The organism is Enterococcus sp. MMGLQ5-1 (assembly GCF_013155265.1).
Lineage (GTDB): Bacteria > Bacillota > Bacilli > Lactobacillales > Streptococcaceae > MMGLQ5-1.
On record NZ_JABJXU010000001.1, the window covers coordinates 173,014 to 288,356 of the forward strand.

Below are 115,343 nucleotides of genomic sequence, written 5' to 3' on the forward strand. Positions count from 1 at the left end.
AAACTGTTCAAATAGATACGTCATCCGGTCAGACAGAAAACGTCTGACTGAATAAACGAATGACTCGTCTATTTGAACAGTATTAATCAGAGATAGAAAGCATCTTGTTTTACGATTTTTTACGAGGCAATTTAGCACCTTTTTATACGTCGTTAAGCGTCTCTTGTCCCACCTCCTTTTTTAATGTGTATAACTCACGAGTCTATAAAATAGAAGGATTTGACATAGAGCTAAAAAATTCGTGATACAGTAAATCATTATTATAGCCTATTTCTATTGAGCTTTTTGATTAGATTTTTAAAATTAGGGCTTAATTTGAGTGCAGATAGATTTTCTAAGACTGATATTATTGGTAGTCAAAAAATTTTTTAGCTTTTTTAGTTATAAATTTATTTCTATCTGAGAATGAAAATAATTATAATTTATGAAGATTCAAAATGATAGTATGACGCTAAGTAAAATGAAACATAGATGATTGCTCATAATTCGGCTAATTTTTAAATATTTTTTCTTTATTTATAAAAAAATATTTAATTTATTTCTTCTATTTGGAGTAGACCAATAATTGAATCATAAGATATAATATAATGACGTTTAATTTGTTATTTTATAGAAATCTATTATAAAAGAGGAGAGTAACTGTGAAAAAAATTTCTAGTTATATATTATTATTAAGCGCTCTCTCCATGAGCTCTGCAACCATTTCCTTTGCAGAAACAAAAACAGATACCGATACACCAGCTAATGCGGTTTATAATACTAGTAATAATATCATAGCCTCTGGAACATTTGGAAGTTGCCCTTGGACAATTGATGATAGCGGCAGTTTGATTATTCAAGGCGGCTCCCTGCCAAATACAATCTTGTCCTCTCCTTGGAAGCAATATAGTGAATTAATTACTTCAATAGAAATCATAGGTACTGTAAAAGCTGGCAGCTATATTAATTATTTGTTTGATGGTTTAAGTAAGGTTACTACTATTCAAAACTTAAATAATATAGATACCTCTCTTACTACGCGTATGATGTATGTTTTTAGAAACTGTAGTGCGTTGCAGCAGGTTGATTTATCTGGTTGGGATACTTCTAATACCACGACCTTTACGAGTATGTTTAATGGCTGTAGTAGTATCACTTCCTTGGATTTATCAAGCTTTGAAACAGGGCAAACTAGCTCCTACTATCAAATGTTTAACAATTGTCCCTCTTTAAGGGAATTAAATATCAGTAGTTTTGGCAAAAATGGTGTGACATCAGGCTATAATATGTTTGATATTTCAAATAAAAATTTAGTGAGTATCACAGTTGGTGAATATACACCTTTTAAGCTTGATGCACATGGTCTTCCTGAGATTAATGCACTTGGTGCCTTCACAGGCGGTTGGATTGGCAAGGAAACAAGCAACTATTATTCAAGTACTTTGGAATTTACTTCGAAATATGATGGTTCAGTTCCAGATACATATGTGTGGGCGACGCATGCTCAAGTTAATTATGTCGATCAAAATGGAGAGACGCTCAGTGATCCAAAGGAAATATTAGGCTATTTGGGTGGATACTACGATGCTACATTGGAGGATTACCAGTTAACTATTCCAGGATATACGCTTGACTTAAGTAGATTGCCACAGAATGCGAGTGGCATTTTCACACCGGAATTACAGATAATCACCTATGTCTATACGGAAAAGCCAGATATTGGTGGTGAGGTTACAGTTGGGTATGTAGATACCGATGGTAATTTAATTTCAGATAATATTATTTTATCAGGAAATGTCGGTGATAGCTTTAGCAGTGAACAAAAGTCAATTTCAGGCTATACTTTTAAAGAAGTTCTTGGCTCTGCAACTGGCGTATTCACTGACGCACCACAAACCGTTACTTATGTTTACACAAAGGAGCCAAGTGTTGGTGGCAAGGTAACTGTTAGGTACGTAGATACCGATGGTAACCCAATTTCAGATAATATTATTTTATCAGGAAATGTCGGTGATAGCTTCAGCACTGAGCAAAAGCTAATTTCAGGCTATACTTTTAAAGAAGTTGAAGGCTTATCAAGTGGTAACTTTACAACAGATTTACAAATAATCACATATATTTATACGAAAGATAGTACTATATTGGATAATCCAGACGCGGACAGCTCTGAAAGCGTAATTGATCAGGGTCAAAATCATAATTCAACTTTACCAAAAACCAGTGAATTAAGGAGTAATTTTTGGCAGCTGATCGGCACCACTTTAATTGCCATGATAATAGCTAATTATTTATTAGCTTTCAAAAAATCTAATAAGTAGTCAGCTTACTTCAAATGTTATATTATAGGTCTATTTATAAGCCGAAAGCATTGATTTGTCAGTGCTTTTGGCTTTTTAAAAATTCATGTTAGTTTAATGAGTATAAAAAGGAAAAAGAATTTTGGATTAGAGGTAGTTGGCGATTTGAAAGTTTAAATTGAGTATTGTTAAAATTTCTTAATTTGAGCTTGAAGTGCTAGATTGACAAGATGCTTTTATATTTGTTAGACTAAATTCATAATGATATATGGGGGTGGTAATAAAATGGATAGTGATTCTAGTGATGGTGAGCAGAAAAGCGATAATTGGTTTTCTCACTTTTTAATTGAATAAAATAATCAATGGCAAACGCGTTGAGCATAACGATGGATAGTTTATGCTTGAGGGGTTTATTTGTGTTTTTATAAAAATTAAAAAAGGATGGAAAATAATGACTAAAAATAATGCTTTTCAATTAACAATTAAAGAAACGCTGCAAAAATACGATGTTCCTGCAATTGATGAAGGACTGAATAATTCACAGGTCAAGCAGCGCTTAGAACAATTTGGACCCAATAAAATAGAAGCTAAAATAACGCCAAAATGGCGAGTTTTGCTGCGACAATTCAATAACATGATTATTTATATTTTGCTATTTGCCGCGTTACTGACACTTTTAATGGGTCATCTTTCGGATGCAATGATTATTGCAATTGTGGTTATCATCAATGCCTTAATTGGTTATTTTCAAGAGCTCAATGCATCTGATGCATTAGAACGAATTAAGGAAATGCTATCTTCTGAAGCGACTGTTTATCGTGAAGGTATTAGAATAGATATATCTGCTGAAGAGCTTGTAGTGGGGGATGTTGTCTTTTTAGAAGCTGGTGATAATGTGCCAGCTGACTTGAGAATTGTGGCAGCTGATAATCTGCGAATCCAGGAATCAGCTTTGACGGGTGAGCCCGACTCAGTTGAAAAAATAACAGCAGAATTAATCGAAGCGGCAACACCGTTAGCTGAACAGTTGAATTTGGCTTTTGCCTCTACCTCGGTAACCTCTGGTAGTGGTGAGGGCATTGTAATCGCAACGGGAAAAAATACGCAAATTGGGCAAATTTCGACTGAAGTAAATAATACAGAAAATAGAAAAACACCATTGATGCGAGAAATTGATGACTTAGGCAAAGGTATAACCTACGTTATAATGGCAGTGGCTATCGTATTATTTGTCCTGAGCTTGTTTTTAAAGACCTATTCTTTATCTGTATTATCACTAGCGGTTGTCACCATGATTGTGGGCTCTATTCCAGAGGGCTTACCTGCGACAACCTCAGTTGTTTTAGCGATGGGTGTTAGTGATATGGCTAAAAATAAAAATACAATAGTTAAAACGCTGCCTGCGGTTGAAACTCTTGGCTCGGTTGATGTTGTTGCAACAGATAAAACGGGTACCTTGACTAAAAATGAAATGACCATTAAGGACATTGTTTTCGCAGATAAAAGGTATAGTGTTACTGGCGATGGCTATCAACCGATTGGTCAAATATTATTGGATAAACAGCCAATAGAAAATGATGCTCGTTTAAAGCTTTTTCTTGAAGCAGGCTATGAAGCGAATGATACAGTTTTGATACAAAATGAGGGGATATGGCAAATTAATGGTGAACCGACTGATGGCTCCTTCCTAACGCTTTATCATAAATATATGGATTATAAGATAACACCTGATTATGAAGAAATCGATATGCTGCCATTTGATTCAAGCTATCGGTATATGGCTAAATTGGTAAAGAATAGTCAGAATCAAAGGCTGTTATTTATTAAGGGCTCTCCTGATAAATTGTTTGAAATGGCAAAAGTAGGAAACGCTGAATTTCCGTATGACTATTGGTCCGAACAAGTGACTCAGCTGTCTGCGCAAGGCAAGCGAGTCGTTGCTGTCGGCTTCAAAAGGTTAACTAATCAAGTTACAGAAGTATCTCATGAATTGCTAACAGATGGGATTGAATTGCTAGGTATTGCCGGTATCATTGATCCACCACGTGAAGAGGTGATTACTGCCTTAAAGGAGATGAACGCTGCTGGTGTATCCGTAAAAATGATTACTGGCGACCATCCGTTAACAGCGAAGGCGATCGGTGAAATGCTTGGCTTGGCACCAAAAATTAATGTTATTACTGGTGCTGAATTAGATCAAATGAGCGATGAGCAATTTAAACAGGCAGCTATATATTATCAAGTGTTTGCTCGAGCAACACCACAAAATAAAATGGATATTGTAAGAGCGTTACAAGAAAGCGGTAAGGTAACTGCAATGACTGGTGATGGCGTTAATGACGCTCCCGCCTTAAAGTGTGCTGATATCGGCGTGGCGATGGGGCTCAAGGGAACTGACGTTGCCAAGGACTCCGCTGATATGATTTTAACTGATGATAATTTTGGAACAATGGCAATTGCAATTCGAGAGGGGAGAAGGATTTATGATAATATCAAGAAAAGTATTCTCTTTTTACTGCCGACCTCTTTTGCTGAGGGCTTAATCATTGCCTTTACTATCTTAATGCAAAAAGAAATGCCGCTTAAGCCAACTCAGCTGTTATGGATTAATATGGTTTCTGCGATTACAATACAATTTGCCTTTATTTTTGAACCCGCTGAAGCGGGGATTATGCAACGTCAGCCAAGAAAAACAGGCTGTGGGTTGTTGAGTAAACACGATATATGGCAAATGGCTTATGTATCTGTTTTAATCGCTGTGATTAGTATTTTTTCTAATGAATGGCTGCTATCACAAGGTATTAGTCAAGCTGTATCAGCAACAATTATGATTAATATTGTTGTATTTAGTAAAATTTTTTACTTATTCAATATTCGGACAACCCAACCAGCTTTTTCTAAAGCCTTTTCGAGTAACCCAAAGGCTTTCATCATTATTGGAATAATGATTGTCTTACAGCTGTTATTGACCTATGTTCCGCTGCTGCAGACAGCGTTTCATACGTCTGATATTTCAGCATTAGGCTGGTTAATTTCTATTGCCGCTGGTGTTTTAATCTTGATAATTACTGAAATAGATAAATTAATTAGAATAAATTATAAAAAATAGAATATCATTATGAAATAGCTAATTTGTAATGTCAAATTGTATCAACACCTAGCTTAATGAGGTAGGACAAAAGTCCTTAAAACTTTCGTAAGGTTCATAATTTATTGGGGACAATATGACAACGACTAGGAAAATAGATAAATTTCTATGTCGTTAAACGTCTTTTGTCCCACCTTTTTTAGATTACTGCGTAGACGGTCATGGTTAACAGAATTATTGCTAGAAATAGATTGATATCTTAAAAATAAGCAGCTATGAAATGCTTGATATTTTCCAATAATCATCGTTTAAATATTATTTTTTGTATTTCTAATCACATAGGCATCCAATAGAATTCTTGAAATGATTGAGAGAGGCAGTCGTGAGCGTACCTCGTATTCTGGAAAGAAAGAAATCTCAGATTTAAAGCCAACAAGTGAAAGCTCACATAAATTTACCAAACTACTTTCTTCATTAGTCGTTATGAGTAACGTGCCAATTTCTTTTTCATAACAATTTTTAGCAGCCGATATTAATTCTTTTGTTTCACCATTAAGGGAGACGAATATGACCATATCGGTTTTTTTTAGATGTTTGCTCATTATTTTAATGATATTGGGATCTGTATGCAGTTCACAATACTTGTTAATTAATTGAAATTTAATCTTCATTTCCTCGGCAATTAATTCAGAAAACGCGCGTGCAAAAATAATAATTCTTTTCGCATTTTTGATTTTTTGAATGGCATCCTCAATTACCCCGGTATTTAGCATATTTAATGTTTTGATGACTTCTTCTTCATTTTTTAAAATAGATTTTTTTATTTCACTATCGTTTTTTTCTACATTTGAAAGATTGATATTTGTACTATGCTCATCTTTAAGATAATACTTGAAATCTGTAAAGCCCTCATATCCCTTTTTTTTCATAGTCCGAACAATTGTAGAGGTTGACACATTAGCTAATTCACTCAATTTAATAATTGACAGATTTGGAATTTCAGTAATGTTGTTTTGGATATAGTTCCAAAGAAATATTTCTGTATCGCTGAGTTTTCCATTCATAGACTGACTTCCTTTAAATTTATAGTAGATTTTTTTTGATTATATTAAATATATTATAAAAAAGTAAAATTAGAAAATGTTTTCGGGTTGATGTTTGAAATCTGGAAACATTTTCTGTGCTGTAAAAGTAATAATAGTAATAAGAAGGAGGTGAGCTAATTGTCAAATATTTATACGTGCACATTGAATTTAGCAATTGATTTATTTATTGAAACAGAGCAACTTCACCCATCAATTGTTAACCGAACAATTGATGATGATATCCAAGCAAATGGTAAAGGTGTTAATGTTTCTCTAATATTAAAAATGTTGAATATTGATAGTGTGGCGATTGGTTATAAAGCTGGATTTACAGGACAATACATAGAAGATTTCCTAGCTATGAAAGGAATAGCCAGCTCATTTATTGATGTTCCCGGTCTAACTCGAATCAATGTGTTTACACAGGTTAATGAAACAGGTGAAGAATTTAAACTTGTAAACAGAGGACCTGAAATATTTGCAGCACATAAAAGGGCATTATTAACACAAATTGATGAACTAAAAAAAGGTGATTTTCTATGTATTTCTGGAAGTAATCCTCGAGGTATTTCACCGTTGATTTTCCCTGAAATTGCAAAGACCTGTGCAGAAAAAGGCATAAGCTTAATCTTAGATACAAGCTACAAGGAGGTTTTAGATTGTTTACAGTACCAACCATTTTTGTTAAAGCCAAACGAAGAAGAATTGTCAAGTTGGTTTGGTGTGAAGATTGAAACGCATTTAGATTATCTTTTTTATGGTAAAAAATTAATTGAACTTGGTGCGAAGAACGTATTGCTTTCTCTTGGTGGAGAAGGGGCATATTGGTTTAATCAGGATACAATATTATATGGCAATTCACCAAAAGGGAAGGTAGTTAATACTGCTTGTGCGGGTGATACACTATTAGGCACATTTCTTGCTGGGATAATTCATCAGCTTGATGGCATTGAAAATTTGAAAAGAAGTATCGCTGCTGGCAGCTCAACGGCATTTAGAAAAGGCATTACGGATTTTTCTGACGTTGAAAAATTAGAAGTAGAGATTAAAGTGAAGCAGGTTCACTAAAAATTGAAGCAAAAAGCTAGTGCAGAAAATTGATAAATAATTGTTAAAAATGAGAAGAGGTTTAATCAATGAAAAAAGTAAGTGGCATTAAATATGACAGACTCAAAAGGACAAGTAGCCAAAATGGCGTTATTGGTGCTTTAGCCATTGATCAGCGAGGTGCTCTGAAGAAAATGATTGGTGCATATAAAAATCAGGCTGAAGCACAAGATGTTGTAGAATTTAAAAAATTAGTTTCTGAGGAATTAACACCTTATGCCACCTCTATTCTATTAGATCCTGAATACGGACTTCAGGCAGCGGAGGCTCGCTCGGAAAACGCTGGATTATTACTAGCTTATGAAAAAACCGGCTATGATGCTTCTACACCGGGACGTTTGCCTGATTGCTTGGATACATGGTCAGTCAAAAGATTGAAGGAAGCAGGCGCAGATGCATGCAAATTTTTACTTTATTACGATATAGATGAGAGTGATGAAATAAACAACCAAAAGCAAGCCTATATTGAGCGAATTGGTTCAGAATGTCTTGCTGAGGAATTACCGTTTTTCTTAGAATTATTGGCCTATGACGCTAAAATTAGTGATAATAACTCAAAGGCGTATGCTAAAATCAAGCCGAATAAAGTAATTAGCATGATGAGAGAATTCTCAAAGGAACGTTATAATGTTGATGTCTTAAAGGTTGAAGTGCCAGTCAATATGAACTATGTTGAAGGCTTTGGAGCGGAGGCTATTTATTCTAAAGCAGAAGCAATGGCTTATTTTAAGGCGCAAAGTAAGGCTACCGATTTACCATTTATTTTCTTGAGTGCTGGGGTTAGTGCTGAAACCTTTCAAAATACTTTGAAGCTAGCAAGTGAGGCTGGCTCAACATTTAATGGTGTACTTTGTGGCCGTGCAACCTGGGCGAATGGTGTCGAACCCTTTGTAAAACAGGGTAAAGCAGCAGCAAAAGAGTGGTTGGGGACTATTGGTCGTCAAAATATTCAAGAATTAAATGAAGTTTTGGAAGCAACTGCTACGTCTTGGCAATTAAAAATAGAGCCCTATCCAAACCAAATTGCCAGATTTTCTTAATTAAGATTTAAATTGATTTCTAGATTTGCTGATTATTAGCATTTCTAGAGGTTAATTAATAACAAAAAATGAAACCGTTCACAAAAGATAATTGATTAACTATTTGAAAAACAATCATTTAGTCGGAAGGGGATTTAATATGCTAAATAAACTAAGAAATCGCTCAGTTTTAATTGAAAATGATGAGCATATTATCAAAAGGGAGCTTGAGGGAATCGTAAAAACAAGATCAAATGAATGCGAATTGATTGAAGATGAATTTGGCTTTGGTTTGATGCTCAAGCAGTTCGATAGAGAGAATGTTGGTGTGATAGCCTCAGGTGGCGGAGGTCTAGGCAAGCTATTTCCTGCCGTTGTTCATGAGAATTTGGCAGATGCTGTAAGTGTAGGGGCGATGGATACTGCGCCGACCTATTTTTCAATTTATAATTTAGCAAAAAAATTGAATTCTAAAAAGGGTGTCATTTTATTAACAAATAACTATAGTGGTGATGTAATGAATAATGAAATGGCAGCTGAAATGCTTGCAGCTGATGGTATTTCAGCAATAGTTTGTAAAATTACTGATAATTATTTTAGCTCAGAAGTGTCAGAGAAGCGTTCAGGGCTTTCCGGTATTTTAACAATTATAAAAATTGCCAAATTGGCCGCCAAAAAAGGACTTAGTTTATCGGAAGTGACTAATATTGTTGAGCATGCTAATTGCCAACTAAACTCAGTGACCGTGATGGCTGATGAGGGTGGTAGACTGATGTATGGTAAAGGTCTTGCCGATGAGCCTGCTAAATTTACAAGCGAGTTTGTGAATGAAGAAAAATTAGTAGCTGAGCTTTCTGATTGTATTATTGCTAATTATCAAGACGTTTCTAAAAAGATTTGTATTCAGCTGAATACGATGCTTCAGACCTCATATATTGAAGGACAGGTTTTGTTAGGTGGTATTTATGATTATTTTGAATCAAAGGGGTTTGAGGTCGTTTTAGCAAATGTGGGTAATTACTACGACATGTTTAATTATCCAGGTTTGATTCTTTCAATCTTGACTGTTGATGAAAAAATTCAAGAGTTTATTAAGCCAGTTTCAAATTATGATTTTACAATTTAATTTATTAATAAAAAGGAGAAATTATTATGGATTTAAGTAAATATAATGTGCGGTCAGTATTTTCATCTGCACTAGGAATTATTATTTTGTCCTTAGGTATTTCGATTAACAAAGGATCGGTACTTGGGATGGATACTTATACTGGTATGAATACGACGGTTTCTACCTATTTCAATATGTCCTTAGGTAATTATCAGTTAATTTTAAATGTCATTTTACTATTGTCAATGTTTGTATTTGGCCGTTATTTATTAGGTCTAGGTACAGTATTAAATATGGTATTTGTCGGATATTTAGTAGATTTCTTTTTAAAGCAATTTGATAATACAATCCTTTCTTTTGAGGTTGAAAAATCTATCTGGATTCGCTTAATTCTTTTAGTCATCGGTACTTTAATTCTATGTTTAGGTGCTTCTCTTTATATGACAGCTGATTTAGGAGTGGCGCCTTATGATGCCCTTGCGATTATGATTTCAGATCATTTTGAAAAAATACCATTTAGTCTCGCGCGCATTGGTACCGACGTAATTTGTGTTATTGTCGGCTTGATTTTTGGGACCGTTTTGGGCAATTATGCGTTTGGTACAATAATTGGACTTGGCACTGTTTTAACAGCGTTTGGTACCGGACCATTTATTGATTTCTTTAATAAAACCATCTCTGCGTGGATTGTTGGTAATAAAAGTGAGGGAGCTGAAAAATAGTGAGAGAATTAAGTTGTGAAGCAATTATTAGTTGGATTGACTCTTGGGCAGAAGTATTAATTGAAAAGAAAGATTATCTTAATGAGTTAGATACACCAATTGGTGATGATGATCATGGGACAAATATGGCACGTGGTGCGAAGGAATTGAAAGTAATTCTAAAAGATGACTATTCAGATTCGCAGCAATTAACGAAAAAGATTGCCATGGCATTACTGACTAAGGTTGGTGGCGCTTCTGGAGTCATTTATGGTACTGCCTTTTTAGAGATGAGTCAAGAAATAGAGCTATCAAGAATGCTCAAGGCTGGCATCAATGGCATTATTAAACGTGGCAAAGCAGAGGTAGGAGATAAGACATTATTAGATGTTTGGCAACCAGTTAGTGAGCTAGTTGAGGTAGATTCACTTACTTTAGCAAAAATCGATGCAGCTGTTCAGTCCACTAAACCGATGTTAGCCAAAAAAGGTCGATCTGAGTTCGTAGGTGAGGCCTCAATTGGTCATTTAGACCCTGGTGCAGTTTCTAGCGGCTACTTATTTGAACAGTTAGTAAAGGAGCTTTCAAAATGAGTCAATATGGTATTTTAATCGTTTCACATGTTTTTGAAATTGCCGAAGGTGCCAAGCGGCTAATTGAGCAAGTAGCAGCTCATGTTTCTGTGTCAACTGCAGGTGGCTTGGAAGATGGTTCAGTTGGGACAAGCCTTGAGAGAATTCAAGAAGCGATAGACCAAAACACTTCGGATACAATTCTGGCATTTTACGATTTGGGCAGTGCAAAAATGAATCTTGAAATTTGCTCTGAAATGACAGATAAAAAAGTCTATTTATTCAACGCACCAATTATAGAGGGTGCCTATTCAGCAGCAGCATTGGCGGAGGTCGATGTTCCAATTTCAGATATTTGTGCTCAGCTTCAAGAATTAGAGATTAAATAAGGGCTATTTAAATCAATCAACCTCAATAGTTAGAGTGATCTAAATCTAACTATTGAGGCTGTTTGCGTTTATATTGAGATAATGATTTATTGTTTGATTTATTATTTGATTTATTATCAATTATTTTGAATGATTTCCGATAATGCTTTGATTTTTCGACAGACTTCCCAACACTCTGCATGAATGTCTATTTTTTCTGCTTCGGTAAGTGATGTTGTGATTAGTTTTGCTTGTAATAATGCATTAATCTTTGGATTAGTGGTATCAATTTGTTTGTGCATATTTTGATAAATTTTATTGAGCTGCTCGTAATGGTAATTATCAAACTGCTTAGTACTAAAACCTTTATTATTCATAAAATACTTCTTTCCTAGAGCTTTTCTACTTTGACAGCTGCAAAAAATTTTGAAACATCATTCTGATTTAATTCAGGATACCAATTTAGACAATTGGCAGTGGAATAACTGATTGCTTTTTTCAGAGCAAATTCATAGTCTTCAGAAATTGTTAGATATTTCACTAATCCACCCAGAAAGAAATCTCCAGAAGCAATTGGATTTTTAGCATTAATTTTGGGTAAAGATAAATAATAGATGTCGTCTTTCATTTTAGCGATGATGCCTTTGGCACCTAGAGTAATAATAAAAAATGAAATTTCCTTTGCAATTTTTCCACGTAAAAATTTTACATAATCTTCAATTTGTGTCAGCTGTGCATCAGGTACTAAATCTAATATTTCTTCATCGTTTATCTTAATTACTTCTGGTTTGGCATGGTAAGCATTTTTTAATGCTTCGCCGCTTGTATCAATAAAAAATTTAATATTTTGATTCTTAAATTTTATTTGAAATTGTTGGATATAATCATCAGGCATTCCCTTCATTAATGAGCCTGAAAAAACGATGGTATCATTAGGTTTTATTGCCTTTTCTAAAGATTGGGTAAATTGTTCAAGTAATTTGGAGCGGAGTGTAAAACTATTTTCATAGATTGGATAGGTATCATTATTGATAGTATCGAAAATAATATTACAAACACGTGTATTTTCTTTGATTTCTAATGCCGAAAGTGTCACATGGGCTGATTTTGCGAGAGTCTTCAAGTGATTGCCATTGTCACCGCCTATAATAGTATGTACCTTAAAATCAACTATTGGCTCTTCAAAATTGAGTGCATAGGCAACATTAAAACTTTTACCACCGGGGAATTCTCTAACCTCGAAGGGACGGTTCGGTTTGCCTTTCGAAAAATTTTTAACTAAAAGTGTTCTATCAATTGCTGGGTTGGGACAAATTAAATGAATCATATTGCATTTCCTTTCTATTTGGTAGCGCATACATAAAATAGTGAATAGTCTTTTCAAGGAGAGTATACAATCAAAATGTTAATATTGCAATTATTTTTTTGCTTTTTAATTTAAAAAGCAAAAAAAATACTAAAAAAGCAAAACATAAGCAAAATTTAGCTTGCTTTTTAAAATTTTATGGGTTATTATGAAAAATGTAAGGGGTTACAACAGAAATGGATGGTGATTAGATGAATGCAACAAATAGAAGAGAATTTATATTGGATTATTTAAATGAGCATCATTCACTAAAAATAAATCAATTAGTGGAAGAGCTAGATGTTACCAGAGAGACATTACGTAAAGATTTATATGATTTAGAAGAGGAGGGATTGATTCGTAAAACCCATGGTGGCGCGGTATTATCTCAAAAAATTAATGAGTCGGCTTATGAAAAAAGAAGGAATGAGCAATCTAATGAAAAGAAGGTTATTGCAAAGCTTGCGGCGGAAATGATTGAAAATGGGGATACGGTTTATTTAGATTATGGCACAACAATATATGCATTAGCCCAGGAAATTAAGAAAATGAAAAATATTACTGTCGTCACTAATTCTATTCCTATTATTACTTTATTAATGCCAAGTGAAGACATCGAAATCATTGTTCCTGGTGGCATGCTTCGTCGAAATGAAGGTTCCTTGTATGGAGATATGGCATATAACAATTTAAAAGATATTTTTGTCACAATTGGCTTCTTTGGATGTGCGGGTATTTCAGCCAATGTTGGTATTACAGATCATCATCTAGGCGAGACAGCAAATTCAAAAATGATGATTGAGCATTCTGAAACAAGCGTCATTTTATCTGATAATAGTAAGTTTGGTAAATGTGCTTTTAATAGAATGGCGGATTTTTCAGATATTGATGCCTTAGTTACCGATCAAGTGCCACCTCTGGCAGAGAAAAGGGAGCTAATTGCTCAAAGTGTAGAGCTGTATTATCCATCGGCAGCTGTCGATGAAAAATAATAATCGGAATATCCGAAGATTGGAGTTTAAATGATAACTAAAGATTTAGTTTTTCATAAAATCAAATTTAATAACCAAGATGAGCTGTTTGATTATTTTAGTGATGACTTGGAAAAAAAGGGTATTGTCAAAAGCGGATTTGCCACAGCATTAAAAGCTAGAGAAGCAGAGTTTCCAACAGGATTACCTGTACCAAATGGTGTAGCGATTCCACATACGGATGGCTCACTTGTTCTAAAGGATAGAATTATCTTTGCGACACTTGAAAATGCAATTCAATTTAATGAGATGGGTGGTGATGCTGCAGATAAGATTGATGTGCAAGTTGTGATTATGCTAGCAATTGCGGGCGGACAGAAGCATTTAGATACTTTGCAAAAGCTAATTTTGGCAATTCAAAATCAGACCTTTATTTCTGATATGTTAGCCTCAACGAATCAAGAAGCAATGCTGGCAATTGTAGAAAAAGAATTGATGTCATTATAAGTAACGAATTTAGGAGGGAATCTAATGAAAAAAATTATTGTAGCATGTGGTGGCGCAGTTGCAACTTCAACAGTTGCAGCTAACTTAATCCGTGAGCTAGCAAAGAAAAATAATATTGATGCTGAGGTTGTTCAATATCGAATTAGCGAGCTTGAAAGTCAAAAGGATGGTGCTGATTTAATTGTGACAACTGGGCGATTTAAAAAAGATATCGGTGTACCCGTTCTTCAAGGCACAGCATTTATTAGCGGTATTGGTGTGGAGGCGCTTGAACAGAAAATTTTGGATGTGATTAAGGATTAAATGTAATACCCTTCCATTTCAACACAATTTTTTTAATTATTGGTTTTAAAATATTTATATAAATGGAGGAAACAAAATGGCTTTATTTTTAGATGGTATTCAGGCAATTGTTGATTTAGGTGCAAGTGTCATGCTGCCAATTATTATTTTTATACTGGCGCTATTGCTCAAGCAAGGTGTTGGTAAATCACTTCAATCGGGTATTACGATTGGGATTGGCTTCATTGGCATTGGGTTAGTGGTTGGTTTGTTAAGAGATAGTTTAGGACCAGCAGCTGAGGCCATGGCTAAAAATTTTAATCTCGGCTTAAGTGTGATTGACTTGGGCTGGCCGGGGACAGCACCGATGGCTTGGGCATCAGATTTAGGACTGATTGCAATACCGATTGCAGTCGTTGTCAATTTAATTATGGTCGCTTTAAAGCTGACCCGTGTCATTAACATTGATATTTGGAATATTTGGCACATGGCATTTACTGGCGCAATCATTCAAGTTGCAACTGGAAATATTTATTTGGGAATGCTAGGTATCGTGATACATGCAATTATTGCTTATAAACTAGGTGATATGTTTGGACAAGTGACGGATGAATATTTTGGATTAGATGGTATCTCTATTCCTCATGGCTCCAGTGCTTATATGGGCATTTTTGCAGTGCCAATTGACGACTTAATTAGCAAAATTCCTGGTATTAACAAAATTGAGATTACTGAGGAAACAATTGAAAAAAGACTCGGTGTACTCGGACAACCAACAATTGTAGGTGCAGTTATGGGGGTTATTATAGGTCTTTTGGCAAAATATCCTTTTGGCAAATCACTTCAGCTGGGAATTCAAATGGCCGCAGTAATGCTGTTAATGCCGATGGTAGTTAAACTAATTATGCAAGGTCTATTGCCAATATCTGAGGCAGCTAAATCAATTTTAGATAAAAGATTCAAAGGCAGTGATTTAAAGATTGGGCTAGATCCAGCTTTACTCTTGGGTGATTCACAGGTCATTGCAGCCTCACTATTATTTGTGCCTCTAACCATTTTAATGGCTGTTATTGTACCCGGTAATCAAGTTTTACCGTTTGGAGACTTAGCAACAATTGGTTTCTTTATTGCGATAGCAACAGGCGTTCATAAGGGTAATATTTTCCGAACGCTAATATCGGGCTCAGTAATTATGTTTATCACCATTTGGATTTCAAATCAAATGATTAGCTTACAGACTCAGCTAGGTGAAAATGTTGGTGTGCTTGCTAAAGGCGGCGAGCGCGTGTCTTCACTAGATCAAGCGGGTAGTCCAATCACTTATTTACTTGCAAAGGGCACCACGCTTGAAACAGGCATTGGTTTCTTTATTATTCTAGTATTGTATATTGGTGCATTTGCTTATACATTTGCCAAATATAAAAAAGGTACGATTTATGTTGAAGAAGATTAGCTATAGAAGATTTAGAAAGGTGAAATGAAATGAAAGCTTTAACCGTTACAGGTATTAAAGAATTCGAACTAAAAGAAATTCCAATACCAAAAGTTACACCAGAAAAGGTCTTAATCGAAGTTGCCTATGTAGGCATCTGTGGTTCGGATTTACCCCGATATTTTGAAGGCGGTGTTCATAGCTTTCCTCAAGTTTTAGGACATGAATTCTCTGGAAAGATAGTAGAGGTTGGTAATCAGGTTACTAATTTAAAGGTCGGTGATCGGGTCGCTGTTGCACCACTTATTCCTGATGAAACGACTAATGGTTATTTAAAGGGTGAACCGGCAATGGCTGAGCGTTACAGCTTTATTGGCAGCAGAGAGCAAGGTGCCATGGCAGAATTTGTAGCAGTACCTGCAAAAAATGTTGTTAAAGTACCAGCTGAGCTTAGCTTAAAGGAAGCAGCTGTCTTAGAACCACTTACTGTTGCAATACATGGGATTGATCGGGTAAATTTACTTTCTGGAGACGAGGTTGTTGTTTTAGGAGCGGGCACAATTGGTTTGTTGACATTGGTTGTCTTGCGTGCACGCGGTGTTGGCAATATCACAGTTGTCGATATCAATGATCACAAGCTAGAGCTTGCAAAAAAGGTTGGTGCAGATGTTGTGGTTAACCCAAGTAAGACGGCTATTAATGAATATTTTGAAAAAAATCGTAAGCCTAGGGTCGTCATTGAAACTGCAGGCAGCTCGATTACGCAACGTCAAGCTATTGAAATCGTCGAAAAACGCGGGAGTGTCGTTTATGTTGGGACTTCAACGCGTGATGTTGTCTTACCGCCTGAAAGCTTTGAAAAAATTTTACGTGGTGAATTACTGGTGACAGGTTCATGGATGAGCTATTCAGCACCGTTTCCAGGCTACGAGTGGGCAGCAGGGCTACGTTACATGGCAACTAAATTAATTGATGTTAGACCATTAATTACCGGCTTATATCATATAGAAGACATGGCGATACCTTTTGAGAAAATGGTGGAGAAGGATTCTAAAGCAGTTAAATTGATGTATGAGATTAAAGGAGAAGCTAACTAATGAAAAAAATAACGAATGGTAAATTGGCAGCTCAAAAAAGGCTGAGCAATGACCAAGGAATTATCGGAGCTCTGGCTATCGACCAGCGTGGTGCCTTAAAAAAAATGATTGGTCAATATAAAACACAAGCAACTGCAGAAGATATCGAAGATTTCAAAGAATTAGTGTCAAGGGAATTGACCCCATATGCAACCTCTATTTTACTAGATCCTGAATATGGCTTACCTGCTGCGGGCCAACGCGCAGATACAGCTGGACTCTTACTCGCTTATGAAAAAACTGGATACGATACTTCAATTCCCGGACGCTTACCAGACATTTTAGACGTTTGGTCAGTAAAACGCTTGAAAGCGCAAGGCGCAGATGCTTGCAAATTCTTATTATACTATGATGTTGATGAAGATTCTACTATAAATGAACAAAAGAAAGCATTCATTGAAAGGATTGGTTCAGAATGTGTCGCAGAAGACATTCCATTTTACTTAGAACTTGTATCTTATGATGCATACATTACAGACGCCACAAGTCCAGAGTATGCTAAAGTGAAACCGCATAAGGTGATTGAGATGATGAAAGTTTTCTCTGAGGCTGTCTATAACGTTGATGTTCTTAAGGTTGAAGTACCGGTTAATATGAAATATGTAGAAGGCTTTGGTAATGATGCCGTCTACACTAAGATAGAAGCTGCGAATTATTTTAAGGCACAAAGTGAAGCGACGGACTTACCATTTATCTTTTTAAGTGCTGGCGTAAGTGCCGAATTATTTTATAAAACACTTTATTTTGCCAAAGCATCGGGTTCTACTTTTAATGGTGTGCTTTGTGGTCGTGCAACCTGGGCGAATGGTGTCGAACCCTTTGTTGTTAAGGGCGAGGCAGCAGCAATCAATTGGTTGAATGATGAAGGACGCGCTAATATTGATGGTTTAAACAAGGTTTTGAAAGAAACTGCAAATTCTATTTTTGATAAAATCCAATAATTTGCTTTTGGCCTGAATTTCAATTGAAATTTGGGCTATTATTGTTTTATTAATGATTATTGTATTATTAATTTAAAATATTTATTAAAGGAGAAGTTGAATGGCAATGATTGAATTAAAAAATCAATTTTTAAAGGTAAAAATCTCAAGCTTTGGTGCCGAATTAACTAGCATTCAATCCATTAATGATCAATATGAATATCTGTGGCAGGCAGATCCGAGCTATTGGAATCGTCATGCGCCAATATTATTCCCAATTGTCGGTAAGTTAAAAAATGATCAATTTATTTATCACGATACACGCTATCAATTATCGCAACATGGCTTTGCACGAGATTTAAATTTTCAAGTGATTGAGGTCGAGGCACAGAAGGCTGTGTTCGAGCTTCGTTATACATTAAACTCATTATCTGTATTTCCGTTTAAGTTTTCATTAAAAGTAATTTATAGACTTAAAGATAATGAGATAACCGTCAGCTATCAAGTGGCAAATTTAAGTAATGATGAAATGATGTATTTTTCTATCGGTGCACATCCCGCTTTTAATGTTCCAAATTTTGAAAGCGCTAAGCTGTGCTTTTCGCCCCAAGCAGAAGTAACACAAATTCCGGTAACTGATGAGGTTTTATTAAGACTAGATGAAACAAGCAAGGTGATATTAACTGAGCTGCCTCTAAGTAGAGATTTATTTAAAGATGGTGTGTTGGTTTATGAAACATCTGGGCGAAATTCAGTGATCTTAGAGTTAACTGATATTAATAAAAAAATCGAAGTTAGCTACGATAACATGAATTATTTGGGGCTTTGGAGTCCATATCCTAAAGAAGCGCCATTTGTGTGTATTGAGCCATGGTGTGGTGTGGCAGACGATCAGTTTTCTAATGGGAAATTGAATGAAAAGTACGGCATTAATCGATTAAAACCAACTGAATTATTTGAAAAAAATTATAAGCTGAGCTTTTTATAAGCATTAGATAGCTAATCCTATATGACATAAATGGTACTGTAAGCTGAGCTCAAGTGTATCATGCTGGACGTGCTATTATTTGAAAATATTTTCACTAGCTCTACGAGAATCTTCGTAGCTTTGCACTAGCAAAGCTGCATAAAGTTTTCAACAGGCTTTAATTAAAGCAGAAGAAGTCTTGCAAAATCACAATTTTTCGGGAGCTCAAAGGCACGAATTATTTTGACTTATGCCGAGTTTTCTGGCATATAAAAGCTAAAAAGCATGAAGATTAAATCATGAGGGCTGGACTTATGTCACAGCCCTTTTTAATATTAGCTTTTATATTTATGCTTATTTCGGTAAGTAATATATTGAAATCTAATAAAGCAGCCAATACAAAAGCCTAATAATGCGATAGCTGCTGCTAAAAGTACTAGGGCAGAAAAAATATAACCGAGAATATTATAGCTTAGCAAAAAACTAAAGAAAGCGATGGCTAGAAAGGTTACTGCAATTTTTTGATTAAACTTTTGATCTAAGACGTCCTCCTGTGGGTATTCATTACCATTTTGCTTTAAAAAAAGCTTTCTAATTTTCATGATTGGATTGAAATTAAATAATAATCCTAATAATCCTGATATTAAAGGTATAAGCAGGAAGAATTCATTTCTAAATAACCATGAAAGTAAAACAAAGCCAACAATTGAAAATTGATTTGCTCTTACTAACGGTTGCGGAATTGTTGTAATTTTTGATGTCATATTCGCTCCTAATAGTTATATATAAAATATTTTTAACGCTTAGCTAATAAAATTTATTTTTTTATTAGCTAAGATAAATAATAATGAAGCTGTAAAAAGTAAAAATAAACCAGTTATCATTAGATCATAATTTTTAGTGGCTACAGTTTTAGGTAAGCTATCTTGTAGTTTTTTATCGGGTATTGTAAGTAAATTTTGTAGTTTATTTCCAGCATTTAAGCTATTGGTTTTTGTATTGATTATTTTTATAGCGTTTTTGCTTTCTCCTTTGGTAGGATTTGGTGCTTCAAGATTGGCTGGCTCGTTGTATTGTGGTAAATCTTTACTTGTATGGATTGTTAATACAATATTTCTACTAATTCCTTTGACTTCAATATTTCCTGTATCCTCATCATAAATGATTTCCTTGACATAATTGGAATCGGCGTCAGTAGTAATTGCGGTAATGGAATAGCCCTTATTAGGTAATGCATTAAAGTAGGCAACGTTATTAATAGGTGCAATATTTATCGAATTTAATACAAAGCTGTTAGCTGTTTTATACTGCGTATGATAATTCCAAGTGATTGCATTTGGATCAGCCTTGGCTGTCACTTTGTATAATCCATTCGGAATTGACAGTTGATAGTATGACGAAGGTAAATATATTGTCTTGTTGTTTTCATCATAATATTGTTTTTTTCTAAATGAATAAATTGTTGGCTTTAAACCACTTACTTTATCACCTATTACTGGAAAAATTTCTTGATTATTACCAATGGTTTCGATCCATTCGATATATTCATAGCTTTCATCTAAATTGAAAATTTGACCATCATTCTCGCCTGAGGCTGCTAAAACCTGATAATCATAAATCACTGGTTTTTCTTGATTTTTAACATGAATTGTCTGTGAAGCCGTTGCTGGCTCATAGTAAGTACCATTTATTTCGCCGCCTCTAAATTCAGCAGCTATTAGATAATCTCCAGCTTGAAAGCTACTGCCATAGCCACTTGCAATTCCATTAATATTGGTTAAGCGAGAACCCGGTGCGGCACTATCCTGCTTAAAATAGATTTTTGCATCATTGATAGGGCTGCCGTATTCATCAATTAATGTTGCAGTATAATCTCCAAAGGCTGCAGGCTTATCTGCAGTCAGTCTAGAACTATCTCTAAATTTAATCGCCAAGGTTAAGGTTGCTTTAACGGGCGTGATATTTTCTATTTCTAATACTTGATTGACTTTCTCACCAGCTCCATTAATAAGCTCAAAATTATAAGAGCCATTTTGATTTATTGTTAATTGATTGTCATTTATTGGTACGCCGTTGACGGTTAAGCTTTGAATACCCGAGACACCAGTAATCGCCTCTGTCGTTATCTCTATTTTATGGACCTTATCTGTAAAATTACCACTTACCGCTAGCTGCGGTTTTATTCTATCAGCCGATATATTTATTTTTTTTTCAATTACTCTATCAATCCCGTTTTCAACAATAATTTTAATTTCATATTTTTCAAAAAGACCATGCCTATTTTCAAATTCTTGTAACGGAATTAAAACAGCTTGTTCTGTTTTTGGCAAATCTAAATAATTAATTTCATTTATTAATTCATTATTAATAAAGATTTTTGCATTTTTGATGCCATTATACTGATCACTAAATTTTGCAGCTAAATCTGTATTATTTGATTCATTAATCCATGCACTATCTGTTTCAATAGGTGTCCCCTTTAATTCAAATCCAACAATCGGATCGCTGGTGTACACTGCATTAACAGTAACCTGTTGATCACGGGTGATATTATCAATGGTTAAAATGGAGGTTGCTGGATCAAAGGCTGCGGTAGCCTCTTTTTCAGCTGATAATGAAACACTGGAAAATTCATAGCCCTCTGAGAAATTTATTTTAAACTGTGCTGTCGGGGAGCTTCCCGTTCTAGTAGTTACAATTTTGGGTTCGGTATTTTCCCACAAAACACCGACTGATGCTTGAGGAGAAATGAGATAGCGCCCTTCAGCTATAGTCAATACTTGAGAATCAGACGGTAAATAATAAGTGCTTTCTGCGTAGTAACCAGCTTGTCTGACAGAAACAACACTTCCAGAACTCAAATTTATAATTTCATTGCCGACTACCTTATTCCAAGAAGTAGAAGTATTAATGTTACCTATTGCAAATTCCTGCCCTTCATTGGTACCTAAAATTTTGCCATTACTCACTGTCCTCAAAGAAGGGGTTGCAGATAATTCTGTTGGTTGTGCTTGTTTTATAACGGATATTTTCGGTGCATATACAATGTCGTGTGGCGCAAATTGTATTTTATTAATCGTACTGCCACGATACTCTACTGAAAAAATGTAATCACCCGGTTGGCTGACAGAATAATCAAAGGTGGCAATCCCAGCTGTTCCAGTGGTGCGACTGTATCCATAAACGCCATTTTGCAGAAATCGGATGCTGGCGCCTTTGATTGGTTCACCATCTGAGGCTAGTAATGTTGCTGAAACTCGAAAGGTTGGAATATCTTTACCGTTCTCCAATCTTTCAGCCGAAATTGTTAATTTGGTTTCTACAGGCGATTCTTCGGTGGTATCTCCCTTAACAGCTGTGCTGCTAATCAATATTGAACCGATATTTCCTATAAGTAATAACGATAGCATAATCAAATGAACTATCCTTTTGCGAATCTCCTTACCTGCTGACTTATTCATAAAATATCCTCCTACCCAATAATTAATTAATATTAGTATTTTTAAATTACTAATTGCCCTTCAGCTTATCATGGTCAGAATAATAAGGATAAAAGATTCTTTCTATCAAGTGATTGAATTTGTCAGCTTAAACTATCAAAATGATTAATAACAATTGTTTATTTTCAATAGTTATTTATTATATTCATGTATTTGCTTAATTAATTTTATTAGATAAAGAGTAACTATCCTTTTGATAGATTTTTTATATTATTATTTCTTAAAATTTAAAAGAAAATTTTTATTTTACTTGCTTTAAAGTTCACTTCAAGGTTTAGAATTAATAATGTGAATGGATTGCGCATAGCAGCGCGTGCAAGCAATCAAAATTGATGTATAAGACTGATGAGTATTTATCCAAGTGAAGTAACTAGCGGGGAAATTATTAATAATTTGAGTAAATCATTTTTGAAATCGTCTATTTATTGTGTTGTATTTTAAAGTGTAAGGAGAAGCGTATGATATATGAAAAATTAGGAAAAACCGAGATTAGTGTTTCAAAGCTATGTATTGGTTGTATGAGCTTTGGCAAAGCAGGGACGATGTTTGATTGGACCTTGGATGCTGAACAGAGTGAGCAGATGGTTAAGCACGCTTTGGATTTAGGGATTAATTTTTTTGATACTGCTAATGGCTATTCAGAGGGTACAAGTGAGATGTATCTAGGTAAGGCCTTGAAGCAAAATATTAGTCGTGAAAAGGTAGTGATTGCCTCTAAAGTTTATTTTAATCCAGGTAGGCTTTCAAAAGAGGCGATTAATACTGAAATTGAAGGTACCTTAAAGCGTTTAGGAACTGATTATTTAGATCTCTATATCATTCATAGATTTGATTATCAGACCCCAATTGAAGAAACGATGGCGGCATTAGATGAGCTAGTTAAGGCGGGAAAGGTACGCGCACTTGGCGCATCTGCAATGTATGGTTATCAATTTTACAATATGCAATTGGCTGCCAGAGACAATAACTGGACGCCGTTTTCTACAATGGAAAATCACTATAATCTTTTGTATCGCGAAGACGAACGCGAATTGATTCCGATATGTAAACAAATGGATGTTTCTCTAATGCCATATAGTCCCTTGGCGGCTGGTAGGTTGGCGAGACCTGCTTGGGCGGCAAATACCCTCCGTAGTCAAACAGACCGGGTCGCTAAAGGTAAATATGATCATACGAAAGAATTCGATTATCGCATCGCTAATAGAGTTAAAGAATTAGCTGACAAATATGCTGTTACCATGTCCCAAATCGCATTAGCTTGGCAATGGGGGAAGGGCGTTACCTCGCCAATTATTGGCGCAACTAAGCTGAAATATATTGACGAGGCAGCTGATGCCTTTAATGTTAAATTAACAAATCAAGATATATCTTATCTGGAAGAATTATACGTACCACATAAAATTATCGGTGCAATTGATGAGAACCCAGCTGAAGGTGTAATTTTGTTAGATAAAGCTGAAAAATAAGCTGAAAAATTTTAACGGAGATTCGTATTAACTCTTAAAAGTTAAGCCGTATAAAATAAGAAAGTAATCTAAAAATGTCGTAAGGCAGTAAAATTATTTTTTAACATTCATTTTCTGAGCTTTAGAATCGTTTTGACTGTATATTAATTACTTAGGTATTAGCTGCTGATTGCATTTTTTCCTAAGGATAGAAGAAATCGCTACAAAATAAATATATCAAGGATTAAGTGAAGCTAGAATATACTTTTTTATTATTGAGCATGTCACCTAAAATGAGTATGCTCAGTTTTAGTGCTATCTAAAGGATAAAACCGTGCTTACGTTTTTTTATTTTTATATCAATCCCGATTTTTTAATAATTTACATATGATTAAAGCCGTCATAATTATTAATAATTTCGATTTCTGTTCCCTCATTTTTTATCTCTGAGGCTCTCTTTTCGCCCCATTCAGACATCGACACTAAAATAGGTTTTAAACTTTTACCTTTTTCAGATAAGCTATATACAACCTTTGGCGGAACCTGTTCATGGACAGTTCTAATAATTATATGATCAGCCTCAAGCTCTCTTAATTGTTGTGTTAACATTTTTTGAGTAATATTTGGAATTTTTTTTCTTAGTTCATTCGTTCTTAATGAGCTTTTTCCTAAATGGCATAATATAATTGGCTTCCATTTGCCGCCAATAATCTTTAGAGTGAATTCTATTGCTAAATTATATTTTTCTATCATTTTCTCTCCAATTTATAGGTACTTTTTAGTGTCTACGGCACTTTAAAGTACGTTCTTACATTATTTTCTTCATAGCTTTATACTAGCACATATAAGAACAAGAATAAAAATGTTCTTAATATAAATATGAGGAGTATATGCTATGTCAAATTATCATTTTTTAGAATCATTTACTTTTGAGAGGGGACTACAATTAAAAAATAAAATTGTTATGTCTCCTATGACCACAATGGCAAGCTTTTACAATGGGATGGTTTCGGGTGATGAGCTCAATTATTATGAAGCAAGAGCTGGTGGTCCTGGAATGATTATTACTGCAGTTGCAAATGTATCCGCTAGTGGTAAAGGCTTTGAAGGTGAATTGTCTGTTGAGAGCGATGAGATGATCTCAGGATTAAAAAAATTAGCAACAACGCTAAAAAGTAAAGGAGGTAAAGCAATCCTTCAAATATTCCATGCTGGTAGAAAATCAAATTCAAAAATATTAAGGGGTGAACAGCCTGTTAGTGCTAGTGCAATCGCTGCAGAGTATCCAAAGGCTTCAGAAATTCCTCGAGCATTGACAGAAGACGAAATTGAGGAAATTATTTTAGACTTCGGAGCTGCGGTTAAACGTGCAATTATTGCTGGATTTGATGGGGTGGAATTACATGGCGCAAATACCTATCTTTTGCAGCAATTTTATTCAGAAAATGCTAATCAGCGTACAGATAGTTGGGGTGGGTCACGTGAAAATAGAATGAAATTTCCTATGGCTGTTATTTCTGAAGTTAATCAAATTATTGATGAATTTGCGAATCGCCCATTCATTTTAGGCTATCGAATTTCTCCTGAAGAAATTGAAACGCCGGGCATTCGTCTGGAAGACTCCCTGTATTTTGCAGATAAAATTAAAAATCATGTTGATTATATTCATCTGTCTATGGGGAGTTACAAGCGAACTTCTTTGAATGATAAAGCAGATATTATACCAATTTTAGAAAAATTTTCTAAAGTGATTGCAAATGAGGTTCCTTTAATTGGTGTTGGTTCAGTTGAAAAGCCTAGAGAAGCAGATGAAGTTTTGGAGTATGGTGCAGATTTAGTGGCGATTGGGCGAGAATTATTAAGAGAGCCACAATGGGTGCAGAAGGCTATGGCAGGCGATGAAGCAAGTATCCGTACAAAGATAAGCCCATCCGATTTAGCTGAACTAAAAATTCCTGATATAATGCAGATTTATTTGAAGGCTGCCTTTAATAGTGTGATGCACTTTACGACTGATACAAATCAAGTGATAGATTATCAAAATGAGGTTGCACCAATGGAGGGCTTTGAAAAGAAACTATAATCAATGTATTTAATCTATGTTCTATTAGCTTAGTTTTTTACTATTGTGATTGAATCGTTTGGTCTGGTATATAAATCATACTATTAAAAGGTTATATGAAGATTTAGCATTCAAGGGGAATTTAATTGATATACCAGATTTTGAAGCTATTGGAATTGATGAAAAATTTGCTATTGTTGATAAGGAGGATCTAGCAGAATAAGAATAAATTTATTTCTGTTGAACAGGTAAATAATTATGAGTCACTTATTCAATTAGATAAGGCGATGTGATAGCGATATTCAAAGTATAAATATTGTGAGTTATCATGTATTTGATAAAATTAAGGGTAGTTAATTTAGTTATGTGCTTGGAAAAATTATTCTTCATTAGTTTAAATCTTGTATTTAAAAATAAAGATAATTATAATAAAGCTTGATAAGAAAAAGCTAAGGAGAATAAAATGTCTAAATTGCAATGGAATGATGAAAATTATATCAATCAGATCAAAAAAGAAGCTGGTTATAGTTCTGACTCTAAAAACCTTACAGTTATGAAAAAAGGGAATTTTCTTCAAAGAAGACTTGGATTGAGTGCCCTCTTTCTCTCTATGTATAATTTGAGTATTGAGAAAAATGGTTTATTGTTAATCAAAAGAAGTAAGTATTCTCCACAGCTTCAACCATCAAAAATGGTGTTTATTGAGAAGTCGCAAATTATAAAAATTAATTTGAATAAAAAAATTGGTGCTCTTGAGTTATTATTAGTAATGGAGGATTCTCCCAAAATTGAATTTAGATTAAATGATAAAAACAACAAATTTATACCTTGGCAAGAATTAGGTATTTCTGAGTTGGAGAAATTTATTGCTAATTGCAATTCTCACCTCATTTAATTAAAGTAATTTATTCCAATAGCTAATCAGGAAAGACAATGTTATTTTAATTGTTTCTCTTGCTGTATCATAATTTGCTTGGATTGTCTAATAATCATGGTGGCTGTGTGATTTGAATAATCAATTTTAACAAGGTCATCTTTGGTTATCGTATCAGGGATACTAATCACTCCTTTCGTTTTTGTTCGCTTGACATAATCAGATGGTCTAGGAAGCCCTTCAGGAGGTTACCTCTGCTTAAACTCTGAGTAGTAACCCAATGCGGTGAAGTATTCAAGGTAGGAGTATCACTATACTCATGTATCTATCAAGGCTATTTGAGCTTCCTAGGTGAAACGCATGTTTCATTGGAAGGAGTTAGCTGTAATCCGTATGTATCAAATGAGTTTATCGCACTTTCCTTTAAAGCAGAAGGTATTAGTATTAAGAAAAAGCAACCAGCGTAAATATTAGTAGAGGTATTCCATAATGGAGTACCTCTTATTTTAGTTTAATTCAAAATTAACCAATTGCACTTGATTTTTTGTAAAGAAATAGGCTGTATTTCTTTACAAAAAATCGAGTTTAGCAAACGAAGTGCGGTAGTTTGTTATACAATTATGCTATCTTTAGTTGATAAGTAATGGACATTAAACAAGGAGGTTGAAATGAATAATAATTTTTATACACGAAATAGACAATTTGACTATTTAGATTATATGAATGAATTAGATAATCTTGGGCGAACAAAATTTTTAGAGAAAACTTTTGAAGAAGCAACTCAAGACATAGATATTTTTCTTGCTAAAATTAAATCTCTTGGTCTAGAAATTAAACCTTACTCAATTTCTAACTATAACAATCCGCTTTTAAAATATTATAACAAAATTTTTTCTGAAAATGTGAATAATGAAATAAAAGAAAAGATGAAAAGTCATATACATCAAGTAAATCAATTGAAAAATTTATTTATAGAGTCTAATAAGTCTATAAACAAAGAAATTAGCATGACAAATATAGATTCAAAATATATTGTACCAATGTTCATAATTTTTTTGGAACATAATTTAGAGTTGTTTATTAGTGATAAAAATTTAGATATTAGCATGGAGCAAAGGATAACTTTATATGATAGCTATATTTCCTTTTCAGCTACTATTTTAAAGTATTTTTTTCATAATATCTCTATGAAAGAACAATCTGGGATAAATCGAATTTTTTCGGAGAAAGATTTATTGTGGAATATTAATGTATATTCAAAAGCTAGAGAGCGAGATAATTTAATGGATGCTTTTGAATATTGGAAATATTCAAAGATAGAAATAGAAAATTCAGAAAAAAAAATGTTGATTGACTTTATTGATGAAGATTTTAATAGAGCAGTTCTTGTTTCTAACTTTAGATATAAAAATTACATGAAAAATGTTGAGTCAGATATTGTGGATTATAAAATAAGAAGCGACAGGTATTTCACAAAGCGTTTGTCTGAAGAGGAGTTGTCGATTTATTTATCAGAAACACTATGTCAAAGGTATCTAGGTGAAGACAATCTAAATCAAATGATCTTTGGTATAGAATTAAACAAATGGTTAGATGGAATACATTTTCTTCAACATGAAGCGATGCTATATCTTAAAAAGAAGAAAAATAGAAATATATTTTCTGTACAAAATTTATGTATAGTTAAAACAGAATTTAAATGGATTAAAGGGCTGATTAGTTTTTCTAAAGAAATAAAAAGAGAAGAAGCAAAAACTATATTGGGGAAACTTACATTTGGTGAACAATCGAAAGATCTAATTGACGCACCTCTAATCAAAGTTCAAAACCAATTAATATTATTACCTACTCTGGCTAAATCAATTCGTCCATTATCGGCAGTTTTATCTATGTTTACTAGGATTGAAGATGAGGAAAGGAAAAATCAAGAAGATATTGCACTAAGTTTTAAAGGAATCGAATTTGAAAAACGCTTGAAACATTTGATGAAAGTTAGTAATAATATTAACGCTAATCGTTTATACATTAAAATGCATAAAGAAGAAATTGAAAGGGAAATTGATTTAGCCTTTGTTCTAGATGATGAACTTTTTTTAGTTGAATGTAAATTTTTTAATCAACCCTATACTGTTAGAGAGCACGCAAAAACTAATAAGAAAATAAAGAATTCTATAAAGCAATTAAACAAAAATGCTGATTATTTTGAACAAAATATTGATATAGTTATAGAACAAATGAATTTGAAAAAGGACACATTAATTAAAGAGACACATCGTATACTACTCACTGCAAACATTCTAGGAGAAGCTGGTCAACAAGAAAATATATTGATGATTGACGAAGCCTCGTTTAATGCATTTTTATTGAGAAATCCTCCAACGATTTCTAATTATAATGGGAATATCCAGGAGAAGGTCTATTTTAATAAAGGGAAAATGTTTACTGGCAAAGTTACAGCGGAAAAATTAATCAACTTTATAAAATGGCAACCATCTGTTAAATCCATGAAAAATATGATAAACAAAGCTCTTGATTCAGATGGAGAAATAGATTATTTATGCTGTCAAAAAAATATAGAAAGTTTTTTTGTAGGAAACGATACGAAAAAAAATGAACTACTAGATAAAATTTCTGGTATTTATGAGGAATTATTATCTGATTAGAATTTCTAGAAGTAATAATGCAAACTGTTATCAAAGTGTTATCATGAGCCAAGAAAAAGCCTAGAGAGCCCCTATAAATAAGGAATCTCAAGGCTTTTTATCTTATTCCCACTCTACCAACCAAACACTCATTAATGCTTTGATACAACACGCTTCTTACTTGTTGAGTACCATTTTGGCGGTATTTTTGGCGGGGTATTTTTCTTTAATGCTTGATTGCCATTAAAGGCTATTTTTGTTTTTTCTGCTGTATTAATTTTGATATTACCAGCCATAAGCTCAGCAACATTTTCATCTGCACCACTCCATAAATGAGCGTAGTGCTTTAAGGTAATTTCTGGGCTAGAATGCCCTAATCGCTTGGATAAAATTAAAACAGAGACATTAAATTCATTGATAAGGTAAGAAGCATTACTATGCCTTAAGCCTTTAGCTTGAATCCTTTTGATACCTGCTAAGGTTGCATATCTTTCTATGATTCTGGCAAGTGTTGATTTAATCATCGGTAAGCTATCATAAGTAAAGATAAAATCTGTTTCATTTCCAAGTCCAATAGATTGTTGACGTTTTTGCCAATCCTTTAAAATTCGGATTGTATCCTCATCTATTGAAATGATTCTTTTGTCATCTACCGTTTTTGTATAAGCATTTCTAGTCCATTCTTTACGATTTTTAAGAATGAGCATATGATGAACTCGTAAACGTTTATTTTTGAAATCGACATCATCCCACCAAAGAGCAGCACCTTCATTAACTCGAACACCTGTCATATAGTAAAGCCATAGCATGACAAAATTTAAGTGTTCATATAAATCTGAGATACAAATTTGTGAAATAACAGCTTCAAATTCTTTTTTAGTCCAATATGGAACAATCGCTTTGCCTTTAGGTATTGCCTTAATTCTCATAGAAATATTTTCATTCAAGAACTGCAAAGTAACAGCATAATTAAGCGATTTACGAAACATGCCATACATCAATGAACCGTATGCCTGAGAATAATCACTTTGAGTTAGTAACCAAATATGATAATTCTCGCAGTCTAGTACAGTGATTTCTCGCAATTTCTTGTCGGCAAAATGGTCAGTATTTTGTCTTAATCTACAAAAAGACAGCAACGAAAAAGAATAGTTTAGATATTAACACTCCCAAAAAGTAGCTGCTACTTTTAGCTGCTACTTTTTTTATATATACAAAGCTGTTGATATCTGTTATTATGGTATTTGTAAAGAAAAAAATAGAAAAGAGGTTTTTCGTCATGGTTAGGATTAATAAAAAAATAGTAGCTGCTGTTGGATTTAACCCGACAAAAAAAAGCCATCAGTTGAGTATTTTAGACATGTGTAAATATATTAAAATAAATAAAATTACATTACCTTTATATCAAAGAGATTTGAGTTGGAATGTACAAAAATCAATAGCATTATTAAATTATCAACTATTCGGAAAAGCACCAGTTGCACCAATATCCATTAATCAGATGAGTACGAGGATAAATGCGGTTCCTCAAGTCTCTTTTATTAATAGGGAGCTTATTGATTCAAATCAAATTGAAGCAGATCATCAATCTGTAGTTGACGGACAACAGCGTTTGTCTACAAATTATAAAGCATATACAAATCATGAAGATTTTAGAAATATATTTCTAGACGTATCGGCTGCGAAATTCAAGATAGTAGACGGTAGTATAAAAGATTACCATGTTCCTGTTGGAGTAGTTTTGAATGAAGATGATGGAGTTTTGCTGCGTCATCTCCAAGAAATAGATCTTGTACAAGAGCTTTTCCCTATTTTAACGCAAGTTAGAAGCAAAATGATGAGCTATAATTATACAATTAATATTGCTGATAATTTGACAGAGGATGAACAAATTGAGTGGTTTGAAGTGCTAAACAACGCTGGAAGTAGAGTTTCGGCTTTACAAATGAGTTTTTCAAAGTTGAAACTCCACGATTTTGATATTTACTCCGACTATGTTTCTCCCTTTAAGGAAAAAATTCAAACATTTGGATATGATGAATTATTTTCACCGTTTACAACAATTGTCTCTTATCCAGTTGCTTCTCTAAATCCTGCATTTGAAAAAGTTAAAAAAAATGGGCAACATAGTAATAACTACGCACCCATTCCGTCAGATACTAAGGAATCTCAGATAACTAAACTAACTGTTGACGATTTAAAAAAAGTTATTGAATTATCTTTAGGCGGTTTAGATAGAGCGTTATCTTTTATACAAAACAATGACTTAGAAGAATTTGTTGACAGAATGGATTATATTTTATATTTAGTTGGATATTTTATTTTTAATGATAACTTGGATATAAAGACTGAAGAGAATTTAGTTATGTGGATTGAAAAAATTGATTTTAGCAATAAATCAAATGGGGAAAGACGGAATATTTTTGACAAATTAATTAATAACATCTTTGATGAAGATTGAAACGTTAGTTTTTATTTACTAAGGAGAAGATTTCGTGTTAGATAGTAAATTACAAAAGTAAGTTAGCCATTTCTGATAATTCCTTTGGTGACTTATAATTAAATATTTTTCTAGGATAACTGTTTATCCAATTTTGTATTTTTGTCACAGCCTTTGCTGTGGTCTTTTTATTTCCTTTTGGTAACCACCTTCTAATCATTCTGTTTACATTTTCGCTTGTGCCTCGTTCATAAAAATCATATGGATATGCAAAATAAATTGGACAGTCAATCGCTTCCTCCAATCGCATAAATTCAGAACCATTATCAGCCGTAATCGATTTAAATTGATATTATCTCTTTAGTTTAATTATCTCTTGGTTAACACTTTCAGTAGTTTTATTTGGAATTAGCCGAATGATTTCATATTGGGTTTTTCTATCTGTTAACGTTAATAATTGTTGTCCTTTTTGATGATTTAAAATAACTAAATCTATCTCAAAATGTTCAGCTTCTACCCTTTGATTTGCTTCCTCAGGTCTTAAATCAATCGAAAACGTTCCTTTTTTTCGTGGCATTTTTTCGATGACTTTGCCCTATTTTTTCTCTTTTCTAGGATACAGTAAATTTCTTTTAGAGATTTTTGAAATCCAGCCTTTATCAATCCAAGAGCAGATGGTGCTGAAAGATGGCATCGTATGGTCTTGTCTAATGATTTCAGGCGAGATTTTATCTAAAATCATTTCTCTGATTTTTGTTTCTTTTTTAGCCGTCCAATTGTCTGTTGCGCCCACCGCTTTGCGTTTTTATCATAATTCTTTTGAGCAACCTGCCAAGAGTATTCCGTTTCACCACCAGAATAGGTTAAATCAATCCAGCCTAGTTTGATTTCATTGTGAATGGTTTTGGGAGCTTTACCGAGTCTTTAGGCGATTTCTCGATTACTTAGTTTTTCTTGATTCTTCCACATACCAATTAATTATCGTTCACTTTTTGTAATATGTTTGCCTTTTGTGATACTATTAAAATGCATTCTCATATACTCCTTATTTTGTCGTTATTATAAGTGTACACGAGGATGTTTTTATTTTGGCTAGAGTGGCTAACTTGATACTACAATATGTAAAATTAATAATTAAAAAAAAACACCTCTTGACAATATAAAAAAGCTGTCCTATTTCTAGAACAGATTCTTTTATTATTGTTTAGTTGCTAGGTTGAATCACTGCACCATCTGGTACATCTACTGGGCTTGTTGCCCAACCGACACCGTTGTTTGTATCTGGGACAACACCAACGTTCCAACCACCTAATGTTTGATCACCGTTGCCAGCGGTGACACTACCGTCTGGATTTTGTTGTGTCCATGTTCCAGCACCATCGCCCGTATAGTCAATTCTCCCATTATTATCTGAACTATACGAGTCAGTTGAACTGTCAGATTGATATGAGGATGAATCACTTGAACTAACATTACCTGAACTTGATTGCCCATAGTCTGCTGAATTTTGAGTTTCAGTAATTGCTTCTGTCTGTTGCTTTGCCTCGTTCTCAATTTTTTCTTTTTCAATCTTTTCATCTATTGATTTCTGTAAACTAGCAATTTGAGCATTTTCAACATTCAACATATTTTTTAATTTTTGTGTGAACTCATTGATTTGTACTTTTGTAAAAATTTCAGTCATATTATTGATTTTATCAATTTCAATTTGAATAGATTTTGTATTAGTTTGCAAGTTTGAAATTTCATTAAATCTCTTATCTTTATCAGAGATGAACAATTCTGAAATAATTTTATTCTCTAAATTACTAAAATCTTTTTTGTTTAACTTGATACATTTTAATTGAAGTAGTTTTGCTTCTTTTGTCGATAACTTAAGCTTTGATAATTCATTAAATACTGTTTGAGAATTAGTGTTTTCAACTGAAAAATTCTTTTGAAGCCTATTAATTTCTTGTTTTTCTTGAATAAGTTTTTGCTTATATTTTTGTGCTAATTTAACTTCATTCTGATATTGAATATTACTATAAATGCCATAACTAATCGCACAAAGTAGTAATCCTAAAGTGATTATGCCAAGAATTATTTTTCGATTTATTTTCATCTCTTTGTTTTCCTCCATTTTTAACAATCAAATTGTTCAATTAAATTACTCACAAAAAATGGAATTAGTCTAATCTCTACGAATTTTTCAAATGCTTGATTTAATTTTTGATAGCCTAAATAATCATTTAATTTTGTACCCCCGATATCAGAAGCCTTTTGAACATCAAGAACTGATCTAGTTCCTTTAGTGTCAACAATTTCATATATCATCCCATTAGGATTTTTCAAATATTTTTCGGAAAATATGGCTCTTGTAAAATCAATAAATTCTTTAGAAAAATCTTCTTTTATTTCTTCATAAAGCATTGAAATTTTTTTAGACAGCTCAATTTCTGGTCGACAGTTCATTAAATCAGAACAAACATTTCTGATTCTTTTATTCTGGCTCTTTAAACTATCTAATATTATATTTTGAAAAAGTTGAGGTAGATAGTCTTGTATTTCTTTATTATTTCCCCATAAAATTTCATGAATCGTACTAAAATTAAGATTATTCAAAAATGCTTGGTAATATAAATCTGCATTTTTTGAGGGAATTAAGTATAAATTTTTACCATTTTCACGTTTATCATTTAGTATCTTTGAAATTATACTTACATCAACCTTATTGTAGTTTGGCGCTTCATTATACTCAATTTGATTTTTAAATCCTGCAACTTGATAATTACTTTTTAAACCTAGTTTTTCCTTTTTTAATTGTAATCTCTTAGAAGTTAATTGATAAATAAAATTAGTAGTATTTTCAAAGTCCTTACTCATTACAAACTCCCCCAATTATAAAAAATAGTTTAAGAAAACATTTTTTCTCATTAAATTAAATAAAATACATTTAACGCTAATTTTATTATAACAAAAATGTTGAGTATTTTTTGACCTAATTTTTATTTTGGAGAATACTGTTAAAAAATAAAAAAGCCCTGTTAGACAGAGCACGAATAAATTTATAGAGTATGAATAAATTAAAATGGCAGGGCATCATCAGGAAATGATTCTTTAGGAAATTTATTTTCATAAAAATTTATCAAAAATAAACCAACTGTAGCACAAGCATTTATAACAAAGTAAGCATACAAAGGTTCATCAATTAAATATTTATCTGAATCTTGACCATGATGTAATGTCTTGTCGCTCCTCAAATCTTCAATGGCCTTTGAAACAGAAGTTAATGAATTACCAATACTTTTCATTTCATTAGGCATTTCAACACTATTTGAATTTAATTCAAACTTTTTCAGTATTTCTTTGACAAGTTTTCCATTTGTTAATTTTGAAGCATCTATATCTGAAAATCTTTCATCTCTCAATATCTCTTTGATGATGCTTTCAAGTACAGAATTAGCATTTCCTACTGATTCAGCAGGGTCTTTTTCTATATTATGAAATGCTTTTTCAAAACTAGTAGAAGCATTCTTATAATCGCTTTTAAGTTTATTTTTAAAGATTGGAATTGTTGGAATAAAATCAGGAGTTTCAATTCCCAAATCGATTGCAATTTTTAATAATTTATCAGGAACTTCCGTTGCAATATTCCTAAGAGTCGCCTTTAAGTTTATTTTGCCTAAATTATCACCTTTATCAAAATATATAGTATAAAAATCACCATCTCCAAAATTGTTATAAGTATCGCGATTCATCTCTATGTACTGTTCTATATCCTCAAAATTTTTATAGCGTTCACAGATTATTTTTTCCAGTTTTTTTATTAATTCCATTCTATATGCTGGAGAAATACGATTTTTCAATTTTAACTCCCTTAATTATTAATTATATAAATATTTTTTTGAATATTCTAAAAATATTTGAAATTATTATTCTTCCCACAATCTACAAATCCTATATTCAAATCAAGCAATGTTTTATAAAACTTATTGATATTTAATTGACTTCCCTGTGTTAGAATAAAATCTGAATTCAATTCTGAACGGATTCCAGTTTTTCCAGAATGGTAAGATTTAGAATTAAGGAAACAATTTACATCTTTTTTTAAGATTAAATTATTTTTTATTAAAAAGTAAATAAAATACCTAAAATACCAAAATTTTTCTGAAAATCTTGATTGATTTGCATAATTTGAGTGTGTTTTTTCAAATAATTGATTAATTTTATCAAGTAATAGATTTATATCTAACTTTCTTTTTAAATATATAATAGTTAATAGACAAAGTGAAAAATCATCAATTGTTTCATCTATTATCTCTAAAATTTCTTTTCTTTTTAAAAATTTAACAGTATTTATATCAAATTGTACTATGTAAAGTAGAATTTGATATATTTCTTGATTAAATTTATTCTTTTTATAATATGATAATTTATTTTTTAATTTCAAGCAAGATTCGTTGAAATAATTTTGGATAATTTGTTTGGCACCTTTCCTTGATTGTTTCTGTACAAATAAATGTTCGAATAGATCCATAAATCGATTTGTCAATTCTGTTTTTTTCATAGAGATATCTAATAATTTTTCTAATAAACAAGTTTTTGTTTTAGGATTAACATAAATAAATAAATCATCTATTTTATCTTGACTAAGTACACTATCGAAAACAATATTTTTTTGTAAACCCGAAAAAATAATCTTTAATGCTCCTTTGTTTCCTTGACTCTCTTCTGAGATACACAAATCTATATAGTCTGAAATAATAGATCTCTGCACACTAGATTTTTGATTAGTAAATTTATGATTATTAAAATAATTAAAAATTTGTGCCTTACTTTTACTATTTTTTAATGGAAATTTTTCAACTACCGTTTTTTCTGCATTAATATATAAATTATGCTCTCTACATAATAAATTGATATTTTCTAAAAATTCCTCCTTTTCTAAATCTGTTGTATACGAAAAGGTAAAATCATCAACATATCTTGCATATCGAAATCCTTTACTCTCCATTTTTTTATCTAAATGACACATATATAACTCCGCAATAATTCTAGAAGCTAAGTTTCCAGTTGGAATTCCATGTGTTTCTCCATATTGACATGCTTCAATCAATCTATCTAACTTATTAGCAAATATATTGATATTCGCTTTATTTGCTTTGGCATAGGGCTTTCCAATAATCATCCAAGGAATACTATGTGTATACAACGTATGGTAAAAATTAGACAAATCAATATGTAATTGCTTATCTCCTGAATGTAAAAGTTTTTGTTTTATTTCATCTGTAGTGGAAAATTTATATTTTGGAGAATCAAAAAATTTTGAAGTAGAAAAACTATTATTTAAAAATATATTTATAAATTCATCTTTGTTATCATACATAAATTTAGCCAAATTAGTATAACTGTATAAATTTGGTAATTTATACTGACGCCTAACCAGATTTTTCTTTGGAATACTAAAATATATAGGTTCAGTCACAGTTTTGGAATCATAGGGTTGAGTTAATATTAATGGTGCAATTTCAGAACAAGCACTAAAATTAAACATTTTATAAAATGATTCATTATTAAAATAATCATCATTTTCTGTATCTTTATCACGGTTTTTCTTGTAGGCATAGTAACCGTACTTCAATAGATACTTAGGGGAAAATATTTCATTGTAGAAATTTTCTAAATCTTTCATTTTAAAAAATGCCTCCTCTCTGATTTAGTACTAAAATTAATACATCTATACATGAATAAATTAGTTGCCTAAGTTCTAAATATTGTTCATTATTAAATTTAGTATTAGAACCATATACTGTTAATTCAAATTTTTCATTTTCTAAATCTTGATAAATGGAATAGAAATGTTTTATTGTTGGATGAACATATCGGGACAAATTTTGATAAGATTCGCTTACGTCATATTTAACTTTACTTTTAAAAATTTTGCAGAGCTCTTTTCCAGTCACTCTCCAGCGTTTTCCATTTTTATTTGGTGCTTTTGTTAGCTCTCCAGTTTTTAAATATTCTTCAAAAAATGAATGATAGTCATAGTTAGGAACTTGTAAAAAATAAATAAGCGACATCGTTGCATCCAATAAAGAACGTGTTAATATTGTACAAGGAATGAATCTTTTTCCAAAATAGCAACTTTCAATATCGTCAGTTAATTCCATTGTAAAATTAATTATTGGAATTACAAAAAAATCATCTTGAAATATTTTTTCACTTTTATATGCATTAAATAGCTCCTGTTTCAAAGCATCATTAATTTTTATATCCTTATTGTCCCCATTGATTTTTATATAAAAATGTTCTTCCATCATTTTCTCTCCCAATACTATTATTTTGGATATTTACTCAATTTTTAATCTCATAATAGCATATCAAATAAAAACACCACTACCAAATTTGATAGTGGTGTTAGTTTTCAGTTTCCATCATTTTCTTGGCGGGATTTTTGGCGGGGAATCATTTTAAATCCCGCCAAAACATACCTTCCTATAACTTGTAAACCCTATTAAATCAGCGTAAAAACTTCAATTTTATTATATTGATTATTCCCACTCCGTGTTTTGCTAATACAATATCATGCAATATCGTTGGTATCAAATAATTTTAAAAACAATAAAACACTATAAAATTATCACATTTGATATAAAGTGTGCCATCTGTGTGCCGCTATTTAAAGTAGTTTGTTGGTGGAACGAGAAATCGTTCCATTTTTCATGGTTTATCGTTGTATAAATATTTTATTTTTCGAAATAATGCTTCTGAAACCATTCGATTAACACGATTTATTGTGTCAACGGAGATATTGGTACTATCATCAACTAAGTCTCCATGAGTTAGCTGGTTACGATAATTTCTCACAGTTTTAATATCCGCTCTATTTTTTTCTGTTAATTCAAGTTCAATACTTTTGTAAAAAGAGTTAATTGTTTCCAAAAAAGAATGGGAATTAATAGAGTTTCTTACAATTCTTTCAATATTATCAGATGAATCTGAGAAATCACTATTATTTAGAGAGGTTTTAATTATTAAAATTAGAGAGTTTAATTCATTTTTTCTAAATTTTTTAGGCAGTGATATAAACGAGCTAAAATATTCCATAGATGTGTTTGTAAAGAACACCTTTTCATTAATATTGTTTGTCTTCCAGCTTAATGAGATCCATTTTAGAGATTCAAGAATCTTTTTTTCGATACTATTTAAACTGTCGGACAATATGTTACTTATGAACTTTTGAAACCAAGAATTGTTATTAATTGAATTTTCAGTTTCTAAACTTAACTCAATTTGTTGAAATGGAGCACTTTCTTTAGTGTCAAATGCATAAAAAGATTTAGTATTATTTTCTTCTTCGACAAAATACGAGGTACTTAATTCCATATTTTGATTTTTTGTGTAATAAAACCAATTATTTTCGTCTTTAGAATTGTTATACAAATCCCAAAAAAGATCATTTTTATTCTGCGTATTAAATAAATAGATAAATTTCTCTAATTTGCTTTTAGCGATGTTATATGCTAAATCTTTGTCAGTAGCAGTTTCTTTTATACAAATGAAAGTGTCCGAATTTGGAAATATTTTGAGTATAGTCTTAAGATTACAATTAAACTTTTTTGAAAGTTCTTTTTTAGATATGAAAAAGAATGATTCATCTATTGAAACTGATTCAGTATTTTTTATAAAAGTATTATTCAATCCAATAATTATGTTAAACGTTAGATTACTAGTATTTTCTTCAAAACCATGAAATTTTACTTGGATACTTGAGTCATTTAAAATTGATCGCATAGGTGCATGGATTGTAGTTTCTCCGAAACTTTGAGGACCAACTTTGGTATTTAATTCTTCATCAAGAGTACTAACTAAGTGATAGTAACTGTTATCTTGTATTTTTTTCTTCATGATAAAAGAGTAGGAATGAATTTCTTCGTTTTTATTGTTTTTTATGAATATACCAAAATTATGTGATAGATTTATTTTATTTAATTTATCAGGAGAGACAATTATTGGCATTCTTCCATATGGTAAATTTATTTTATTATTTATTATATACAATTCATTTATTTCAAGTGGAAAATTTGAATTTATTGATACTGAATTAAAACTCCTTTGTCTTGTTTTTTTTATTACCAATTTATTATCTATGATTTGATTTTCTTGAAATTTTTGGAGAATAGGAATTAATTTTGAGGGGATATTATCTTTTGAATCAAAATAATCCAATTCTAGTGGCAAAGTTTTATAACATGCAGTTAATAGCCAAAAAATATCATCTTTATAAATGAGAGAAATTGTTTTGTTAGTAATGTCATACCTATTCAACAAAAATTTATCTGCAAACTTGTTGTAATAAAATATAATTATCCAAATGTGTTTATTTTTTATTGCGGTGAATGTGAATACTGGATTATATGTAATTAAATTTTCAGTAATGGAAGTTTTATATATGTTATTTAGTTCATTTTTTTTAATCATATAGGCTATGTCTCCCGAAAATAAATTTTTTTAATAGATATTGTTAAATTAATCAATTATTTATAATTGCAAATTCTATCTCTATAAATGATTATGAAGTTAACTATTAAACAGAGATTCATTACTGAATAGAATATTACTATTCTTTTTATTTTATTCAATATTTAATTTTTGCCGAAACTCAATTGTTTTTGGCTTTTTCTGTTGCACTTAAATTATAAATTCAAGATTTAAAATTAGAAAATATCTGTAATTGTAATAATATTTACGCCGATTATTATAAATGTTGTTGAGAGGGGAAAAATATTTTATACAGTGAAGATATCAATTAAATTATATATCACCCATTACTTTTAAGCCAAATAAAATAATTTTAAAGACAAGTGTTCAAGCTTGTCTTTTTTCATGGAAAGGAGCTTATTATGTCGATTTGGGTTAGGGGTCAGCCTATGTTTAAAGTTTAAAAAATGAAATTGTTGCTAAATTAATTTATTAAATTATTGGAGGTATTATGAAAACGAAACAAGAAAAACAGAAATTTGGGTTTACAAAAAGTAAAGCCTTTGGCTTATGTGGGGCAGTTTTAGCGACTTTTATTTTTGCGACCGCACAAGTTCATGCAGATGAAATAACTGATACAACACAAGCTGATACAACTGAAATGGTATCTGATGATACAAATCAAAGTGTTTCTATTGATGATTCTAGTGCTTCAAATACAGAAGTCAATACAGGTAATGAAGCATTAGATAATGCTTCAACTGCCGCAAAAGAAGCTGGCGTGAATGTCACTCAAGGCGATAATGTCACTTATGCGACTGCTGATAAAGCACAAGCAGATGTTGACCAACAAATCTCTGATTTACAAAATACGACAGATAAGCAAAATGAAATGAATACACAAATGAATCAGGCTGTTGAGGGTGCGATAGATTCTGGTGTAGCTGTCACACAAGATGACACACAAACGTATGATGTTGACAAAGCGCAAGCAGACGCTGATCAACAAGTTTCAGATTTACAAAATACAACGGATAAACAAAATGAAATTAACGCACAAATGAATCAGGCTGTTGAGAGTGCGACAGATTCTGGTGTAGCTGTCACACAAGACGACACACAAACGTATGATGATGTTGACAAAGCCCAAGCAGACGTTGACCAACAAATTTCGGATTTGACAAACGCCATTAATCAAATGAATGAAGCCAATCAATTAATTGATAACGCAATTGAAACTGCGAAAAATGCAGGCACTGAAATAATTGACGGTGGCACTTTATTGGTTAGTGCTGATGAAGCTCTTGAAAAAGCCCAAGCAATTGTCGCATTGATTCAAGCTACTGTTAGTGAGAATGAAGCGATTCAAGCACGTAATGAAGCATTGATTGCAGCTTATGAACAAGAAAAGGCAGAATTAGAAGCTAAAAATGAGGCAATTCGAACTGAGAATGAAGCGATTGTGGCACGTAATCAAGCTAAAAAAGCAGCTTATGAACAAGCACTCAAAGATTACTTAAATAGTATGAATCATACGGCTCAACTTTCTGTCGACACACAAAATGTGGATAATTTAGAATATGGTGATTCATTTATGAATGCAGACATTCAATCAGATGGTTCATTTACTTTAACACATGATATGAATGATGGGGTCAACATTATTGGTAAAGGGACTTTAACTGGTAAGATTAATTATTCAGTTGTTTCAAATGGTGATGGGTCTGAAACGATTACAGTAACCTCAATTGACCTTTATTCTTATGCTTATGAAAATGATGTCAGTAATTCCGCAGTGAATCAAAACATTAATTTTCATGTCTATGATTTAAATGGGACAGAACTTTATTCTAAGTATCATGATGGCAATGTTTCTTTTTTAGAATATATCAATTCTTCTTCTGCTCTTAATCTTAATTTTATCGTTCAAGCGGGTGAAACGTCGCCATTAACACAACTTTTAAATGTCGATGATAATTGGGTTCATAATACGCATGGTCAAATTCGAGTGCAGTTTAGTAATACAAATGTGGCACCTGATGTACCGACTTATGAAGTAGAAAAACCATTAGATCAAACAGTCATTACACCACCAACACTTGAAGCTAAAAAACAAGCCACTGTGCAACATGTTCAAGTGAGTGCCAGTTACCATGATGTTCAATTGGCAACTACTTATCACAATATCCAATTGTCTCAAGAAGTACACGGTACAGACGTTGCACCAATTATACCAACTAGTACCACACCTGAAATCAAAGAAGCAAGTATCATGCCTGAATTGCCCTATACTGGTGAATCTAATTCAAATTGGCTTGCTTTATTAGGGAGTCTTTTTACTTTATCAGGTGGTTTACTGCTTGAAAAGAAATATCAAAATCAATCGAAAAAGATTAATTAAGCATTAGTCTTTTTTATTTTGTCTAAAAAGTGAGCGTGATTAAATGTTCATGACTTTAAGTTTACGTTTAAAACGATTAGGTTTTATTGAAATTGAAAACGGTCGAAAACAAACCTTTGTATTAGCTGATTTTAACCGTATTTGTTTAATTATTGAGGGCGAATATCAACGAAAAATTGGCAAATATCTTTATGATTTTTATGCGATTAAAACTGACCCACGTACTCAAATTTCATATTATAAAGTCTATTGCGAACAAGTGCCAGTCGTGAAGTTATTTAATCAAGCTTCACGACATGTGCAATTTTTAAAAGGGATTCAAAAGCAAATTAATTAAAATAGAGAAAAAATAGAAAGTATAGGTGAATAGATGATTCAAGAAACATTAAAAATGAAATCAGATTTTATTGGTAAGGCGCTTTATGAAAAATTAGGCAATGCGCCTAGACAAGTTTTTGGAAAACAAGGCAGTTATCAACGTCATATTGTGGTGAATGAAAAACATGGTCAGTTTTATGTGATTACACCCACACAAGACCAAACTTTTGAGGAAGATTCAGAGATTGAGTTGGTGAATCCAATTTATTATCCTGATTTTATTCATGGTAATCAAATTGCACCAGCGTTGAATGTTTATGCGGATGAAATTCGTGTGATTAAGGGAGGTAAATAATTATGGCAATCGGTTTAAAATTTGAAAAAGTCGCAATTTCGGGTAAGGATTATTTGGATATTGCGCCAAGCTTATTGGTAAATGAAGTATTTGGCAAATTAACTTATCGGGTGGCACCTGAGCCTGAAATCGCTTATGAAGATGATTTAACACAGCCTAGACGTGCTGATGGCTCTTATCCACAAATGCCGACAGGTGAAATTTTGGGGGTTAAAATTGGGATTAAATCTAGTACCCAACATGAAACGAAAGAGTTTACAATCATTGGTATGATGCCGAGCGAAATTGAAGCGTTAAATCTCAAATTTAATGATGAAGTTGAACTGCAGGGTATCAAAATTGCTTATTATGCAATCCCACAAGGCAATAATCGATCTAATAGTGGCTATAAATTATTTGCGGAACGAATTATCAAAAAAGTTGCTGGTCAGCAAAACAATTCAAAAGAGGTAATCAAGAAAGAGAATTAATGAAAAGATTCTTTTTTTTAATTGATAAGGGGGTATGAATTGTTAAAAAATATATGGTCTTATCGAGGTTTTCGTGTTCGTAAATTATATAAGCATATTCGTTTCATTTTAATTAGTTTAATTGTAATGCCCTTTTTGGTGGCGATTGGTTTTTATTTATATCACAATCAAGTAAAAGTGATTGCACAACCGATACAGTATGGTTTGATGATTTCAATTGTGCCATTGGTCTTAATACCGATGGTATTATTGATTGTATTAAAACTAGAAACTAAGTCTTTATTGGTTGGTCGCTTACGCTCACTTTATCTCATGCAACGGTATCTCTTTGAACACAATCTGATTTATCCGAAAAAGAAAAATGGGAAAGAGAGCTATAAATTTCCTAAAGCTTATTTGAAACAAGATAAATTTGGTTTAGATGTGACTTTAGAAATGAGGGGTAGTAAATTTCAAGATAAGTTTAATAAATTGGGTGGTGAATTAGAAGATACTTTTGACGGTGATTTCATGTTTCAAACACGACCGAAAGGTTTTGTGTCTTATCGAATTGCCATTGACCGATTTTCTAATCGAATTAAGATTACTGATGTTAAGGTCACAAAAAAAGGGTTGCGTTTAATGAAAGATATTTATTGGGATTTTGACGAACAACCGCATTTATTGTGTGCTGGTGGTAAGACAGTTTTATTAATGTCAATTATTTATGGGCTATTATCAGTCGCAGATGTCGATATTTGCGACCCAAAACAATCTGATTTTGTTAGTTTAGCGAAAGCACCGGTTTTTAAAGAGCGTGTGTTTTCTGAAAAAGAAGCAATGATTGCGTGTTTGCGTGATAACGTGGTATACATGGAAAATCGTTATGAATATATGACCAATCATGCAGAAAATCAAGCAGGTAAGAAATATTCAGATTATGGTCTAAGACCCAAGTTCATTGTTTTTGATGAATGGGCTGCTTTTATTTCATTGATTGATAATGATTATAAATTAGTCAATGAGGTCACTCAATTGCTTACACAAATTGTATTGAAAGGTCGTCAAGCTGGTGTGTTTATGATTTTAGCCATGCAAAGACCCGATGGGGAATTTATCAAGACGGCATTGAGAGATAATTTCATGAAGCGTATTTCAGTTGGTGTGCTTGAAGATACAGGTTATATGATGATGTATGGGGACGCAAATCGTAATAAATCTTTTAAAAATATTACTGAAATTAATGGTGAAAAAGTACGTGGTCGGGGCTACTGTGCCAATGGTGGGCAAACCGCAGGTGAATTTTATGCGCCATATGTACCATATGATAAAGGCTGGGATTTTTTAAAAGTTTTCCAAGAAATGCCTGTTTTATCAGCTGATTTAGTGCCTTTTAAATCTAGTTTTTTAATTGAGAACCAATCTACTTTAGATACTTCTACTACAATACCAAATCAAACTGAAACAACTTTATCCATTCAGGCATATGCCCAAAGTGTCAATAAATCATTCGACCAAGTCCGTAATGTGATTGGGGTGATCGAGAAAAATGCGTATCACCAATTTTCTAAAGTTGATGGTAAGGTTGTTTTAGAAGCTTATGAGCAGGATTTATTGTCAGCCATTTTTGAAGCGAAAGCCAATAGTAATCGAACATATCAAGAAATCGCCAAAGAAATGATTGTCTAATATCAAATGATTAGATACAATCATTGTAATTATATTTCAGGATAAAAATTTTAAACTTAAGGACAAGTCTGAAAAGATGACGGTACAAATACTGTTCAACATGACGTTGCACTAAAAAGCGTGTCAAACGCTTGCGCCTGCCGAGCGTAGCGAAGGCAGGTCAGCGCAAATCAGCGTGCAGACCAAGCATTTTAGTGTAACGTTGCCATGTTGAAAAGTTTGTGAAAACCCTCCAATTCTAATAGGGGGGTAGAAATTACAGAAAACGCAGTTTTAACCCCCCCGAAACACTATGTGTAGCAGTCGTTTCAGCGTTTTAAATTTTGTACCGTTTTTAACGAAATTTTGTACCACTTTTAAGATGAAATGATAAAAGTTTGTGAAAAGAGGGTGATTATCCATTGATGGTAAGGCATTAAAGAAATTTAGGCGGTTAAATCATCTAACGCAGAAACAATTTGCGGAAATTTCAGGAATGAGTGCCGAAACATTACGCTCTTTAGAAACTGGCAGACGACAATTAACCGTAGAAAAATTTAGGGTAATCAAAGCAAAATTTGGTTATCAAATTGAAAATAGCGACAATCCTTTACGAATGACAATAGATTACTTACGCATTACTTTTAAAAGTATCCGTAATCTTGACGAATTTGTAAGGGATTTTTTGTTTGTCGGTTTAAAGGAATTTCAAGGCTTTCAAACGGGTTTATTAAATTATAATCAACTGTTAAGACGGGGTGACATTTGGCTATTCAATTATGCGAACGCAAAAGAAATGAATAACTATCAACTCACTTTACAATTATCTGGTGCAGGGTGTCGTCAAATGGAATTAATTTTTGAAAACGTTGGTTGTGATTGGCGCTTGTTTTTAAGTCGGTTATCCGAGCGTTATTCAGATATGAGTGTCACTCGTTTGGATATTGCCCTTGATGAAATGTATCAAGGTTATGATAAGCAAGCTAATCATTTTCATTTAGAAGATTTAATCGCTAAAGTTTATCAAAAACAAGTTAATTTTGACCGTTTAAAAGTTTGGAATCATATCGGGGGTGGTAATTTATCGTTTGATGATGTGGATTCTGCGAATAATCAAGGTATTTCACTCTATTTTGGCAGCCGAAAAAGTATGATGTATTTCAACTTTTATGAAAAGCGTTATGAGCTTGCCAAAAAAGATAATATCAGCGTAGAGGAAGCACTTGAAACTTATCAAATTTATAATCGTTATGAAATTCGATTAGCTCAAGCCAAAGCACAAGAAATGGTAAATCAATTTATATTAGGCGCTGATTTAGGGGATATGGCAAGAGGTTTAATTAATCGTGAAATGCAAGTCTATGATGGTGTCGGTGCTTATGGTGCTTATATTCCTGATTCAAAATGGCAAAATTTATTTGGGAGTGCAGAACCTTTAAAACTAACCGTCATTCCTGAGCCATATAGTATCAGGCGTACAATCCGATGGCTACATTATCAAGTTTCTAACTCATTAGCTTTTGTGAAAGAAGCTGAAAAAATTATGAATGAACAATATTTAGATGATATTTTAAATTCGGGTGAAATCACGGAACGTATGGCAAAAGAGTTAGACTTTTTAAAATCAAATTACAGTAACGATTGAGTATTAATCAATCGTTTTTTATTTTGGAAAAAAATAGGAGGTTTTAGATGAAAATTACAAAAGAAATCAATGATTTATCACAATTTCATGCATGGTCTGGTGGCATGACAACATTGAATGTGATTAAAGAATTAGGCAAAGTGGATGAACTGACTGCACTCGTTGAAGAAATGTTTCCGAATGGTGCCACCGAAACAGAAATCAATGATTTCCTATGGTTCGAAACGGACGTAATTGAACGTGCATTAGGTTTACCAAGTGATACTTTATAGTGATTATGAATTATATTCGTAGTCCAGCCAATGTTTAACTTTCTCTTTTTGATGACAAAAAATATAAATATGAAAGCAGGTATTTAATTATGGCAAATACAATTGGTGTTTTAGAAAAGAAAATTTTAGGCTTAGTGAATGATTTATCTAATTTATTAACAACCTATAAATATGATGAAGCGTGGCAGGTCGCAGGTGAATTAAATTCAGTTTTAAAATCAAGTGAGATGATTCAATTACCTGCGGATATGCTTGAAGCGATTCGAGTTGAATTAAAAGGCTACTACTTCACTAATTCAGAAATCCAAAGTCTACATAAGCGCTTAGTCGCAAAAGGGCATAAATTAGCTGATTTGGCGAATAGTATTTAATAACAAAAAAGGGACTCAATGTCCCTTATGTTTTTGGTATTTCTTTTCTTGTTTGATTTCAAACTTTCTTTGCTTACTAGCAGCTTTTTCCAATTTAGAATTGTGGTGTTTAATTAGTTGATTGCTTGACCGACTCTCCGAAATCGCTAATTGTGATTTAGTAGATAAGACAGGTCTTTTCTTAGCACGATTAATTTCACGCCGCATTCTTTTTGGGTTCAGCTTCTTGATTGATTGTTGCTTTTTAACACAATTATTACTGAGTTTTAGTTTGTCATTTTTAGCAATCAAACTTAACAAATGATTGTCAATAAAATCAATGATTTCAACATCTTTTGGTTCTTTGCCAAAAAGATACTTAATCGCTCGATAATTATTTTGAAAATCACTATATTCAATCAAACCATACCAAAAACTACCATCAAAAAAAACTGTAAGTTTCATGACAGCCCCTCCAATATTAAATATTGCAATGGACAACCCTGGAGGGTAGGTTACTGACACTAAGGTGCTTGCGGACTACCAACCGCAATGTGTTTTTATGCTAACTTGATTTTATGCCGCTTGATAGTGCTTGTCAAATAAACCAAAAAAATGGAGGTGATTAAATGGAAATGCAAATGTTAACACAAGATACGGGTGAGTTTAGAGGACGTGTCAGTTATTTTGTTTCAAAATTTATTGAAACATACAGTCAAAGCATCAGTCAATTAGCTAGTGGTGACAAATTTAGAAAATCAATGATTTTTGTTAATGAAAAAGCTTGTTCGAGTTTTGAAGTGAATTTTGTTTATCATAAATTAGGGCTTTTTAAATCCGATCAGTTGGAAGTTTATATCAATGGGGTTTATGTCGCAGTTGTCAAATTATAGAGAGGTGGTTTATGAAACAAATAAAAAATAAATTTTTAAAACCAAATAATCGAAAAAAGAAAATTGAAGTGAAGCCAATCAATCAAAAAAAGATGAATTTATGCTTTTTGGGTGGCTTTGCTTTTTTTGTGATATTGGCTTGTTTAAGTATTTTTTTAAGCTTTACCAAGCAAACGATTCAACCTAAGGCTACCGTTCAAGTTGTCGAATCGAGTTCAGACACAACAAATACGAATTATCGTCTAGAATCATTTTTAAATGAATATGTAAAAGCCTATTTTAACTTTTCAGATCAAACTGAGGCACAGGATAAACAGATTGAAGCGCTCAATCAGTTTTATAATTTTGTGCCTGAAATTAAAGCACAAGGCTTAAAACGTCAAGCTATGCAATTAAAAAGTTCAAGAATTGAATCGATTGGTAAAGATACAGCTGTTTATCGGATAACTTATCAATCGGATAATCAAGAAATCACGACTAATTTTAATATCCCCTATGGTGAAAAAAATAATCAATATTATGTGAGTGGTTTGCCTTATTATTCTGAAATACAAGATTTAATCGTCAATAAAAGTTCGACAAAAGACCAATTAAAACTAAGTGGCATGGATAGCTTTAGTGATAAGGAACGCAAAACAATGACAACTTTTTTAGAATTGTTCTTTAAAAACTATACAACCAATCAAGAGAATCTGAAATTAATTGCGAAAAATGTTGCGGTCGTTTCTAATCAAGATTTTAAAACCATCGATTATACGTACTTTAAACAAGACGGTAAAAACATAGTCGCTTATGTCCAAGCCACTTTTGAGATTGCAGGCACAACGCATAGTGAAAATTTCACTTTTACTATTGAACCTAAGGGTGACAGCTATTTTATTACAGATTTAAAACACGCAATCCCAGTAGATTATAACAAAGAAGATAGTCAAGAAAACGGAGGTAATGATTAATGAGTTTAAGTAGTTTATTTACATGGTTTGTGGATAATATGGGTATTTGGATTGTGGCAGGTTTTGCAGGTTGGAAATTCATTCAGGCTGTCAAAGACCAAAAAATTGGTCAAGCCATTATCACACTTGCCATTGGTGGTTTTTCAGTTTATTTCTTAAAAAATCCAACGACCATTTTAAATAGTATTGGTGAAATTGTCGCTAAAATCTTTAACTAATCCAAATTATGGTAAAATATTAAAGTAATCTTAGGAGGTTGCTTTGAAAATTGTAGAGATTAAAAATCGTTCAGATATTTTAATTACCAAATTATTTAACCTTTGGCAAGAATCAGTTCGTGATTCTCATCATTTTTTGGATGAGACTGCTATCAAAACTATTGGAGAAATAATTCCAACTGCTTTAGAGAATATTGAACATTTAATTGTTGTTTATGATAATTTCAATACAATACAAGCTTTTATGGGTATCGAATCTCATAAAATAGAAATGTTATTTGTAGCTTCAAATATGCAAGGCAAAGGGATTGGCAAGCGATTAATTAAGTATGCAATTAATACTCACGATATTACTGAAATTACTGTCAATGAACAAAATATTAAAGCGTATGAATTTTATAAACATATTGGCTTTAAAGCTTTTAAAAGAGATGAAAAAGATGATATGGGGAATCCTTATCCAATTGTTCATATGCAACTATGAATGATTAATTGAATTTATTTAAGTCTTGATTTCAAATCAAGGCTTTTTTTTATGGAAAGTGAGGTTTAAATGTCAAAAATGCAATTAGAGGATAAAAAGTTATACTCCTATAAACAAGCACTCAATCAGCCTTATTGGATTCAGAAATTCAATGATGAATTTGCATTATCTTCACCAATTAAATTTTCTCGAATTGTCTATTTTGCCCTTGTATTTGGTTTACTTTATTTTTTATTTGAATTATTACTTGTTTTTTTACCCTATGGACTAAGAATTGTCATCGGTTGTATGATTGCTTGGTATTTATCAGAAATACTCTCTAATTTAGTGATTGACGGTAAAGCGATTGCTTTTTATTTATATGACTATTGTCGTTTTTATCTTAAGTATGGTAGACAATCGAATCAAATTTATCTGAATAAAGGGGCTATTTATCCAAAACCAAAACCGATGAAATCAGAAAGGAGAATGAATGAAATTAGAAAATAATATCTGGGATATTCAAGAAAATTTAATTTTAAAAACAGATGGGTCTGTGCATGCGATTTATCGCATACCATCTAAAGTGATTAATACAGTTGATCGTGCTGCCAAAGAAGATTTTAAATCATTAGTCCATTCGGTCTTTAATCACTTAAGAGGGTATCATGATTTTGAAATTAATATGATCCCAATGCATTTAGATTTATATGCACGCTTTGAAAAATTGGCAGAAGATATTGATTGGTCAAGTGATGTTTCTGATTTGGCAGAATATGTCCTCAATGGCACGATTGAAAAACTAGAATCGTCGATTGGGACTTTATATGAGTATCAGTATTATCTGACGATTCCACTTAAATCAATGCATATTAGTATGGACTTAAAAAGTGTCGTGAAACAAGGCTATCAACACTTAAGAAAAACAGTCTTATCTAGCTTTGGGCTTCAAGGGGGTGTACCTGTTAATTGGATTCAAGATTATCAAGTTCAACGTGAGGTCTTAGAAAATGCGATTAGTTTAATTAGTGCCACACGTTTAACGAGACAAGAAAATATTTTAATTCAACGTTTACAGTATATTCGAGGCCAATTTTACAATCAAGACTTAGAAATTAGTTTAGTTGAAAATAGTATTGAAAATTTAGACGATGTTAATATTGAGTTTGAAAATATTAATATTATTAAATTATCAAATTTTGATGAAACCAGTTATGTTGCCCTTTTGCCAATTAATAAAGTACCTGAAAATGTCAGTTACCTACATTTACAAGAAGAATTACAAACCCTTAATTTTCCAGTTGAAACCAATTATAAAGTCCAATTTTCATTGCCAAAAGGCATTTTTTCATTACTTGGGAAAGCCAAAAGGGCTAAAACCCGATTAAAAAACACGATGAATGAAGCTGACGAAGCCGATGATATGCAAAAATCAAGTGTCATTCGTAGTAAAATTCTGCTCGATGATTTACAAGAAAAATTTGATGAAGATGAGGGCTTGATTACTTATCTTCAAACGTTGATTATCTCAGCACAATCGATTGAAGAGCTGAAAAGTAAGTATGAAGTATTGTATCAACGTTTAAATCAGATGGGCATTGAAGTTGTGCGTGCCAATGCAGACCAAGTCTATTTATTTTATAAAAACCGTATCACTGAATCATTAGATAAAGACGACCGAAACTTTTTACAAGCCATGTCTTTAGAAGCATTCTGCGAAAATTTATTTTTTATGACTAAGAAAGTTGGGACTGATATTGGTTTTTGTATTGGTCGAATTGATCATCAAACGACTTCTTGGCAGGGGGATTTTAAAAGTGCTTTAGCGAGTAGCTCGATTCCCTTGTTTTCTAATTTATTACAAGCGAATAAATTAGGTGTTAAAAATAAAATCACACAGAATCCGCATGTCGCCATTGTCGGTGAAACAGGTGGTGGTAAATCATTTTTAACCAAATTATTATTTACGTATCACTCCTTTTTAAAAACCAATATTTTATATATTGACCCGAAAGCTGAAATGCGTAAACAATATTTAAAAGTTTTAGAAAAGCATCAAAAAGCAGGCAATTATACTGAATTACAAAAATATATAGAATCGATTGACTTTATTACTTTAGATGCCAAAGATGCTAATAATCATGGTGTTTTAGATCCAATTGTCTTTTTGAAAGGTCAAGAAGCAAGGGACTTAGCAGATAGTATGATTGATACTTTATTAGGTAAAGATAACTCGTTAAAAATTCGGAATGCCTATTTAAAAGGGGTCGATAAGCAATTAAAGAAACGTGCTGATGGTGAACAAGTTGGTATGATTCATGTATTCCAAGATTTATATGATAGTCAAGATGAAGCGGTTCATGAAGCAGGCGATTTTCTTTTAACCGCAGTCAATAATAGTTTATTATCTCTATGTTTTTATGATGGTCGTCATGCAGGTATTGATGTCAATAGTAAGATTACAATTTTAGAGATTACTGGTTTACAGTTGCCCGATGAAAAACAAAGTCAAGACTTAACGCAAGACGAACGTAAAAGTTTATCGGTCATGTATGCGTTAGGTTATTTTTGTACTAAGTTTGGCAAACAGGATAAATCGCAAGAAACAATTGAATTTTTTGATGAAGCTTGGTTTTTTAATTCGACTGCTGTTGGTAAGAAAATCTTAAAAATGATGAAGCGTGTTGGTCGTTCTGAAAATAATTTCTTAGTTTTTATCACCCAATCCATTCATGATTTATCAACTGATGAAGATGGGACAGGTTTTGGTAGTGTCTTTGCGTTCTTGGAAAAAACAGAGATTGAGGACGTGTTAACGTATCTTAAAATTCCGATTACTGATGAAACGAAAGAATGGCTCGGTAATTTAACAATGGGACAATGTATTTATTTAGATACTTTCGGTCGTAAAGAACGTATTACCGTAGATGGTATGTTCCCTGAAATCTTTGAATTATTTGATACAGTTGAAACAAAATTAAAATCGGTCGCATGACCTAGAAAGGCGCAATATGTATGAAACTTATAAAAATCAATTAGAACAATTTACCAGTAAGACTTGGTTTGGTAATGATGTCTTTGGCATTGATTCAAATGTCAATTACTTAATCAATAAGATTGTGCAAGCTGTCTTTTGGATTGCAAAATTCTTCTTTAATATTTTTGCGACCATTTACGAAAAGCTAACGGCTGATTATTCGTTTGATAAAATCATCAATACGGTGATTGGCGAAACCAGCAAGCTGTTTAGTGGTTTAAAAGGCTCATTGTTACCAATTATTGGGGTTTCAATGGCCTTTTATTTGGCTTATGTTTTTTTTGTGAAACATGGTAGCTTTGTTAAAACCTTGATTCGCTTACTTTTAATTTTTGCTTGTGCCACCTTATTCTTTTCTAAATACTCAAATGGCGATTACGTGATTACACGATTTTACAGTAATACGAATGATATTACGAATGAAATTGCACAAAAAGCAACGCAATCGACTACAATCTCACAATCCAAAAATGCGACTTTAGACCAATATTTTGATGATGTGATTTGGAAGCCCTATCGTTATATGAATTCTGATACAGAGGATAATAAGGGTGAGGGTAGAAATGGTTTTAAGTTAACCAATCAAAATCTACTTGATTTATTAGCATATAAAGATGGCGACGATGATTTCGAGTTAGGGGACAAGTCCATTAAAGATGTGGCAGGGACATTGAAAGACCCTGAAAACACACACCTTAAAGATAATTGGGGGAGTAAGGTGACTTATGCGGTGGTCGCCATTCTTGAAAGTATTCTAATGGGTGTGATTTTGTGTATCTTTGCGATTGTCGCATGGGTTTTAAAATTCATGTTCATTTTAATGCTTTTGATTGCGCCATTTGCCTTATTACTTTCAATGTTTCCGACATTTGAAAATATTTTATTTAATCTAAGTAAGAAGCTTTTTTCGACAATTATCATCAGTGGTTTAATGACTTTCTTTACTTCGATTTTTATGTATTTCAATACATTATTAAATCAAGCAACAACTACCATTGCAGGTGATAATTTAATTGTGGCTTATGTGATTAAGGCGATTGTTTTAATCTTGATTTGGAAAAAGAGAGATTACTTAATCAGTATCCTAACTGCCAATCGAATTACTTCACTAAATAATAATATTACTCGTAAGATTGGCAATATGGGACAAAGTATTCAACGTCATACGATTGGACGTGTCAAACAGTCAGGTATGGCTAAAATGGCTTTTGCGGGCGCTGTGGCTGGTGGCACCGCAGGTTTAGCAAGCCAATATGTGAAACGTAATGTCAAAGCAACTGGGCGCAATGTGGCAGGACATTATACTCAAAAAATTGGAGATGGCTTAGCTAAGCATAAAGCGACCAAAGCGCAAAAGAATGGCAAAGATTTTGGGCAAAGTTATCGTAATGAAAAGCAAAAACAAGCCGAACGAAAAGACAAATTAGCTAAAGTCGGTCAAGGTGTGAAACAAGCAAAAAATAAAACCAGTGCCTTAGCACATCAAGCGAAAGCCTATTATACAGGTCGACCAGAGGATAAGGCAAAGGCTGAGGCTAAATTAGCTAAAGTTGCGCTTTCTAAAACAAGCTTATATGAACAACAAGTTCGGGCTTCAAAATTTAAGCAACAACTGCATAATACGCAAACCAAAGAAAGATTACGTAAAGCTAGACAACTTAGACAGTCACAACCACTTTTAAATCAAGGGAAAAAGGCTTATTTGATTAAAGAAAATAGGGTTAAATCTAAAATCAAAAAAGAAAATTATCAATCTAAGGTAAATCGTAAGTAAGGGGTGAGTAATGAAAAAAGCAGTTAAATTAAAACTATTTTCCGTTTTATTGATTTTGTTAGCACCTTTAACGGTGCTTTTTTTATTTTTAGGCATGCTTTCAGGGGATAGTGAGATTTCAGCTTCAGATAAAGCATTTGCCTATTATGTCGACCATTGGACGACTGACGATCCTTACACGCATAATTTATTGGCACACCGCTATGGCATTACTGCTTTACAGCTCGATGGCTTTTTAGACAGTACAGGGATTAAATATGATAAAAGTCGGATTAATGGGACAAAGCTTTTAGAATGGGAGAAAAAAAGCGGTCTCGATGTTCGGGCGATTGTGGCAATTGCACAAATGGAATCCAGTTTAGGGACTGCAGGTGTGGCGACACAAAAGGGCGCTAATATGTTTGGTTATGGTGCTTTTGATGGCGCTGAAAGTAATGCGACTAATTATTCGGATGAAATTGCGGTAGTTGGTTTAACGAATGTCACCATTATCCAAAATCAAAACGAAACTTTTAAGCGACAAGATGACAAGGCTAAATTACATGCACAAGGTAAATTAGATACGTCAAAAGATGGCGGTGTTTATTTTACCGCAACCGATGACACAGGTAAAAAGCGTGCAGAGGTAATGGCGAAACTTGACGAATGGATTGATGCACACGGTGGGACACCTAAAGCACCAGTTAGCGCTAATGGTAATGGGACAACTGAATTAAATGTGCCAGCAGGTTTTACATTAAGTAAGCCAATGAGTACTGCAGGCTATACTTCTGCGACTTATCCGTATGGACAATGTACTTGGTTCGTTTTCAATCGGGCAAAGCAATTTGGCATTAGTTTTTCACCATACATGGGCAATGGTGGTGATTGGAAATATCAATCAGGCTATGAAGTTACCAATACACCTAAAGCTTATTCAGCACTTTGTTTTTCACCCGGTCAAGCTGGCGCAGATTCAACCTATGGGCATATTGCCTTTGTGGAACAAGTTCGGTCAGATGGGAGTGTTTTAATCTCTGAAAGCAATGCGCAAGGCTTAGGTGTGGTGAGTTATCGTGTGTTTGATAAAGTGACAGCGAGTCAATTTAGTTATGTTATTGGAAAATAAAATTAAATATTTTTATTAGGTATTAAAATAGAGTAATTATAAATAAACAAATATTAATAGAAAAAGTTAGAAATATAAATTACTTCGATTAATTGGTATATAAATACTAAATGATATTAGGGTATTCGTGTACAAATTTCTGGTTTTTATATTAAAAATTAATAATTTTTTTTATATGTTCAAATATTTGATTAAAATTATTGGTTGTCTCATCAGAAATTTCAACATTTTCCTTAACAATTTTATTATAAAAATTATGGGCGAGTAGGATTTTGTTTTGTTTAGAATTTTTATCAATTTGGTTGTACTTCATACCTAATAATTCATAATCTTTTTCTGAAATTAATTTTTCAATGGTATCATCTCGGTCATCAGAAAAATTTATATTAATGCTTATGACATTCGATTGGTTTGGAAAGTGAGTTATAGAATTTTCATTAAATTTGGTCATTAATTTTTTTGCAGAATTCCTCCCTTTTCGATCATCATCAAAGATTGCTGCAAATTTTAATCCCCACCCCCAAAGAATCATTGCCATTAATTCTAAGTTGTCGGCTCCATTTCCTGGGATTACTACACATTCGTCAGCGTTTAGTAAATATTTCATTGCACTTAAATAGATATAGTCAGAAATGCCTTCAGTGATAATATTTACTTTAGAAACATCAAATCCAATATTATCTGATAAACTCATACCTATTGCATTTAAAAGGGGAGATAGTGTTTCTAAACGAGAAGCTCTATCAATATCATCGGAGTAAACTTTTAGTATCTTACTTTGACCTTTAATTTTTTCAACAACTCTAATAGAATTTACATTATTTTTATCAATCATGAATGGTGAGTGTGTAGTATAGATTATCTGATTATTTTTTCCAATAATAAAACCATCATTAAATAATTCTAGTAGTTTCTTTTGTGCTTCAACATGAAGCCGTGTACCAGGTTCATCAATAAGGAATACAACATTTTTATTAATAAGTCCATTAGCTAAAAGTGATATAAAAAAGCCAAGATACCATTTTAATCCATTACTTCGTTCGGAAAGATGCATGTTGCCGCTGCCCGAATTTATTTGTATTGACAAAGAAGTTGGAAAAATTTCAGTTTTAATTCTTATCGGTTCAACGGTATAAAACTTACCAAAAGGTTTTTCTATTTTTTCTTTGACTGCATCAGAAATTTTATCTCTCATATCTGATCCAACTCCATCTGTTCTTATAGCCATTTTTAAATCTGTAATTTTAATATTTATTGCATTTAAAAAGGTGACAATCTCAGGATTTTTTGTTTCAATACCGTTAAAAAAATCATCATTCAATACATACGAGTTTTTAAAGTTTATTTCCTTATATTTAAAAAATTTTGGTAATAGAATATAACATTTTTTAAAATATGACAATGTTTGATCAATTAAATTAAAATATTCTTTTTTTGCAGTATTTTCTAGTTTTTCACCAATATTATTTTTCAACCATTCTAAGTGTGATTTGTAATTTTTAAGAATAAATTTGTTAGCATTTTTTAAATGATTAATCTTTAATTTGTAATCGGAAATTTGATTTGAAAGAGTTACTTGATTATTTTTAACAGGTTCTTCTATTTTAAAAAGTAATTTTTCAAATTCTTTTTTTTCAAAATATTCAACTATTCCTCCTTCTAATAATTTGATAGTTACAATTTTATTATCACTTGAAAAAATTAATTTAGTATTAGTTGTTTTTACGTCTAGTAATTTTGTTTCATTAGCATTTGAAGACAATAATATCGTCAAAATAGTACTCTCTTCACTAAGTGATCTATTTGTTTTATGAAAATTTGTGTATTCGTTTGGGATTGATGTAAATGACAAAATAGATAGGCCATCTAAGAGGTTACTTTTTCCCGACTCATTTTTTCCAATTATTGATACTACATTCTCTTTGCCTAAATAAAGATTTGTTGATTCTCCAAAGGATTTATAATTTTTTAATGTTACTTTTTCTAATTTCATTTTTTATCTACACTCTTTTCTAAATTAATTTATAAATATTTTTTGATAATTAAAGTTTGTATTGGAAAATAAATTGAAAATATTAAAATAATTATACTTTATTTATAAATTTGATGCTAGGTTTCAACAAATAGGAGAAGCATATTTTTAATTAGAATTCTTTTCGATTTAGATTATAGAAAATTATTTTTTTTACAAATTTCTCTTTGATAATTATAGGCTAATTATCAAAGAGAAAATCAATAAGTAAAGCAAAATAATATGGTGAATATATAAAATAATTATTTCTCTGTATGGTATTTTTTAAAAAATAAATTACAAAATATTGTAAATTGAGTTGAGGATATTATGATGAATGGATTAAAAAAGACTAGCATAGCGACAATTTTTTAGCGAAAAAATCCATTAGTCTGAAAGTAGGCGATAGATTGGAACCAATAGTTACATATACGGATAAATCAAATATTTCTCGTGGGACAATACCAAATATTATGCAAGAAATTAAAAACAGTAAAGCAATAGTTGTTGAATCTAGGACCCATTTAGGAACAGTTGTTTTAGATATTGATTATAAAAAGTTAAGGTTTTTAGTACATTCAAATTCATTAGTAGGAGTAATGCCTTTACCTTTATTACTATGGCAGGTATTGCTCCTATACAAGATAAAGTTGACCATGCTGTAAAATTAGGATTAAATCCTTATTAAAATATGTTTCTATTATTAATTTTAAAATAAACAATATCACTTCAATAAAAATGATAAATTGTATTTTTATAATAATAATTCTGATCTTTTTTGGTTTATTTGTAATAAAACTTCATTTAATAATAAATTTGAGTATAATTTTTATACATGAATTAATAATTTAATGTAACTCACCATTGAAAAAAAAAAAAAAAAGTATATAATTGATTTATCAATGGTTGATTTATCAATTGTAAAATTTGGATAAATATATATTATTTACTAATAATTCATTAATTTTATTCTTGGATAGACATATAATGGTTTTGGACAAATTGAAATTATCTTAATAAGTATTCAAATAAAATTTTTTTTTATAAAAAAATAAATTTAAGTAATTAGTAAATAATTTATTTATAGAGGTGCTAAAATGACATACGCAGATGAAATTTTTAAAGAAAATATAAAAAAAATTCTCACAGAAGGAGTTTATAGTGAAAGAGCACGTCCAAAGTATTTAAATGGTTTAGAAGCAAAAAGTAAATATATTACTGGAAATTTTGTCGAGTATAATCTTTCAAAAGGACAATTTCCAATAACTACTTTACGGCCAATACCAATAAAGTCAGCGATTAAAGAATTACTGTGGATTTATCAAGATGAATCAAATTCTCTATCTCTTTTAAAAGATAAGTACAATGTTCATTATTGGGACGCTTGGGATATAGGTAATGGTACAATTGGAATGCGATATGGAGCAACTGTCCACAAACATCAAATCATAAGAAAATTGTTAAAAGGTTTATCTGAAAATCCTTGGAATCGTAGAAATGTAATTAGTTTATGGCAATATGAGGATTTTGAACAAAGTAATGGTATATTGCCATGTGCATTTCAAGTCATGTTTGATGTAAGACGTGTTCACGAAATCATTTATTTAGATGCAACATTGATTCAGCGATCAAATGATATGTTAGTTTCACATCATATTAATGCAATACAATATGTTGCTTTGCAATTAATGATAGCCACTCATTTTGGATGGGAAGTTGGTAAATTTTGTTATTTAGTAAATAATTTGCATATTTATGATAATCAGTACAATCAGGCTAAAATTTTGTTAAATCGGAAACCAGCGGAATTGGAGCCAAAATTAATTCTGAATTTAAATAAAGGAACAAATTTTTATAAAATTAAAATTGATGATTTTGAAATTTTAAATTATAAACCTGTTTTACCACAATTAAAATTTGATTTGGCTATTTAATTATTTTTATTATTCTGTGATATGTTATAACGAATTGTGACTAATATGGTAAACTAAACTATTGAAAAAATTCTATATTTTTTGTTGTTCTGCGTTTTTATATGATATCAATGATTGTAATTTCAAACAAATGTATTAATTTTCTGGAGAGAAACGCTTGCAATGTCATCATTATAGTTGGAAATATAGGAGTTTTTTTCGATTTTATTATTTAATAACAAATATTTTAGCTTCAGATAAAATATTCAAAAGTGTAGTTTTTTTATACTGAAACAAGAAAATGTTTTTATAAAAAAATATTGACAGCGCTTACTAAGTTGTGATAGATTTACTTTAGATATTTTTTTGTGGATTGTGACTGATAATTCAGGCAAGACTACTTAAATGCCTTTGTGAGACATTTGTGTAGTTTTGACCTGTTTTTTTTATTTTTTATGCAAATTATGGGAGGTGATAACATTGGTCATTTTTAAAATTTTAAATAATAATCTAGTGATTTCTAAAAATAATGATGATCAAGAAATAATAGTTAGAGGTAAAGGTATTGGGTTTCAAAGAAAAAAAGGACAAGAAATTGATTTAAACACCATAGAAAGAATTTTTACTCCTCAAGACAAATTTGAAAGTGAATACATTCAAAATTTACTTTCCACAATTTCTAAAGAATATATGGATATTGCAGAAGAAATTGTGAATTATGCGAGAGAAAATTTACAATTGGATGTAACAGATGGAATTATTTTTTCATTATGTGATCATATACATGGTACTGTAGATAGACAAAGAAATGGTATTTCTGTTCCTAATCCCATGTTATGGGACATTAAGAATTCCTATCCGAAAGAATTTAATGCTGGGGAAAAAGCAGTAGAACTTGTAAACGAAAAATTTGGAATTAATGCAAGCAATAATGAGAGCGCATTTTTTGCTTATCATTTTATTGGAAATCAATTGAATAATACAAATAAAGGTCAAATTGCTATTATTTCAAAGTTTATTCTAAAAATCATTGATATTATTGAATTGAGTTTTCAAAAAAAAATAGATAAAGATAGTATAAATTATCAAAGATTTATCACTCATTTGAAATTTTTTGCGCAGAGATTATTTAATAGAAAAGAACATCTTGAGAATGTTGAAAAAGATTTTTATTTTGTAGTTAAGAGAAAATATCCAAAAGTTTATCAATGCTCAGTAATAATTGCTGATTTTTTATATGAAGAATATAAATTTGAACTTAATAAAGAAGAATTGCTTTATTTAATGTTGCATATTGAAAGAGTAACAAATGAAGAAAGAAAATAGTTTACTTTGTGGATGATAGGATTGTGACTGATAATGCAGGCAATACCTTGACATATTAACAACTCAATTATTGAGGATTAATTGTCAAGGTATTACCTGCATTTTTTATTTTAGAGAAAATAAAGTTGGAGGAATGAAAAAAATGAAATTGATACAAAGTTTTGAAATATTTTAAGTAAATGGAGGAGAAGTAATCATGGTATTAAATTATTCAGAAACAGCAAAGAATATTTTGAAGTGTATGGGTGGAGAAAAAAATGTGCAAAGTTTAGGGCATTGTATGACTAGACTTAGATTTTCGGTGAAAAACAAAGAGAATGTTGAAAAAGAAAAGTTAGAACGAATTAATGGAGTATTAAGAGTTGTAGAACAAGGTGGACAAATTCAAGTAGTTATTGGGAATGATGTTGATAAAGTTTATGAAGAAATAACGAAGGTTAATAAGTTTAATGGAGCCGACATAGTGACCGAAAAAAAAAGTGAAGAAAAAGAAAGTATTGTATCTAGAATTATAGGTTTTATATCTTCAAGCATGACTCCATTATTACCAGCATTATTAGGCTGCGGAATGATAAATGTATTGTTAGCAATATTAAAATTGCTTAATTTAATTAATGATAGTAGTAGCACCTATATTATTTTATCTACTATGGCAGATACAGTTATTTATTTTTTGCCTATTATGTTGGCATATACCTCAGCCAAAAAAGTTGGAATGAATCCATTCGTAGCTATGGCTATTGGAGGCGTTTTATTACATCCCAATTTAGTAGCCTTATTGGCAGAAGGAAATACATCTTTTTTGGGACTGCCAGTAACTGCAGCATCTTATAATGCATCTGTTTTACCAATCTTAATGATGGTTCCAATCATGGGATATATTGAAAAAATTGCAGATAAAATTTGTCCAGATATGGTGAAAATTTTCTTAAAACCATTAATTGTTATTCTTGTATCATTACCAATTGTACTTGTAGTTGTTGGTCCGTTGGGTACTATTGTAGGAAATTATCTATCTTCTGCTATTTCATTACTTTATGATAAAGCAGGCTGGATAGCTATTATGTTATTATCTGCAACATTCCCTTTTATTGTAATGTCTGGAATGCATTATGCTTTAATGCCTCTCTTTATTTTTACATTCACTAGTGTGGGTTATGAAGCATTAATTACTGTTTCAATGTTTTGTTCAAATATTGCTCAAGGTTCTTCAACTCTTGCAGTCGGATTTAAATCGAAAAATAAGAACATAAAAACAACGGCATTTGCTTCGGGAGTTTCAGCACTTGTTGCAGGAGTAACAGAGCCTGCTATGTATGGAATCACTTTGAAATATAAAACTCCAATGATAGGAGCCATGATAGGAGCTGCTATTGGGGGCTTATTTGCTGGAATAACTGGTTTAGTAACATACGCAATGGGAGGTGCGCCATCAATATTATCTGTGATTCAGATGATCGGTGGAGATGGACTGCGTAATCTTACGTTAGGGATTGTAACGTTAATGATTACTTTAGTTTCTTCTTTTATTGCTACATTTGTTTTATATAAAGATACAACTGGTGAAGTGAAAAAAAATGAAAGTTCTAATGTAAAAATAAGCGATGAAACAATTGATAATTCAGTAAATATGTTAATAGAGAAAAAAAAGGTATTTAGCCCATTATCAGGAAAAATTATTCAATTGAAAGATGTTCCTGACGAAGTTTTTGCAAGTGAAGCTATGGGGGAAGGCATTGCAATTATTCCTGATGAAGGAATTGTTTATTCTCCTGTTGATGGAAAAATATTAGTTACAACAGATTCAAATCATGCAATAGGTGTTGTATCAAATGATGGAGTAGAAATTTTAATTCATGTGGGAATAGAAACAGTTGATCTAAAAGGACAATATTTTAGTACCACTGTTGCAAAAGGAGATGTAGTAAAAAAAGGAGATGTCTTGCTCAAATTTGATATTAAAGCTATTCAAGAAGAGGGATTTAATTTGGTAACACCAGTGATTGTAACTAATACGGCTCATTTTGTGAGTATAAAACTATCAAAAGAAAAAAGTATAGAAAAAGGAGAATTGTTATTTACTCTTGTTTAAATAAAAAATAATATAACTAAAATCAAAAATAAATGATTATATGATGAATATTTTCATTCAATAGTCATATTAATATTAAGGAGGAATTTATGGGATTTCCAGAAGGATTTTTATGGGGTGGAGCTACAGCAGCCAATCAATTAGAAGGAGCATTTGATTTAGATGGCAAAGGATTATCTATTTCAGATGTTTTACCTGGAGGAAAGCAACGTTTTTCAATTGTTGGTGCAGACAGTTTTTCTTGGAAGCTTGAATCGAAAAAATATACTTATCCAAATCACAAAGGTATTGATCATTACCACCGTTTTAAGGAAGACATAGAATTATTTGCTGAGATGGGATTTAAATGCTATCGTTTTTCAATTGCATGGTCGAGAATTTTTCCACAAGGTGATGAGTTTGAACCAAATGAAGCAGGGTTGAAATTTTATGATAAATTAATTGACGAATGTTTAAAGTATAATATTGAACCAGTTGTGACTATATCACATTATGAAATGCCATTAAACTTAGCAAAAAAATATGGTGGTTGGAAAAATCGTAAATTGATTGATTTTTATAGACATTTTTCTGATACAGTTTTAACTAGATATCATAAAAAGGTAAAGTATTGGTTGACTTTTAACGAGATTAATTCTGGTCTTCATTTTCCTGCACTGAGCCAAGGTTTGATTGCATCAACTGGAGCAAAAGAAAGTCAAAATATTTTTCAGGCTTTACATCATCAATTTGTAGGAAGCGCTCTTTCTGTTAAGAAAGCTCATGAATTAGATGCAGATTTGATGGTAGGTTGTATGCTTCTTTATGCCACAACATACAGTTATGATTGTAATCCCATTAATCAGCTTGCATCATTAACTCAAAATCAAGATTTTAACTATTTCTGTGGAGACGTACAAGTACGCGGAAAATACCCTGCATATACTAAGAGAATATTTAAAGAAAGGGGAGTAAAACCTTTAGATATTGAAGATGGAGATTTAGAAATTTTAAAAGCTAATCCTGTTGATTACGTTGGTTTTAGTTATTATCTTTCGGTTGTTCAAAACATTACAGATAAAAATGTGGATAATGTTACAGGAAATATCTTGGGAGGAGCTAAAAATCCGTTTCTTGAATCTAGTGATTGGGGATGGCAGATTGATCCAATTGGGCTTAGGATTACATTAAATGAATTATATGATCGTTACCAAGTACCTCTATTTATTGTTGAAAACGGGCTTGGAGCAAAAGATAAAATTGAAAATGATGGAACAATTAATGATGATTATCGAATTGATTATTTAGCTCGTCATATTCAAGCTATGGAAGCTGCACTTGAGGATGGTGTTGATTTGTTAGGATACACGCCATGGGGATGTATTGACTTGATAAGTGCTTCTACTGGTGAAATGAGTAAACGTTATGGATTTATACACATAGATCTTGATGATAATGGAAATGGTACATTAAAACGCACAAAGAAAAAGTCATTTGAATGGTATAAGGAAGTCATTGGAAGTAATGGGAAATCTATTAGTCAGAGCAAAAATTGAATAGTTTTTGTGTCACAATAATAGTTAAATTTCACTCAAATCCAAACACGAAATGTATTGGAATTTATCGAAATTCTTAATTTAAGATTAAAGTTGAAACTCTAGTAATTTTTTCATTTTTATTGATATTTTTTATTTGAGATTATATATAATAAAAATTTCTCTATTTCTTGCCAAATCATAGATGCTATTAATTTTAATATTGATTCTTTCATAAACTAGGAGGCTGGGACTGTATTCTCAGTCTCTTAGTTAACATTCATGATTTACGGGAAATGATGTGAAAATGATTAAATAAATATCGAGTAATCAAATTTACATGCTATTTTGTAAATTTCTACATTGTCAAACAACTTCAGTTCTATACTCTTTCTTAGATCATTCATTGTGTATTTTTTTGTCATAATCAGTAATTTTATTTTAGCATTCACTAAAATAACAAGTTGGCTTAATTATAAATGTGTCTGATGTCACAATAAAACTAATTTTAATGTATTAGTGTTCTATATAATGTAATGAAATAATATATTTTTTCTGGTTGTTCGCATATTGATATTTTTTCTTTAATCATTCGTATCATAAATTTGCTTAAATAAAGGAATGAGTTAGTTATATTGTTCAAAAATGAATTTATACTTACCTATTTGATTATCTTAAATCAAGATTTCTCCTAGAATTATATTATTTCGTAAATAAGTTAGGACAGCGAAATTTCCTTTAATACGGGTTTATTTAGCACATGAATTAGAGATTACAATTGCTTCTGAATTGATATATAATATGAATTTTTTCGGGAAAATAAGGAATTTTTCATGATATAAGCGAACTTTCAAAAATGCTTTTCACATTAATCTATGATTGTGCGCTGTAATAATAAAAATATAATCTGAAAAGAAGATTTATTGATGGAATACATCCTTATTGGTTTTTCAAGGTTTATGTTGTTATTAATATTAGTTTCTATATAATTAAACCATTGCTCTGAGTAAATTGATAATTTTGTAATTTTTATAGTTGATTACTTTTCTTTTTAGATTTGTGATTACGATACTATCCTTTAGAAATGTTTTCTAAGAGATTTTTACAGTTTCAATTTATGGTTATTTATTTATAACTGTTAGTTTTGTAATTGAATGTAATATAAAAAAATGTTATTATAATTTTTTATTTTCTTATTTGATTAAATATATATAATTTTTTTATTTTACAATGATAAATAGCATTTAAACGCTTTCTAAACTATAAATTTTAATTTTTATGTCATGTAATACTTTTATTATTTCATTTTTTAGTTATGATTATTATAAGAACCAGAAGGATTTTTCTTGGATCAAAAATTATAATAGTTTAAATAAACGAAAGGAAATAACTACAATGAACACAATTTTTATGCCAACAAAAGTTTTTATTGATTTTGAGGTATTAAAGAATAATCAGGAAGCTTGGCTTTTAGGAAAAACCGCTTTACTAGTAACTGGTAGAAAATCAGCAAAAATTAGTGGAGCAGAGTCTGATGTAATTAATATTTTGAAACAAAATAATATTTCATTTCATATTTATAATCAAATTACAAACGATCCAACTATTGAAATGGTTGAAGCAGCAGCAGAATATGGGAAATCAATTCATGCTGATTTTATTATTGGTATTGGTGGGGGTAGTCCAATAGACGCATCTAAAGCGATTGCAGTACTTTGTGCTGATGACATTACCAGAGAAGAATTATTTTCTAATCATTTTTCTAAAGCATTACCAATTGTTGCTATTCCAACAACAGCAGGAACGGGGAGTGAAGTTACTCCATATAGTGTACTTTATCGTCAAGATTTGGGAATTAAAATGAGTTTTGGGTCTCCTGATTTAACTTTTCCCAAATTTGCTCTAATAGATGCAAAGTATACTGAGACGCTTAGAAATGATATTGCTATTTATACAGCAATTGATGCTTTTACACATAGTTTTGAAGGTTTCTTATCGAATAGAGCAACAAATTATTCTGATATGTTAGCATTAAGTGCAATGAAATTATTTGGAGAAATCATTGATCAATTATCCCAAAAAAATTATTCGCTGGAATTACGAAAACAATTACTTTACATCTCAATGATTGGTGGAATTGTTATTTCACATACAGGAGTTACAATTGTTCATGCGATGGGTTATGCTTATACTGTTCATTATAATATTCCTCATGGGCAAGCCAATGGTTTTCTATTAGGGACATATTTAGATTATTTGAAATCAAATGGTAATAAAAAACTTCAGGTTGCTCTTGATGTACTTGGAATCACACATCAAGAATTGATAAAAAAAATTGACGATTTAATTGGGAAGGCCCCCGTGATTACTGACGCAGATGTAGAATTATTCACGGAACAAACCTTGTTACAACAGGCTAGTATTACCAACACTCACGGTAAATTAAATGAAATTATTTTGCTAGAATTATGGAAGAATGAATTTAGAAAATCACGTGAAATGATCTGATGGTAGTTCAAAAATATTAGTGATAGATACAAAAATTGATTTACTTCATTAGAATTCAAAATGATAATAATAGTTTTTATATTAAAAAAAATACTTGAAATTATATTTTTTTAGATATATCATTGACTTATCAATGATGGATTAGTCAATGAAAAGAGGTGAATTATGGGAATATCGAATAAGCAATATGGACAAATTTTGTTTCTTCTAAAAACTTTAGGAAATCAAATTACTCAAAATTTCGAAAAAAAAACAGGCGTTAGTCTTACTAGGTACCAGATGCTGGTATTATTAAGTGAAGGTGAAACTGTTTTGCAAAGCAGTCTTCAACAATCAATTAACATAGACAGTGCTGCGATAACTAGACATTTGAAAATTTTAGAACAGCATAAATTCATCGAAAGGAAGCGTAATCCAGATAATAATAGAGAAGTATTAGTTAAAATAACTGAACAAGGGAAAGAAATGTTTTCAACTTGTATGCCTGGAAATAAAGAATTGACAATACAACTTTATAAAGGAATTGATTCTGAAAAAATTAATATATTATCAGAAACATTGAAGATTTTATATGAAAATTCTAAAAATGAGATGGAAAGATAATATATTATTTTTTTGTAGCTTCAAATATTATATTGAAAAGAGGATATTGATATGAGTAATATATTTAAAGAAAATGATTTTGAAAAAATTTTAAGAGGGCGTAATTCAATAAGAGAATATGATAAAACAGTAAAAATATCGCAAGAAGAAATGCAAGATATTTTGAGCGAAACAGTTTTAGCTCCTTCTTCAGCTAATATGCAGCCTTGGCGTTTCGTTGTTGTTGAAAGTGATAATGCAAAAGCTAAATTAAAACCTTTAATTCGTTTTAATACAAAACAAAATGATACATCTTCAGCTATGATTTTGATTTTTGGAGATTTGCAATGTTATGAATTAAGCGAAGATATTTTTGGAGCAGCAGTTGCTGCTGGAAAGATGCCTCAAGAAGTGAAAGAACAGCAGATGTCTACACTTATTCCTCATTATAAGGGACTGTCAAGGCAAGAAATGATTGAAGTTGTGAAAATAGATGGTAGCTTAGCAGCGATGCAATTGATGCTTGTTGCAAAAGCACATGGATACGATACAAATCCGATGAGTGGTTTTGAAGCAGATCAATTAGCGACAACTTTTGATTTAGATCCAAATAGATATGAACCAATCTTGATTATTTCTATTGGAAAAGCAAATGAAACGGGTTATAGTTCTCTTAGATTACCGGTTGATAAAATTGCAACTTGGAAGTAAATTAATTATAATTTTGATGATAATTAATGATGTTAATACTTATCTTAAAAGTATGTATTGTGCTACAGTTTTTATTTTATAAAAAATGTTGTTTTTTTCTTATTTCTTGTTTAAGGTGTTGAAGAATACTTAAGGACTGGAATAATATTATGAATTATATAATTTTAATGAAATAAAAGAGGGGACTGGATATGGCAAATTATTATGATTTTAGTTGCAATTCTTCCTTCACGTACGGTAAAGGAGTATTAAAGGAGATCAAAAGATTAACACTCGGATTAGGTAATAGATACCTTATTGTTACGGGCTGTGGACCAATTACTGAAGCGACTGTTAAAACGGTGAGAGAAAGTCTTGAAAATTCAATCAGTATTTATCAAAGAAGCTATTCTCCTCTAGGACAGAAGATTCCATTAATGTGCTCTCTCACATTTCCTAATATTGATAATGTTTCACTTGAATACAAATTTTTGGATTATGAAGGCGTTCAAGTGAGTTATGAAAATGTTGAAAAATTAGCTGAAGAATCAAAAAAATTTAAAGCAGATATTTTAGTTTGTATTGGTGGGGGTAAAGTTCTTGATATTGTTCGTGCAGCAGCTACTTCTATTGATCCGTATAATAGACCAAAAGTTGTTATGTGTCCAACTCAAATTGCTTCCAATGCTTCGGCATCATCAATGAGTGTTTTTTATAATGAAAATGGAACTAAAATGATTGACATATGGAATATGGCTTATCCCCCTGAAGTAGTTCTTCTTGATACTGAAATTGTTGTAAATGCTCCAGTAATCACTCTCATTGCTGCAATTGGTGATAACCTAGGTAATAGTCTTGAAATGATACATATGCTTGAACATCTGAATTTGATTGATTCAATAGATCGAAATGCTTTGGCAGAAGTAAAAACGATGATTAATATTTTATTACAATACTCTAAAAGTGCAATAGAATCTATGGAGCGTAGAGTTATTACTAAAGAATTTGAATGGGTTGTTAGCACATGTTCATATTCTGGTGGAGCTTATCGATCAATAGGCTGCGTCTTTTTGTCACATATTTTAGATGAAATTCTTTTAGGGATTGAACCAGTTAATAAAATTCTTCACGGCTTGGTTATTGGATATGCTTCTTTGGTAGAATTCGTATACTTGAAAAAAATTGATGAACTTAAAAGTTATATTAAGTTTTATAATTCCATCGGTATGCCATGTACCCTTAAGGACTTAGGCGTGAAAAATCTTAGTTATGAAAAATTATATAAAATTACTGATGAATTTTTAAAAAATTCAGTAGCGATTTCACTTATTAAATTTACTACAAAGGAAATAGTTGATTCTGTATTTGAATCGGAGCGAATAGTCAGCGAATATTTGAAAGAATGTAATTAATTTATACTAAATCGTAAAGTTAAATATTTATAAATAATAGGTTTTATCTAAAAGATTTTGGCTATTTTTATCTCAACATTTTTTGAGAATAATTAGACTAATATTTCATAAAAAAAGAGTGTATAGTTTAACTCTTTTTTTTAATAATTAATGAATTGTAATTTGGAGGATACTTTTTTTGAATAAAACAATATCGAATAATTCACGAACTTTTTTAATGATTATTTTATTAATAATGTCTTTTACAGCAACTTTAAATCAAACTTTAATGGTAACAGCATTACCTTTAATGATGAATACTCTAAATGTTAATCTGAACACTGTTCAGTGGTTAACGACAGGTTATGTTTTGACCTTAGGGATTATAACACCAATTTCTGCACTATTATTTGAAAAAATAGGGAATCGTGCTTTGTTTTTAAGCAGTACCTTTCTTTTTTTAATAGGAACAATAATTGGATCAGTAAGCAATACATTTTCTCTTGTTTTGGTGGCAAGAATTATTCAGGCAGCTTCTGGTGGAATAATCGTCACGTTTACACAAATATTATTATTGAAATTATTTCCTGTGAGTAAAAGAGGGATTGTAATAGGATACATTAATTTAGTTATTTCTGCTGCTCCGGCAATTGGTCCAACATTATCTGGATTTATTTTGAATAAATTCAATTGGCATACTTTATTTTCAATGACTTTGCCTGTAACAATATTGATAATTATTTTGGGATTTTTTTTCCTTCCCAATTATTCAGAAGTAAAAGATATTAAAATTGATATTTTATCGATTACATCTTCAATTTTAGGTTTCGGTTTACTTTTATCTAGTTTTTCTTTTTTTTTAACAAATCCTTTATTGGCTTTAATTTTGCTAATCATAGGGCTAATAATTTCTACTTACTTTGTGATGCGTCAATTGAATCCCAATATTAGTCCCCTGTTAAATATTCGACTTCTTAATAATAGAAGTTTTAGAAATATGACCATATCAATTATGATTATTTTTGGTATATTAATGGGAACTGAAACAATATTACCTCTATTTACTGAAAATGTTTTAGGATTATCTGCTTTGGATACCGGTTTACTAATGCTTCCCGGAGCAGCTATTATGTCATTATTGTCTCCTTTTATCGGAAAAATGTATGATAAATATGGAATGAAGTGGATTTCAGTTTTAGGTATTATTTTAGTAATTGCTTCTTGTTTTCCTATGATGGATATGTCAAAGGGAACTTCTGTTACTTCAATTATCATTGTATTCACTTTTAGAATGTTAGGATTAGGTTTATTAATGACTGTAATGACATCAGAAGCATTTAAACAAGTTTCTCAGAATCAAGTGAATCATGCGACTGCTTTAAATAATACTTTAAGACAGGTTGGGGCATCTTTTTTTAATACCCTAATGATAGGAATTTCGAGTGTTCCAATTAATTTTGTGGATGGAGTTCGATGGGCTTTTGGAGGGACACTGCTACTAACTCTTATAATAGCAGGTATTCTTTTAAATTATTTTCAAAAAAAAGTTAATCATACTAATTAATATTATAAATTATTGATAATGATAAAGAGATTGATACAAAAAATAATAATTATATTAAAAAAATATTCCTAGAATTCTAAAGTTCTTAGAATATTTTTTTTTTTTCGAAAAAATTCGTCTTTCAAATTGTAGTAGTAGTGGAAAGGGGAAATTGATAAATTTTCTAGTTTTAAGGAGGAGATTATTATAAATAATTCACATGATTCCCACATTCAACATACATTTGATAGTTATTGTAAGAAGGTTATTCGAAACGAAGCAAGAAATATTCAAAAACAGAAAGCAAGATTTAGAGCCTATCAAACATCGTTTTCGTTACTATCAGAAGAAAATATAAATGCACTGAGCTATAAAGATAGTAGTCTGGAAAATAGTTTTGAATTGAAGATGTTAAATAGCACGATTACGATTATTGATCCGCTCCTATTTAACGCAATTAATCGGCTAACCGAAAATCAAAGTGAGGTGATCTTGCTTTTTTACTTCTATGGTTTTAATGATCGAGAAATCGCTGAATTAAATCATATGAGTGTCAGTGGGATTTGGTACCAGCGCCAGATGGCAATTAAGGAAATGAGGCGATATTTGGAGGAAAAACATTATGAGTAAGTTTTCCCAATATTCCTTGTTACCGATTCGAATTATTAGACTTGCAACAAAAGGAGATCCAATTGCCATGCAATACGTATTAACACGATATCGTAGTTATATTCTAAAATTATCATCATTAAATAGGTACGAAAATGATAGTGAGGAATTAATTTATGTTGATGAGTATATGCGAAGGCAACTAGAAACAAAATTGATAGAGAAGGTATTAAAGTTTGATGTTACTAGATAAATTAATTATCCCTTTCCATTTTAACGGCCAATGAAAATTATTAAAATAATTAATGATTTTCGTGGGCTGTTAACAAATAGCCAGTTTGTACTTTGAAAACTGAATAAATGTCTATCAGTACATTCTACTTATAATAAGCCATGTTCTAGTTACGCCATGATAAGTGTTTACTTGGAGCGAATCATTTTCTAGAATGGATTAATCTAGTCAGATTAATGCGATGAATTATAAGTAGGATAATGATACTTCCGTAAGGCTCGCCATAAACTTGGGGAGAGGTGAAAGACCTATGTGCTTTTGACAAAAGCAGCTGATAGATGGAGAAAACGTTTAAAATAATTGCTTTCGTCTTATAAAGCGATAAAATAATAGATGGATATTGTATTGACTCGACCGAGAAAGGAGCACTATGATAAAAACGATGACACGAAGTGATTTAATGGCTTTGGGTTATGGGCCTTCTTTTTCAAGAGATATTATTCGTCAAGCAAAATATTTGATGATTGAAAAAGGGTTTGGTTTTTATAAAACAAAGAAATTAGGTCGAGTTCCAGTTGAAGCAGTGGAGGAAATATTAGGCATAAAATTTAGCCAAGAAGAGTTACGGTTATTGCGCACAACAGATGGCACTACTTTAATCAAGAAGGGAAACTTAAATGATTAAAGTCAATAAACGTTCCAATGGTACGTATGAATTTCGAGCAAGTTTAGGTTTTGATCCGAAAACAGGTAAACGGGTTCAAAAAAGAATGAGTGGCTTTAGAACGAAAGCTGCGGCTAATAAAGCCTATGCACAGTTACTTGTTGATTTTGAAAATGGTTTATTTGATGAATCAGATGAATCAGAATCTAAGCATATGAATTTTCAAGAATTCACTCAAAATATTTTTGTGCCTTGGTACAAAACACGAGTGAAAGAGAGTACCTATCTTAATCGTAAACAGTCTATCAATAAACATTTTGCTTATTTTTACAAAATGAATTTAGATGAAATTACACCATTAGTTTTGCAAGAATGGCAGATTAAAATTCGAAAAAAATGTTCAAGTCAATATGTTCGGTCAATACAAGGTCTATTATCGATTGCTTTTGATCGAGCGATTCTTTTAGGATTAATGCCAGAAAATCCCTCTAAAGTGATTGGCAATGTTAAGAAAGAAAAGAGTCAAATTGATTTTTGGACGAAAGAAGAATTTGAGAAAGTCATTGCTAAGATTTATCTGGGAGACTATTTTCAACATTTTCAATTTGTCGCAATTTGGTTTTTGTTCATGACAGGTATGCGAGTGGGTGAAGCAACCGCAATTCAGTGGTCGGATATTGATTTTGAGAAGCGGACATTGACTATTAATAAAACATTGTTTTATCAAAATGTCGATAACTACCACTTTACTGAACCTAAAACGAGAGCTAGTAATCGAACAATTGCCTTAGATACGGATACAATAAACATTTTGCAAGAGTGGTTCGAGATTCAAACAACCAATTGTCAATCGGAATTTGTTTTATCCTACAATGGTGTCCCCACACAAAAATCAACGATTGCTTACGCGATTAATCGTTACTCAAAAGCTGCAAAAGTTCATCGAATCAGAATTCATGGCTTACGTCATTCGCATGCGTCACTTTTGATTAGTATGGGAGAAAATCCATTAATTGTTAAAGAGCGATTAGGGCATGAGGATATTCAAACCACTTTAGGAACATACGGTCACTTGTATCCAAACAGTAATTTTGAGGTGGCTGATCACCTAAGTGGCTTTGTTAATCGAAAGACAAGTAAAGATACCAAAATTAAGCATTATAGTAGTAATCAATTCATCAAAACAGCTTACGGTAAAAATTAGTTATTTTAAGCTAAAAAAATAGTGTGCCACAACTGTGCCACACCAGAAAAAGAACTTCAAAACCCTTGGTATGACAAGGGTTTGAAGCGCCTGTATCTATTCCCACTCTACCGTCGCTGGTGGCTTGCTCGTGATGTCATACACGATACGGTTAACGTGTGCAACTTCATTAACGATGCGTACAGAGATTTTTTGTAAAATATCCCAAGGGATTCGGGCAAAATCTGCGGTCATCCCATCAATAGAGGTGATCGCACGGATGCCAACGGTATAATCATAAGTCCGTCCATCACCCATCACGCCAACTGAGCGTGTGCCGGGTAATACGGTGAAGTATTGCCAGATTTCACGATCAAGACCTGCATTTTTGATTTCTTCACGTAAAATGGCATCTGATTCACGAACGATTTCAAGCTTTTCTGCTGAGATTTCACCTAAAACACGAATTCCTAAGCCTGGTCCTGGAAATGGCTGGCGCCAGACGATTTCATCAGGCATACCAAGCGCAGTACCTAAGGCACGAACCTCATCTTTAAAGAGGGTGTTTAATGGCTCAATAAGTTCAAATTGCATATCTTCAGGTAAACCACCAACGTTATGATGCGATTTGATTGTTTGTGCGGTATCGGTACCTGATTCAATGACATCAGTATAGAGTGTACCCTGTGCTAAAAAGTCAACACCATCAAGCTTAGCGGCTTCGTCATCAAATAAGTAAACAAATTCATTCCCAATAATTTTGCGTTTTTGTTCAGGGTCGGAAACACCTGCCAATTTGTCTAAAAAACGCTTTTGAGCATCAACCTTGATAATATTCAAGCCAAATTTGCCGCCTAAGGTTTCCATGACCTGATCGGCTTCACCCTTACGTAGTAAACCATGGTCTACAAAGATAGAAGTCAGCTGATCGCCAATCGCCTTTTGTAGTAAAACACCAACGACTGATGAGTCTACACCGCCTGAAAGACCAAGTAAGACCTTACGGTTGCCGACTTTTTCACGGATTTTAGCGATTTCTAGATCAATAAAATTACCCATTGACCAATTGCCCTCAGCTTGACAGATATTGAAGGCAAAATTTTTCAATAAATCATTGCCATATTCTGTATGTCGTACTTCTGGATGGAATTGAATGCCAAAAATATTCCGTTCAGTATTTTCAATGGCGGCAAACGGGCAATCATGAGATACACCAGTTGTTACAAAGCCTTCTGGAATTTCGGTAACCGCATCACCATGACTCATTAAGACAACCTGCTCTTCTGGCGTACCATTAAAGAGTAATGAATCCTTAGTATGTGTTAATTTGGACTGACCATATTCACGATTACCAGCATTAGCCGCAGCGGCTACCTTGCCGCCGAGCTTATGAGTAATCAGCTGCATACCGTAGCAAATCCCTAAAATTGGAATGCCTAAATCGAAAATACCTTCGTCAACACCAAAGGAATTTTCATCATAAACGGAATTTGGACCGCCTGAGAAGATAATGCCGATTGGATTGATTGCTTTAACTTCCTCAGCGGTAATTTTATGGCTCAATAGCTCAGAAAAGACACCGAATTCACGAATTCGACGTGTAATTAGCTGATTGTACTGTGAACCGTAGTCTAAAACAATTATTTTTTCAGTGTTTAGCTTGCTCAATGTTTACTCCTTTAGCATGATAAATTAGAAATAATGTTATTTTCGGAAATATTTCCTGAAATTTACATAGTATAATCATTGTACCTTTAAAATTTCTTCAAGTAAATGGCATCAATATAGTGCTTTTGACTTTTATGCAAAATAATGTCTGCTCGGTTTCGTGTTGGCAGAATATATTCCATTAAATTAATTTTATTAATGGTGTTCCAGGTATCTGTCGCGAGGGCAATTGCATTTTTTAATGGCCATTTTGCAACCTCATGATAATAATTTTGAGGATCATCCTTTGCAAGCTCAAGAATCAGCTTGAAGCGTTCAATATACCAATTGTAGATGAGATTTTCTTCAGCATCGACATAGATTGAAAAATCAAAAAAATCACTGACATATAAGTGCTGGTTATTTGGATTTTGAAAGACATTAATCCCTTCAACAATTACAATATCTGGCTGAGTTAATATCTGTTTTTCATCCTTTAGAATATCATAAACTTCGTGAGAGTACACGGGTGATTCAATTCTTTTTTTGCCGCTTTTTAATTGATCTAAAAAAGTCAGTAATAAATCCATATTATAGCTCTCAGGGAAACCTTTTCGGTCTAAGATCCCTCGATCTCTTAATTCTTTATTTGGGTATAAAAAACCATCGGTGGTTACTAAATCGACAGTTAGGTTTTTGAAATATCTGGTTAGTAAGATTTGCAGTAATCTTGCTGTCGTGCTTTTACCTACGGCAACACTGCCAGCAATCCCAATGATAAATGGGCGATTTGGTTCAAATTTTTGTAAGAACAGGCCCTTAGAAAAATTTAAATCCTCATAAGTTTTTTTATATAATCGAATTAGATGAATTAGTGGTAAGTAAATTTCCTGAACATCCTCCAAGCTAATTGCATCATTTAAACTTTTGATGTTTTCTAATTCCTCAATTGATAATGGTGCAATTGTTTTATGGTACAAAGCTCTCCATGCATCACGAGAAATTTTTTCAAAATTAATCAATTCATCCATTTTTTCCATCCTATCAAGTCAATTATTCTTTAAACATAAGTTGATTGGCTTATTAAAATAATGTAAACGCTCGCTTTGTATTTTAACATAATCTATGTCGAAATTTAGCATTCATTGATAAAAATTCGAATATCAAGCAATTGTTTTAATTTCTGGCTACTTTATTGCTGGAATCTCCTTTAATTTTGCATGGATTGATGTTTGATATGGTAAAATATCTTATAAGCTTTTAACAATAATCGGAGAAGGTGTGTAATGATTAAAATAGCAATTTTTGGTGATTCAATAACAGCAGGCTGGAATGGTCAGGTAGCTACTAATATTTTGAAGCGGGAGCTTGAAATGGCATTGAAAAATCAATACAAGCTTGAGGCTGAGGTAATATTATTTGGTGTTCCAGGTGATGATACTAATGATGCAGTTAAACGTCTGTCGGCTGTTAAAATGGCGAATGCTGATTATAATGTTGTTTTTTTTGGTGCAAATGATGCATCGGCACATCACGAAGTATCAACAGCCGATTTTAAGGCTAACTTAGAGCTCATTGTAGCTGAGTTGGCTGGACAAATTATTATGGTAACGCCACCAGCAGTCAATGAGCAACGACTGGATGTGCGTGATAGAAATAATCATAATGTTGAAGCCTATAAAGAGATAACACTTGCGGTTAGTAATCAGCATCTGCTACCGACGATTGATATATATCATCAAATGAAGGTCTATCCCGGAACGAATGAATTTTTACAAAAAGATGGGCTTCATTTTACACAAGAGGGCTATCAATTACTTGCCTTTTTAATTGCGGCAAAAGTCAAAAGTTTGAGGAGTTAGTCATGGGGCAAATGTATTATGCGGAGAATCCAGATGTGGCGCACGATATCCATCAGTTAAAGGTCACTTTAAAAGGCTTGCCATTTCATTTTTATACTGACGCGGGCGTTTTTTCCAAAACTGCTGTTGATTTTGGTACCCAGCTATTATTGGAAACACTTAATTTTAATTTAGATGAAGCAGGTTCTCTTTTGGATGTTGGCTGTGGCTATGGTCCAATCGGCTTGACCTATGCTAAAACGACTGAATGTCAAGTAACAATGATTGATATTAATCAACGGGCCATTGCATTAGCACAAAAAAATGCTGTACTTAACCAGATTAAAAATGTTGAGATTATGCAGTCCAATCTATATGAAAAAATTACTGGTCAATTCGATGGTATTATCAGCAATCCACCAATCAGAGCAGGCAAAAAGGTCGTCCATCAAATTTTAGCAGAAAGTATCCAATATTTACGACCTAATGGCACACTCACGATTGTCATTCAAAAAAAGCAAGGTGCACCAAGCGCCAAAGAGAAGATGTTATCGGTTTTTGGCAATGTGACCGTATTGGCTAAGAAAAAAGGCTATTATATTTTGCAAAGCGTTAAACAATTAAACTAATGATATTGCTTGAAAGCTATTTTAAGACCGTTTTTGCTAAGCGACTTGATCATTCAATTTTTTAAAGGGCTTTGTCCATTTCATTTAATAAAACGGAGGGTTTTATGCATTTTTTGGAATTAATAGAAAAAAAGAAACGTGGTGGTCAGTTCACAAAATCCGAAATTGAATTTTGGATTGAAGGCTACGTTGCAGGAGATATTCCCGACTATCAAGTTTCGGCATTATTAATGGCTATTTTTTTTAATGGTATGTCTAAGCAGGAAACCACTGATTTAACGATGACCATGGTTGCTAGTGGTGCACAAATTGATCTAGCTTCAATTGAAGGCATCAAGGTGGATAAGCATTCCACTGGTGGTGTTGGTGATAAGGTAACTCTGATTTTAGTACCATTAATTGCTAGCCTTGGCATACCGGTAGCAAAAATGAGTGGACGAGGTCTGGGACACACCGGAGGTACAATTGATAAGCTAGAATCGATTGCCGGCTTTCAAACTGAATTAACGACCAATCAATTTATTGACCAGGTCAATCAGATTGGTTTAGCTGTTATTGGGCAAAGTGAGCAGTTGGTTAAGGCGGATAAGCTCTTATATGCTTTACGTGATGTGACAGCAACGGTTGACTCGATGCCACTGATAGCTAGCTCGATTATGAGTAAAAAAATAGCGGCTGGTAGTGATGCCATTCTATTGGATGTGACTATTGGTAGTGGCGCATTTATGAAAGATGTAGAAAATGCTGAAATATTGGCACGCTTGATGGTTGAATTAGGGGAGCAGGTTGGTCGTAAAACGATAGCTGTAATTACCGATATGAGTGAGCCGTTAGGCTTAACTATTGGTAACCGTTTAGAGATTTTAGAAGCAGTGGCTGTCTTGAAAAATCAAGGCCTACCAGAATTAAAAGAATTTGTCTTAGACCTAGCTGAGCTAATGCAGAAATTAGCAGGTGAGGTGCCTAACCGTGCCCAGCTAGAAGCGAATATAGCAAATGGCGCTGCTTATCATAAGCTGGTTGAAATGGTTGTTGCGCAGGGCGGAACGGAGGCAGCACTTTTAAAACCAGCAGCAACGACTTATCAAATTGTTTATTCAGCAAAAAAATCGGGCTATATCTCAAGGCTTGATGCATTGCTTTTGGGAGAGATTGCAATGCAACTTGGTGCTGGTCGTCAAACTAAGGCTGATACGATTGACAATGAGGTCGGCATTGTTTTGACCAAGAAGGTTGGTGCTCCAATTAAAGAGGGTGAAACGATTCTGACGCTTTACAGCAATCAAGAAATTAGTCAGCTTATTAATCAACAGCTTGAGTGTGCAGTTCAGATTGCTGATTACTCTAAATCCAATCCAAGTATTATTAAAATTATAGAAAGCGAGTAATAGCCTGAGTTAATCAGTGTTATAAATTATTATTATGAAAATTAATCAATATATCGATCATACGCTTTTAAAAGCTGATGCCAATGAACAAGCAATATTGAAAATTATTAATGAGGCTCGGCAATATCAATTCGCCAGTGTCTGTATTAACCCAATTTGGGTTAGCTATGCGGCAGAGCAGCTTAAGAATTCACCAGTTAAGGTTTGTACAGTGATTGGCTTCCCGCTCGGAGAAAATACCTCTGAAACAAAAGCATATGAGGCGAAAAATGCAGTAATCAACGGCGCTAATGAAGTAGACATGGTAATCAACATCGGTGCGTTAAAAACAGGACACGAGCGAGCCGTTCAAAAGGATATTGAAGCAGTTGTTGAAGCAGTTGCCAGCAAAGCGGTTGTCAAGGTGATTATTGAAACAGCGCTTTTAAGTGAAGCTGAAAAGATAAAAGCCTGTCAATTAGCTGTTTCGGCAGGTGCTGATTTTGTTAAGACCTCAACTGGCTTTTCAACAGGTGGAGCCACTTTAGCAGATGTTAAGCTTATGAAGGCTACGGTTGGCAATAATGCACAGGTTAAGGCAAGCGGCGGTATTTATTCTCTAGCGGATGCCGAAGCGATGATTGCAGCAGGTGCAACTCGAATCGGTACTTCAGCCGGTGTCGCGATTATGAAAGGACAAGTTTCAGATGCTGCCTATTAACGAATTAATTGATTTAACAATTCAAGCGAGCCAATCTGCCTATGCACCTTATTCCCAGTTTAAAGTTGGTGCAACACTCGTCTCAAAATCAGGTACGGTTTACCAAGGCTGCAATATTGAGAATGTTTCTTATGGGCTGACAAACTGTGCTGAGCGAACGGCAATTTTCAAGGCAATTAGTGAAGGTGAGCAGGCGTTCTCCAAGCTTTATATTTATGGCGAAACCGAGCAACCGATTAGTCCTTGCGGTGCCTGCCGACAAGTGATGTTTGAGTTTTTTGAGCCAGAAACTGAAATTGTATTAATTAGCAAAAATAGGACAATCAAGCGAGTTAAAATGGCAGAGCTGCTGCCCTATCAATTTAAAAAATTGGATTAGCTGCTTGTTTATAATGTTTTACTTTTTAGAGAAAGTGAAAAATGGTATATTGGAGTTATGTTAATTTATAATGAAGAAACAATAGAAATGGAAAAATTAGTTGATGAATTAATTGATAGTCTTAAAGAAAATGGGCAATATCAAAAGCTGGTTGAAGCCAAAAAACATTTTTTATCCAATCGGGAATTGCAAAATGAAATTCATCAATTCGAGCTTGAACGAAATCAATTCTTAGAGCAGGAGGCTTATCTTAAATATCGTCCAGAATTAAAGGCCAAAAAGCTAACCTTAATTCGACAAAAAAGAAAGCTTGATTTACAGGCTGATACAGCTGATTTAAAGCTTGCTGAATATGAATTTCAAGCTGTTTTAGACAGCTGTTTAGCATCAATTGCAAGCTGCTTTTCGGAGTCAATTGAGGTTAGTACGACTAATTTCCAAATTAAGAAGGGAGGTCATCATGGAAAATGTCATGTCAATTAATCAACGACGTTTAATTGCGATTTATTTTTACAATCCGCGTTTTTTAAAAAATCTAAAGCGGTTTGGTGAGGTTTTTTATATCTCACGTAAATTAAAATATGCGCTGATGTATGTTGATGAGTCAGACCTCGATAAGATTTTATCACAAATTCAAAAACTACACTTTGTCAGAGAAGTCGAAAAAAGCTATCGTCCTGATATTGAAATGAATTTTGCTGATCGTATTGGTAAATTCAATTTTGAAGAAGATGATCGGGAAAATCAAAAGGTTGAATTGCAGCTTAAAATAAATGAATAATGCTACTATATGAGAAGTCGTAACTAAATTAGTTAATATTTATTAATTAATTTTTACGGCTTTTTGTTATTTAATTTATTTTTTCAATATAATATCCGTTTTTTCATTGTTGAAATTTGATTATCTGATTGTAAGTGTTATTTATTAAAAAAAAATTAAAATTAAAAATATTTATTTTTAACAAAATATTCACAAATGTTTATTCTGCTTTTTTAGATTAATTAGTTCTGTAAATGCGATTAATTAAGCAAAGTAATTATTGAAAAGTATTTATAATTAGTAAATGGTATATTTTCAATAATAACGAATAAAAATTTAATTTATTGATATATTTTAAGAATATTATTGAAAAAATTAAAAAATAACTCATATTTTTATTCAATTATGATATACTCAAGATGTAAGGTTTTGAACTGATAATTATGTATCTAATCAGTTATTTTTGCCATTTTATTTGTTGTAATAACTGCGATAATGTGTCGTTGAATTTATTGGCGAGGGGGCTAGGTGTTAAACACCGCATATTATGAGTACAGAAATGTTAGCAATGATTTTAGCTGGAGGGCAAGGCACACGTTTAGGTAAGCTGACGAAAAATATTGCTAAGCCAGCAGTTCAGTTTGGGGGAAGGTATCGAATTATCGATTTTGCACTTAGTAATTGTACAAATTCGGGAATAGATACAGTGGGTATTGTTACTCAGTATCAGCCGCTTGCACTAAATTCACATATTGGTAATGGTGCGGGCTGGGGCTTAGATGGTATCAATGCTGGTGTGACAATTTTACAGCCTTATTCTGCTCAAGAAGGCAATCGTTGGTTCGAAGGCACCAGTCATGCGATTTACCAAAATATAGACTACATTGATTCGGTTAATCCGCAGTATGTTTTGATTTTGTCTGGTGATCACATCTATAAAATGGATTATGAAGAAATGCTTCATGAGCATATCGAAAACAATGCTTCTTTGTCTGTTGCGGTGATAAATGTACCAATTGAAGAAGCGAGTCGCTTTGGTATTATGAATACCGATGAAAACGGTCGAATTGTTGAATTTGAAGAAAAACCCAAGGTACCAAAATCAACAAATGCTTCGATGGGAATTTATATTTTTGATTGGCAGCGCTTACGTGAAATGCTAGTGAATGCAAGTAAAACAGAGATTGATATGAGTGATTTTGGCAATAATGTAATTCCAGCATTCTTAGAGGCAGGTGAAAATGTCTATGCCTATGAGTTTGATGGCTACTGGAAGGACGTTGGGACAATTGATTCACTCTGGGAAGCTAATATGGAATTCATTGATCTTGACAATGACTTAAAAGTGCGCGAAAAAAGCTGGAAAATCTATTCAAAAAATTTAATCTCACCACCTAATTTCATTACAGAAACAGCAAATATTGACCATTCTTTAATTGTGGATGGCTGCTTTGTCTCTGGATCGGTTAAAAATTCCATTTTATCTACGAATGTCCAAGTTAAAGAGGGCAGTGTGATTGAAGATAGTTTTATTATGACCGGTGCCTCAATTGGTAAAAATGTAGTGATTAAACGGGCGATTGTTGGTGAAAATGCGATTATTGGGGATAATACGGTTCTAATTGGTGATCAAGTGGTTGAGGTCGTAGGCTATGGTGAAATTTTAGGGGAGGATCGAGATGAAGAGTAATAAGGTATGCGCTATTATCGGTAATTATTTTGAGTATAAGGGCCTCGACGAATTAGTTGAAAAACGACCGCTCGCAACGATTCCTTTTGACGGTAAATATCGTCTTGTTGATTTTCAGCTCTCTAGCCTAGCCAATGCCAATATTCGTCAAGTCTTTCTTGCCCTTCATCATTATCAAATTACCTCGATGCTGGATCATATTGGTTCTGGTAAGGAGTGGGGCTTGGATAATTTAACTCATCGCTATTTCATGGGCTTTTATGAGCAATTTGAATCCAGACGAGCACAGGGTAAAAATTATACGACACATATTTTGGACTTCTTAAAAAAATCTGGATCAGAAATTACAGTCATGATGTCCTCAAATATTGTTGCTAATATTGATTTAAAACCCTTTATTGATCTACATCGTAAAAACGGAAAAAATATTTCTGCACTATATAAAAAAATGACTCCAGAAAATCTGTCGGAGGCGCACACGATCCTTTCTTTAAAAGAAGATAAGCAGCTAGTGGCAGATACGCATCAATTTGATCCACAAATTGATATTCAGGAAAAGGTAAATTTTGGCATTGGGATTTATATTATTAATACCGCTTGGTTGATTAATACCATTGAAGCAAAATTTGAAAGCTATAGTGAGGATGCGCCACTCAGTCTACAAGCAGCCTTACCTAGCATCTTAAAAGCTGAAGAGACGGAGGCATTTGAATATATCGGTTACTTGACACCAATTCATGATGTCAAATCCTATTATGATGCCAATATGGATATGTTAGATTCAGCCAAATTTAATGCCTTACTTTATTCAAATAATCGTGTCTTTACCAAAGTAAAAAATGAAGTACCAACTTATTTTGCGAAGGGTAGTGTAGTCAGGAATGCTCAATTTGCTTCTGGCTCAATTATTGAAGGCGAGGTTGTCAACTCAATTATTTCGCGAAATAACCAGATTGATGCTGGTAGCTCGATTAATCATAGTATTATTTTTCCCGGTGGAAAAATTCATCAAGATGCTAAAATTAAATATGCGATTCTTGATAAGAATGTAGTCGTTGAAAAGGGTGTTGAGATTTCAGGAACCGAGGATAAGCCTGTTGTGATTAGAAAGAATAGCGTGGTTACTGAGAATGTAACAGTATGATTAAAATCCTACTGTGAAAAGTGATGATTGAGAGCTTGGAGGAATTATGAAAATTTTATTCGCAGCAAGTGAATGTGCACCATTTATCAAAACAGGTGGCTTGGGTGATGTCGCGGGTGCTTTGCCTAAGGAGCTAGCTAAAAGAGGTGAGACAATTCGTGTTGTTTTACCATATTACCAAAAAATTGCAGCTGCTTACCAGGATCAAGTTGAGGATGTGACTAATTTTGAGGTTATGGTTGGTTATCGTCGACAATATTGTGGCATTAAAACATTAACACTAGCTGGTGTCCAATACTATTTTATTGATAACCTGTTTTATTTTAATCGTGAAAATGTTTATGGCTATTACGATGATGGTGAAAGATTTGCTTTTTTTCAGCTTGCTATTGTTGAAATGCTTGAAAAAATTAATTACATTCCTGATTTAATTCATGTTAATGACTATCATACAGCCTTAGTACCATTTTTATTAAAGGAAAAGTATCATTGGATTAATCGTTACCAGAATATCAAATCATTACTCACAATTCATAATATTGAATTTCAAGGTAAGATGAGTCGAGAATCTATGTCGGATTTATTTGGAATTGGCACTGAGCGCTATGATGACGGTACTGCTCGCTGGGAAGACTGTTTTAATTGGTTGAAAACAGGGATTTTGTATGCGAGTCGAGTCAATACGGTTTCACCAAGCTATGCAGAGGAAATTAAGACACCAGAATTTGGTTGTGGCTTAGATATTGTTTTAAGAATGGAAGCTGGCAAATTATCTGGCATTACGAATGGTATTGATTATCAGCTGCTTAATCCAGAGACGGATTCCTTGTTAAAATATCACTTTTCAAGTAAGGCTTTGGCTGGCAAGGCTAAGAATAAGGCTTGGATTCAAGAAAAGGTTGGTTTGCCAATTCGAGCCGATGTGCCATTGCTTTCAGTCATCTCTCGCTTAACTTATCAAAAGGGTTTTAATTTACTAATTGATGAGTTAGATTACTTAATGCAAGATGACATTCAGTTAATTCTAATTGGTACAGGTGATTTGCGCTTTGAATCAGAGTTTGAGTATTATGCAGCTAAATATCCAAATAAATTTGTTGCCCTGATTACTTTTGATGTAGCCTTGGCGCAGGAGGTATACGCTGGTAGTGATTTATTTTTAATGCCAAGTGCCTTTGAGCCTTGTGGACTGTCACAAATGATGTCAATGCGCTATGGAACACTACCAGTTGTTCATGAAGTGGGTGGACTAAAGGATACTGTGATTCCCTATAATCCTGTGTCTCAGCAGGGAACAGGCTTTGGCTTTGCTGAATTTTCAAGCTATCGCTTTAAGGAAGCAATTGATAAAGCTGTTGACCTCTATCAAGCCGATCAAAAAATTTGGCGTAAATTGCAGCTACAAGCGATGACTACTGATTTTAGTTGGAATTTGGCGAGTCAAAGCTATCAAAAATTATATCAAAATATTTTAGACTAACTAAAAAGCTGTGATGACATTGTAATATGGTCATTATTAAGCAAATTAAAAACGAGGCTGGATTTTTCCATGCCTCGTTTTATGATTATTTAATCTCATACTTATTAATTCCAAATTGACAATACTTAAAAAGTATCAATTTCTTTAATTGCTTTAATATCGTTATAAAAAGCAATATGAGTCATTTCTAGATAAGGTGTTACCCAAACTGAAGCTAATCCGAACGTGAATAAAACTAAAAGTATCCAAAGAATAAAGCTAATTTCTAGGATGAATAAATTCATTTTTTCACCTTTCATTAATGCAACACTTTCTTTAATTAATTTTCTTGCCGAAACAGTTTGATCACCACGCTTAATGTGATCGTGATAAATGTAGAAGGCTTGAGAATAGGCAAAAGAACGATTAATTAAAACCGCAAATACGCAAAGAAATGCGATAATTGCTAGAAAAATTAAGGCTACATTTCCGCTCCCGCTTGCACCAATAGCGATAAAAACAATGCCAATGACCATTGGCAATAATGCCCAAAGCATCAGATAAACAAACAATAATAGACTAGTCACAAAAACTTTGATTAAAAATGGGCCATTTAATTTTTCTTTAAATGAATTAATTGGATGTATTTTAAGCTCTGGATTTTTAAAGGCATCCATATAGGTAAAAATAATCGCGGTAGTCACAAATGAAATTAGTATTGAAACAATCAAGCTTAGATAATTACCCGGATTGGCAAAAACACTAAAATCATAGTTTGCACCAATATTTGCGGAATAAAGTGTTTGATCAGTACTGATTTGTCCTGAACGAATGGATGAAAAAATACTCCAAATGACTGGAATTAAGAATAATAAGATCTTATTTTTGGTATCAACTGATAGCACAGCCTTTGCTTCTGTTTTTAATTCTTTTGTTGTTTTGTTAATTTTCATAATCTCCTCCTAGACTTATTATAGTATTAATTTGTTTTAAAATCCAAAGATAATTAAAATATGAAATTAATTGGTTTTAGATTTTTATCGTGATAAAGATTGAATTTAATAACAAAATTGCTTATGATTAGACTTGTTGATTTTTAATTTTTTGAATCAAGCAAAGTATGATTACTTTTGTAGGAGGCAATATGAGTGAACCAGCAATTAAATATCGTTTAATTAAAAAAGAAAAATATACGGGTGCAAGATTGGGTGAAATTGAAACACCACACGGTACCTTTAGAACACCGATGTTCATGCCTGTTGGCACGCTGGCGACAGTTAAAACTATTAGTCCAGAGGAATTGAAGCAGATGGGTGCAGGTATTATTTTAAGCAATACTTATCATTTGTGGCTTCGACCAGGGGATGAATTAGTTCAAAAAGCGGGTGGTTTGCACAAATTTATGAATTGGGATCAGCCAATTCTGACAGATTCAGGTGGGTTTCAGGTTTTTTCACTCTCAGATATGCGAAAAATTGAAGAAGAGGGTGTCCATTTTAGAAATCATCTAAATGGTAGTAAATTGTTTTTATCACCAGAAAAAGCCATTCAAATTCAGAATAATTTAGGCAGCGACATTATGATGAGCTTCGATGAATGTCCTGACTATCATCATCCATATGATTATGTTAAGCAATCGGTTGAGCGGACGAGTCGCTGGGCTGAGCGTGGTTTACTCGCGCATCGCAATCCGGCAAGTCAAGGTTTATTTGGTATTGTTCAAGGTGCGGGATTCAAGGATTTGCGCAAGCAATCAGCTAGAGATTTAGTATCAATGGATTTTCCCGGCTATTCGATTGGCGGGCTTTCGGTTGGGGAGACTAAAGCTGAGATGAACCGTGTATTAGAATTTACCACACCTGAATTGCCGGAAAACAAGCCACGTTATTTAATGGGCGTTGGCGCACCTGATTCTTTAATCGATGGTGTGATTCGTGGGATTGATATGTTTGATTGTGTCTTGCCAACTAGAATTGCAAGAAATGGCACCTGTATGACTTCGCAAGGTCGCCTAGTGGTTAAAAATGCGCAATATGCTGAAGATTTTAGTCCACTAGATCCGAAATGTGATTGCTATACCTGTAGGAATTATACAAGGGCTTATTTACGCCACCTAATTAAGTGTGATGAAACCTTTGGCATTCGTCTGACGAGCTATCATAATTTATATTTCTTGATTCATCTAATGCAACAGGTACAAGAAGCTATCTTAAATGATGATTTACTCGCGTTTAGGCAGGATTTCTTTGAAGCTTATGGCTATAATCAACCTAATGCTAGGGCGTTTTAAGCTTAGCTGCTGAATTATTGAAAAACGGCTCTATGTCGGATCGAACTGATTTGACTAAAATTAATATAGTTGTTTGGCAGTTGTCTTCGGATGATTGCCTTTTATGTCATATATGCCTAGTTTGGATGTTTGTCGGAAAGAATTCCAAAAGCACGCGTTAGGCGTTGTTTTATCGTGAAAACAGAATTGTTTCATGGTAGTGCTAAGCAGAAAAAAGGACAAAGCAGACCTCTAGGTTCGCTTTGTCCTTTTTAGTTTTATTTTCTTGATTTATTCTCAATTTCCTTTTGAATGCGTTCAATGAATGCTTCAGCTGCAACAACTTCAGTTTCCTTTGAGCCGTAGCGACGCACATTAACAGTGTGATCCTCTTGTTCTTTATCGCCAACGACTAATTGATATGGAATTTTTTTCGTTTGTGATTGGCGAATTTTATAGCCCATTTTTTCATTGCGCTTGTCAAAGTCAACTCGAACACCAGCTTTTCTTAAGGTGTCACTAATGCTTTTGGCATAATCAAAATGCGCATCTAAAGAAACTGGAATCACGGAAACCTGAGTTGGTGCCAGCCAGGTTGGGAAAGCACCCTTATACATTTCAATTAGATAAGCAGTGAAGCGTTCCATCGTACCAACAACTCCACGATGAAGCATTACAGGTCGGTGCATTTCACCATCTGGACCGATATATTCTAATTCAAATTGTTTTGGTAAGAGAAAGTCAATTTGAATGGTAGACATCGTTTCTTCACCACCGAGTGCCGTTTTTGTTTGGATATCTAATTTAGGACCATAGAAGGCTGCTTCGCCTTCAGCCTCAAAATAATCAATTCCTAGATCTTCAACGGCATTTTTTAATTGCTTTTGAGCCAATTCCCACATTTCGTCATCTTCAAAGTATTTCTCTGTATTTTCCTTGTCACGATAGGAAAGACGGAAACGATAGTCAGTAATATTAAAATCCTTATAGACCTCAATGATTAGTTTTAGAATTTCCTTAAACTCATCCTCAATTTGATTCGGTGCAACGAAGGTGTGCCCATCATTTAGGGTCATTTCACGAACACGCGACAAACCAGTTAGGGCACCTGATTTTTCATAGCGGTGCATCATACCAAGCTCAGCAATTCTTAATGGCAATTCACGATAGCTGCGTGGTTCATGTTTGTAGACCTGAATATGACTTGGGCAATTCATTGGGCGTAGTTCTAATTGTTCGCCATCTCCCATATCCATTGGTGGAAACATGTCCTCACGATAATGATCCCAGTGACCCGAGGTTTTGTAGAGATTTAGGTTAGATACTGGTGGCGTATATACGTGTTCATAGCCTGCTGCCAGCTCCTTATCAACAATGTAGCGTTCAATTGTACGACGAATTGTTGCGCCATTTGGCAACCAAACAGGAAGACCTGAGCCGACCTCTTGACTGGTGAAAAATAAATCTAATTCCTTGCCAAGCTTACGATGATCTCGCTCTTTACGTTCAGCAAGCTCTTGTAGGAAATCCTTTAATGCCTTTTTATCAAAAAAGGCGGTACCATAAATTCGTTGCATCATTGGATTTTCTGATTTACCGCGCCAGTAGGCACCAGCAACATTTAATAATTTAAAAACCTGTAGCTTACCAGTAGAAGGGATATGAGGTCCGCGACAAAGGTCGGTAAATTCACCCTGCGTATAAGTTGTAACAGTTTCATCTTCAGGTAAATCTTGAATGAGTTCGACTTTATAAGGGTCGTCCTTAAAAATTTCAAGGGCCTCTGCTTTAGAGACAACCTTACGTTCTGTCTTGAAGTTTTCACGAACAATTTTTTGCATTTCAGCTTCGATATCAGCAAGCTGTTCATCTGTTACCTGACCGTCTGCATTATCGGTATCATAGTAAAAGCCGGTTTCAATTGCTGGTCCAACACCTAAATGGATATTTGGATACAGTCTTTTTAAGGCTTGTGCCATGACATGGGCAGCAGAATGACGTAGGACGTCTAAAGCATCAGCGTGGTCAGGTGTCACAATTTCAATTGTACCATCTTCTAAAATTTCACGGTCAACATCAATTAGCTGATTGTTGAATTTAATTGCCAATGCTTTTTTGGCAAGTGAGTTGGAAATGCCTTGAGCGATTTCAAAGCCAGTTACTGGTGCTTCAAATTCTTTAACTGCACCATCTGGAAAAGTGATTTTTAACATTTTTACTCCTTTATTATTAAAGCTTTTTTGTTTTATAAATTTTGATAAAAGACGTTTAATGATATAAGAATTATGAATTTTATATCATTAATGTTTAAACAGTAGCATTGCAGCTCATGAAATTTGCGCAGATTTTGAGAGTGCTTGTCATCAAGGTAAAGGTGATACTGTAAGTATGGCTGCTCAAGTATACCATGCTGGAAGGGCTTTTATTGAATCAATTAAGTAGCCCTATGTGCTAAAGCACATGCCATCATGGCAAAAAAAAAGCCTAAATAGCCATCTAGCTATTAGGACGTCTTAACGTGGTTCCACCTAATTTGGAAGCGAACCTCCATCTCATTGCTCATAATGCTGAGTCTGCATAAACTTAAAAAGTGGTAAGTCGTATTTCCATAGGTAGATTTGCACCAACCATCTACTCGCTAAACTATCTTGTACGCTCATGTCTTTTTAATCTGTTTTAAATTTTAACTCTAAATGAGTTTTTTTTCAATCCTATTGTTTGGAAATATTATCAAATATATCAAAATAAAGTTTAAAAGTTATGATTACCGATTTTTTCGATTTAGCCTATCAAGAACTGTGCTTGAGCAAGGATTAGGGATGACACAAAAAAATGTGACAAACTTGGGCTTAACTTCGGATTTGAAACCGTTTACAATAATAAATGTAGAAGAAATGACCTTAAGGAGGTTTTATTATGGAAAATGGCAAGAGTTTAAAGGTACGGATACAACGCCTGGGAAGTGCATTGAGTAGTATGGTCATGCCTAATATTCCAGCGCTGATTGCATGGGGTGTTTTGACGGCATTATTTATACCTGATGGTTTCTTTCCAAATAAGAATTTTGCAGAAATGGTTTCACCAATGCTATCATACCTTATTCCATTATTAATTGCTTATACGGCTGGTAAAAATGTTTACGAGCAACGGGGTGGTGTTGTTGGGGCAATCGCTGCAATGGGTGCGATTGTTGGCGCTGGGATTCCAATGATTCTAGGTGCAATGATTATTGGTCCATTAGGGGCTTGGCTAATTAAAAAGTTTGATGAAATGGTGACACCACATATTAAAGCAGGCCTCGAAATGCTCGTTAATAATTTTTCAGCAGGCTTGATTGGTTTTGGTCTAGCCTTATTTTCACACTGGGGTATCGGACCTGTTGTTCAAGGCTTGACAAATTTAATGGCGAAGGGTGTTGATTTCCTAATCAGTGCACATTTAATCCCATTAGCAAATATTTTTATTGAACCAGCAAAGATTTTATTCCTAAACAATGCGATTAATCATGGTATTTTAACGCCATTAGGCTTAGAACAAGCTAAAAATGCTGGTAAATCTTTACTTTTCTTATTAGAAGCTAACCCTGGTCCTGGTCTAGGTGTTCTGTTGGCATTTTGGTTTTTTGGTAAGGGGTCCGCTAAAGCAACTGCACCGGGTGCGGTAATTATCCATTTTATCGGTGGGATTCATGAAATTTATTTTCCATATGTCATGATGAAGCCTGCTTTATTTGGCGCAGTTATTGCTGGTGGAGTTACAGGAACATTTGTTAATAATATTCTTGGTAGTGGCTTGGTTGCCCCTGCTAGTCCAGGCTCTATTATTGCCATTCTTGGTATGGCTTCACCTAAGGGCTTAGGTAACATTTTAGCTGTACTTGCAGGTGTTGCCGCAGCAACAATTGTTTCATTTTTGGTAGCCGCAGTCATCTTGAAGCGCGATAAAACAATGGACGATGATTTTGCTAAAGCACAGGAACAAGTTTCCAAAGCCAAATCAGTTTCAAAGGGCGCAGATACAGCATCTGATGAAATGGGAGATATTAAACATATTATCTTTGCTTGTGATGCGGGTATGGGTAGCTCGGCAATGGGTGCTTCTATTTTAAGAGATAAGGTCAAAAAAGCTGGCTTGAAGGTTGATGTCACTAATAAAGCTATCAGTACTCTAAGTGATTCAGATAATACTCTAATTGTGACTCAAGAAGAGCTTTCAGATCGCGCTAAGGTCAAAACACCGAGTGCTGCACACGTTTCAGTTTCCAATTTTTTGAATTCGCCTAAATATGATGAAATTGTTGCCCGCTTATCGAATCAGGAGGTCAGTGAAAAAGCACCTCAAGCCGCAGTTGAAAAAGTTGTAATTTCAGATGAATTTAAAGCGGTTAGTCGAGTAATTTTTGCGCACGATGAGCGAATAGGCTCTACAACGATGGGAATTTCGGTTTTAAGCTCAATTTTTAAAGAGCAGGGTATCAATATACCAATTACTGAGGCCGAGTTTAAGCAGTTACCAAATGATTCAAGTGCTTTAATCATAACTAAAAATACCTTGACTGAAACTGCAAAGAAATATGCACCAAATGCGCAACATTTATCGGTAGATAGTTTGATTACAACACCGAGATACCAAGCGCTTGCTAATGCTTTAAAATAATGAAAAGTGTTAAAATAGGGTCATGGAGGTTATGACAATGTATTTAACACCAAGGCAGAAATTAATTTTAAGAGAAGTTTTAGCGAGTCAAAAGGGTGCATCAATTGATAAGCTGGTTAATCTATTGAAGGTTTCTAAAAGAACGGTCTATCGTGAGCTAGCCGTTCTAACTGAAACCTTGTCAGAGGCAGATATTGCTTTTTTAAAGGGTTCTAAGCATCATTATGTTATCGAAGCAAGTGAGGCACAACTCAAGCTTTTAAAAGAGGCCGCAGAGACACGGACTGAAAATGATTTAGAATTTTCTCAGACTGAACGACAGCACATCATTGTCTTACAATATTTTCTTTATAAGAAAAAGATGACGGTCGAGCAGCTTTCCGATGAATTTTTTGTTAGTAATCATACAATTCTGACTGATTTAGCACAAATTGAGCAAAAATATCAAAAAATGCCAGACTTTGTTATGAAGAAAAGCCCCTATATTACAATCAGTACGAATGAAAGTGTTCTTCGTGAAATTGTGACTGAAATATTGAATTTTGAAATCAACGCTTATAGCTTTTTTTATCTTCAAGAACTGCAAGGTGGGAAGAATGGCTATTTTCTTCAATATTTTATTGCAAAGGATTTAGTGATGCTGAAGCAAATTTTCAAGCATTTTGAAAAGCTCGGCATTAATCAGCTATCAGATGATAATAAAAAATATTTGATGATATTAATTGCGGTTTCTATTCTCAGAGTTCGTGAAGGTCATTCCTTGCAGATTGAGCATCATCATGAAATTAATAAGGAAAGCTTAAATTTAGCACAGCAAATTTATATTGAGGTAGGCAAGCAGACGCACCAGCTGTTCAATTTATTTGAAATTACGCAGCTTGCTTTAAAATTGAGTCGATTAGTTGAAACCGGTGTTCCCTCGATTTTTAATTCGCAATTTGATTCGCAGCGCTTTTATCAAATTCGTGAGTTTGTGACCGCAGTCAGTAACGAATTAAACGGTAATTTTGAGTTAGACACGCAATTATTTTCAAATTTATCTGCAACATTTAGCCAAATGGCGACTCGCTTGAATGTTAATGAGCAAGATTTTTCAAATCCCATTTTAGCCCAAATTGCGCAGATGAATGAAGAAAATCAAGGCTTAGTTCAGGTAATTAAGAAAAAATTAAGGCTATTCTTTAGAAACGAAACTTTTACTGAGGATAATATTGCTCTGATTGCCTTATATTTTCTAATTTCAACAGATGTTAATCCTAATCCACTAGGTATGAAAATTGGTTTAATTTCAGAATATGATGAGATAACGAGCACCTTAGTCGTAAATCGACTTAAACGTTTTTTCCCATTTGTTAAAAAGGTTGATTTTTTAGCTATTTCAACCGTCAATGAACAAAATTTAGCTGACTATGATTATTTATTATCAACCTCTTTATTATCGGGCTTTGAGCATGATTATAAATTGATTTCATTAGCACTGAATAATGAGGAAATTCGCGAGTTGACGACACTTTTTAATCGCAAGCAGCAGCAGATGAAGCAGTTTCAAATTGAAAGAGAGGAGCCAAAGGGCTTAACTTCATTATTTGAAAGAGTTGAGCTATCCGCCTATGTTTTGCAGAATTTTAAAATTGAGGAAATTGATAATCCTGCTTCATTTGAAGGCACATTGAAGTATATTGCCACTCGTCTAAGCCGAGAGGTGATTTCAGATGACGTCGCAGTGGCGGATGGTCTAATTAAACGCTATCATCAAGCACCGATTGGGATTCCAAATACACGCTTTGCATTGGCTCACAGTGCTAGTCAGCTAGTCATCAACCCTTATTTTGCGATTTTTGATTTAAAAAAAGCAATTAAGGTTCAGGGAATGGATCAGGAGGCATTGATTATTGATCGATTATTATTGCTATTAGCACCTGAAACCAATCAAGAGACCAATTTATCGATTCTGGGCAAGATTAGTAGCTCAATTATTGAGAATCCATTGAATACTGAGATTTATAACTCAGGTAATGAAGAAATTATTTTTCAATTACTTAATAAGGTATTGGCATAATTAATATAAGTTAATAAATGATAGGAGCGTTTTAGATGAGTATTGTAGAAAAAAATATGATCAAGCTTAATCAGTCTTTTACAGATAAGGATGAAGCCATTCGTTATTGTGGTCAGGTACTTTTAAAAGCAGGTTGTATTGATAGCGGCTATATCGATGCGATGATTGAACGTAATAACTCACTTTCAGTTTATATGGGGAACTTTATAGCGATTCCTCATGGTACAGATGAGGCTAAGACACTGGTTAAAAAAACAGGTATTACGATTGTTCAAGTACCACATGGTGTTGAATTTGGTACAGCGGACGACTCCAAAATTGCAACAGTCCTTTTTGGGATTGCTGGCGTCGGAAATGAACACTTAGATTTAATTCAAAAAATTGCCGTTTTTTGTGCGGATGTTGATAATGTTGTAAAGCTTGCCGATGCACAATCTGAAGCAGAAATTATGTCTTATTTCAATATTTAATAGCGTATATATACGTCTATCAAACTAGTATAAACAAGCATTGACGACTTAAAGTTACTTGATTGGAATGATTTCTTAATCCTGAAAGATAGATACAAGCTTTTTATGAAAGCTGATAAAGTGATTATTCAATTTTGTCAAGAGGTCGTCTTAAATAAAAAAGGAGTATTAATAATGAAAGCAATACATTTTGGTGCAGGTAATATTGGTCGTGGTTTTATTGGAGAAGTTTTATCACAAAATGGATTTGAAATTACGTTTGTGGATATCAACTCAACAATCATTGATGCTTTAAAAGAAAGAAAAAGCTATGAGGTTGAAATTGCTGATGCAAATCATCAACGCATTTCGGTTGCTAATGTAGATGGCTTGAATAATCAAACTGAGGCGGCTGAAGTTGTAAAAGCGATTGCCGATGCTGATTTAGTCACAACGGCGATTGGACCTAATATTTTACCGTTTATCGCAGAATTAATTGCTGAAGGCATTAAGACACGCCAAGCAGCAGGCAATCAAACACCACTTGATGTAATTGCTTGTGAAAATATGATTGGTGGCTCTGAATTTTTATTTGAAAAGGTACGTGCCTTTTTAGATGATCAAGCACAAGCCTATGTTGCCGAGTATATAGGCTTCCCGAATGCAGCGGTTGATCGAATTGTCCCTATTCAGTCGCATGAGGATCCATTATTTGTTTCAGTTGAACCTTTTAATGAGTGGGTTATTGATGACTCAGCCCGCAAGGCAAAACAAATTAGTATTAAGGGTGTTGAATATGTGCCTGACTTATTGCCCTACATTGAACGTAAGCTTTTCTCTGTCAATACAGGTCATGCGACGGTGGCTTACAATGGGGCTTTTTACGGCTTTAAGACAATTGATGAGGCGATTAAAGACGAACGCGTTTTAACGGCTGTCAAAGCAGTTTTAGGTGAAACTGGTTCACTTGTGATTAATAAATGGGGTTTTGATTCAGTAAAGCACCAAGCGTATATTAATAAAATTATTTCTCGTTTTCAAAATCCATATATTTCGGATGATATCACACGTGTTGCGCGTACACCAATCAGAAAGCTTGGCTTTGACGAACGTTTTATTCGACCAATCCGTGAGCTCAAATCACGTGATTTAGATTATGCTGCCTTACTTGAAACCGCAGCTAAGGTTTTCTTATACCGTGATGAAAACGACGCGCAGGCAGTTGAATTAGCTGGAAAATTAGCTAATCAGGATTTAACTGCTGTCATCATGGAAGTGACTGGTTTGGAGGATACGGAGCTAATTCAAGAAATTCAAACAACGGTTGAAAAGCTAAAGTAAGCTGTTAATTGGCAAAAAAACATCTCTGGTAAGAGCTAATTGAAAGGGGTTGGGACTTTTGTCCCAACCCCTTTCGGATTGTTCGTAATTTACGCTGAACAATGCGACAGCGACTAGTTAACGCCTAAGCGGAAAATCCGCTAAGGCACGTCTTGCACTTTGGCAAAAATCGCCAAAGTGAATGATTGCAAGACTGGCTTGTCTAACAGGCTTTCTATCCTAAAACTGTTCAAACAGTTACGTCATCCGGTCAGACAGAGAACGTCTGTCTGACCGGATGACTCGTCTATTTTTCACAGCTTTAATCAGAGATAGAAAGCATCTTGTTTTAAGATTTTTTGACAAGGCAATTTAGTTTATTTTCTACGTCGGTAAACGTCTGTTGTTCCACCTTCACTTGGAAGTTCAGCCAAGTGGTGTTTTTTATTAACTATTAAAAATTAGCAGCAATTGCTTTGGCACTATTTTGTGCGGCTTCCAATATTTCGGCCTTACGTTCTGGCTGATAATCAATACCCTCAATAAAAATTTGATTTACTTCATCGGCACCTAAAAATTCAAAAATCCCCTTAACATACAATGATGAAGCATCTTTGCCTTCATAAAAGCCACCATTTGATTGAATATGAAGTGTTTTTTTACCGGGAACGAGCGGCGTAGGTCCATTTTCAGTATATTTAAAGGTTTTACCAGCTACATTAATTGCATCAAACCATGCTTTCAAGCGTGTTGGCACATTTAAGTTCCAAAGTGGATTAGCTACAATTACTTTATCTGCTTCGATAAATTGATCAATAAGTTCATTCAAACGAGTAACCTTTTGTACCTGATCATCGCTAAGCTCTGTCAATGCTTTACCACCAGCTAATGCGCCCCATGCAGTTAAAACATCCTTATCAATTTCAGGAATGAAGCTATTGTATAAGTCAACGATTTCGACTGTGTCATTGGGATTTAATTCTTGATATTCATTAATAAATGTGTCGAGGATTAAAATTGAACGAGAGGTTTCGGCATCTAAAGGATGCGATTTGATAACTAAAAGTTTTGACATATTGTATTGCCTCCATTGATTAATAATTTTTTTATAACAATACAATCATATCTAAAAGGTTAATCATTTCGCAATTTATTTGCTCACTAAAAGTAAGTGATTTTTAACCCTTCTTAAGAATTTGGAAATAAGTAGTATAATTTGTTAAAATGAGATAGTTTAGACTATATTCGTATAGTGTATCTATTTTAAACGGGCTGATTTTTTGATTTCAGCTTCGGACAAATTATATAAGGTAGGTAAAAAATGCGTAGTGATCGATATCGTCAGGAAACTGAAATAGAAAAAAAACCGACTCTTTTTAGAGAAAAGCTATTTTTTTGGTTTAAGCGCTTTTGGAAAAAATATCAATTAACAAAAATTATTTTATTAATCGGACTTACCACGATTTTGGTTATTAGCTCGTATTTATTTTATTTGGCTAAAACAACCAATGTCTCTGCTCTACAGTCATCTTTAGAGACTAATACAGTCATTTACGATGAGGATGATCAAGAGGCCGGTGCACTTTATGGTCAAAAAGGGACTTATGTTAAATTGAGCGAAATTTCACCCTATGTTCAAGAGGCCGTTGTTTCAACAGAGGACCGTAGCTTTTATAAGAATAATGGTATAGATTTAACAGGTCTAGCACGTGCTGTGGTTGGCAAGGCAACCTTTGGCTTAATTGGTGGTGGTGGTGGCTCAACCATCACACAGCAACTAGCTAAAAATGCCTATTTAACCTTAGATCAAACAATGACGCGTAAAGCGCGTGAAATCTTTTTGGCGCTGGAAATTAACAAAAAGTATTCTAAAGACGAGATTTTGACAATGTATCTTAACCAGTCCTATTTTGGAAATGGTGTCTGGGGCGTTGAGGATGCTTCACAACGTTATTTTGGTGTTTCTGCCAAAGATTTATCAATTGGTCAGGCAGCAACGATTGTTGGCATGCTAAAGGGCCCTGAAATCTATAATCCTGTTGATTCGCCTGAAAATGCTAATAATCGACGTGATACAGTTTTAAGTAATATGGTGGAACAAAAAAATATTTCGCAGGCACAAGCTGACCAAGAAGCGAGTATCGATATTTCAACTTTAGTTAATAATAATTATCAGGAGGATACAAGTGAAAATTATAAATATCCATCCTATTATGATGCTGTTATTAATGAGGCAATCGACGAATACGGTTTAACCGAAAAGCAAATTTTAAATGACGGTTATAAAATATATACAACACTCAATCAAAATTACCAAGTGAGTATGCAAACGACCTATGCCAATACTTACTTATTCCCGCAGGCTGATGACGGTGAATATGCACAGTCTGCCTCAGTCGCGATTGATCCTGAGACAGGTGGTGTTCAAGCGTTAGTTGGTAATGTCGATACTGGTGAGGGGCATACCTTCCGTGGCTTTAATTACGCAACGCAATCTAAGCGTTCTCCCGGCTCAACCATTAAGCCTTTGGTTGTTTATACACCGGCGATTGAAGCTGGTTGGTCAATTAATAAGGTTTTGGAAGACCAGCCACATGATTATAATGGCTACAATCCTCAAAACTATGGGGGGACCTACTCTGGTGAAGTGCCGATGTATCAGGCGTTAGCAAATAGCTTAAACTTACCTGCTGTTTGGACAATGAATAAATTAGGCATCAACGGTGCTTATCAGATGGGCTTAGATTTTGGTCTTAATTTAACTGAAGATAATAAAAAATTGGGTCTAGCCTTGGGAAGTGGTGTTCAAACAAATCCATATCAAATGGCACAAGCATATGCAACCTTCGCCAATGACGGTGTCCAGGTCAAAGCGCATTTAATTCGTAAAATTGTTGATGGAACCGGTGCTGTTGTAGCAGAGGCAAAGGTAACTAAAACGAGAGTAATCGATAAATCTACTGCGGATAAAATGACCTCGATGATGTTGGGTACTTACACAAATGGTACTGGTGTATACGCAGCACCCTACGGCTATACTTTAGCAGGAAAAACTGGGACAACTGAAACGGATTTTGATGCTAATTTAACAGATGATCAATGGGTGATTGGCTATACGAAAGATGTTGTTGTAACAACTTGGCTAGGCTTTGCTAAAACTGATGAAACACATTATTTAACCGGTATTTCGGCTCAGCAGGCCTCTGCCATTTTCAAAGATCAAATGAGTCGGCTTTTGCCTTATACTGCCAATACGCAATTTACAGTTGAAAATGCCTATTATCAATCAGGTTATGAGTCAGAGGTGACGACTGACTCAACAAGTGAAGAAGCAACGACAGCTAGCAAGTATATTGATGAGGCCAAGAGTGCGTTAGAAAAGGCTAAGGAGAAATTGAAGGATACAGATGATCTTAAGGAACGTGCAAGCAATCTCTGGGATAACATTAAGGGGCTATTTAATTAGCTTGTATGTGGTATAGGTTATTAGATTATTTTTGATTAGAGGTTGATAAATACTGGTTTGATGTCAAATCGGACTGTTTTTACTAAAATGATTAATATGGATGTTAGGCAGTCGTCAGAAGACGACTGCCTTTTGTTGTCTGGCTGTGAAACCGACATTGTTTCTTGGAAAGATTGGATAATTTGCAAATACCTAGGTGACTTCACTTTAGGACGATATGTCTTTTTATCATTTTAAGATAAATAAAAATACTGTATCCTGTAAGCTGCTATGCTTATGAGATACAGTATTATTTTTATGCTTTTGCTTCTTGAATCACTTTGACTGAGGTAATTTTAACTGGATCCTTTGGCGTACTAGATTCACCAGAAGAACTTTCCGTAACTTCAGCTGTGGCAATTTTGTCAACAACATCCATGCCCTCAATCACTTGGCCAAAGACTGTATAATCACCGTCTAGTGAAGGATTACCACCATTTTTATAGGCTTCAATGATTTTTTTAGGATAGTCATCATATAAGAGACCATCACTTTGGTCTTTGTTATTTTGATTGATGAAAAATTGTGAACCATTTGTATCAGCACCAGCATTTGCCATAGAGAGTGCACCACGAAGATTATATAATTGGTTGCTGATTTCATTTTTGAAGCCATTACCACTATCAATCTTTTTGTCCTTATCTTTCCAAATAGACTCGCCACCAGTGCCATCTCCCTTTGGATCACCACCTTGAATCATAAAATTATTGATAACACGATGAAAAGTGGTGTTATCATAATAACCTGCTTTGGCGTGCGTGATAAAATTTTCAACAGCGAGTGGTGCTTGTTCATTGAAAAGCTTAATTTTAATGTTGCCAGCTGTCGTTTCAAGCTCGACGACAGACTCCTTATCATTCACTTCAGTTGTTAATTGTGGCAATTCTAGCTTATCCAGATCCACCTTTTTTTCGGTCTTGCTTTCTGAAGTTGAGCTCTCGCTTTCACTTGAGCTTGTACTGTTACATGCGGATAGCATTAGTACAGAAATACCTGTAATTAAGACTGTAAAAATTTTTTTCATTTATTTAGAATCCCTTCAAAATAGTTTTCCAATAATTAATCAATACGACTAGTATAGCAAATAATGAGTCTGAAATGCGAATTATTCTCTATTTTTAAAATATTAAAGTGTTTAAATTTTAATACCATAAGATTGACGAATTGAGTTTAGATATGAGATTATATAATTATAAAAATATTTGAAGATAGTGTTGCTTTCACTAGATTGATTAAGAGGGTCGTGGATAATTTGAGCAAAAGAGATTTAATTCAAACACTAGTTTTCATAATGGCTATGCTAGTTCTTTTTGTCGTTTTAAGAATTAATGTTTTTTCTCCTGTTTTAGTGACAGGTAATTCAATGGAGCCAACCTTAAGTGATAAAGAACGACTGATTATCTTAAAGCATCAAAAAATTTCTCGTTTTGATTTAGTTACTTTTAAATCTCCAGTAAAAAATGAAGACAAAAATTATATTAAACGTATTATTGGTTTACCGGGCGATGAAATTGTTTATATGGATGACGTTTTATATATAAATGGTCAAATTTTTCAAGAGCCGTATTTAGATGAAAAAAAGATAGCTCATCAATCAACACAGCCCGATGTTGCCTTCACGGCTGATTTTTCATTGACTAGCTTGGCTGGGAAGCCTGCAGATCAAAAAGTGGTTGTTCCCGATAACAGCTATTTTGTCCTAGGTGATAATCGACCAAAGTCCAACGATTCAAGAAACTTTGGTTTTATTAAAAAATCTGATATTATAGGGGAAGTTAAATTTGCCTATTGGCCATTAAGTAAGTTTGGTCCTGTATCAACCATTCAAGAAAAAGAAGAAAATGGCATTACGGACAATTAGTCTTACGCCATTAGGCACGAATTATTTTTATCAAATGAATGATAGATAGAGGTGTGCAAGATGGGTGAAGAAACTAGGTATCAGCTATGTCCTAAATATGAACAAGCATTCCGAATTGTTGGTAAAAAATGGACGGGTCTGATTGTTGATGTACTTTATCACAATGGCCTTTGTCGCTTTAAAACTTTAAACCAGCAAATTGAAAATATTTCAGAGCGTGTATTGACTGTTAGATTGAAAGAATTAGAAGCTGAAGGGATTGTCTCAAAGTGTGAACGCGAGGAAGTTCCCGGTTATGAATTGACTGAAAAAGGGATTCTACTTGCAAAAGCGCTAAATGAATTGAAAAGCTGGTCTGACCAGTTTTGTTGATATGATTTTTGTTAATCTGAATTGACAAACAGTAACAATTTGTTACAATTATGATGATATTGATTAACTCAAATTGGAAATAGTAATCTGTAAGAAAATAAAGAGAGGTCGGCAAATGCTGAGAGCTGACCATTTTTTGAGCAGATGAATTTCACTCCTATTAGTTTGAGTTCGGCGTAAGTCGTTAAATGATGAGTGTGCAGCTATACTGCAAATTAGGATGGTACCGCGAGCCTTCGTTCCTTTGGGAATGAAGGCTTTTTTAGTTTAAAAAAGTAGAAAGAGGTTACGATGAGTTTACAAGAAAAATTAGAGGCATTAAGAGATCAAACACAGGCTAAATTGGTGCAAGTAAAGGATTTGAAGTCATTAAATGATTTAAGGATTGAAACTTTAGGAAAAAAGGGACCAATTGCTGAAGTATTAAAGGGTATGCGTGATTTGTCGAATGAGGAGCGTCCAAAGGTTGGTGCCTTTGCCAATGTAATTCGTGATGAAATTACAGCATTTCTTGAAGCTAAAAAGTTGGAGTTAGAAAAAGCAAAAATCAATGCTCAACTAGAAGCCGAAGCAATAGATGTTACCTTGCCTGGTGCTCAGATTCAGCGTGGTAATCGCCATCTTTTAACACAGATTTCTGAAGAAATTGAAGATATTTTTCTTGGTATGGGCTATCAGGTAGTTGAAGGCTATGAAGTAGAATCAGATGAATATAATTTTGAACGAATGAATCTTCCAAAGAATCATCCAGCTCGTGATATGCAGGATACTTTTTACATTACAGATGAAATTTTATTGAGAACCCATACCTCGCCCGTTCAGGCTAGAACAATGGAAAAGCATGATTTCACTAAAGGACCATTGCGCATGATTTCTCCTGGTCGTGTTTATCGTCGTGATACGGATGATGCAACACATTCACACCAGTTTCATCAAATTGAGGGGCTAGTAATTGATCAAAATATTTCGATGGCTGATTTAAAGGGGACGCTGGAATTATTAATTAAAAAAATGTTTGGTGAGGATCGTCGAATTCGTTTGCGACCAAGCTATTTTCCATTCACTGAGCCCTCGGTTGAGGTTGATGTATCCTGCTTCAAATGTGGTGGCTCTGGTTGTAATGTCTGTAAATGGACTGGCTGGATTGAAATTTTAGGTGCAGGCATGGTTCATCCTCGAGTGCTTGAAATGAGTGGCATTGATTCAACTAAATATTCAGGTTTTGCCTTCGGAATCGGACAGGAGCGGATTGCCATGTTAAGATATGGGATTAATGATATACGTAGCTTTTATCTTAACGATATTCGTTTTTCAGAGCAATTTAAATAATTAAGGAGGTGGGGAAAAGACGTTTAACGACGTAGAAAAAGGTGCTTTCTCTCTCTGATTAAAACTGTGAAAAATAGAAGAGTCATTCGTTTATTCAGTCAGACATTTCTGTCTGACCGGATGACGTATCTATTTGAACAGTTTTGAGAAAGAAAGCCCGTCAAAGCTGGCTGTTTACGCTTTTTAGGCAATTTAGCCTGTAAATTATGAGCATTACGAAAGCGGTAAGAGCTTTGGTCCCACCTCCAATTGTTATTCAATTTAGAATTAATATTAAAAGAATTTGCTGAAAAATTTGAAAGGAAAAATAAATGTTAGTCTCATATAAATGGTTAAAAGAATTAGTGGCAGTAGATGTCCCGTCTGCTGAATTAGCAGAAAAAATGTCAACTTCTGGAATTGAGGTTGAAGGTGTCATCCAGCCTAATAAAGGCTTAAGCAACATTGTAGTTGGTTTTGTTAAAGAATGTGTGCCCCACCCGGATAGTGATCATCTATCTATTTGTACTGTAAATGTTGGAGAAACCGATGATTTGACAATCGTTTGTGGTGCACCGAATATCAAGGCTGGTATTAAGGTAATTGTTGCTTTAGTAGGTGCTAGAATTGCTGATAATCATAAAATAAAAAAGGGTAAAATTCGCGGTATTGTTTCACTTGGTATGATTTGCTCATTGCAGGAGTTAGGGATTGCTGAATCTGTCGTACCCAAGCAATTTGCCGAAGGGATTTATTATTTGCCGGATAATGCAGTTATCGGTCAAGCAGTAGATACCTATCTAGGAATTGACGACGAAATAATTGATTTATCAATAACACCTAATCGAGCTGATGCTCTTTCTATGAGAGGTGTTGCTCACGAGGTTGGCGCAGTTTATAATTTACCGGTTTCTTTTGAGCCCAAGCAAATCAGGGAAAATGCGCGTCAAGCTACTGAGTTATTATCAGTTAAAATAGAAAATCCGACCGATGCCCCAACCTATCAAATGCGAATTATTGAAAACGTAACAGTTCAACCTAGTCCTGTCTGGCTGCAAAATCGTTTAATGTTAGCAGGTATTCGCCCGATTAATAATGTTGTTGATGTGACTAATTTCGTTTTATTATATTTTGGTCAGCCATTACATTCATTTGACTTTGATAAGTTCAAGGGTAATCAAATCGTAGTGAGGCGTGCGAACGATCAGGAAAGCTTAACAACCTTAGATGGCGAAAAGCGTCAATTAAGCGCTGAAGATTTAGTGATTACAAATAATAATGAGCCCGTAGCCATAGCAGGCGTGATGGGTGGAGAAGCTACTGAAATTGATAATCAATCGAAAACAGTCGCTCTTGAAGCAGCATTGTTTGACCCTCAGCTTGTTCGTAAAACGTCACAGAAGTTTAATTTGCGCAGTGAAAGCTCGGCTCGCTTTGAAAAAGGAATCAATCAGGCGACTGTTAATGAAGCCTTAGATTACGCCGCTCAAATGATTGCTGAACTTGGACAGGGTGAAGTGCTTTCAGGTACGATTTCATCTGGAGCCTTTAAAGCAAGCTCTATTGACGTTGGTACCACTGTTTCTAAGCTAAATCGTAGCCTAGGAACTGATTTAGCTTTAACAGAAATTGTTTCGATTTTTGAACGTTTAGGCTTCAATGTCCAAACAATTGGTGAAGATATTATGGTAACAATTCCGCCACGTCGCTGGGACATTAAAATTGAAGCGGATTTAGTTGAGGAAGTGGCACGTATTTATGGTTATGATAAATTGCCTTCTACTCTACCGGTTGGTCAAACATTGATTGGTGAATTGACGGCAAAACAAAGGTTGATGCGTCAATCCCGTGAATTACTTGAAGGCTATGGACTGACTGAAACAATTTCATACGCCTTAACAACAGTCGATAAGTCTTGCCAATTTGCATGGCAGCCCTCAAATTTAACTGCGCTTGACTTTCCAATGAGCGAAGAGAGAAGTGTTTTGCGCCAAAGTATTATTACAGAAATGCTCACAAGTATTAGCTATAATCAGGCACGTAAGAATAAAAATATTGCTTTCTATGAAATTGGAAAGGTGTTTGAGCAAAAGCATGATCCAAAGAAAAATTTACCTACTGAAAATACACATATTGCAATTGCGCTTTCAGGTAATCGCTTGGCGAAGGATTTTCAAACAGAAGAAACTGCTTATGATTTCACTTATTTAAAAGGTATTATTGAGAGTTATTTTTCTGCTTTAAATATTTCTGTGGCATTTGAGAAGTATACAGAGCTTGAAGAAATGCATCCGGGCAGGACAGCAAGTATTTTACTCAATAATCAAATGATTGGCTTTCTTGGTCAGATTCATCCCAAAATGGCTAAAGCTTTCGCCGTTGAAGCAACCTATGTGGCAGAGTTTGATTTACAAGCAATTTTGGCGGTCAATGAACCAATTATTTTTAGTGAAATTTCAAAATTCCAAGCGGTTAATCGTGATATTGCCTTTTTGGTTGACGAAGCTGTGACTTATCAGGCTGTTTTAGAAGTGATTCAATCAGCTAAAACCAATCTATTAAAATCAGCTCGATTGTTTGATATTTTCCAAGGTGACAAATTACCACAGGGTAAAAAATCACTTGCCTATCGTTTAGTTTTTGAAAGCAGTGAGGCAACACTGACGGATGAACAAATTGAACAGGCAGTTAATAAAATTACTAAACAATTGGTGAATCAATTAGGTGTAGAAATTAGATAAGCAGCACGATAGAAAACGTTTTCATTTTATGCGATTATTCGGTATAATTGATTTATATTGAGAAAGCAGATTAAAATGGAGGACTTCTAATGGATAAACAACAAATGATTTATAAAATGCAACAGCTTGCACATAATCAGGAGCGAATTGAAGCGATATTTGTTCGTGAAAAGGATGACCATCGTGCTGAAATTGCTAAGGTTAAACGAATCATGTATGAAAACTTTGCTGAGCTTTTAGAATCATGGTTGGATCAGCCAATCAGTTAGCAAGCCAAGCTAAAAGGCAAACACTGAATTTTGGGTGTTTGCCTTATTTTTTTGCTTTTTTATTTTTTTGTTTGAGCTGACTCAGCTTCTTTTTTGCCAGTGTGTCTGCTCCCTTATTTTTGGCCTCAGGCAGCCATTGAAGCATTAGCATTTTAAATTCCGTTATAAGTAGATTAAATGTTGCCAACGCCTCTGTTAAATTATTATTTTTGCTATAATTTTTTTCAACGGCAAGTGCAACAGCCTTTGAATCAGTATAAATAAAAATGATTTCGTTTTGCTTGTGATGCTCAAGCAACCAATTCATAGCGATTAATAGCATCTCAAATTCGGCAGCATGGTTTTCTGTAGCAGTTAAACAATATTGTTTTTGAATTTGCGCGCCATTTTCAACAATTAATAGCCCCCCGGCAGCCTGAATTGTATCCGTTGCAGCATCAATGTAAATCTTTAGCATTTTTAAACCAGACTCCTCAATTTTTTTGTTATAATGATTATAACTAAAAATGATACAATAAGATACCGAATCAAATAGCAATTATTTGAGAGAAATGACATTTATAATTAATAGAAAGTTGGCAGCTAGATGATCAAAATTTTTGGAAAAATACGTTATCATTGGCAACCGGAATTGTCAATTAGCATTATATATTGGAGTATTACTTTTTCACTTATTTTTTTAGCAATGATTTTAACGCTGGAAAAAACACAAATTTCATCGACCGCCTTTATTATTTTTGCACTTTTTCTAGCCTTGGTTAGCATGGGCTTTCATCGTTATTTTTTATTGACTGATCAGGGTGAATTAAAGATTATGGCAATTCGTCCCAAAAATAGATTGGTTATTAAGCTATCTAGCATTGAAAAAATTCAAGTAGGTAGTAAGGGGATTATTCTTTTTATTCCGGACTACTCAAAAGGTCGTATTTTTTATATGAGAAAATGGCACCGAGAACCATTTATTGAAGCATTATTGAAGGCCGAGCCAAGCATTCCAATTCAAAAGATTAATGGCTTTAGCCATTATTTTGATAAGGGCAATCAGCCGAAGAAAAAGGTTAATGATTAGTATTTTAAATCGCAAAAAGGGGGTGGGACTTATTGATGTCACACCCTCTTTTTTAATGGCACTAGAATGCACGGTATACATATTGATTTTTCGGTGTTGAGATTTCTTTAACGGTCTCGACTTTGATAGAGGGCAAATTACGCTTAAAGGGCTTATAATAATCGGTTTGGATTGTGCCACTAACATTGAGCCACTGGTTATTTTTAAAGCTTTTAGCTTCTTCAAATTGAGTCAATAGGCCAAATACGCCTGAATCAGCAATACAATGAATGATGCCAAAGCGGAATAGAAAAACGTTATGTGCTTGATCTGTTGGATCTAGATAAACAAAGCCAGACATTTCAATCTGCTTACCTGAAAATTCACTAGGAAAATCATAAATTGCTTCCATTACTTCCATATAATTTTCTGAGGTGACCGTAATAACGTCGTTATTTAAATATTTTTTCTTAACCTTTTCCATCATATCGCTGTAATCCGATTTAGTAAAATAAAAGCTTGTGTCAGGCTGTAAATACTGTGTTTTTACTTGGTCGTCACCTGTTGATTCTTTGCTTAAGGGAAAGTTAAATCCTTTAGCGTCAACAATTGCTGCATCGAGAGAAACTGTTGGAAAAAATAAGCCGATTAATAACGGGACTGACATAATTAATAGGGCAGTGGTACGCTGGAATTTGGTTGTTAGATGGCTGCTTTGCTTGTTGTTTTTTACCCATAAATACATTTGGACAATAGCTAAAATTAATGAAAGAATCATGCTTAAATAAATCAAGTAATTGTAGTGCGCATTGATATATTGGTCCAATTTACCTGTAATTTGCAGGTACATCATTAACTCAAAATAACCACTTAATATTAAAAATCGAATCATAAATTACGCTCGCTTCCTAAATAATTAATGCAAAGACAATAGTTAATACAGTGACGGCACCTACAAATTGAATGATAAATTTTCGTTTAAAATAACGATTCATCATTAAAATATTTTTGATGTCGACCATTGGTCCAAAGACGAGAAAGGCAGTAACAGGTGCGATTCCAAAGAGGCTTAATAATGATGAGCCGATAAAGGCATCTGCTTCAGAGCATAGAGATAAGACAAATGCGAAGGCAATCATTACTAAGATTGCTGAGAATTTATTGGTAGCTAGCGTTGAAATCATTTTTGTCGGAACATAGACCTGCATAATACTGGCTAGTGTGGCACCAAAAATTAAAAATCTGCCTGTATCAAAAAATTCATCAACGGCATGGATCAAACTTTCACCAATCTTTTGAATGACTGTCGCCTTTTTTTGATGATGGTGATCGTGAGTCATTTTTTGGGTACGTTCAGAAATTTGTTTAAGTATACTTTCAGGTTGAAAGTAAGCTAGATATAGAGCAAAAATGATGGCGACAAAGAGTGCACCGCCAATTCTTAACAATGGAAACTTAAAACTATTGCCGAAGGCGATGTAGGTTGAAAAAATAACTACTGGATTAATAATTGGTGCCGTCATTAAAAATGCAATTGCTGTTTGATTTGGTACTTTTTTTTCTAAAAGTCGATTAATAATTGGTATAATACCGCATTCACAGCTTGGAAAGAATAGCCCAAGAAAGCAGCCAAACAAAATAGATAAAATTTTATTTTTAGGTACAATTCGATTAACCTTTTCTGGTGTTAAAAAGATATGTAAAAAGCCAGATACCAAACAGCCAAATAAGACAAATGGTAATGCTTCAATAATAATAGACATAAAAATTGTAGCGCATTGAAGCACTTTTTCCGGTAATGAATTTAGCATAGTTTCTCCTTATAATCGGTTATTTATAAGAATAAACGCTTTTTAAAATAATTCAAGCAAAAATAAAGAAAATTAAATTATAAGCACTTTGTAATTCAGCTCTATTCAGTATATACTTAATAATGTATGTGCTTTTTATAGTAAATGAATTAACCGATTCATTAATTGAATCTGAATAGGCGAGGAATAAATATGTCAATGTTTTTAGATAGTGCGATAATAGAAGTAAAAGCAGGCAAAGGTGGCGATGGTATGGTTGCCTTTCGTCGAGAAAAATATGTACCTGATGGCGGGCCAGCTGGTGGTGATGGCGGGCATGGTGGTAGTGTTATTTTAAAGGTTGATGAGGGTCTAAGAACGTTAATGGACTTCCGCTTTAATCGCCATTTCAAAGCTAAGCCTGGTGAAAATGGTATGAGTAAGGGAATGCACGGTCGAGGGTCAGAGAATTTAATTGTACCCATACCTCAAGGAACAACAGTTAAGGATGCTGTAACTGGTAAGATTCTTGGCGACTTGATAGAAAATGGTCAAGAGCTTGTTGTAGCGAACGGTGGTCGCGGTGGTCGTGGCAATATTCGCTTTGCCAGTCCAAAAAATCCTGCACCTGAAATTGCTGAAAATGGCGAACCGGGTGTTGAGCGAAAAATTGAGCTTGAATTAAAGGTTTTAGCCGATGTTGGTCTTGTTGGTTTTCCATCGGTTGGTAAGTCAACATTATTGAGTGTGATTTCATCTGCTAAGCCTAAAATTGGCGCCTATCATTTCACGACCTTAGTACCTAATTTAGGAATGGTTCATTTGAATGATGGTCGTAGCTATGTTGTTGCTGATCTACCTGGCTTGATTGAAGGGGCTTCTAGTGGGGTTGGTCTAGGCACGCAATTTTTAAAGCATATTGAAAGAACTCGTGTTATTTTACACATTGTTGATATGAGTGCTGAAGAAGGGCGTGATCCCTTTGAAGATTATAAAATAATCAATCAAGAGATGGAGCAGCATAATTTACGTTTGCTCGAGCGACCTCAAATTATTGTTGCCAATAAAATGGATATGCCGAATGCTAAAGAAAATCTAACTGAATTTAAGAAAAAATTGTTAGCAGGTATTGATGAATATGCTGAACAGCCCTTGATTTTTGAAATTTCAGCATTGACGCAGCAAGGCCTGCAGCCCTTGCTATCAGCTACGGCAGATTTGATTGAGAAAACGCCAGAGTTTCCACTTTATGAATTAGAGGATTTGGCAGCAGATGAGATATATTATGGCTTCGATGAAGGGGATGTTGGCTTTGAAATCCAACGAAATCCAGATACGTCTTGGGAGCTTAGCGGCGATAAATTAGAAAAGCTCTTTAAAATGACTAATTTTGATCATGACGAGACAGTGATGCGCTTTGCAAGACAGCTTCGTTCAATGGGTGTTGATGAGGCCTTACGTGAACGTGGTGCTAAGGATGGTGACTTAGTTCATATCGGTAATTTTACCTTTGAATTTGTTGATTAATCAAGATTATTAGTTATTTATATTTTTGAAATTTCAGCTTGAATTAGTAGTTGTATTTTAAATTAGACGACTTGGGAGTCTGTTAGGACTCCCATGATTTTTTGATTAATTAAGTTAAATTAATCAATGGTAAGAGGAGTTTTAACATGGAAATTCAATTTTTAGGAACGGGTGCTGGAATGCCCGCCAAGCATCGAAATGTTTCTAGTTTAGTTTTAAAATTACTTCAGGAAAGAAATGAAGCCTGGCTCTTTGATTGTGGTGAAGCAGCTCAAATTCAAATACTACATACAACAATCAAGCCACGAAAGATTAATAAAATATTTATTACGCATTTACATGGGGATCATATTTTTGGTCTGCCCGGTTTATTAAGCTCAAGAACCTTTCAGGCTGGTGAAATCCAGATGCCGTTGACTGTTTATGGTCCAGTAGGCATTCAAGCCTTTATTGAAATGGCTCTGAAAATTTCACAAACTAAGCTTGGTTATCCTATTGAGTTTCATGAATTAAAAGCAGAAGGTGTTATATTCGAGGATAGCAGCTTCCGGGTTGAAACTGCTAAGCTAGCGCATGGTATTCCCTGCTTTGGCTATCGAATCATTGAAAAAGATAAGACTGGCGAGCTGCAGGTTGATAAATTACAGGCGTTGGGCGTGCTGAGCGGCCCAATTTATGGCAAAATTAAATCGGGACAATCAATTGAAGTTGACGGTAAGACCTATCCTGCTAGTGATTTTATTGGTGAGACTAAGCTAGGTAAAATTGTTACGATACTAGGTGATACCAGAAGAACGGAAAAGAGCATCGCTTTAGCTAAAAATGCTGATGTCTTAGTTCATGAAGCAACCTATGGAGAGTCCGATCAAAAGCTTGCCTATCGACATTTTCATTCAACTAGTGTTGATGCTGCCAAAATTGCTCAGGCAGCTGGTGTCAAACAATTATTGTTAAATCATATTAGTGCCCGTTTCACGATTAAAGGTATGTATGAACTTGAGCGAGAGGCAAAACAAATATTTAAGCAAACTAAAATTGTTCGAGACTTAGAGGAAGTGGAGATTAAATGAGAAAAGAAGTTGCATTAATTACAGGTGCATCAGGCGGTCTTGGCTCAGAGCTTGCCAAGCAATTGCAGGGCTTTAAGACAATTATTCTAGTTGGTAGAAACAAAGCAAATTTATCTGCAGTGGCTAAGAGTATTAGTCAAGAAACAGAGGTTGTTATCCTACCTTGTGATCTAAGCCAGCGTACCGAAATTGAAGCCCTGGCAGCAAGTGTCATTGAAAATTATAAACAAATTGATTTATTAATTAATAATGCGGGCTTTGGCGAATTTAAATATTTTTCGGAATTTGAATTAGATGAGATTGATCAGATGTTCAAAGTGAATGTTTTAGGCTTAATTTACTTAACTCGTCTTCTAGCTATACCGATGATAAAAAGTCAAAACGGTCATATTATTAATATTGCATCAATGGCTGGCAAAATCGCTTCAAGCAAATCAACGATTTATTCAGCGACTAAGTTTGCAGTGATTGGCTTTTCAAATGCGCTACGTTTGGAGCTAGCACCTTTTGGAATATTTGTGACCACAGTTAATCCGGGTCCCATTGCAACCGGCTTTTTTGAGCATAATGAAAATAATCGAGCTTACTTAGCAAGAGTTCAAAATTTAGCACTTAGGCCTGAAAAGGTTGCTCAAAAGATTGTGGCAAGCGTTGGTTATAATAAACGGGAAATTAATTTACCAGCTTATTTAGAATGTGCGGCTCGTTTATATCAGTTATCACCAAAAATCGGTGATTTTTTAACTGCTAAGGTATTTAATTTCAAATAGTTTTGCTGTTTTAGAGAGGAGGGGCAATTTGTTATCTAAGTTTCAATGGCAGCTTGCACCTGAGATAAGTATCAAGTCTGAGCAAGCATTATACAGCCAAGCAGCAATTGATCCGATTGTTGCAAGATTACTTGCTAGTCGTGGTATCAATAGTGAAGAAAAGCTAACGGCCTTTTTGAATCCTAATTTTTCTGCATTGCATGATCCTTTCTTATTAAACGATATGCAAAAAGCGGTTGAACGGATTAATCAAGCGATTAATGCTGGCGAAAATATTTTAATCTATGGTGATTATGATGCAGATGGCATGACCAGCACTTCAGTTTTAAAGGAAGCCCTTGATGAATTAGGCGCTGAGGTCATAACCTATTTACCAAATCGTTTTACAGATGGTTATGGCCCAAATAAAGAGATTTATCAATATTATATCGATAACGAGAAGGTCAGTTTGATTGTGACCGTTGATAACGGTGTGGCCGGTCACGAAGCAATCGAATACGCGCAAAATAATGGTGTTGATGTGATAGTTACAGATCATCATGGCTTACCTCAAACCCTGCCCAATGCTTATGCAATTATCCATCCAGAGTATCCTGATTCTAGCTATCCATTTAAATATTTAGCGGGTGTTGGGGTTGCCTTTAAGCTATCGACTGCTCTATTAGGCTATCCGCCGGTTGAATCCTTGGATTTGGTGGCGATTGGTACAATTGCCGATATGGTTTCGTTGACTGATGAAAATAGAGTGTTGGTTAGCTTAGGTCTGGCACAGCTGAGGGTAACCGAACGAGAAGGCTTAATTGCCCTTTTTAAATTGGCAGGTGTTCATTTAAGTACAATTACTGAAGAGACGATTGGCTTTCAAATCGCACCACGCTTGAATGCTCTTGGGCGTTTAGATGACCCAAATCCAGCAGTAAGTTTACTGACTAGCTTTGAGGATGATGTTGTTGAAATTGCTGAAATGATTGAAGCGAAAAATACTGAACGTCGAGCAATTGTTGAGCAAATTAGAGAAGAAGCCAGCGAGCTGTTGGATTTAACCCAGTCAGTTCAAATATTGGCTAAGGCAAATTGGCATCCGGGTGTTTTGGGTATCGTTGCTGGGAACATCGTTGAGCAGACTGGTAAGCCAACCATTCTACTAACAATTGAAAATGGGATTGCTAAAGGCTCGGCAAGAAGTGTTGACTCGCTTGATTTATTTGCCGCATTAGACGCTCACCGAGAGCTATTTATTGCCTTTGGCGGTCATGCAGGTGCCGCGGGAATGACCCTAGATGTGGCTAATTTAGAAAAATTGCAAACTGTTTTGAATGATTATGTTGAGCAAAATCAGCTTGATTTAACGCAAAAGAAATCATTATTGATTGATGAAATCATCAAAGTAAGTGAAGTAGACCTTAAACTGATTGAAAATCTCAATCAATTGGCCCCTTTTGGTATGGATAATCCCAAGCCGATTTTTGAATTTGAGGCTGTTAAGACCTCCTTTGCCAAAGCGATAGGCGTCAATGAAGCGCATTTAAAGCTAAAAATTTCAGATGGACAGGCTGAATTACCAGTTATTGCCTTTAATTATGGTACAAAAAAGGATTTGCTAGAGCAGGCTAGCCAATTTAATATTGTCGGTACCTTATCTATCAATGAGTGGAATGGTCAAAGCTTTCCTCAACTGATGATGCAGGATTTTTCAATTGAAACCGTCCAAGTTCTTGATTTGCGAAGCAAGCATAAAAGCTTGCCTGATCAGGCGGATTATCTTGTTTTTAATTCAAAGCTAAAAGCAAAAATCAGTGATAAAACGCTTGTATCCATTGATGAAACAGCACGCTCAGGTAGCTTGGTAGTTGTGGATACTCCAGAAGAACCACTTGCACTAACTGACTTTATTAATAAAAATAATTATCAATTAATTTATTTTAAAAATATGATTCTACAGCCTAAATATATTAATGGTGTCGGGACGAGAGCACAATTTGAGCGTCTTTTTAAGGTAATTAATCAATATCCAGAATTTGATTTGCGGCATAAGCTTAAGGCGCTGGCGCAGTATTTAAAAATAGAGCAAGAGCTATTAGTTGATATGGTTAAGGTATTTCAAGAGCTGGGCTTTGTCATTATTTCTGAAGGGATTATGCGACCAGTTCATTCGCCTGAGAAAAAAGAAATTTCATCAAGCTTAGTTTATCAAAAACGTTGTCAAGCAGTTCAAATAGA

Annotated in this window: 100 protein-coding genes and 2 pseudogenes (1 of these 102 running past the window's edge); 76 read left to right on the plus strand and 26 right to left on the minus strand. The window is 33.5% G+C overall.

The annotated features are described in order from the left end of the window. Positions 1–641 precede the first annotated feature (641 nt). Positions 642–2,297 (plus strand): MucBP domain-containing protein, encoded by a 1,656-nt coding sequence (locus HOY35_RS00820; protein WP_172210125.1) that lies wholly within the window; start codon positions 642–644, stop codon positions 2,295–2,297. A 430-nt stretch (positions 2,298–2,727) separates the two neighbouring features. Further along, positions 2,728–5,385, plus strand: a complete 2,658-nt coding sequence (locus HOY35_RS00825) for an HAD-IC family P-type ATPase (protein ID WP_172210126.1) — start codon at positions 2,728–2,730, stop codon at positions 5,383–5,385. A 287-nt stretch (positions 5,386–5,672) separates the two neighbouring features. On the opposite strand, the gene HOY35_RS00830 is transcribed toward HOY35_RS00825, so the two are convergent. After that, on the minus strand, positions 5,673–6,428 hold the full coding sequence (locus HOY35_RS00830; protein ID WP_172210127.1) for a MurR/RpiR family transcriptional regulator: 756 nt from the start codon (positions 6,426–6,428) through the stop codon (positions 5,673–5,675). Positions 6,429–6,587: 159 nt separating this feature from the next. Between HOY35_RS00830 and pfkB the strand changes: the two genes are divergently transcribed. The 6 genes from pfkB (at position 6,588) to dhaM (ending at position 11,345) form a co-directional block, all read left to right on the plus strand. Then, the gene (gene pfkB, locus HOY35_RS00835; RefSeq protein ID WP_172210128.1) at positions 6,588–7,517 is read left to right on the plus strand and encodes a 1-phosphofructokinase; all 930 of its coding nucleotides are present in this window, start codon (positions 6,588–6,590) and stop codon (positions 7,515–7,517) included. A 68-nt stretch (positions 7,518–7,585) separates the two neighbouring features. Beyond that, positions 7,586–8,596, plus strand: a complete 1,011-nt coding sequence (lacD, locus tag HOY35_RS00840; RefSeq protein ID WP_172210129.1) for a tagatose-bisphosphate aldolase — start codon at positions 7,586–7,588, stop codon at positions 8,594–8,596. A gap of 139 nt (positions 8,597–8,735) precedes the next feature. Then, on the plus strand, positions 8,736–9,701 hold the full coding sequence (locus HOY35_RS00845; protein ID WP_172210130.1) for a dihydroxyacetone kinase subunit DhaK: 966 nt from the start codon (positions 8,736–8,738) through the stop codon (positions 9,699–9,701). Positions 9,702–9,727: 26 nt separating this feature from the next. Then, complete coding sequence (locus HOY35_RS00850; protein ID WP_172210131.1) at positions 9,728–10,405, plus strand: YitT family protein; 678 nt, start codon at positions 9,728–9,730, stop codon at positions 10,403–10,405. Beyond that, the gene (gene dhaL / locus HOY35_RS00855) at positions 10,405–10,977 is read left to right on the plus strand and encodes a dihydroxyacetone kinase subunit DhaL (protein WP_172210132.1); all 573 of its coding nucleotides are present in this window, start codon (positions 10,405–10,407) and stop codon (positions 10,975–10,977) included. The genes HOY35_RS00850 and dhaL overlap by 1 nt, the downstream gene beginning before the upstream one ends. Further along, positions 10,974–11,345, plus strand: a complete 372-nt coding sequence (dhaM, locus tag HOY35_RS00860; protein ID WP_172210133.1) for a dihydroxyacetone kinase phosphoryl donor subunit DhaM — start codon at positions 10,974–10,976, stop codon at positions 11,343–11,345. Before dhaL ends, dhaM begins: the two co-directional genes overlap by 4 nt. Before the next feature lie 116 nt (positions 11,346–11,461). Here dhaM and HOY35_RS00865 read toward each other — a convergent pair whose 3' ends face one another. Both HOY35_RS00865 and HOY35_RS00870 read right to left on the minus strand, forming a co-directional pair. Next, positions 11,462–11,701, minus strand: coding sequence for a hypothetical protein (locus HOY35_RS00865; protein WP_172210134.1), 240 nt, complete (start codon positions 11,699–11,701; stop codon positions 11,462–11,464). Positions 11,702–11,715: 14 nt separating this feature from the next. Then, entirely contained in the window at positions 11,716–12,651 is a 936-nt protein-coding gene (locus HOY35_RS00870) for a 1-phosphofructokinase family hexose kinase (protein WP_172210135.1), read from the minus strand. Positions 12,652–12,881: 230 nt separating this feature from the next. Between HOY35_RS00870 and HOY35_RS00875 the strand changes: the two genes are divergently transcribed. From HOY35_RS00875 to HOY35_RS00905, 7 genes are all read left to right on the plus strand, one after another. After that, positions 12,882–13,661, plus strand: a complete 780-nt coding sequence (locus HOY35_RS00875) for a DeoR/GlpR family DNA-binding transcription regulator (protein WP_172210136.1) — start codon at positions 12,882–12,884, stop codon at positions 13,659–13,661. Positions 13,662–13,691: 30 nt separating this feature from the next. Next, positions 13,692–14,147: a PTS sugar transporter subunit IIA gene (locus HOY35_RS00880; RefSeq protein ID WP_172210137.1), complete on the plus strand. Its 456-nt coding sequence runs from the start codon at positions 13,692–13,694 to the stop codon at positions 14,145–14,147. A gap of 24 nt (positions 14,148–14,171) precedes the next feature. Beyond that, a complete protein-coding gene (gatB, locus tag HOY35_RS00885) occupies positions 14,172–14,450 on the plus strand; it encodes a PTS galactitol transporter subunit IIB (RefSeq protein WP_172210138.1) in 279 nt (92 codons plus the stop codon). Between the two features lie 76 nt (positions 14,451–14,526). After that, entirely contained in the window at positions 14,527–15,882 is a 1,356-nt protein-coding gene (locus HOY35_RS00890; protein WP_172210139.1) for a PTS galactitol transporter subunit IIC, read from the plus strand. Positions 15,883–15,911: 29 nt separating this feature from the next. Next, complete coding sequence (locus tag HOY35_RS00895) at positions 15,912–16,958, plus strand: galactitol-1-phosphate 5-dehydrogenase (RefSeq protein WP_172210140.1); 1,047 nt, start codon at positions 15,912–15,914, stop codon at positions 16,956–16,958. Beyond that, positions 16,958–17,938, plus strand: coding sequence for a tagatose-bisphosphate aldolase (gene lacD / locus HOY35_RS00900; RefSeq protein WP_172210141.1), 981 nt, complete (start codon positions 16,958–16,960; stop codon positions 17,936–17,938). Before HOY35_RS00895 ends, lacD (HOY35_RS00900) begins: the two co-directional genes overlap by 1 nt. A 100-nt stretch (positions 17,939–18,038) precedes the next feature. Further along, positions 18,039–18,905: an aldose 1-epimerase family protein gene (locus HOY35_RS00905; RefSeq protein ID WP_172210142.1), complete on the plus strand. Its 867-nt coding sequence runs from the start codon at positions 18,039–18,041 to the stop codon at positions 18,903–18,905. 314 nt (positions 18,906–19,219) lie between these two features. Here HOY35_RS00905 and HOY35_RS00910 read toward each other — a convergent pair whose 3' ends face one another. Together HOY35_RS00910 and HOY35_RS00915 are read right to left on the minus strand one after the other, a co-directional pair. Continuing rightward, entirely contained in the window at positions 19,220–19,648 is a 429-nt protein-coding gene (locus tag HOY35_RS00910; RefSeq protein ID WP_172210143.1) for a DUF4395 domain-containing protein, read from the minus strand. 39 nt (positions 19,649–19,687) lie between these two features. Next, a complete protein-coding gene (locus HOY35_RS00915) occupies positions 19,688–22,345 on the minus strand; it encodes an LPXTG cell wall anchor domain-containing protein (RefSeq protein ID WP_172210144.1) in 2,658 nt (885 codons plus the stop codon). 497 nt (positions 22,346–22,842) lie between these two features. Between HOY35_RS00915 and HOY35_RS00920 the strand changes: the two genes are divergently transcribed. Next, positions 22,843–23,850, plus strand: a complete 1,008-nt coding sequence (locus HOY35_RS00920) for an aldo/keto reductase (protein ID WP_172210145.1) — start codon at positions 22,843–22,845, stop codon at positions 23,848–23,850. Positions 23,851–24,210: 360 nt separating this feature from the next. Here the strand turns inward: HOY35_RS00920 and HOY35_RS00925 are convergent, their stop codons facing one another. Then, positions 24,211–24,582 carry a helix-turn-helix domain-containing protein gene (locus tag HOY35_RS00925; RefSeq protein ID WP_172210146.1) on the minus strand — a complete coding sequence of 124 codons (372 nt, stop codon included), beginning with the start codon at positions 24,580–24,582 and terminating at the stop codon, positions 24,211–24,213. A 142-nt stretch (positions 24,583–24,724) separates the two neighbouring features. Between HOY35_RS00925 and HOY35_RS00930 the strand changes: the two genes are divergently transcribed. Both HOY35_RS00930 and HOY35_RS00935 read left to right on the plus strand, forming a co-directional pair. Further along, entirely contained in the window at positions 24,725–25,912 is a 1,188-nt protein-coding gene (locus tag HOY35_RS00930; protein WP_172210147.1) for an NADH-dependent flavin oxidoreductase, read from the plus strand. Positions 25,913–26,354: 442 nt separating this feature from the next. Continuing rightward, a complete protein-coding gene (locus HOY35_RS00935) occupies positions 26,355–26,786 on the plus strand; it encodes a hypothetical protein (protein WP_172210148.1) in 432 nt (143 codons plus the stop codon). A 41-nt stretch (positions 26,787–26,827) separates the two neighbouring features. Here HOY35_RS00935 and HOY35_RS13570 read toward each other — a convergent pair whose 3' ends face one another. After that, positions 26,828–26,956 carry a DUF3173 family protein gene (locus HOY35_RS13570; protein ID WP_172210149.1) on the minus strand — a complete coding sequence of 43 codons (129 nt, stop codon included), beginning with the start codon at positions 26,954–26,956 and terminating at the stop codon, positions 26,828–26,830. 477 nt (positions 26,957–27,433) lie between these two features. Here HOY35_RS13570 and HOY35_RS00945 point away from each other — a divergent pair, with 477 nt between their 5' ends. Continuing rightward, complete coding sequence (locus tag HOY35_RS00945; RefSeq protein WP_249641439.1) at positions 27,434–29,428, plus strand: hypothetical protein; 1,995 nt, start codon at positions 27,434–27,436, stop codon at positions 29,426–29,428. Positions 29,429–29,559: 131 nt separating this feature from the next. On the opposite strand, the pseudogene HOY35_RS00950 reads toward HOY35_RS00945, so the two are convergent. Continuing rightward, positions 29,560–30,513, minus strand: a pseudogene (locus HOY35_RS00950) (tyrosine-type recombinase/integrase); the annotation flags it as partial. Between the two features lie 173 nt (positions 30,514–30,686). On the opposite strand from HOY35_RS00950, the gene HOY35_RS00955 reads away from it, so the two are divergent. Beyond that, a complete protein-coding gene (locus tag HOY35_RS00955) occupies positions 30,687–31,868 on the plus strand; it encodes a DUF262 domain-containing protein (RefSeq protein ID WP_172210151.1) in 1,182 nt (393 codons plus the stop codon). A gap of 49 nt (positions 31,869–31,917) precedes the next feature. Here the strand turns inward: HOY35_RS00955 and HOY35_RS00960 are convergent. From HOY35_RS00960 to HOY35_RS00990, 7 genes and pseudogenes are all read right to left on the minus strand, one after another. Next, positions 31,918–32,885: pseudogene (locus tag HOY35_RS00960) on the minus strand (IS30 family transposase). Between the two features lie 166 nt (positions 32,886–33,051). Further along, positions 33,052–33,951, minus strand: a complete 900-nt coding sequence (locus HOY35_RS00965) for a hypothetical protein (RefSeq protein WP_172210152.1) — start codon at positions 33,949–33,951, stop codon at positions 33,052–33,054. 20 nt (positions 33,952–33,971) lie between these two features. Continuing rightward, a complete protein-coding gene (locus HOY35_RS00970; RefSeq protein WP_172210153.1) occupies positions 33,972–34,712 on the minus strand; it encodes a hypothetical protein in 741 nt (246 codons plus the stop codon). 200 nt (positions 34,713–34,912) lie between these two features. After that, positions 34,913–35,695 carry an abortive infection family protein gene (locus HOY35_RS00975; protein WP_249641440.1) on the minus strand — a complete coding sequence of 261 codons (783 nt, stop codon included), beginning with the start codon at positions 35,693–35,695 and terminating at the stop codon, positions 34,913–34,915. 47 nt (positions 35,696–35,742) lie between these two features. Next, the gene (locus tag HOY35_RS00980) at positions 35,743–37,521 is read right to left on the minus strand and encodes an RNA-directed DNA polymerase (RefSeq protein WP_172210154.1); all 1,779 of its coding nucleotides are present in this window, start codon (positions 37,519–37,521) and stop codon (positions 35,743–35,745) included. 1 nt (position 37,522) lies between these two features. Then, complete coding sequence (locus HOY35_RS00985) at positions 37,523–38,149, minus strand: hypothetical protein (RefSeq protein ID WP_172210155.1); 627 nt, start codon at positions 38,147–38,149, stop codon at positions 37,523–37,525. A gap of 400 nt (positions 38,150–38,549) precedes the next feature. Further along, a complete protein-coding gene (locus HOY35_RS00990) occupies positions 38,550–40,310 on the minus strand; it encodes a hypothetical protein (protein ID WP_172210156.1) in 1,761 nt (586 codons plus the stop codon). Positions 40,311–40,821: 511 nt separating this feature from the next. Between HOY35_RS00990 and HOY35_RS00995 the strand changes: the two genes are divergently transcribed. The 8 genes from HOY35_RS00995 (at position 40,822) to HOY35_RS01030 (ending at position 47,789) form a co-directional block, all read left to right on the plus strand. Continuing rightward, the gene (locus HOY35_RS00995) at positions 40,822–42,711 is read left to right on the plus strand and encodes a putative cross-wall-targeting lipoprotein signal domain-containing proteiin (RefSeq protein ID WP_172210157.1); all 1,890 of its coding nucleotides are present in this window, start codon (positions 40,822–40,824) and stop codon (positions 42,709–42,711) included. 43 nt (positions 42,712–42,754) lie between these two features. Then, complete coding sequence (locus HOY35_RS01000) at positions 42,755–43,048, plus strand: hypothetical protein (RefSeq protein ID WP_172210158.1); 294 nt, start codon at positions 42,755–42,757, stop codon at positions 43,046–43,048. Positions 43,049–43,081: 33 nt separating this feature from the next. Then, on the plus strand, positions 43,082–43,384 hold the full coding sequence (locus HOY35_RS01005; protein ID WP_172210159.1) for a cytoplasmic protein: 303 nt from the start codon (positions 43,082–43,084) through the stop codon (positions 43,382–43,384). Between the two features lie 2 nt (positions 43,385–43,386). Then, a complete protein-coding gene (locus HOY35_RS01010) occupies positions 43,387–43,854 on the plus strand; it encodes a hypothetical protein (protein WP_216656302.1) in 468 nt (155 codons plus the stop codon). A 39-nt stretch (positions 43,855–43,893) separates the two neighbouring features. Next, the gene (locus HOY35_RS01015) at positions 43,894–45,522 is read left to right on the plus strand and encodes a cell division protein FtsK (protein ID WP_249641441.1); all 1,629 of its coding nucleotides are present in this window, start codon (positions 43,894–43,896) and stop codon (positions 45,520–45,522) included. Between the two features lie 400 nt (positions 45,523–45,922). Next, entirely contained in the window at positions 45,923–47,146 is a 1,224-nt protein-coding gene (locus HOY35_RS01020) for a replication initiation factor domain-containing protein (protein WP_172210530.1), read from the plus strand. A 47-nt stretch (positions 47,147–47,193) separates the two neighbouring features. After that, positions 47,194–47,418: a hypothetical protein gene (locus tag HOY35_RS01025; RefSeq protein ID WP_172210161.1), complete on the plus strand. Its 225-nt coding sequence runs from the start codon at positions 47,194–47,196 to the stop codon at positions 47,416–47,418. 89 nt (positions 47,419–47,507) lie between these two features. Beyond that, positions 47,508–47,789 carry a hypothetical protein gene (locus HOY35_RS01030; protein WP_172210162.1) on the plus strand — a complete coding sequence of 94 codons (282 nt, stop codon included), beginning with the start codon at positions 47,508–47,510 and terminating at the stop codon, positions 47,787–47,789. A 15-nt stretch (positions 47,790–47,804) separates the two neighbouring features. On the opposite strand, the gene HOY35_RS01035 is transcribed toward HOY35_RS01030, so the two are convergent. Then, positions 47,805–48,233 carry a YjdF family protein gene (locus tag HOY35_RS01035; RefSeq protein WP_172210163.1) on the minus strand — a complete coding sequence of 143 codons (429 nt, stop codon included), beginning with the start codon at positions 48,231–48,233 and terminating at the stop codon, positions 47,805–47,807. Between the two features lie 164 nt (positions 48,234–48,397). Between HOY35_RS01035 and HOY35_RS01040 the strand changes: the two genes are divergently transcribed. The 8 genes from HOY35_RS01040 (at position 48,398) to HOY35_RS01075 (ending at position 56,214) form a co-directional block, all read left to right on the plus strand. Further along, the gene (locus HOY35_RS01040) at positions 48,398–48,661 is read left to right on the plus strand and encodes a hypothetical protein (RefSeq protein WP_172210164.1); all 264 of its coding nucleotides are present in this window, start codon (positions 48,398–48,400) and stop codon (positions 48,659–48,661) included. A gap of 11 nt (positions 48,662–48,672) precedes the next feature. Further along, on the plus strand, positions 48,673–49,614 hold the full coding sequence (locus HOY35_RS01045; protein ID WP_172210165.1) for a conjugal transfer protein: 942 nt from the start codon (positions 48,673–48,675) through the stop codon (positions 49,612–49,614). After that, positions 49,614–49,832: a TcpD family membrane protein gene (locus tag HOY35_RS01050; protein ID WP_172210166.1), complete on the plus strand. Its 219-nt coding sequence runs from the start codon at positions 49,614–49,616 to the stop codon at positions 49,830–49,832. Before HOY35_RS01045 ends, HOY35_RS01050 begins: the two co-directional genes overlap by 1 nt. 43 nt (positions 49,833–49,875) lie before the next feature. Beyond that, the gene (locus HOY35_RS01055) at positions 49,876–50,316 is read left to right on the plus strand and encodes a GNAT family N-acetyltransferase (RefSeq protein WP_172210167.1); all 441 of its coding nucleotides are present in this window, start codon (positions 49,876–49,878) and stop codon (positions 50,314–50,316) included. Positions 50,317–50,385: 69 nt separating this feature from the next. Further along, on the plus strand, positions 50,386–50,805 hold the full coding sequence (locus HOY35_RS01060; protein WP_172210168.1) for a TcpE family conjugal transfer membrane protein: 420 nt from the start codon (positions 50,386–50,388) through the stop codon (positions 50,803–50,805). After that, the gene (locus HOY35_RS01065) at positions 50,789–53,290 is read left to right on the plus strand and encodes an ATP-binding protein (protein WP_172210169.1); all 2,502 of its coding nucleotides are present in this window, start codon (positions 50,789–50,791) and stop codon (positions 53,288–53,290) included. Before HOY35_RS01060 ends, HOY35_RS01065 begins: the two co-directional genes overlap by 17 nt. Before the next feature lie 16 nt (positions 53,291–53,306). Next, on the plus strand, positions 53,307–55,106 hold the full coding sequence (locus HOY35_RS01070) for a CD3337/EF1877 family mobilome membrane protein (protein WP_172210170.1): 1,800 nt from the start codon (positions 53,307–53,309) through the stop codon (positions 55,104–55,106). 10 nt (positions 55,107–55,116) lie between these two features. Next, positions 55,117–56,214 carry a CHAP domain-containing protein gene (locus HOY35_RS01075; RefSeq protein WP_172210171.1) on the plus strand — a complete coding sequence of 366 codons (1,098 nt, stop codon included), beginning with the start codon at positions 55,117–55,119 and terminating at the stop codon, positions 56,212–56,214. 151 nt (positions 56,215–56,365) lie between these two features. On the opposite strand, the gene HOY35_RS01080 is transcribed toward HOY35_RS01075, so the two are convergent. Further along, the gene (locus HOY35_RS01080) at positions 56,366–58,207 is read right to left on the minus strand and encodes an AAA family ATPase (protein ID WP_172210172.1); all 1,842 of its coding nucleotides are present in this window, start codon (positions 58,205–58,207) and stop codon (positions 56,366–56,368) included. Positions 58,208–58,617: 410 nt separating this feature from the next. Between HOY35_RS01080 and HOY35_RS01085 the strand changes: the two genes are divergently transcribed. From HOY35_RS01085 to HOY35_RS01150, 14 genes are all read left to right on the plus strand, one after another. After that, positions 58,618–58,890: a helix-turn-helix domain-containing protein gene (locus HOY35_RS01085; protein ID WP_283770035.1), complete on the plus strand. Its 273-nt coding sequence runs from the start codon at positions 58,618–58,620 to the stop codon at positions 58,888–58,890. Between the two features lie 432 nt (positions 58,891–59,322). Beyond that, positions 59,323–60,159: a thymidylate synthase gene (locus HOY35_RS01090; protein WP_172210174.1), complete on the plus strand. Its 837-nt coding sequence runs from the start codon at positions 59,323–59,325 to the stop codon at positions 60,157–60,159. A gap of 459 nt (positions 60,160–60,618) precedes the next feature. Then, a complete protein-coding gene (gene licT, locus HOY35_RS01095) occupies positions 60,619–61,464 on the plus strand; it encodes a BglG family transcription antiterminator LicT (RefSeq protein ID WP_172210175.1) in 846 nt (281 codons plus the stop codon). A 196-nt stretch (positions 61,465–61,660) separates the two neighbouring features. Next, positions 61,661–63,556, plus strand: coding sequence for a beta-glucoside-specific PTS transporter subunit IIABC (locus tag HOY35_RS01100; protein WP_172210176.1), 1,896 nt, complete (start codon positions 61,661–61,663; stop codon positions 63,554–63,556). Between the two features lie 89 nt (positions 63,557–63,645). Further along, a complete protein-coding gene (locus tag HOY35_RS01105) occupies positions 63,646–65,091 on the plus strand; it encodes a glycoside hydrolase family 1 protein (protein WP_172210177.1) in 1,446 nt (481 codons plus the stop codon). A gap of 1,374 nt (positions 65,092–66,465) precedes the next feature. After that, positions 66,466–67,578 (plus strand): iron-containing alcohol dehydrogenase, encoded by a 1,113-nt coding sequence (locus HOY35_RS01110; protein WP_172210178.1) that lies wholly within the window; start codon positions 66,466–66,468, stop codon positions 67,576–67,578. Positions 67,579–67,743: 165 nt separating this feature from the next. Next, positions 67,744–68,181 (plus strand): MarR family winged helix-turn-helix transcriptional regulator, encoded by a 438-nt coding sequence (locus tag HOY35_RS01115; RefSeq protein WP_172210179.1) that lies wholly within the window; start codon positions 67,744–67,746, stop codon positions 68,179–68,181. Positions 68,182–68,232: 51 nt separating this feature from the next. Next, a complete protein-coding gene (locus tag HOY35_RS01120; protein ID WP_172210180.1) occupies positions 68,233–68,871 on the plus strand; it encodes a nitroreductase family protein in 639 nt (212 codons plus the stop codon). 191 nt (positions 68,872–69,062) lie between these two features. Next, the gene (locus tag HOY35_RS01125) at positions 69,063–70,262 is read left to right on the plus strand and encodes an iron-containing alcohol dehydrogenase family protein (protein WP_172210181.1); all 1,200 of its coding nucleotides are present in this window, start codon (positions 69,063–69,065) and stop codon (positions 70,260–70,262) included. A 178-nt stretch (positions 70,263–70,440) separates the two neighbouring features. Further along, positions 70,441–71,805 (plus strand): DHA2 family efflux MFS transporter permease subunit, encoded by a 1,365-nt coding sequence (locus HOY35_RS01130; protein ID WP_172210182.1) that lies wholly within the window; start codon positions 70,441–70,443, stop codon positions 71,803–71,805. Between the two features lie 387 nt (positions 71,806–72,192). After that, positions 72,193–72,414, plus strand: a complete 222-nt coding sequence (locus HOY35_RS01135; protein WP_249641458.1) for an RNA polymerase sigma factor — start codon at positions 72,193–72,195, stop codon at positions 72,412–72,414. Then, on the plus strand, positions 72,407–72,646 hold the full coding sequence (locus tag HOY35_RS01140; RefSeq protein WP_172210184.1) for a helix-turn-helix domain-containing protein: 240 nt from the start codon (positions 72,407–72,409) through the stop codon (positions 72,644–72,646). Before HOY35_RS01135 ends, HOY35_RS01140 begins: the two co-directional genes overlap by 8 nt. Positions 72,647–73,058: 412 nt before the next feature. Further along, the gene (locus tag HOY35_RS01145) at positions 73,059–73,310 is read left to right on the plus strand and encodes a DUF3173 domain-containing protein (RefSeq protein WP_172210531.1); all 252 of its coding nucleotides are present in this window, start codon (positions 73,059–73,061) and stop codon (positions 73,308–73,310) included. Continuing rightward, positions 73,303–74,493 carry a site-specific integrase gene (locus tag HOY35_RS01150; RefSeq protein ID WP_172210185.1) on the plus strand — a complete coding sequence of 397 codons (1,191 nt, stop codon included), beginning with the start codon at positions 73,303–73,305 and terminating at the stop codon, positions 74,491–74,493. Before HOY35_RS01145 ends, HOY35_RS01150 begins: the two co-directional genes overlap by 8 nt. Before the next feature lie 96 nt (positions 74,494–74,589). On the opposite strand, the gene guaA is transcribed toward HOY35_RS01150, so the two are convergent. Together guaA and coaA are read right to left on the minus strand one after the other, a co-directional pair. Then, complete coding sequence (gene guaA, locus HOY35_RS01155; protein WP_172210186.1) at positions 74,590–76,140, minus strand: glutamine-hydrolyzing GMP synthase; 1,551 nt, start codon at positions 76,138–76,140, stop codon at positions 74,590–74,592. A gap of 86 nt (positions 76,141–76,226) precedes the next feature. Beyond that, a complete protein-coding gene (gene coaA / locus HOY35_RS01160; protein ID WP_172210187.1) occupies positions 76,227–77,150 on the minus strand; it encodes a type I pantothenate kinase in 924 nt (307 codons plus the stop codon). Between the two features lie 255 nt (positions 77,151–77,405). On the opposite strand from coaA, the gene HOY35_RS01165 reads away from it, so the two are divergent. The 10 genes from HOY35_RS01165 (at position 77,406) to glgA (ending at position 86,130) form a co-directional block, all read left to right on the plus strand. Continuing rightward, on the plus strand, positions 77,406–77,981 hold the full coding sequence (locus HOY35_RS01165; RefSeq protein ID WP_172210188.1) for a GDSL-type esterase/lipase family protein: 576 nt from the start codon (positions 77,406–77,408) through the stop codon (positions 77,979–77,981). Between the two features lie 2 nt (positions 77,982–77,983). Then, positions 77,984–78,589 carry a class I SAM-dependent methyltransferase gene (locus HOY35_RS01170; RefSeq protein ID WP_172210189.1) on the plus strand — a complete coding sequence of 202 codons (606 nt, stop codon included), beginning with the start codon at positions 77,984–77,986 and terminating at the stop codon, positions 78,587–78,589. 104 nt (positions 78,590–78,693) lie between these two features. Further along, complete coding sequence (locus HOY35_RS01175; protein WP_172210190.1) at positions 78,694–79,977, plus strand: pyrimidine-nucleoside phosphorylase; 1,284 nt, start codon at positions 78,694–78,696, stop codon at positions 79,975–79,977. A gap of 34 nt (positions 79,978–80,011) precedes the next feature. Beyond that, the gene (gene deoC, locus HOY35_RS01180; RefSeq protein ID WP_172210191.1) at positions 80,012–80,677 is read left to right on the plus strand and encodes a deoxyribose-phosphate aldolase; all 666 of its coding nucleotides are present in this window, start codon (positions 80,012–80,014) and stop codon (positions 80,675–80,677) included. Next, positions 80,667–81,056 (plus strand): cytidine deaminase, encoded by a 390-nt coding sequence (locus HOY35_RS01185; RefSeq protein ID WP_172210532.1) that lies wholly within the window; start codon positions 80,667–80,669, stop codon positions 81,054–81,056. Before deoC ends, HOY35_RS01185 begins: the two co-directional genes overlap by 11 nt. 57 nt (positions 81,057–81,113) lie before the next feature. Further along, positions 81,114–81,539, plus strand: coding sequence for a YlbF family regulator (locus HOY35_RS01190; RefSeq protein ID WP_172210192.1), 426 nt, complete (start codon positions 81,114–81,116; stop codon positions 81,537–81,539). After that, a complete protein-coding gene (locus HOY35_RS01195; RefSeq protein WP_172210193.1) occupies positions 81,517–81,837 on the plus strand; it encodes a YlbG family protein in 321 nt (106 codons plus the stop codon). Before HOY35_RS01190 ends, HOY35_RS01195 begins: the two co-directional genes overlap by 23 nt. A 526-nt stretch (positions 81,838–82,363) precedes the next feature. Next, positions 82,364–83,506, plus strand: coding sequence for a glucose-1-phosphate adenylyltransferase (locus HOY35_RS01200; protein WP_172210194.1), 1,143 nt, complete (start codon positions 82,364–82,366; stop codon positions 83,504–83,506). Further along, on the plus strand, positions 83,496–84,650 hold the full coding sequence (gene glgD, locus HOY35_RS01205; RefSeq protein ID WP_172210195.1) for a glucose-1-phosphate adenylyltransferase subunit GlgD: 1,155 nt from the start codon (positions 83,496–83,498) through the stop codon (positions 84,648–84,650). The genes HOY35_RS01200 and glgD overlap by 11 nt, the downstream gene beginning before the upstream one ends. A 46-nt stretch (positions 84,651–84,696) precedes the next feature. Next, complete coding sequence (gene glgA / locus HOY35_RS01210; protein ID WP_172210196.1) at positions 84,697–86,130, plus strand: glycogen synthase GlgA; 1,434 nt, start codon at positions 84,697–84,699, stop codon at positions 86,128–86,130. A gap of 125 nt (positions 86,131–86,255) precedes the next feature. Here glgA and HOY35_RS01215 read toward each other — a convergent pair whose 3' ends face one another. Continuing rightward, positions 86,256–87,062, minus strand: coding sequence for a DUF975 family protein (locus tag HOY35_RS01215; RefSeq protein WP_172210197.1), 807 nt, complete (start codon positions 87,060–87,062; stop codon positions 86,256–86,258). Positions 87,063–87,253: 191 nt separating this feature from the next. Here HOY35_RS01215 and tgt point away from each other — a divergent pair, with 191 nt between their 5' ends. Next, entirely contained in the window at positions 87,254–88,399 is a 1,146-nt protein-coding gene (tgt, locus tag HOY35_RS01220; protein WP_172210198.1) for a tRNA guanosine(34) transglycosylase Tgt, read from the plus strand. 257 nt (positions 88,400–88,656) lie between these two features. Here the strand turns inward: tgt and thrS are convergent, their stop codons facing one another. Further along, positions 88,657–90,591 (minus strand): threonine--tRNA ligase, encoded by a 1,935-nt coding sequence (gene thrS / locus HOY35_RS01225; protein ID WP_172210199.1) that lies wholly within the window; start codon positions 90,589–90,591, stop codon positions 88,657–88,659. 703 nt (positions 90,592–91,294) lie between these two features. Between thrS and HOY35_RS01230 the strand changes: the two genes are divergently transcribed. The 4 genes from HOY35_RS01230 (at position 91,295) to HOY35_RS01245 (ending at position 96,883) form a co-directional block, all read left to right on the plus strand. Beyond that, the gene (locus HOY35_RS01230; protein WP_172210200.1) at positions 91,295–93,034 is read left to right on the plus strand and encodes a PTS mannitol-specific transporter subunit IIBC; all 1,740 of its coding nucleotides are present in this window, start codon (positions 91,295–91,297) and stop codon (positions 93,032–93,034) included. A gap of 31 nt (positions 93,035–93,065) precedes the next feature. Continuing rightward, the gene (locus tag HOY35_RS01235; RefSeq protein WP_283770030.1) at positions 93,066–95,093 is read left to right on the plus strand and encodes a PTS sugar transporter subunit IIA; all 2,028 of its coding nucleotides are present in this window, start codon (positions 93,066–93,068) and stop codon (positions 95,091–95,093) included. A gap of 35 nt (positions 95,094–95,128) precedes the next feature. Beyond that, the gene (locus HOY35_RS01240) at positions 95,129–95,563 is read left to right on the plus strand and encodes a PTS sugar transporter subunit IIA (protein ID WP_172210202.1); all 435 of its coding nucleotides are present in this window, start codon (positions 95,129–95,131) and stop codon (positions 95,561–95,563) included. Between the two features lie 174 nt (positions 95,564–95,737). Further along, complete coding sequence (locus HOY35_RS01245) at positions 95,738–96,883, plus strand: mannitol-1-phosphate 5-dehydrogenase (protein ID WP_172210203.1); 1,146 nt, start codon at positions 95,738–95,740, stop codon at positions 96,881–96,883. Between the two features lie 433 nt (positions 96,884–97,316). Here the strand turns inward: HOY35_RS01245 and HOY35_RS01250 are convergent, their stop codons facing one another. Further along, positions 97,317–97,937, minus strand: coding sequence for an FMN-dependent NADH-azoreductase (locus tag HOY35_RS01250; protein WP_172210204.1), 621 nt, complete (start codon positions 97,935–97,937; stop codon positions 97,317–97,319). Between the two features lie 246 nt (positions 97,938–98,183). Here HOY35_RS01250 and HOY35_RS01255 point away from each other — a divergent pair, with 246 nt between their 5' ends. Further along, entirely contained in the window at positions 98,184–100,328 is a 2,145-nt protein-coding gene (locus HOY35_RS01255; protein ID WP_172210205.1) for a PBP1A family penicillin-binding protein, read from the plus strand. A 295-nt stretch (positions 100,329–100,623) separates the two neighbouring features. Here HOY35_RS01255 and HOY35_RS01260 read toward each other — a convergent pair whose 3' ends face one another. Next, positions 100,624–101,391, minus strand: a complete 768-nt coding sequence (locus HOY35_RS01260; RefSeq protein WP_172210206.1) for a peptidylprolyl isomerase — start codon at positions 101,389–101,391, stop codon at positions 100,624–100,626. 228 nt (positions 101,392–101,619) lie between these two features. On the opposite strand from HOY35_RS01260, the gene lepB reads away from it, so the two are divergent. From lepB to HOY35_RS01285, 5 genes are all read left to right on the plus strand, one after another. Continuing rightward, positions 101,620–102,228, plus strand: a complete 609-nt coding sequence (gene lepB / locus HOY35_RS01265; RefSeq protein ID WP_283770031.1) for a signal peptidase I — start codon at positions 101,620–101,622, stop codon at positions 102,226–102,228. A gap of 60 nt (positions 102,229–102,288) precedes the next feature. Then, entirely contained in the window at positions 102,289–102,600 is a 312-nt protein-coding gene (locus tag HOY35_RS01270) for a helix-turn-helix domain-containing protein (protein ID WP_172210207.1), read from the plus strand. A 291-nt stretch (positions 102,601–102,891) separates the two neighbouring features. Next, entirely contained in the window at positions 102,892–103,929 is a 1,038-nt protein-coding gene (gene pheS, locus HOY35_RS01275) for a phenylalanine--tRNA ligase subunit alpha (RefSeq protein ID WP_172210208.1), read from the plus strand. Positions 103,930–104,240: 311 nt separating this feature from the next. Continuing rightward, positions 104,241–106,649, plus strand: coding sequence for a phenylalanine--tRNA ligase subunit beta (gene pheT / locus HOY35_RS01280; RefSeq protein WP_172210209.1), 2,409 nt, complete (start codon positions 104,241–104,243; stop codon positions 106,647–106,649). 89 nt (positions 106,650–106,738) lie between these two features. Continuing rightward, complete coding sequence (locus HOY35_RS01285) at positions 106,739–106,918, plus strand: hypothetical protein (protein WP_172210210.1); 180 nt, start codon at positions 106,739–106,741, stop codon at positions 106,916–106,918. A 43-nt stretch (positions 106,919–106,961) separates the two neighbouring features. Here HOY35_RS01285 and HOY35_RS01290 read toward each other — a convergent pair whose 3' ends face one another. Continuing rightward, entirely contained in the window at positions 106,962–107,375 is a 414-nt protein-coding gene (locus HOY35_RS01290) for a reverse transcriptase-like protein (protein ID WP_172210211.1), read from the minus strand. A 129-nt stretch (positions 107,376–107,504) separates the two neighbouring features. Here HOY35_RS01290 and HOY35_RS01295 point away from each other — a divergent pair, with 129 nt between their 5' ends. Then, positions 107,505–107,987, plus strand: coding sequence for an EbsA family protein (locus HOY35_RS01295; protein WP_172210212.1), 483 nt, complete (start codon positions 107,505–107,507; stop codon positions 107,985–107,987). A gap of 61 nt (positions 107,988–108,048) precedes the next feature. Here HOY35_RS01295 and HOY35_RS01300 read toward each other — a convergent pair whose 3' ends face one another. Both HOY35_RS01300 and HOY35_RS01305 read right to left on the minus strand, forming a co-directional pair. Further along, on the minus strand, positions 108,049–108,858 hold the full coding sequence (locus tag HOY35_RS01300) for a TIGR03943 family protein (RefSeq protein WP_172210213.1): 810 nt from the start codon (positions 108,856–108,858) through the stop codon (positions 108,049–108,051). Positions 108,859–108,874: 16 nt separating this feature from the next. Then, complete coding sequence (locus HOY35_RS01305; protein ID WP_172210214.1) at positions 108,875–109,777, minus strand: permease; 903 nt, start codon at positions 109,775–109,777, stop codon at positions 108,875–108,877. A 192-nt stretch (positions 109,778–109,969) separates the two neighbouring features. On the opposite strand from HOY35_RS01305, the gene obgE reads away from it, so the two are divergent. From obgE to recJ, 4 genes are all read left to right on the plus strand, one after another. Further along, positions 109,970–111,283 (plus strand): GTPase ObgE, encoded by a 1,314-nt coding sequence (gene obgE, locus HOY35_RS01310; RefSeq protein ID WP_283770032.1) that lies wholly within the window; start codon positions 109,970–109,972, stop codon positions 111,281–111,283. 146 nt (positions 111,284–111,429) lie between these two features. Further along, positions 111,430–112,353: a ribonuclease Z gene (gene rnz, locus HOY35_RS01315; RefSeq protein WP_172210215.1), complete on the plus strand. Its 924-nt coding sequence runs from the start codon at positions 111,430–111,432 to the stop codon at positions 112,351–112,353. Next, positions 112,350–113,123: an SDR family oxidoreductase gene (locus HOY35_RS01320; protein ID WP_172210216.1), complete on the plus strand. Its 774-nt coding sequence runs from the start codon at positions 112,350–112,352 to the stop codon at positions 113,121–113,123. Before rnz ends, HOY35_RS01320 begins: the two co-directional genes overlap by 4 nt. 28 nt (positions 113,124–113,151) lie before the next feature. After that, positions 113,152–115,343 carry the 5' portion of a single-stranded-DNA-specific exonuclease RecJ gene (recJ, locus tag HOY35_RS01325; protein ID WP_172210217.1) on the plus strand. 67 nt of this gene lie beyond the right edge of the window, so the window shows 2,192 of its 2,259 coding nt (coding positions 1–2,192); it begins with the start codon at positions 113,152–113,154; the stop codon falls past the right edge of the window.

Excerpts from the sequence above, each read along its gene's own strand:
- HOY35_RS00825 (WP_172210126.1), top strand. The coding sequence starts at position 2,728 with ATGACTAAAAATAATGCTTTTCAATTAACAATTAAAGAAACGCTGCAA.
- HOY35_RS00830 (WP_172210127.1), bottom strand. The coding sequence starts at position 6,428 with ATGAATGGAAAACTCAGCGATACAGAAATATTTCTTTGGAACTATATC.
- lacD (WP_172210129.1), top strand. The coding sequence starts at position 7,586 with ATGAAAAAAGTAAGTGGCATTAAATATGACAGACTCAAAAGGACAAGT.
- HOY35_RS00845 (WP_172210130.1), top strand. The coding sequence starts at position 8,736 with ATGCTAAATAAACTAAGAAATCGCTCAGTTTTAATTGAAAATGATGAG.
- HOY35_RS00850 (WP_172210131.1), top strand. The coding sequence starts at position 9,728 with ATGGATTTAAGTAAATATAATGTGCGGTCAGTATTTTCATCTGCACTA.
- dhaM (WP_172210133.1), top strand. The coding sequence starts at position 10,974 with ATGAGTCAATATGGTATTTTAATCGTTTCACATGTTTTTGAAATTGCC.
- HOY35_RS00865 (WP_172210134.1), bottom strand. The coding sequence starts at position 11,701 with ATGAATAATAAAGGTTTTAGTACTAAGCAGTTTGATAATTACCATTAC.
- HOY35_RS00870 (WP_172210135.1), bottom strand. The coding sequence starts at position 12,651 with ATGATTCATTTAATTTGTCCCAACCCAGCAATTGATAGAACACTTTTA.
- HOY35_RS00875 (WP_172210136.1), top strand. The coding sequence starts at position 12,882 with ATGAATGCAACAAATAGAAGAGAATTTATATTGGATTATTTAAATGAG.
- HOY35_RS00880 (WP_172210137.1), top strand. The coding sequence starts at position 13,692 with ATGATAACTAAAGATTTAGTTTTTCATAAAATCAAATTTAATAACCAA.
- gatB (WP_172210138.1), top strand. The coding sequence starts at position 14,172 with ATGAAAAAAATTATTGTAGCATGTGGTGGCGCAGTTGCAACTTCAACA.
- HOY35_RS00890 (WP_172210139.1), top strand. The coding sequence starts at position 14,527 with ATGGCTTTATTTTTAGATGGTATTCAGGCAATTGTTGATTTAGGTGCA.
- HOY35_RS00895 (WP_172210140.1), top strand. The coding sequence starts at position 15,912 with ATGAAAGCTTTAACCGTTACAGGTATTAAAGAATTCGAACTAAAAGAA.
- lacD (WP_172210141.1), top strand. The coding sequence starts at position 16,958 with ATGAAAAAAATAACGAATGGTAAATTGGCAGCTCAAAAAAGGCTGAGC.
- HOY35_RS00905 (WP_172210142.1), top strand. The coding sequence starts at position 18,039 with ATGGCAATGATTGAATTAAAAAATCAATTTTTAAAGGTAAAAATCTCA.
- HOY35_RS00910 (WP_172210143.1), bottom strand. The coding sequence starts at position 19,648 with ATGACATCAAAAATTACAACAATTCCGCAACCGTTAGTAAGAGCAAAT.
- HOY35_RS00915 (WP_172210144.1), bottom strand. The coding sequence starts at position 22,345 with ATGAATAAGTCAGCAGGTAAGGAGATTCGCAAAAGGATAGTTCATTTG.
- HOY35_RS00920 (WP_172210145.1), top strand. The coding sequence starts at position 22,843 with ATGATATATGAAAAATTAGGAAAAACCGAGATTAGTGTTTCAAAGCTA.
- HOY35_RS00925 (WP_172210146.1), bottom strand. The coding sequence starts at position 24,582 with ATGATAGAAAAATATAATTTAGCAATAGAATTCACTCTAAAGATTATT.
- HOY35_RS00930 (WP_172210147.1), top strand. The coding sequence starts at position 24,725 with ATGTCAAATTATCATTTTTTAGAATCATTTACTTTTGAGAGGGGACTA.
- HOY35_RS00935 (WP_172210148.1), top strand. The coding sequence starts at position 26,355 with ATGTCTAAATTGCAATGGAATGATGAAAATTATATCAATCAGATCAAA.
- HOY35_RS00945 (WP_249641439.1), top strand. The coding sequence starts at position 27,434 with ATGAATAATAATTTTTATACACGAAATAGACAATTTGACTATTTAGAT.
- HOY35_RS00955 (WP_172210151.1), top strand. The coding sequence starts at position 30,687 with ATGGTTAGGATTAATAAAAAAATAGTAGCTGCTGTTGGATTTAACCCG.
- HOY35_RS00965 (WP_172210152.1), bottom strand. The coding sequence starts at position 33,951 with ATGAAAATAAATCGAAAAATAATTCTTGGCATAATCACTTTAGGATTA.
- HOY35_RS00970 (WP_172210153.1), bottom strand. The coding sequence starts at position 34,712 with ATGAGTAAGGACTTTGAAAATACTACTAATTTTATTTATCAATTAACT.
- HOY35_RS00980 (WP_172210154.1), bottom strand. The coding sequence starts at position 37,521 with ATGAAAGATTTAGAAAATTTCTACAATGAAATATTTTCCCCTAAGTAT.
- HOY35_RS00985 (WP_172210155.1), bottom strand. The coding sequence starts at position 38,149 with ATGATGGAAGAACATTTTTATATAAAAATCAATGGGGACAATAAGGAT.
- HOY35_RS00990 (WP_172210156.1), bottom strand. The coding sequence starts at position 40,310 with ATGATTAAAAAAAATGAACTAAATAACATATATAAAACTTCCATTACT.
- HOY35_RS00995 (WP_172210157.1), top strand. The coding sequence starts at position 40,822 with ATGAAAACGAAACAAGAAAAACAGAAATTTGGGTTTACAAAAAGTAAA.
- HOY35_RS01000 (WP_172210158.1), top strand. The coding sequence starts at position 42,755 with ATGTTCATGACTTTAAGTTTACGTTTAAAACGATTAGGTTTTATTGAA.
- HOY35_RS01005 (WP_172210159.1), top strand. The coding sequence starts at position 43,082 with ATGATTCAAGAAACATTAAAAATGAAATCAGATTTTATTGGTAAGGCG.
- HOY35_RS01010 (WP_216656302.1), top strand. The coding sequence starts at position 43,387 with ATGGCAATCGGTTTAAAATTTGAAAAAGTCGCAATTTCGGGTAAGGAT.
- HOY35_RS01025 (WP_172210161.1), top strand. The coding sequence starts at position 47,194 with ATGAAAATTACAAAAGAAATCAATGATTTATCACAATTTCATGCATGG.
- HOY35_RS01030 (WP_172210162.1), top strand. The coding sequence starts at position 47,508 with ATGGCAAATACAATTGGTGTTTTAGAAAAGAAAATTTTAGGCTTAGTG.
- HOY35_RS01035 (WP_172210163.1), bottom strand. The coding sequence starts at position 48,233 with ATGAAACTTACAGTTTTTTTTGATGGTAGTTTTTGGTATGGTTTGATT.
- HOY35_RS01040 (WP_172210164.1), top strand. The coding sequence starts at position 48,398 with ATGGAAATGCAAATGTTAACACAAGATACGGGTGAGTTTAGAGGACGT.
- HOY35_RS01045 (WP_172210165.1), top strand. The coding sequence starts at position 48,673 with ATGAAACAAATAAAAAATAAATTTTTAAAACCAAATAATCGAAAAAAG.
- HOY35_RS01050 (WP_172210166.1), top strand. The coding sequence starts at position 49,614 with ATGAGTTTAAGTAGTTTATTTACATGGTTTGTGGATAATATGGGTATT.
- HOY35_RS01060 (WP_172210168.1), top strand. The coding sequence starts at position 50,386 with ATGTCAAAAATGCAATTAGAGGATAAAAAGTTATACTCCTATAAACAA.
- HOY35_RS01065 (WP_172210169.1), top strand. The coding sequence starts at position 50,789 with ATGAAATTAGAAAATAATATCTGGGATATTCAAGAAAATTTAATTTTA.
- HOY35_RS01070 (WP_172210170.1), top strand. The coding sequence starts at position 53,307 with ATGTATGAAACTTATAAAAATCAATTAGAACAATTTACCAGTAAGACT.
- HOY35_RS01075 (WP_172210171.1), top strand. The coding sequence starts at position 55,117 with ATGAAAAAAGCAGTTAAATTAAAACTATTTTCCGTTTTATTGATTTTG.
- HOY35_RS01080 (WP_172210172.1), bottom strand. The coding sequence starts at position 58,207 with ATGAAATTAGAAAAAGTAACATTAAAAAATTATAAATCCTTTGGAGAA.
- HOY35_RS01090 (WP_172210174.1), top strand. The coding sequence starts at position 59,323 with ATGACATACGCAGATGAAATTTTTAAAGAAAATATAAAAAAAATTCTC.
- HOY35_RS01100 (WP_172210176.1), top strand. The coding sequence starts at position 61,661 with ATGGTATTAAATTATTCAGAAACAGCAAAGAATATTTTGAAGTGTATG.
- HOY35_RS01105 (WP_172210177.1), top strand. The coding sequence starts at position 63,646 with ATGGGATTTCCAGAAGGATTTTTATGGGGTGGAGCTACAGCAGCCAAT.
- HOY35_RS01110 (WP_172210178.1), top strand. The coding sequence starts at position 66,466 with ATGAACACAATTTTTATGCCAACAAAAGTTTTTATTGATTTTGAGGTA.
- HOY35_RS01115 (WP_172210179.1), top strand. The coding sequence starts at position 67,744 with ATGGGAATATCGAATAAGCAATATGGACAAATTTTGTTTCTTCTAAAA.
- HOY35_RS01120 (WP_172210180.1), top strand. The coding sequence starts at position 68,233 with ATGAGTAATATATTTAAAGAAAATGATTTTGAAAAAATTTTAAGAGGG.
- HOY35_RS01125 (WP_172210181.1), top strand. The coding sequence starts at position 69,063 with ATGGCAAATTATTATGATTTTAGTTGCAATTCTTCCTTCACGTACGGT.
- HOY35_RS01135 (WP_249641458.1), top strand. The coding sequence starts at position 72,193 with ATGTTAAATAGCACGATTACGATTATTGATCCGCTCCTATTTAACGCA.
- HOY35_RS01140 (WP_172210184.1), top strand. The coding sequence starts at position 72,407 with ATGAGTAAGTTTTCCCAATATTCCTTGTTACCGATTCGAATTATTAGA.
- HOY35_RS01150 (WP_172210185.1), top strand. The coding sequence starts at position 73,303 with ATGATTAAAGTCAATAAACGTTCCAATGGTACGTATGAATTTCGAGCA.
- coaA (WP_172210187.1), bottom strand. The coding sequence starts at position 77,150 with ATGGATGAATTGATTAATTTTGAAAAAATTTCTCGTGATGCATGGAGA.
- HOY35_RS01165 (WP_172210188.1), top strand. The coding sequence starts at position 77,406 with ATGATTAAAATAGCAATTTTTGGTGATTCAATAACAGCAGGCTGGAAT.
- HOY35_RS01170 (WP_172210189.1), top strand. The coding sequence starts at position 77,984 with ATGGGGCAAATGTATTATGCGGAGAATCCAGATGTGGCGCACGATATC.
- HOY35_RS01175 (WP_172210190.1), top strand. The coding sequence starts at position 78,694 with ATGCATTTTTTGGAATTAATAGAAAAAAAGAAACGTGGTGGTCAGTTC.
- deoC (WP_172210191.1), top strand. The coding sequence starts at position 80,012 with ATGAAAATTAATCAATATATCGATCATACGCTTTTAAAAGCTGATGCC.
- HOY35_RS01190 (WP_172210192.1), top strand. The coding sequence starts at position 81,114 with ATGTTAATTTATAATGAAGAAACAATAGAAATGGAAAAATTAGTTGAT.
- HOY35_RS01195 (WP_172210193.1), top strand. The coding sequence starts at position 81,517 with ATGGAAAATGTCATGTCAATTAATCAACGACGTTTAATTGCGATTTAT.
- HOY35_RS01200 (WP_172210194.1), top strand. The coding sequence starts at position 82,364 with ATGAGTACAGAAATGTTAGCAATGATTTTAGCTGGAGGGCAAGGCACA.
- glgD (WP_172210195.1), top strand. The coding sequence starts at position 83,496 with ATGAAGAGTAATAAGGTATGCGCTATTATCGGTAATTATTTTGAGTAT.
- glgA (WP_172210196.1), top strand. The coding sequence starts at position 84,697 with ATGAAAATTTTATTCGCAGCAAGTGAATGTGCACCATTTATCAAAACA.
- HOY35_RS01215 (WP_172210197.1), bottom strand. The coding sequence starts at position 87,062 with ATGAAAATTAACAAAACAACAAAAGAATTAAAAACAGAAGCAAAGGCT.
- tgt (WP_172210198.1), top strand. The coding sequence starts at position 87,254 with ATGAGTGAACCAGCAATTAAATATCGTTTAATTAAAAAAGAAAAATAT.
- thrS (WP_172210199.1), bottom strand. The coding sequence starts at position 90,591 with ATGTTAAAAATCACTTTTCCAGATGGTGCAGTTAAAGAATTTGAAGCA.
- HOY35_RS01230 (WP_172210200.1), top strand. The coding sequence starts at position 91,295 with ATGGAAAATGGCAAGAGTTTAAAGGTACGGATACAACGCCTGGGAAGT.
- HOY35_RS01235 (WP_283770030.1), top strand. The coding sequence starts at position 93,066 with ATGACAATGTATTTAACACCAAGGCAGAAATTAATTTTAAGAGAAGTT.
- HOY35_RS01240 (WP_172210202.1), top strand. The coding sequence starts at position 95,129 with ATGAGTATTGTAGAAAAAAATATGATCAAGCTTAATCAGTCTTTTACA.
- HOY35_RS01245 (WP_172210203.1), top strand. The coding sequence starts at position 95,738 with ATGAAAGCAATACATTTTGGTGCAGGTAATATTGGTCGTGGTTTTATT.
- HOY35_RS01250 (WP_172210204.1), bottom strand. The coding sequence starts at position 97,937 with ATGTCAAAACTTTTAGTTATCAAATCGCATCCTTTAGATGCCGAAACC.
- HOY35_RS01255 (WP_172210205.1), top strand. The coding sequence starts at position 98,184 with ATGCGTAGTGATCGATATCGTCAGGAAACTGAAATAGAAAAAAAACCG.
- HOY35_RS01260 (WP_172210206.1), bottom strand. The coding sequence starts at position 101,391 with ATGAAAAAAATTTTTACAGTCTTAATTACAGGTATTTCTGTACTAATG.
- HOY35_RS01270 (WP_172210207.1), top strand. The coding sequence starts at position 102,289 with ATGGGTGAAGAAACTAGGTATCAGCTATGTCCTAAATATGAACAAGCA.
- pheS (WP_172210208.1), top strand. The coding sequence starts at position 102,892 with ATGAGTTTACAAGAAAAATTAGAGGCATTAAGAGATCAAACACAGGCT.
- pheT (WP_172210209.1), top strand. The coding sequence starts at position 104,241 with ATGTTAGTCTCATATAAATGGTTAAAAGAATTAGTGGCAGTAGATGTC.
- HOY35_RS01285 (WP_172210210.1), top strand. The coding sequence starts at position 106,739 with ATGGATAAACAACAAATGATTTATAAAATGCAACAGCTTGCACATAAT.
- HOY35_RS01290 (WP_172210211.1), bottom strand. The coding sequence starts at position 107,375 with ATGCTAAAGATTTACATTGATGCTGCAACGGATACAATTCAGGCTGCC.
- HOY35_RS01295 (WP_172210212.1), top strand. The coding sequence starts at position 107,505 with ATGATCAAAATTTTTGGAAAAATACGTTATCATTGGCAACCGGAATTG.
- HOY35_RS01300 (WP_172210213.1), bottom strand. The coding sequence starts at position 108,858 with ATGATTCGATTTTTAATATTAAGTGGTTATTTTGAGTTAATGATGTAC.
- HOY35_RS01305 (WP_172210214.1), bottom strand. The coding sequence starts at position 109,777 with ATGCTAAATTCATTACCGGAAAAAGTGCTTCAATGCGCTACAATTTTT.
- obgE (WP_283770032.1), top strand. The coding sequence starts at position 109,970 with ATGTCAATGTTTTTAGATAGTGCGATAATAGAAGTAAAAGCAGGCAAA.
- rnz (WP_172210215.1), top strand. The coding sequence starts at position 111,430 with ATGGAAATTCAATTTTTAGGAACGGGTGCTGGAATGCCCGCCAAGCAT.
- HOY35_RS01320 (WP_172210216.1), top strand. The coding sequence starts at position 112,350 with ATGAGAAAAGAAGTTGCATTAATTACAGGTGCATCAGGCGGTCTTGGC.